Here is an 89,507-nt window from a genome sequence, read left to right on the forward strand (position 1 = left end):
AGGTGCACTTAGGACTTTCACCTTTAAGAATAACGTTCGCGCCGGGCGAACTGAACTACCCATTGTCTAAAGCCAATGGGCTTCCTGCTTCACAGACCTCGTAACCTACTATCTCCACAGGCGTTAATTCGGGCAGTCCCTGCCCTATATTGTTATTTTTATGCTATTTGTCTTAATCCTTCTTCCAGTATATTCTTTGCTGCATTGATATCCCTGTCATGATTTGTTCCACAGACAGGACATATCCATTCCCTTACTGATAGATTTTTCGTCTCTGTATTTTGGTATCCACAAACTGAACACAATTGACTACTGGCATAGAATGTATCTATTTTGACATATTTTCTGCCATTCCACTTGGCCTTATATTCTAACTGTCTTGTCAGCTCATGCCATGATACATCACTTATGGACTTTGCCAAATGATGATTTTTTACCATGTTTTTTATCTGCAAATCTTCCGAAACTATCACTTGGTTTTCGCTGATAATCTCATGTGACATCTTGTGCAGATAATCTTTTCTGGTATTTGTTATTTTCTCATGGCACAATGCTATCTTTTTCTTTGTTTTGTAGTAATTTTGACTTCTTTTCTCTTTATGGGCTAACTGCCTTTGCAGTTTCACCAGTTTCTTTTCGTATTTTCTGATGATTTTGGGATTTTCGTATTTTTTTCCATCAGAAGTAATACATAACTCCTTAATACCTAAATCTATTCCGGTATTTTGATTTGTTTGTGGCAGTTCCGTGTGTTCTGTTTCCACTAAAATTGATACATAATATTTTCCACTCGGAACTTGTGATATCGTTACCGATTTTATCTGTCCACTAAAATTTCTATGCAGTTTTGCTTTTATACCTTTTAATTTAGGCAGTTTTACTCTATTGCACCCGAAATCTACTGTTATATTGCCATTCGTAAAATTTGTTGTATATGACTTATGATTATCGTGTTTACTCTTAAACTTCGGATAACCTGCGTGTTCCTTAAAAAATTTCTGGTATGCCGCATCCATGTTGTAAATCGCATTTGTCAGAGCAAATTTATCCACTTCTTTCAGCCATTCATATTCTTTCTTTAATTGTCTGTTGCAGTAATTGTTACAGTCGGTTTTACTAACTGATTTTTTCTCTTTCTCATATACTTCTTTCCGGTATGCCAGGGTCTGATTATACACAAAACGGCAACAGCCAAATGTTTTTGCAATCTGTATTTTCTGCTCATTATTAGGGTATATTCTGTATTTATATGCCTTTAACATCCACTGTCACCCGCTTTCTCAACCTTGATTTTCTATATATCTTTTCAGCATTTCTTCCGATACATTTCCTACACTACAGGCAAAATATCCATCTGTCCAAAAGGTATGTTCTTTCCAGAATTGTTTTCGTAAATATTGAGGATATCTTTTTCATATATGGTATGTTGTATAGCTCTTCATCAGGTTTACAATCTTACTAATAGACATTGTTGGTTCTGTCTCTATCATGTAGTGAATGTGATCTTTGTCTGTTTCCATATGTCTTATTATCACACTGTGTCTCTGACATATCTCATCCGAAAACTGTTTTATATCATCTGATATTTGCCTCGAAACCAGTAATTTCTTTCTATATTTGCAGACAAAAATAATTTGATATTGTAATAGGTATTTGTGTCTGTTTTTAGATTTCCATGTTCCCATGCCATGAGCATACAATAATTTCTGATTTTTGGCTACCTTAACCCACCGTCTAAAGCCAGTGGGATTGCGGTAGCCCTATTTCAAACACTTTTGAAGCCACCTTCACGACTCCTCCCAGAACAGGTCATCCAGTGTTCGGTTCAGTGCCCTGCAGATTGCGATGCAGAGTCGGATCGTCGGGTTATAATCGCCCTTTTCGATGGCGTTGATGGTCTGCCGCGACACGCCGACGAGATCTGCCAGCTGCTGCTGTGACAGGTCCAGCGCCGCCCGTGCCGATTTCATCTTCAGGTTCTTCATTTCAGCAGACCTCCCACCGATCGACACCGTTTTTCGCGAATTTCATCTTCCCGTTTTCCATCCCACCGGGTCTCTCTCGCATATCGATATAGAATTTCATCATCCGGTTTTTCATTCCGCCGAACCTCCCCGTTTATCCACCCACGCTTTCAGCAGCAGGTTCACGATGATCAGCGCGAAGAACGCGAAGATCAGCAGATAGATGCCGCCATCCCAGGTGAGGACGCCATCGACGATCACGTCGCCAGCATTGGCATGTCCCCGGAAACCCAGGTACTGCATCACCATCACCGCCACCATGAGCACGATCGCGGCGTTCGAGCCCGACGTCTGCCGGATACCCCAGTACGCATCCTGCCAGATATCATAGAGGATGACCACCAGACATCCCACCATGAGGCAGGCCATCATGAGGAGTGAAAACTCGATCGGCAGTGCACCCACGCACTCCTCCCACAGCACCGCTGCCGCAAGCAGTGCGGCCAATGTCAAAAAGCCGTAGCGAAATGCCCTCCCGCGGATCAGCTCCTGCCGCTCATCATAGCCACTGTAGTCCTTATCCTTCTTAAACATAATGATCTTAAATACCTGAACCGCAATAAATGCAGCCGTAAATGCGAAAATATCTGACATATACGCCGACCTCCTTCCAGCAATATGTAAACTATATCTTACATCTACAGTATATATCAGAGGCGTCATTATGTCAAGAATACTTTACATTTTCGAAGCACCTCAATACAAGCCATGAAAAAGAATGTGCCTTGGCACATTCTCGCGCCGAGGCGCGGTTGCTTCAGCAACCATCTACCTTTGCGCCGAGTGCGCTTCCTCGCGGAGTGTTTTTGTATGATAGGGCGCAATTTCCTATCATACAAAAAAGCTGCCCCGGCACGTGCAGATGCACAGGCCAGAAACAGCTCTTCAAGTCTTATTCTATTAATCCGCTAAATGCAGCATCTCGATCAAAAAGATCCAGGTAAGACCATAATAGGAAATAACCGCTACCAGATCGTTCACGGTGGTGATAAGCGGACCGGACGCTACCGCCGGGTCTACGCCGAATTTCTTAAACAGGATCGGGATCACGGTACCGGAAACACTGGAGATCATCATGGCCAGAAGCAGGGCCACGCCGATGCAGGCAGAGACCGCAAATCCAAAGCCCGGTGTCATGCCCTTTGCGAAAACTACATAAAGTCCGATAAATACAAAGGAAAGAACACCAAGGATCAGACCGTTGCACATTCCGACTCTGGCCTCTTTGAATACCAGGCCAAGTTTCTGCTTGCCGTCCAGGTTTTCATCCATCAGCACACGGATGGTAACTGCCAGGGACTGGGTACCAACGTTTCCGGCCATGTCCAGGATCAGGGACTGGAAGCAGATCACGATGGTCAGCTGGGCTACTACACCCTCGAAGAGTCCTACGACACTGGAAACCACCAGGCCAAGGCCCAACAGGATGATCAGCCACGGAAGACGCTTATGCACACTCTGGCGAATCGGCTCGTTTAATTCCTCCTCAGAAGCAAGACCTGCCAACTTTGCGTAGTCATCGCCCATCTCATCATCTACAACCTGAACAATATCCTGGGCAGTGATAACACCGATAATCTTGTTGTTCTCATCCAGTACCGGGATAGAATCCTCGGAGTAATCCTTCATGCGCTCAATACAGTCTTCGATCATCTCACGGGCATACACATATGGATAAGATTCCATGATGATGTCGTCCAGCTTGCTGCCCTCCCGGGCAATGATCAGGTCTTTTAAGTCAATGGCACCGCAGAAGGTATGATCGTCATCGGTCACATACAGCGTAGAGATGTTGTCATTCTCCGCTGCCTGATTGATCAGCTCCCGCATGGCTTCGCGGATGCTGATGCCGGCCTTGATCTCAATAAAGTTCATGCTCATGCGGCTTCCGATCTCGTCTTCATCAAAGGACTCCAGCATGGCAATATCGCGTTTGGATTCATTATCAATGAGGTCGATGAGCATGTTGCGCTCCGGCTTTGCAAGGCGCTTCAACAGCGCTGCTGCCTGGTCAACCTCCATACAGGAAAGGACCTCAACCTTTTTTCTTGCATTCAGTTCCTCAAAATAAATCTCTGCGTTATCCAGGTATTCGAAAATATCGGAAAGCTGCTCCGCATCCAGAATACGGTACAGCCGCTCCCTTTCATCTCTTGTCAGCACCTCAAAGGAGGATGCGATATCATTCTCATGGTAATCGGAAATGCGATCCTTTAAGACACGCGGGGATACATTGCTCCGCATGATCTGCTCCAGCTCAGTCTGATAGTCACGAACCTGAACTGCCATGTCTTTGGTCTCGTTCTCGTTCATCTTTTCCATGCCTGCTCCTTTCTCCGTCTGCGAAAAAGTCTTTCTCTTTCTCACAGCGTTTTGTTCTCACGGCTGTCATCCGTGGAACCGGAGCATTTTTGATCTGCGCAAACCTGCTGTATTTTTCCAGAAAAATCTCCTGTATTCTTCACGTTTTCTTAACAATAGATTCAAAAAACAAGAAAGAAAAAACAGCAGCGTGTTTCCGCAAATAAAAAATGCCATCACCGGTTTCATCTGAAAACGGGCAATGGCAGACACACGCAGAAACAGCCTGATCTGTGCGTCTTCCTTTAAGACATACCAGATCAGACAGCTTTCCGACTAAAATATAAAACCAATTCGTGTGAGAAAACGGACAGCGGATTCAGACAGGCTGCCGGTTTTCTTTTCTCTTCCATTGCCGCTCATTCGCTTATAACTGTCCGCGACGTCCATGTTCTCACCTCCTTATAAGTGCACGATCAATAAATTCCTTCTAAACTATACTACAGCATTTTTTTTGCGTCAACCACAGAATTTTCGTTTTGATAAATTTTTCACCTGTATGATTTACCATTTTTGAGCGTAATTCACGTAATTTAACACAAAACCATTCACTGGTCATATGCTATTTGATATGCTATACTAAATCTGTTACCGCCTCCCAGACTGGTACGGGAAGGAGGTGTTAAGCCTTCCCACTCCCAAAATAGGAATAGAAAACCCCAGAAGTGTGCGAGACTTCTGGGGTTTCCGTTTTGCTGTTCGCAATGGAACATCTTATCCTTTTGCCTAACGGCATTATATCATATGTCTTTTTGAAAAACAATATCCAATTTTTCCTTCGATTTCTTGCTATCGCATCCTAGGACACGCCTTTTACGGTCCAGTTATATGTTTCCCACGCCTGATTCAGATTGACCACTGCGGTTTCTTTCGCATCCAGCGCACTATAGTAATCCGCCACGCCCTGCTGGTAATCATTCTGGCTCAGCATACCGGCCTGCTGCTTTTTCTGCAGGGAAGCATAGGTAATGGATGCACTCTGGTAAGCATCCTCAGCACCATCATACTGAAGCTTTGCAGCCTTTAACTGATCATACAGGCTCTGCATCCGGGAACGCACCGTTCCCTCGGCCTGACTTTCCTGATCGGATTTCACCGAAATCTCCGTTGCGGTTCCCGCGCTCTGATGCCGGGCATTCTGTACGCTGGAGCTGTTGCCGATGGCCTGCTCCATATCGCTATTAAAATCTACAGCCTCAATGGCGGCAAGATCCGGGAGCGGCACACTTCCGATGGCGATATCCGCACCGGTGTCCAGCCCCAGGGCTGAGAGCAGTTCATGGCTAATTAAAGGGAACAAAAAGAAAGGAAAAGCACAATCCAGACGGTATCAGCGGCAGGCTACAAGAATAAATTGTGATTTCACAAGATTGGTGCTATAATAAGAGAAAAGTTCCTGCCGGGGCAGCCGCCCCGGTGGTATGGATAGGAAGGCAGGAAAGCAATATGCACATCAGCTATAAACCACTCTGGCATACACTGTTAGAGCGTGATATGAGAAAAGAAGATTTAAGGCTTGCCGCCGGTATGACAACGAATATGATTGCCAACATGAGCAAAGAGGGAAAGCACATCAGCATGGACACATTAGCCCGTATCTGCGAAACGCTGAATTGTAAGATTACCGATGTGATTGAGTTAGTACCAGACGAGCCTGCTTCCACAGGAGGTAAGGAACATGAGCGAATTGAAACCAAGAATAACAGAAAACGGAATTGATTATATCCTGGTTGGGGATTATTACATCCCGGATTTGAAACTGCCGGAGGAACACCGCCCCATCGGAAAGTATGGACGGTTGCACCGGGAATATTTAAGAGAAGTCCACCCAGCCAGATTGAACACATTGATATTGACCGGAGAGCTATGGACATATCTTGCAGACCTGAACGAACAGGCACAGGAACGGTTAGACACCATCATGGAGCAAATGAAAACTGCCGAGGGCGTGACCGAAGAATTAAAGCGTACCCATCAAATGGAATGGGTGCAGCGTTGCAATAACATTCACAATCGGGCAGAAGAAATTGTTTTGCATGAGATGATTTATTCATAACGGTATGGTAGAATGATTATGACAAATAAGAATTTGGAGGGAAGAAATATGCAGACGATTATTGTGTTGTTAAATCCAGGAATGCTTGAAAATGCTGATTTGGATTTGAGATATCGCATACCAGACCGTATCGAAGAGGTATCAAATTCTTTGATACAAAGCAATGGATATGATTATATAGACACAGAGGACGGAGACCCTGGACCATTGATGGGTATTTGGTTGGAAACTGAAAATGCACATAGAAACTGGCATATAGTGAGGGATTTGTTTCAAAGGGAAAAATTTATAGGAAATGATTTATCTTTGTCGGCTCAGATATATATTTCCGAAAAAGATACTGACGATTTAGAAAACTGTGTGCTTGTTTTTCCTGAATAACAATTCCAGTTTATAGGGGAGTTGAACAGAGTAAAAAATCGGAATTGGAGGTAGAATATGAAAAAAATCAGTATCGACGAAACGAAGCTTCCAGCCGTAATGGAAATTATTGAAAAGGCGGCACTACTCATGGACGAAAAAGATTGTGATAGTGATAAAGAAGCAAAAAAAGAGTTAGGGGAGCTACAAAAGAACTTGAGAGAAATTACTGGAAATAAGAAGATAAAAATTAATATCTTTCAAGCTTATTGGAGTTACACCGATTTAGAAACAACAGCACGCAGAGCCTTAATGCCTCCGCCAATGAAATCTAATTTATCAAATGAGCAACTCAAGGAAATCGTTTTACACATTCTGAAGTTTGGGGAAGGGGAAAGAGATTGGTGGTTGGAATATCTGGAGATTAACACCGGCTTAGACAATCTTACCGACTATATTTTTTATCCTGACTTAATTGGTTTGGACTTCGACGCTACTTTGGAACAAATTGCTGATAAAATAATTGCAGATAGGAAATGAACTTGTCGCTTTGAAATTTTAACTGAATAACCACAGCACGAACCGCTGCTACATGGAAGCCAACAAACCATGCAACAGCGGTTTTTCTTTACCGTTTTTTCCTCTGGCTGATAGGCGTTCCCATTTTCTTTGATTTTTTGAGAATCCGAATCAGCCAGCGAAATTCTTCGTCTGACAGATTTTTATAGTTGATGCCGAGCTGCTTGCAGTAAAGAACAACCAGCTTTTCATCCCGGCTGCCCTTGAAATTTTCGACCGCTTCCAGATTTTCTTTCAGTTCATCGGCAACGGTGGTCTGGGGCGCACTCTCACTGTCCTTTTTGTGGTTTTCCCGAATATCCCGGATAATAAGGTTGAGATCATCCCGTACCATGTGACTGAAATATTCATCATCGCTGATATGTGCGGCTTGCAGCACTTTCAAATGGGGGTCATCTTCGCCGGGGCGATACCGTTCAATGATTTCATGCCGGACGGTATCGACAAGGGCGTTGAGGTTCTGAATCTGCATGGTGGCAATCCCATCCACATAAATCTCAATATCCGCAAGAAACTTGATAAAGTCCTTATGGGTGGCAAGTTCGCAGAGCAGACGGTTGTTAATCCGACCGCTTTTCAGAAGTGCCACCATTTCATCACTCAAATGCAGCTCCCTTAATGGCGTGTTGATCTCCACCATGTTCTCTGTCCGGCAAAAGAGATAATCGAGGGACACCCCATAAAAATCTGCCAGCAGGATAAGATTACCATGGTTGATTTCTTTAAAATCATCTTTTTCATAATTTCCAAGAGCTGATTTTGAAATACCTGTTTGCTCTGCCAGTTCTTCCAGTTTTAATCCTTTGTTTAATCGTAAATCTTTTAGCCGTTCCTGTATTGTAGTAGCTCCGTTCATTGAAGCAGCTCCCCCTTTCTAACGACATTTATAACCGTTGAATTGATTATACCATATCAATTCCGCAATCGTGGAAATTTCTGATTTTTACCCCTAATTCCTACTTTGTGGACATACGGCACAGGGCACAAAAATGTTCTATGATACAGGTAGTTCATCGATGGATTATTCCAATCGAATGACCAGCCTGTGTGGGATATGCTTCCCCGGCGATGTAGCGCCATGACTTTTGGCAGGGATGTGGAGGAACCCTGACCGAAACGAGCGTACCAACGGGAGCGATACGCCGCTGTGAGATTCAGGGGAGGAACGACACCGGGGAGAACTGGCGAACTGACACCGAAATGATACCGAAACACGACAATCTGACAGGGGGATAGTCTACCCTATCGCTGATACTTCGGGAGATTTTAAGCGGCTCTATGACCGTAATTTTGCCGAAAATCGCCCCGAAACCATACACGAAAACGGGAGGAAGCGCAATATGCCGAGAATGAGCAAAAAGCGGAAGCAGGAGCTTTCCTTTTACCTCAATGACCAGGGGCGTGTCACTTACAACGAATTATGCCGGAAATGCCAGCATGGGTGCACGCAGAGCTTCCGAGCGGTTGTGGTTGACTGCCCCCGTTATTTATCCAAACGAGCAAAGAAAAAGGAGGAACACACCGAATGAATTTTGAATTTATGACGATAGACACACCCTTGCCGCCCTGTATGCCCTTTCCCAGAGCGTTGACAGGTTTTCCAGTCAGCAGCACTGCAAAGGTCATGTACTGCCGGATGTTAGACGCTATGCTATCCAAAGGACAGGAGGACGAGAATGGAATCCTGTTTGTCTGCTTCCCTGTTACAGCCATTGCGGCAGTCTTGTCCCGCAGCCCCATGACGGTCAAGCGTTCTCTGAATGAACTGGAAACCGCCGGACTTATCATGCGGGTGCGTCAGGGCGTGGGGGAGCCAAACCGGATTTATGTGCTGATACCGGGAAAGGAGGACGCTGCCCTTGCCTGATACCTCAAAGCTGGAAAAACTCAACCGGGAGCTGGAGAAAAGCGAAAAGAAACTGCGGAAAGCTATCAATGATGAAAAGGCATTGCAACACCAGTTAAAGCAGCTTACCCGAAAAGAACGGACACACCGGCTCTGTACCCGTGGCGGTATGCTGGAAAGTTTTCTGCAAGAGCCGGAACGCCTGACAGATGATGATGTCATGCTGTTGTTGAAACTCATTTTTCACAGGCAGGACACGCAGGAACTATTGAAAAAACTGCTGGAACGGGAGAAGGCGGAAACCCCTTAGTTTACTAAGGGCGCAATTATACACCACCCAGAAGTTGGTGCATTGCGTTCTCCGAAGGCTCCTCGTCGGAGGGCTGTGATTTTCCGCAGTCATGATCTGCTCCAAATCATACAGGGGACGCTACGCTTCCCCTGCGCTGGCTGCGCCAGCTACCCTTTTGTGAACTTGCCATCTGGGGACACCTTGCGCTGCAAGCTGTTCCCAGCCGACAAGTTTCATAAAATACGCTATCTTTTCGATAGGCGATGAAGTATAATGAAGATGACAACAAATCGGGACTGTGTGCCCAGATAAGGGCGAGTAGTCTAGCAGGTGGAATGCCTGTCTGGTAAGGTCTAACCAACCGCCAGTAGCGAGTCTTGGGTGACTGTCAGTAATGGTAAATTAAAGTGTCTAGGATAATGAAAGGAGAATAAATGCAATGTCAAACTTAGTAAGATTTGAAAAGGTAGATAATGAATTGAATATTTTGCGTATTGGAGGAAAAAGTTTTTTACCTCCTGATGTAGAGTGGCCTACTAATCCTAATGGAGAAAAAATGGTTTTTATTTTTAATATACCTACAAATTTTTTAAATTCAACTCTTCAATTTAATTATCCGAAGGATCAGGTTATTTCTGTATTTACTACTTATAATAGAGAAGATTATTTTTTGGACTCGATCGTTTATAACGGTGATATAGAAGAACTTCAGAATATAAAAAACGGATATACAAAAGTAATTTTACATTCTGTTGCTTCTCCAAGAAATGATGCGGATTTTTTGATTTCAGCAAGAGAAATAGTAATTGATAAAGAAATGAATGAATTTGATGATTATAATGGCTCTCTTTTTGGTGCAAATCCTGTATTTTTACAAGAAGAAAAGTTAGAACTTGCCTCCTATCAATTTTGCATGCAGATATATGGAGGAGATTTTCCAGAAGAATTTCAAGATATCTTCTATTTAGATGATGCAATAGGGTATCTATTTTTGAGTAAAGAGGAAAAAGCAAATGATGTTGGAGTATTTTTTGTACAATGCACCTGAAATGGTAGTGGGGTGCGATTTATAAAGAAATGGAATCTCTTCATATAATCAAGGGTTTGTGGAATTTATCAAATATCGGGGCGGAAAATTCTGATACAAGGATAAAGCTGGAACGGGATTCTTTGGGCAGAGTGGTAAAAGAGTGGCAGGATGCGCATTGGATTTCCAGCCGGTATGACGAAATGGGAGAAAGAATTGAGACAACGAGCAGTTTTGGTGCGAGCATTCTTACCCGCCGAAATGAAATGGGACAGGCAGCACAAGTTATAGCGTACATGGATAAGGAACGACCGTGGGAAGCTGCGATGGAGTACAATGCGCTGGGGCAGGAGACGAGCCGCCTAGTTTCCGGCAGTGTTTACAGTAGCTGGGAATACTGATACAGTATCAGGAAACGGACTGGAGATTTCTGAAAAGAATGGCGTTCCAGCTTGGGCTTCCATTAGTGCCGGATACCAGCTATTATTATCCCCGCTTTTACCTTGGATTGCCGGAAAGTGAAAAAATGGAATTATGGCATACTTGGATTATTCATCGTTAAATGATGTTGGAGAGCCTTGTGTTATTGTTGCCAGATTTAATGATGTGGGGTATCAGATAGAAGAAACGATTGCCGAAGATTTTGGCGAGTTTATTCTTCAACTTGTGAAAGAGCAACTTGCAGACTAACTTTCAGTTTGTCAGCTTCACATCGGGTCAACTTGCCCCGAACTTTTATAACTAAATACCCGCCGCCCACACAGCGGCACACCGAGCAGGAAATCTGAAAAAGGTCTCCTGCTTTTTTCTGCCCAAAATGAGGTGGTAAAACGCCACCCCATCCGCCAATCACAGAAAGGAGTGACACGAAATGCCCTGTCCGCACAACGAAATTTCTATTGTGCAGCGCAGCCAACAGCAGTCTGCGATTGCCGCCGCTGCTTACCAGAGCGGCGAAAAGCTGTTCTGTGAATACGACCAGCAAGTGAAGCACTACCCGGAAAAGCGTGGTATCGTCCACAATGAAATCCTGCTCCCGGCAAATGCCCCACAGAAATATGCAGACCGCAATACCCTATGGAACGCCGCCGAAGCGGTGGAGAAACAATGGAACTCCCAGCTTGCAAGGCGGTGGGTGCTTACCATCCCCAGAGAGATACCGCCTGACCAGTACGCTGTCCTTGTACGGGAGTTTTGTGAGCAGCAGTTTGTTTCCAAAGGCATGATTGCTGATTTTGCAATCCATGACCCCCATCCGCCGGGACACAATCCCCACGCCCATGTCCTGCTCACTATGAGGGCAATGGACGAACATGGAAAATGGCTTCCCAAGAGCCGCAAGGTTTATGACCTTGACGAAAACGGGGAACGGATAAAACTTCCGTCCGGCAGATGGAAAAGCCACAAGGAGGATACGGTGGATTGGAACGACCAGAAGTATTGCGAAATCTGGCGGCATGAATGGGAGGTCATCCAGAGCTGCTATCTGGAAGCCAATGACCGTCCGGAGCGTGTGGACTTGCGTTCCTATGCCAGACAGGGGCTTGATATTGTCCCCACTGTCCATGAGGGGGCTGCTGTCCGGCAGATGGAAAAGCGTGGTATCCAGACGAATATCGGAAACCTGAACCGGGAAATCAGAGCTGCCAACAATCTGATGAAGTCCATCCGGCAGCTTATCCAAAACCTCAAAGGCTGGATTACCGAGCTGGGCGAAAAACGGAAAGAGCTGCTTGCACAAAAGGCGGCGGAGGAAGCGACACTTCTTCCCAATCTGCTGATGAAGTATATGGCGATACGAAAGGAAGAACGGAAGGACTGGACAAGGGCTGGACAGAACCGGGGGACTTCACAGGACTTAAAGGCAGTCAGCGAAGCCCTGTCCTATCTCCGGCAAAAGGGGCTTTCCACTGTGGAGGACTTAGAAGCATTTCTGGAATCCTCCGGGAAATCAGCCGCAGATTACCGCAATCAGATGAAGCCAAAGGAAGCCCGAAGCAAAGTGATTGACGGGATTCTTGCCAGCCGGACAGACTGCAAAGAATGTAAGGCTGTCTATGAGAAGTACCAGAAGATATTTTTTAAGAAAACAAAGGAAAAATTCAAACAGGAACACCCGGAGGTTGCCCGGTATGCGAAAGCCACCGCCTACCTTGCCAAGCACCCGGACGATAAGGACAGCACCCAAAAGGAACTGCAAGAGGAGCAGGAAACGCTTCTGGAAGAAATTGCAGCCCTGAAAATACCGTTGACCGAGGTACAGGAGGATTTGAAGAAGCTGCGGGACATCCGCTACTGGGTACGGAAAGCCACCCCCGGCACAGAAGAAAGCAAAGAGCCGCCCAAGAAGCAGCCCCTCAAAGAAGTCTTGCAGGATAAGGCGGACGAGAAAAAAGCACAAAGAACTGCCCCGGTGCAGACAAAACACAAACAACAGGATATGGAACTTTAACAGGCACTTGCCATTTTCAGATTGAGAATGTCAGGTGCTTTTCTTTTTTTCAAGGAGGGATAGATTTGAATGTATTTGAAGCTGTGAAGCAGTCCGTCACAACAAGACAGGCTGCGGAGCATTATGGAATCCATGTAGGTCGGAACGGGATGGCTTGCTGCCCGTTCCATAACGATAAAACCCCAAGCATGAAGCTGGATCGGCGTTACCACTGCTTCGGCTGCGGTGCTGATGGGGATGTGATTGATTTTACCGCCGCCCTGTATGGGCTGGGAAAGAAAGAAGCCGCCGTACAACTGGCACAGGACTTCGGGCTTTCCTATGAGGACTGGAAACCGCCGGGAAAGGCAAAAAAGCCCAAGCCCCGGCAGAAATCCCCGGAGGAACAGTTTCAGGAAGCAAAAAACCGTTGCTTCCGTATCCTTGCCGATTATCTCCACCTGCTCCGGGCATGGAGAAAGGAATATGCCCCGCACTCCCCGGAGGAAGCCTTTCATCCCCGGTTTGTGGAAGCCTTACAGAAGCAAGACCAAGTGGAATATCTGCTGGATGTGCTGCTCTTTGGGGAAACGGAGGAAAAAGCGGCTTTGATTACGGACTACGGAAAGGATGTGATACAGCTTGAACAGCGAATGGCAGAACTTGCAGCCGCAGCAAGAACTAAAAAACACCATGAACGCCATGCAACCGCCCCAGAGCATTGAGGAAATCAAGGCGGGGCTGGAAACCACCGAGAAAGGCGGTGTCCGTCAGAGCATACGGAACTGCCTGACCGTATTCCAGCGTGACCCGCTGCTTTCCGGGGCTATCGCATACAACATCCTGACTGACCGCAAGGACATCATAAAGCCCATCGGTTTTCACAGGGAAAGCACCGCCCTGAACGATACGGACATGAAGTATCTGCTTCTTTATCTGGAAGAAACCTACGGGCTTACCAATGAGAAAAAGATTGATAATGCCATCGGGATTGTGGCGAATGAAAACAAGTACCATCCCATCCGGGACTATTTAAGCGCCCTTGTGTGGGACGGTACAGAACGAATCCGTTTCTGCCTGCGGCACTTTCTGGGGGCTGACGCAGACGATTACACCTATGAAGCGTTGAAGCTGTTCCTGCTGGGTGCAATCTCACGAGCCTTTCAGCCGGGGTGCAAGTTTGAAATCATGCTTTGTCTGGTAGGCGGTCAGGGGGCTGGAAAGTCCACATTCTTCCGTCTGCTGGCAGTCCGGGACGAGTGGTTCTCCGATGATTTGCGGAAGTTGGACGATGACAATGTGTACCGCAAGCTGCAAGGTCACTGGATTATCGAAATGTCGGAAATGATGGCAACCGCCAACGCCAAGAGCATTGAGGAAATCAAGTCATTTTTAAGCCGGCAGAAAGAGGTTTACAAGATACCCTATGAAACCCACCCGGCAGACCGCCCCCGTCAGTGCGTGTTTGGCGGCACTTCCAATGCCCTTGACTTCCTGCCCCTTGACCGTTCCGGCAACCGCCGCTTTATCCCCGTCATGGTGTACCCGGAGCAAGCCGAGGTTCACATTTTGGAGGACGAAGCTGCTTCCAGAGCCTATATCGAGCAGATGTGGGCGGAAGCGATGGAGATTTACCGAAGCGGCAGGTTCAAGCTGGCTTTCAGCCCCGCCATGCAGCGGTATCTCAAAGAACACCAGCGGGATTTTATGCCGGAGGACACCAAAGCCGGGATGATACAGGCGTATCTTGATAAGTACACCGGGAGCATGGTCTGTTCCAAGCAGCTCTACAAGGAAGCCTTAAACCATGCCTTTGACGAGCCGAAGCAATGGGAAATCCGGGAAATCAACGAGATTATGAACCAGTGCATTTCTGGCTGGCGGTACTTCCCGAACCCAAGAATGTTTTCCGAATATGGCAGACAAAAGGGCTGGGAGCGTGAAAACCCGGCAACGGACTCCGGCAACCCGTCTGAAAAAACGATGGATGGTTTTGTGGAGGTCACAGAACAGATGGAGCTTCCATTCTGAAAATGACCGCCCGTTGCACCCCCTGTTGCTATCCCGTTGCCGAGCCGGTTGCCGGGGAAAACCCCTTATTTCCGGGCTTTTCTCCCTTATAACAACCAAAACAACAGAAAAATAAAAGAAAAGTATAAATAGTAACCACCGCCAGATTGAGATTGTTTGCAAGGTCTTTTGAAGCCCGTTGCCGGACTTCGTTGCCGACACCCTCTGTCTGGCTATTTTCATGTATGGAGGATAACTGCCTATGGCAAAAAACAAAACAGAGATTCATGTGACCACTGTATTTGACGGGGAACTGGACGCAACCGATGTGTTCGTCAGCCTGATTTCCCAGAAATACGGTAAGACAAACACGAAAGAATATCTTGCTAAAAAGAAAGATATGGGTTATAATGAAGATGAGGTTCAAAAGAGCCAGATACCGTCTGGATTGTGTGGGTAAATGGCTATGATGAACGAAATGGAATACAGAACAATCGGAAAGGCACTTGCCGGGAGCTATCGTGCAGCGGTCTATTGCAGGCTGTCAAAGGACGATGACCTGCAAGGCGAAAGTGCCAGTATCGCAAACCAGCGTGATATGCTGGAAAAATACTGCGAAAAGCAGGGATGGGAGGTTGTGGCGGTCTATCAGGACGATGGCTTCACAGGTCTTAATATGGAGCGTCCTGATTTACAGAGAATGTTGAGAGCCATTGAGCGCAGGCAGATCAACCTTGTCATCACGAAAGACCTCAGCCGTCTGGGGCGTAACTATCTGCAAACCGGGCATTTGATTGAGGACTTTTTCCCAAGAAACGGTGTCCGCTATATCGCCATGAATGACGGTATCGACACCCTGCGGGATAACAACGATATTGCCCCGTTCAAGAATATCCTGAACGAGATGTACAGCAAGGATATTTCCAAGAAAGTCCATTCCTCTTATCTTCTGAAAGCGCAGAAAGGACAGTTTACCGGGTGTCTTGCCCCGTTTGGGTATCGGAAAGACCCGGAGGACAAAAACCATCTGCTCATTGACGAGGAAACCGCCCCGATTGTGCGGCTGATTTTCGGATATGCCCTAAACGGTCATGGTCCGAACTATATCCGCAGACGGCTGGAGGAAGAAAAAATCCCCTGCCCCACATGGTGGAACCGGGAACGGGGGCTTCGCAATACCCGCACCAAATGGGAAAAGAAAGACCCGGAAAACGGGCGGTATATGTGGGACTTCTCCGTTATCAAAGACCTTTTGATGAATCCCGTCTACACCGGGGCGATTGCTTCCCAGAAAAAGGACTACCGTTTCAAAATCGGCACGATTGGGGAAAAGAAGCCGGAGGACTGGATTGTGGTGGAGGGACAGCATGAACCGCTGATTGACCGCATGAGCTTTGACATTGTGCAGAACAAGCTGAAATCCCGCCAGCGTCCGGGACAGACCAATGAAATCAGCCTGTTTGCCGGACTGATAAAATGCGGTGAGTGTGGGAAGTCACTGACGATACGCTACACAAACGCAAAACATCCCCAGCAGATTTACTCCTGCAAAACCTACAATGCCTTTGGAAAGAACCACTGCACCCAGCACCGGATTGATTATGACACCCTTTACAGCCATGTGCTGCGGAAAATCCGGGAATGTGCCAGAGCCGCCCTGATGGACGGGGAAGCGGTTGCCGACCGCTTGACCAATACCTGTGAAGCCGAGCAGCGGGAACAGCGGGAAGCAATGGAACGCTCCCTCACAAGGGACGAGGAACGGATTGAGGTTCTGGACAAAATGGTAATGCGGCTTTATGAGGATATGATTGCAGGGCGTATCAGTGAACAGAATTTCAACACCATGCTGGAAAAGACACAGACCGAGCAGACGGAGCTTAAAACAAAAGTGTCCGAGGGCAGAAAGCGGCTGTCCGATGAAGTCCAGCTTGCCAATGACGCAAAACAATGGGTGGAAGCCATTCAGGAATACGCCAATATCACAGAGCTGGACGCAGCCACCCTCAACCGCTTAATCAAAGAAATCGTCGTGCATGAGCGCATTGACGAAGATAAAACAAGACACATTTCTATCGAAATTCATTTTAATCTCAAACCTATCCCAGAGGTGGAACAGGTCACTGCCTGACCTGTCCCGCCGGGACGGTTCTCTTAAAAACACCATATAGATTTTTGTACGCCGCCGCCCGCCATCGAGCAGAGTTTTACACCTAATTGGGGATAAAACAGGTTAAAGCGGGCGTTGGATGCCTGCTGCCGGTAGGATTCATAACGGTTTTTTGCGCTCTGCATGGTGTCGGAAGCCGCCATCACATCAGCTGCCGTGGCCATGCCCGCGCTCTGCTTTTTCATAGCTGCCTGATAACTGCTCTGGGCCGCCTGATAGTTTTTCTCCTCGGCCTGAGCCTTGGTATTCATCTGATTATAGGTACGCATCAGGCTCTGGGCCGTCAGCACATAGCTGTCGATCGTTTTCTGGCGGCTGGTGGTCTGGGTTTTGGATTCCTGGGATTCCAGCTGTTTGGTGATCTGGGAAATAGACATGTTTAGCATGGAAGCATTCATTTTGTAGGTCGCCTTTGCCTCCGCATCATCCTCATACTTTTCCTGCATAAACTTCATGTAATCCCGCTCGTCTTCCAGAGTCTTCAGCATGTTCTCATAGGTTTCCTTATTGCTGGTGTAATTGTCCAGGGCATTTTTTAGGTTCCGGTTATTCTGCACCAGCTGTTCCAGATTATTGTAATCCACGCACGTCACAGATGTATCAGTCTGAACTGCGGTATCCAATGAATCAGACTGATCTGTCACATTGCCAGAAGCGCTTTCAGAAACATCCGCAGCAGTTTCCGCCATCACCGGAAACGCAGCGGACGGCAGCGCCAGACCGCCTGCCGCAAGAGAAAACACCAGTGCGGTCCTGACACAGGCTGAACCAAATGCACCCATGCCGTGTTCTGTCTTTTTTCGCAAACTCCGCAGGCACATACGCTTCTGCGGCACCTTCCTGTCTGCCTGTTTTCTCATCACACTGCGCTCCTTTCCTTACTCTGCAGATGCCAGTCCGTTCACGGCCCAGTCATAATCATTCATGGCCTGTAACAGGGACAGCTTCTGGGTCTGGGCTGTCACCTGGGCGGTGGTATAAGAAGCCTTCTGGCTCTCATAGGTATTTTTTGTAATGGTTCCCGCTGCCAGCTTCGCGTCGGCAGACTTCATGGAAACCTCCTGCAGCGCCAGAGCCGACTGGGCCTGCTCATAGCTTGACTGGGCCAGAAGCAGGGAATCATAGGCAGATTTCACACTGTTGGAGATGGTCTCCCTCTGATTCTTTTCCGTCTCGCTCAGCTTCTCCTTTACGCTGTCTGTTCTGGCGTTGGTGAGTTGCTTTTTCGTCAGGCGGTAGGCGTAGCTGTTCTCCAGAGCTGTCTGGATATCTGCGTTCACATCAATGGCCGCGATCTTACTCTGGTCCGGCTCTGCAAGCTCCGCGATCTCCACATCCGCGCCGTAGCCCCAGCCTAACATCAGACACAGGCTCTCCTTTGTGGAGGCCAGATTGCTCTCGGCAGTCACCAGCGCTGCCTCCGCATTGGAGACGGACTCCTTTGCACTTAAAACCTTGGACTGGGTAGACATACCCGCTGCCAGGCGGTTCTGCTCAGACTGGTACGAAAGCTTCGCCTGCTCAATGCGGACCTTCTGGCCATCCAGGTTATAGTACTGGGTCCAGTAGGTGAGCATAAGCCCCTGTGCCTGCTTGGCCAGCTTCGCCTCGGACTGATCGTACTGGAGCCGCATGGTTGCCTGGTCATCGGTATTTTCATCGCCCTGTTCCATTAAGCTCTTTGCCTGCTGCTCATTGCGCAATGCCGCTGCCACACCACTTCCGTAGTTCGCGTCATCGGAATCCGGGTAATTGATGTTCGAATAGATTTCATTGGCCTTATCGTAATAATCCTGGGCCACATCATCCCGGTTCTTGGTCAGATAATCCTTGTAGCTGATCTCGTTCTGGACCACAGTCGGATTGTACTCATGAACCAGATCTGAAATCTCATCAAACTCCAGCTTATTATCGCGGAGTGTCGCCCATTTTTCTGCTGAATAAGCAAATTCCGGGCTTCTCTGGGCAAATGCCTGAAATGGCATTGCCGTAATGACGCCGGCGGCAAGCACTGCGCCTGCCAACCGTTTTGCACGTTTCCGGACCATTTTTCATCTCCTCCTCATTAAATATCCAGAACCTTCAATTCCTTCCTGCCATTTATCAGAGCGTAATAAACCGGCAGGATAAACAGCGCTACCAGCACACCGACACTCAGTCCTCCAATGTTTACCACCGCAAGGCCCTGCGTGGTAGAACCGCTGCTTCCAAAGGCCATCGCCATCGGCAGCATGGAAAGAATCGTGGTCAAACTTGTCATCATGATCGGACGCATACGAGTGGCACCGGCCTCGATCAGCGCTTTCTTCAGCGGCATCTCCATACGGTACTGATTGACCGTATCTACATAGAGGATACCATTGTTTACGACGGTACCAACCAGGATCAGAAATCCCAGAATGGAGGTCATGGACATGCTGACTCCGGTCAGCTTCAGAAGTCCAAAGGAACCAACCAGGCTGAACGGGATGGTGGTCATAACCATGAAGGAGAACTTCGGGGACTCGAACTGCGCAGCCATGACCACAAAGATCAGGAATACTGCCACCGCAATCGCGTTGTACAGACCGGAGAACTCTTCCTGCATCATACGGTCTCTGGAGTTGGTGCCGCGGGTAATGGTTCCGGTCAGGTTCGGGCTGATAACCTCACTATCGATTTTGGTCTTCACAGCCGCACTGGAGCTGCTGTCCACATAATCTGCGGAAATGGTGATCTGATAGGACTTATCCTCCTTCTCAATGGAAGACGGACTGTCCTTATAATAGATTTCTGCCACATCGGACAGCGCCACATAGCCGCCGGACGGCTTCTTTAAAATGATGCGCTCCAGCTGCGGCACGGTCTTATACTGATCCTCCGGATACTCTGCTTTGACGCTGATCTCCTGGCCGTCCACCTTTAAGGTGGTAACCTCCTCACCGTCCAGCATCTGTTTTACCATGGTTCCGATCTGGGCTGCGGTCAGTCCTTCGGCAGAAGCAGCAACCGGGTCTACCTTAACGGCAACAACCGGCGCGGTATTCTCAATACTGGAGTGGACGTTCTTCACATCATCCCTGGCAATCAGCTCACTTACAATCTCATTGCTGACCTCCTGCAGCTCATCGTACTGGGTTCCCTTTAAGATGGCCTCGTAGCCTCGGCTCCGTCCCATCATGCTCATGGAGGTGGAGGCCTCTACCGTAATGGTACAGTTTTCCAGGTCTGCCATCTCATTCTCCCACTGGCTTACCACCTCATCAGTAGACATCTTCCGGTCATCCTTTAAATAAGCGGTAATGGTTCCTTTATCATTGTTGTAACGCAGCATATAGGATTCCACATCCTCATGAGCTGCCACGATGGATTCTGCCTCTGCCAGGATTGCGTCTGCCTGTTCGGTAATCAGGCCCGGGCGGGTCTCAATGCTGACGCTGACGGTACCGGTATCATCGGCAGTCATCAGCTCAGTCTGCATGCCGCTTGCCAGGAACACCGTTGCTACAATGATGCCGACGGAAGCCAGCATAACGATGGCCTTGTGTTTCAGAAGAGTCGGCATAATCTTGCGGTATCCATCCTGTAAGAAGGTCAGCGGACGGCTAGCCGGTGCGGATGACCGCTCCTTCGGCTTATACATCATATAGCACAGCGGCACGATGGCGATTGCAGAAAGCAGGGACGCACACATACAGAATACGATGGTGTAGCCCATGGCTCCGAACATCTGGCCGCTCATACCGTTCAAGAATACCAGTGGGATAAATACAACACAGGTGGTTACCGTGGAGCCAAAGATGGAAGCCACCACAATATTGGTTCCCTCCAAGGCCGCCTTTGCGTAGCTCAGCGCGCCCTTGTCCTGCTGCTTATCCATGGCCCTAAAGCAGCTCTCCAGCACTACGATGGAGTTATCTACCATCATGCCGACACCGAGGACCAGACCGCTCATGGTAATGATGTTCAGCGTAAATCCCGCCCGCGTCATAACGATCAGGGACATCAGGATAGAGGTCGGGATAGAGCTTCCGACGATCATGGATGCCTTGAAATCTCCGAAAAACAGGAAAATGATGATCATGGAAATAACGACCGCCATCACCATGGTCTCTGCTACATCCTTTAAGGAGTCCTGGATGGAGTCTGCCTCATCTCTTGCTACGGTGATGGTCAGGTCATCATCATCATTCTGCAGGCTTTTGATGACCTTCTGCACCTGCTTGGACAAATCCATGGCGGTGCTGCTCTGCTGCTTGGTCAGGGAAATGGAGATGGTCTCTTCACCATTGTAACGGGAGACGCCGCCCTTCTGCTCCTCCGCGTAGGAAACCACTGCGATATCTTCCAGGTAAATGATCTTGTTTCCGGATACCGTGATCGGCATTTCCAGCAGCTCATCCAGCGTGTCATGCTGCGTTAACGTAGACACGGATAAGTCCAGGTTGCCGGACTCTGCGCTTCCGGACGGATAGGACAGGTTGGCTGCCGACATGGCGGACTTGATATCGCTGATGCTCACATTGTACTGATCCATCATATCGGACATCAGTTCAATTTTGATATACTCAGAGGAACCGCCCATCGTGGATACCTCTGCCACGGTGCTGAGCTTTTCCAGCTCCGACACAATCTTCTGATCTACATAGTCATAGAGATTTTCCTGGGACGGATTCGCAATGGTAAGCATCATGCTGGCCTGCGCATTCTTGTTCATCTCCATGACTGTCGGCTCTACATCGTCCGGCAGGTCACGGATGCTGTTTAAGCTCTTGGTTAAGTCGCTGTAGGCCTCATCCATATCGGTATCGTAATCATACTCCAGCATGATCATGGAACGGCCCTCACTGGTGGTGGAGCTCATACTCTTCACACCCTCCAGCGTGCTGACCTGATCCTCGATCAGCTGCGTTACCAGCTCATCCATATCCTCCGGGCTGGCGCCGGAATAGTTTGCCATAATGATCATCATCGGCTGATCCATATCCGGCATCTGCTCCAGTGTTGCGTTAAACACCGAAGAAATACCAAACACGATCAGGCATAAGAGCGCCATCAGCACAGTGACCGGACGCTTCAGTACAAATCTGGTAATTCCCATTTATGTCTGCCTCCTTACTGTGCTTTCGGTGCTGCGTTTCCGTTCTGTGCGCCGCCAGCTGCCGGTACGCCCTGCGGTGCCTTGCTGTCTGCACCCTGACCGTCACCTGCCGGGGTCTGACCGCCTGCACCCTGTGCATCACCTGTCGGAGCACCGTTCTGTCCCTCGCCGCTGCCAGCTGCCGCATCTGCTGCCTCAGCATCGGATTTCAGGCGGATATCCGCACCCTCGTACAGATTGGAGCTCCAGGTGCTGACTACCATATCATCGGCCTTTATACCGGAAAGGATCTGCGCGTTCTCGGAATCATAAAGGCCAATCTCCACGGAAGCCATCTTCGCCTTGCCATCTTCATATAAGTAGACATAGCCCTTGCCGCCACTGTAGTAGATGGCATCTACCGGAACCAGCATCACATTCTCGGCGCGCCCGGTCACCAACGTGATCTTCACGGTACTTCCGATGGCGATCTCATCGCTGCTCTCCATATCCCCCTTTACCTTGAACAGGCCATTGCTCTCATCGACCATATTGCTGATCTCGGTGATGTTTCCGGTATAGGTATTTCCGTTTTTGGAAATCTCGAGCTCATCTCCGGTCTTTAAATTCTGTACCATACGCTGGGTCGCATAAAAGGTGATGCTGTTCTGACCCTCGCCCGCAATGACACAGAGCTGTGCAGACTGGTTGACGCGGTCATACACATCCACGTCCACACTCTCCACGCGGCCTGCGATCGGTGCGGTGATGGTGCTGTACTCCACCTGCTTATCGTACTGAAGCTTGGCAGATTCATACTGGAGCTGCGCGGATTTCAGACTATTCTGATACTGCTCGTACTCCTGGTCAGACAGATCGCCGCTGTCGTAAAGGATCTGCATTCTGCTTAAGTTACTCTGGGCCTGGGACAGATTGACCTGGGCGGAATCCATGCTGTTCCTTGCAGACTCCACCTGCTCGGTGTTGATCTCCATCAGCACCTGTCCCTGGCTGACCATATCACCGGCCCTGACATTCACGGCAGTCACATCACCGCCGGCCTTGGCGTACACATACACCACATCGGCTGCCTCAACCGTACCGGTCAGGCTGGAGGTTACGGAAACATCTCCCGTGGTCGGATTTGCCGCATTTACCACCGTTACCGTGGATTCCTGCATCATTCCGCCGGGACCTCCCATGCCTCCGGGACCTCCCTGACCGCCTTTTGTGCCCTTCCCTGTAAGGAAAAATGCTGCGCCTGCAAGAATGATCACTGCCGCGCCTGCTCCTGCCATGATTTTTTTCTTCTTATCCATCTTACACTCCTTCACCTTCTATGTTTCCTGTTACGTTACATGCGACTGTCCCGCAGGATCACCACCAGCACGATCATGCCTGCCACCAGAAAGCTCCATCCGGCAATATAAACCAGATGCAGGTTTTCTGTGATGCGCACCGCAGCGATTCCTGTTTTCTCCAGAAAGGAGGCTGCCGCCAGAATCCAGACTCCGGGATGATACAGCAGCGTAAAGGTCTTAAAAAACTCGGACCGCTCTGCCTCAGGCCGGAAACAGAACATCCCGGCTGACATGCCAAGGCCTCCCACGACCAGATAACACAACGCGCTGAGCATGGCCTTCACCGGAAAGGTATCAAACATTCTTTCTCCGGTCCCCAATAGCAAAATCAGGACCAGACAGATGCCCGCATACCCAAACAGTTCCTTTTTTAATATTCCGTGATCCGGTGGTCTTGCTGAAGATTTCTGGTTCATAAGGCACTCCTTTCCGCACACATTCTGACATGCTACAAAGCTTAAATAAGAAATGTGAGAAAAGTGTGAGAAAATCCGCATAATTCTGTGAGGAAAGTTTCAGAAGCCGGGAAAAGATGTTATAATCCCAGAAGAACGTAGAAGGGAGAAAGTTCCATGCCGCACATTCTTATCACCGATGATGATCCGCACCTGCGCCGCCTGGTGCGTACCTATGCAGAACTGGAAGGCTTCGAATGCACAGAGGCCGGAGAAGGAGCCGCCGCGGTCACTGCTTTAAAGCAAAGTACCTTTGACCTGGTGCTTTTGGATGTCATGATGCCGGGACCGGACGGCTTTGAAACCCTCGAAGCCATCCGCGGCTTCAGCCAGGTACCGGTCATCATGCTGACCGCTCGAAATGAAGAATATGATAAATTAAACGGATTCCGGCTCGGCGTCGATGACTATGTTGCAAAGCCATTCAGTCCCAAAGAGCTGATGGCCCGCATCGGAGCCGTGCTGCGCCGCACCCAGGTCCATACATCAGCACCTGTCACAAAAGAGCTTGCCTTTGGCGGACTTTCCATTTTCCCGGATTCCCGGATCGTCACATTAGACGAAAAGAAGATCTCTCTGCCGCCCAAGGAATTTGACCTGCTCTACAAGCTGGCACAGAACGAACATATCGTCCTGAGCCGCGACAAACTGCTGGAGACCGTATGGGGGTACCGGTACTGCGGGGATGCCCGCACCGTGGACACACACATCAAGTCCCTGCGGGAACACATCGGCCCTTACCGGAAGCTGATCCAGACTGTATGGGGAGTGGGGTATAAATTTGAAAAAACAGAGGAAAATTAGACTTTCTGCCCTGAAAAACCGGATGGTGTTCCGGCTCTGGGCCTTTATGATGATCCCGGTCATGTTCGGGATCGGCTTTATGTGGGTAGTACAGATTTTTCTGTTTGAACAGAATTACGCGAATGCCGCCGTTAACGAAGCTCTGAACCGGCTTTCCCCGGTCATGGAGGATTTGCGTACCCGCGATATCGGAGAGGATGAAAAGCTCTTATCCTTTATCAGCCACATCGGCGGAGAGCTGCTCCTGGTCTCTGAGGACGGCACCCTCATTAAAATGTACTCTTCCGGACATCTGGTGCAGCCACAGGAATGGGAGCGTAAACTCAACGATCCGGAGATGACCCGCCAGAAACCTGATTTCAGGGAGTTGCTGGCCGGCCGCCCCTACCGGCACATTGAGCGGATGCACGGAAAGATCATCGGCTATGAGCTTGGTTTCCCGGTCACCTGCAACGGAGAACATAACTATCTGATCCTGCGCAACGCCCTGATGACCCGGGCCGTTTTAAACCTGAACCGTTCCCAGCTCATCATTCTGAGCATTCTTCTGACCGGCATCGCATCGGTACTGGCTGCAGTCCTGTCCAGACAGTTTTCCCGTCCCATCTTTCAGATCAAAAGTGCGGTGGACAAGCTGACCGAAAACGACTTTTCCATCGACCCGGATCTGGAACGCCAGGACGAGCTCGGGCAGCTGTCCCAATCCGTCGGGCAGCTGCGGCTGGCCTTACAGCGGCTGGATATTCTGCGCCGGGAGGTCATCGCCAACGTCTCCCATGAGCTGCGCTCCCCGTTAGCTCTCATCACCGGCTATGCGGAGATGGTGCGGGACATCACCTGGAAAGATGACGAGCTGCGCAATGAAAATCTGAATCTCATCATCAGCGAGTCCAACCGCATGAGCGAGATGGTAAACGACATTCTCGACTATTCCCAGTTTTCCGCCGGCTACAGCAGCTTAAAGAAGGAATGGTGCGATTTACGGGATATCGTAACAGCCGAGCTGACCCGCTGCAGACAGGCAGCTGCCGAGCATGGCATCACGCTGACACTGCTGGTGACAGAGGAAACCTCTGACCGCAGGTCATCTGCTTCGGCTGCTGATGTGCAATCCTCCCGGCCGTTTTTCTTTGAGGTCGATGCCCTGAAAATGAGCCAGGTCATGCGCAACCTGCTAAACAATGCCATCAACCACACACCGGAAAATCAGGAAATCCGGATCTGTCTGACTCCGCAGCCGGCTGCGCGTTTTCAGGAGCTTGCCGGCGCACCGATTCTGACTGGCAATACAGCTTCCTTCACCGGCGACACATCGGCAGAAGCAGCTTTTTCCGTTTCCTGCTGCCTTGTCGAGGTCATCAATCCCGGTGATCCGATTCCCGAAGAGGACCGTGCTATCATCTGGGAGCGCTACCAGCGCAGCCAGCACCAGAACGGGCGCAGGCTCGGGACCGGCATCGGACTTTCCATTGTCAGCACGATCCTAAAGGCACATCAGATGCCGTACGGAGTGGACTGCCAAAATGGTTATAATGATTTCTGGTTTTTGTGCCGTTGAATGATTTCTTTCATGAAACGGTCTGCCGCATCCACAGCCTCCGGTGTCCAGAACTCGGAACCGCCGTGGTCCGCGCCGTCCACCAGATACAACGTTGCTTCTTTTCCGCATTCCTTTAACTTCTTATATAAACGCACACTCTGATAGGGACTCACCTTGCGGTCCTTGGTTCCGTGCATGATCCACACAGGCGGGAGCTTAGTCTCCGGGCGGATATAAGTCACAGCCGTTGCCCGGGCTGCAAGCTCCGGATGCTCTCTTAAGTTTGCTCCCACCTCCATGCCTTCCGGGCTGGTCTCCAGATGATGCTCCAATGTATCCGGGAAATCATCCATCTCTGTCATGCTTACCGCACCGTAGTAATCCAGGATTCCCATGACATCTGCAGATACTCCCGGATATACGGAGGCATCCAGCCACGGCTCCTGATCTGCCAGAGCTGCAAACACGGCGGTATGGCCGCCTGAGGAACAGCCGCCCAGGAAAAAGTTTTCCCCGTCCAGATGGTAATCTGCCGCATGCAGGCGCATAAAGCGGACTGCATTTCTGGCATCCTGAATCGGTGCCGGAAAATGGGCAATTCCGGAATGACGATACTGCACCACAGCTACCACATATCCGCGGGCAGCCAGTCTCGCATAATGCGGGCAGCTCTTATACACATCCTGTACGCCCCAGGCAGACCCCTGCACAAACACAAAACATGGATGAAGCTTTTCCGGCTCGTTTCTGGTATATGGCTCCAGAATCTGAAGCACCAGCGTATGACCGTCCACTTCTGCATACGGAATATCATGCCAATGGTAAACTCCCGGCTCATCTCCGGTGGTCGGGATATGGATTGCCCCTTCCACCTCTTCGGTCAGTCCCGGATATTCCTCATATTCCCACACTTTTACTTCCATCTATTTTATTCTCCTTTCTACTGCTGCCGTCCCTGCCTATACCTGGGCCTTCAGCATCTGCATACTGGTCATACGCAGGGAATGCTCCTTCGGGATCTGTTCCTCCGGTGCTTCCAGATCAACCAGCTTCAATGCTCCAAACGGGCAGGCCTTGACGCAGGCCGGAAGCATACCTTGATGTACCCGCACATAGCAGCCGTCACATTTGATCATCTTTCCATTTTCTCCGAAGGATGGAATTCCGTACGGACAGGCCATGGCACAGCTGTGACAGCCAATACAGTTTGTGGTATCATAAACCGTAAGATTTGTCTCCGGGTCTTTCCTGAGACAGGCACTCGGACAGCCGGTGATGCAGGGCGCATCCTCACAGTGCATACAGGCTAAGGAGAGCCGGTGATAACTGACACGGTTATTCTTTTCAAGCTCCATATCGAAAATATTACGGTACGGGCGCTGTCCTTCCCTGACTTCATAATCATTCTGGTCCATACAGGCTACCGCGCAGGCACCGCAGGCCACACATTTGCTCAGATCGAGATCGATCGCGTATTTTTTCACTGCTGCACCTTCTTTCTCATTCCACAGCGCGTGGAATTGTATGCCGGGAAACCGGAATAAGGATCCACATGCGTACCAGACATCAGGGAATTGACATCTGCCTCCGAATATCCATGATAGAAAAAGACCACAGATTTTGGAACCTTATGACTCGGCATAGCCTTTACGCAGATACAGCCGCGTTCCGTATAAAGTTCCATGTCATCTCCGGCTTCAATGCCCAGTTCCTTTGCATCCTCCACAGACAGCTCCGCTGTCGGATCCGGTCTTAAGCTGCGTGCCCATTTGACCTTATGAAGACGGGAATGGATCGCATTCGGAATACGCCCGCCGGAACAGAGCTGGTACGGATAAAGCTCCGGATCTGCCTCATCAAGCGGCTCGCAGTAGGTCGGAAGCGGATCCAGGTGCCATTCCGGATGAGATGCAATGAGCTCCGAATACAGTTCAAACTTTCCGGTCGGTGTCAGAAGTCCCCGCTCCAGATGCTCACCCGGAGCAGATTTTTTTACATTCGGTACCTTAATCGGAACATCACTGTTCTTCAGTTCCTCCACGGTAATGTCAAGATCACGGAGAATGAATTCCAGGTTTTTCTCATAGCCTGCTTCCAGCTCCTCATCGCCCAGACCAAGCTTTTTTGCCAGCTCCGCGATGATCTCCGTATCGGATTTACTCTCTCCCACCCGGTCAATGGCCGGTTTCGTATACCATGCATAGCAACCTGGATAGGTTTCCAGCTCACCGCGCTCATAGGAGGTGCAGACCGGAAGAACGAGATCCGCAAGCATCGCCGTATCCGTCAGGAACAGATCGGTATCTACAAAATAATCCAGCTTCAGCAATGCCTCTTTCACATACTGGTCATCCGGCAGCATCCGGTAATTCATTCCCATAGCAAAGAGCGCCTTAACCGGATACGGTTTTTCTTCCATGATCTGTCTTGCCAGATCCACACACTGCATCTCCTTTTCCATATGATACCACAGTGGAAAACGCTCTGCTCCTACCGCCGGTTTCGCATTCTCAGGCTCTGTCACCTCTGCAAATTCTTCATCCCGGGTCACAAATCCGGCCATCTGGTGTGTAAAGCTGTGAAGTCCCGGAAGCTGACCGCCTTCCCGGTCATAATTGCCGGTCAGTGCCAGAAGCGCCATGATCGCACGATAATTCTGGAAGCCGTTTTTATGGTGGGGAATTGGGGCACTATTTTCATTGATACACATAGAGCTGCTTTCCCAAATCATCCGACAAGCCTCAAGCACCTGTTCATAAGGAACTCCGGTCAGAGCTTCGACATTACTTTCATTAAATTGCTTTACATACGCCTTATATTCTTCAAATCCATGCACATACTTCTCAATATACGCTGCATCAATCCATCCGTTTTCTATCAGGATGTTTCCCATGCACAAAGCCAGAGCGCCATCGGTTCCGGGATACGGACGAAGGTAGAGATCACAAAGGCGCTCGACCGCAGGAGTGATTTTAGGATCAACAATAATAACCTTCATGCCCTTTTCACGGCGTTTTTCAATCGCAGTTGCCTTGGCATATCCGGAAAAATACGGATTCATAGCCCAGCCTAAATACAGATCTGTATGCGCCATATCCGGACGCGCCAGCTGTCCGGACGCCGTTTTCCAGGCCATCCAGCCGGCTGTCATACAAGTACTGGATTCCGTGCCGAAATTCATGGTTCCAAAGGAATGTGCCAGGCGCCGCAGCCACGGACGGTACCACTTATTATAGCCGCCGAAAAACGCCACTGCATCTGCTCCGTATTCTGCCTTGATCCCATTTAACCGGGAAGCGATCTCATCATAGGCCTGTTCCCAGGTGATCGGTTCAAATTTTCCTTCTCCCCGCTCGCCAACCCGCTTAAGCGGAGTCAGGATCCGGTCCTCCCGGTAAGCAAACTGACGGCCGGAAAGTCCCTTCACACACATGCGCCCCTTACTCTGCGGATGCTCGTCCATCCCCTCAAGCTTGACCATTCTGCCGTCCCTGACGTATGCATTTACACCGCAGTTATTGGCCGGACTGCAGATTGCGCACACCGTATGGCAAACCCGGATCCCGGTTTCCTCACACGGAATTTTTGCTTTGATTAATGCTTCCAAACTATCCATGTAATTTCTCCTCAATCTCATCAATGAATGCTTCCGACAGACCAGCCTTCTGAAGCATAGCCCTCTGGTAATCCGGAAGGACAAACTCTTCTCCCGCAAACAGCCGCAGCATATAATTTTTCACGATACCGCTGATCCGGTAATTGTCCAGGATATTGGCACCCACGATCCGTTTTCCATCCAGCACCAGGCGTACATACAGGCTGTCTTCCAGGCTTCCGTACTCCAGCACCTCCCCCGTCAGACGGTTATCACCAAAGCCGATAAAATCCATGTTCATAAAATGTGTGATATTATGCAGGATGTTTCCGTGATACGCGACACCCTGACCTGCCATGTTGGCTCCTGCCGTCTCGCCCTGTCGGTTGGCATTGGCCCAGAGACCGATGATCTGATTCTGTCCGCTCTCCAGGTTGTTTCCCTCACAGCAATCTCCGGCTGCATACACACCCGGAACTGAGGTTTCCATATGATCGTTGACCGTAATACCGCGGACGATTGCCACCTCATCCTTCACAGGATCCGTGATGGCTCTTGTGCCAATGCAGAGTCCGACAATATCTGCCGGAATCCGGCTTCCATCTGTCAGTACGGCGATTTTCTGCCCATCCTCCTGCTCCATGTGGTCGATCGTTGCTCCGAATTTCAGATGAACGCCCTGAGCCTCCACCCGCTTTTCAATCTCCGCGGACACCTCCGGATAAGCTGCCAGCGGAAAAATATGAGGTGCCAGATCTAAAAGCCAGGTTTCAATGCCAAATTTATGCAGCACCTCCACCACCTTGATTCCGGCCATGGATGCACCGATCACAACAGCATGGCGGACATTCTTCTGTTTCAGACGTTCTTTGAAGCGGATGGAATCCTCCACCGTCCGCATCAGAAAAGCATCCTCCGGATCAAGTCCCTTCACCGGCGGTGCAAACGCACGCGCACCGGTCGCGATCAGAATCCGGTCATACTGCTTTGTCTGCTGCTTCGTCTCCACCAGATGCTCTTTTGCATGTACCCGGATGACCGGCTCCTGAATCAGGTGAAACGATATCTCCTTCCGGATCTGATCCAGATCCCCAAACGGAAACAGGCCGTCAAACTCCAGCTTTCCGAACGCATAGTATGTTGTCAGCATCGGATTGTACGGTGCCCGGCTGGTATTGCTGTATACATCGATCTCCCCCTCCTGGTCACAGGCGCGGATCGCTTTAACCGCATGATAACCTGCCGTGCCGAATCCTACCACAGCATAGTTCATGTTTTTCCTCCTCTCAAATACCGAAAAAGCCACTGAAATCCAGTGACTTATCCGATTATCTTTTTTCAGATTTTCAAGTCCTTTATTGTGCGCTCTGCTGTTCCAGCTTTGCTTTCACATTCTTATAACGGATCAGCATGATGATGATGGAAACCAGAATGAAGAGACCGATATACAGGTAATGCTTCGGCTTCAGACTGGAGAGGCTTACAAAGGAAGTAACAATGGTAACTGTCAGGCATACACAAAGAACTGCATGCAGTTTCTTTGGTTCTATATGCAATACAGACTTTTCATAAGCTTCCGGGAACAGACTCGGAAGTCTCCAGCATGCACAGATCGTAAACAGGCCGGTCAGTTTGCTACAGCCGGTACCCATATTGGAAATATCGGTGGTATCCATGCCGGTTAAGATCGGGATCAGGCCCACAATAAAGAAGAAGAATAACAGCAGAACCGGAGTTCCGTTTTTATTTTCCTTTGCGCAGATTTCCGGAAGCCATCCATCCATGGCAGCTCTCTGAAGAGAACGGGTAGTCCAGGACAGTGTTCCGTTCAGGGTTGTTAACAGGGCGAACCATGCACCGCCGATAACAAAAAACAGATAAACCGGTGCAGGGAATACTTCTTTTGCTACAACCGAAATATTGACACCTGCTACCTTATCTAACGGAAGCACGCAGGCAGCTACAATACCGACAAATGCATAAAAGATTGCAACGATCGCGGTGGAAAGGATCATGGCCTTCGGAATATTCTTTCCCGGATTCTCGATTTCTCCGCCATTCTCAGCCAGGAAGCTTGCGCCGCCACATGCAAAGGACAGAAGCGTTGCGCCCTGCAGGAAGTTTTTCAGGCCGTGAGGCATGATGTTGGATGCGGAAAATTCCAGTGCAGACCAGTCAACCTTCGGAAGACCGAATACGATATAAATGAACAGGGAAATCAGAAGCAGGGAAACCATCACCTTCTGAACCTTCGCAGAGGTTTTCAGACCGATCAGGTTTACGATCACTGCCGCAGTCAGGGCGCCAACCGCAACCACGGTCTGGTTTACTGACGGAAAGATCACGCCAACATAGCTTGCAAAGCCGATTGCGAACGTGGATACCAACACCTGCTGCAAAATAAACATCAGAAGAAATACAAATGCGATCCTCGGCCCCAAAAGCTTCTTGGCATACACATAGCTTCCGCCGGTTGCCGGCATACTGGAAGAAAGTGTTGCCATCGGGATCAGGCTGATCAGTGAGATGATCGCTGCAAGAAAATATCCGTACGGAGCGCCGTGTCCAGTCAGTCCGATTACGATTGCTGTCAGTACAAACACACCGGAACCTACGATCTGGCCAATACAAAAGCCCATGCAGTCCCAAAAATTCAGTTTTTTCGTCTCCATTTGTTATACCCCTTTTCTCCAGTCTGATACAAACTGTACCAGTTTCTCCATACCCTCTTCGAGCCTTTTGCGCGGACAGCCAAAGTTGAACCGCAGAAAATGCTCTCCGTCTCCGCCATAGGAAGTACCGCCTCCCACTGCAATGCCATAATGATCCGCCAGTGTTTTCTGGATTTCATCGGAGGTCATTCCCAGTGCGCTGCAGTCCAGCCACATCAGATACGTTCCTTCCGGCTTCACCGGCTTGATCTCCGGCGCGTGCACGGCAAGATAATGAATGATAAACTCTGCATTTTCTGTCAGATACGCATTCTGCTGGTCCACCCACTCATCACCGTAGGTGTAGCAGGCCTCGATTGCCGCGTTAGACAGGCAGTTCGGGCTCATAAGCCATGCTTCCCGAAGAGATGCCTCCTGTCTCTTTTTGTATTCCGGATTCGGAATGATGCTGCAGGATGAGTGCAGACCGGCCATATTGAAGGTCTTGCTGATTGCAGTGTAAACGATCATCCTGTCATATACGTCTGCAAAGCAGGCTGCCGAGGTATACTGATTGCCGTAGAGGGCCACATCACCGTGGATCTCATCGGAGAACAGCCATACCGAATATTTTCTGCACAGCATAACCACCCGTTCCACCTCATCCCGCGTCCAGACACGTCCGACCGGGTTATGGGGATTGCAGAATATCATAGCCTTCACCCCACCGGCCAGCTTCCTTTCGAAATCTTCCCAGTTAATGCTGTAGCGTCCGTCCTGATAGATCAGCGGACAGTCTACCTCTTTTCGCTCCTGGGTGCGGATCGCCACAAAAAACGGATCATACACCGGTGTAAAGACAAGCACCTGATCTCCCGGCTCTGTAAAGCCTCTGATTGAAAACCAGATGGATGTCACGACGCCTTCTGACGGTGAAAATGCCTCCACCGGAAGATCCACATGATGACGGCGCTGATACCATGCCCGGACCGTCTCATTGGTCCGTTTTCCGGTTGACGTATAACCAAACAGCGGATGTTCCAGACGCTTCTGAATTGCAGTCACGGCCTCCGGAAGTGTTCCGAAATCCGTATCTGCGATCCAGAAGGGGATCAGCCCGGTCGGAACGCCAAACTTAAACTGACGATCCCATTTAATGGAATCGGTATCCACACGATCCCAAACCTTATCAAAATCGTATTTCATTTTGTACCTCCACCCCTTAAAGGTTTTATGTTCCATTTTTCCGGAAAGCCGGGCCCTGGTTCTCTGAAAAAATATCACCTGTTTTAACGGCAGAATTCTTCGAAATAATGCTGATACGTCGCATAGATCCAGTCGCAATGCTGAAGCATATAAAAGAATGCATATTCCGGATCATGGTCTTTGACTGCCTTCAGAATATTTCCATGCTGCTTTCGTATTTCTGCCTTGTAGGATTCCTGCTGCACCGGAACGATCAGCGGAAGCGCTGTGATCGCGTTGGACGGCGGCACCGTTGCTTCCCAGATCTGCTTCATGAGCGGATTTCTCAGGATTTCCCACAGACAGCCATGGAAAGACTGAAGACCGGTTCCCTTCTGGATCCGGATAGACGGCTCTGCCTGCTCTGCAGTCTCAGAATCATGCTCAAATGCATATTCCAGCTGACGGATATCCTGCTCTGTTGCCATGATGGCTGCCTGCTTTGCGATAGAAGGCTCAATGACGCGTCTGGCCAGCGTAGACTGTTCAAACAAATGCCAGTAGGTTTCTGCCTGATCCCGGAGTTCGCCCGGATCCAGAATGCTTTTCCAGTCCACCGCGACGATGCTGCCCTTTCCCTTCCGGGTTTCAATGATGCCGCTGTCACTGAGCATTTTCAAAGCCTGCCGGACTGTCACACGGCTGACTCCCATCAGCTCCATAAGCTCCTTCTCACTTGGGATCAGATCTCCCTTTTTGTATTCTCCGCTCCGCACAGAATCCTTAATGCGGTTAAATACCTGTTCATACAGTGGATTACTTGATAATTTGTTCACAATATCCTCCTTTTTCATCTCCTGTATGCTGTTCTCAGCATACAACATGTAATATAATAAGTCAAGTTGTTATTGGCATTTTTCTTGTTAATTCTCAATTTGTTTCTGTTTTTTTGTCTCTTTTTACTATTTATGATGTTTTTGAAGCATTTTCCCTTTGTTTTTTTCGTCAATGCATAAGATTCTTAGCTAGCCTGTATTAATACATGTTATTCCCGGCATCGTTATTTTTTTATAAATATATCGGCAAAAAACAAGAACGCAGCCGCAGACCTTGGTCAGTCTGTCCTGCGTTCCTGTATTCTCAGCGTTTTAATTTTTCACGTTCCTGGTCAATGAGACTTTTGGTGGCATCTGCCGACTTCCCAAGCACCTCAGCCAGAAGCTCCTGTGGGATCGTCGGTGCATAATAAAATCCCTGCTGGTATACGCAGCCAAACTTTTTCAGAATGTCAAGCTGACGCTGTGTTTCCACACCCTCCGCGATCAGGCGTTTGCCAAGCTTTTCGGATGCCCGGATCAGGCATTCCACGATCGGTTCCGATCTCGGATCACTTTCCAGCTGCCACATAAACATACGCTCAAACTTCAGCGTATCCACCGGAAGCTCCAGAATCCTGCTGATTCCGGAATAGCCGGAGCCAAAGTTATTCAGGATCAGTTCAACTCCAAGCTCCTTCAACTGCTGCATCACGATCTCCAGGATGACCGCATCCATAGCCAGCGCATATTCATCAATCTCGATCGCCAGCTTTCCGGATGGAATCTGGTATGTCTCGATCATGCGCCGGACCGTATCCACAAAATTCTCCTGAAGGATCAGCACCGGAGAAACTGCAATTGCAATGGACTCATACTCCACGCCCTTTTTCTCCAGTTCTGCAATTGCCTGTGCAACCCGTTCCAGGGCATAGTATTCCACGCTGCTGATCTGGCCGGTATCCTCCGCGATCGGTACAAACTCCGCACTTCCTACCATGCCGATGTCCTTTACAAACATACGCATATAATATTCTGCACGGACAAAACGTTTCTCTTCTGTGTTGTAGGTCGGACGGAAGCGAATCTCCAGTTCATGATTTTCCAGCGCTGTTCCGATATAACGGGCGATCGCCTGCTTGCGCAGATATGCTGCATGGAGTTTGGAATCATATACCGCATACTGGTTGCTTCCGCTTTCCGCTGCCTTGCTGACAGCCAGATCCAGATATTTTAACAGATCATCTGTATTTCCCGCATAACCGGGATAAGAGCAGACACCGATCTGACAGGAGCACATACAGTCTGTCCCGCCGATCTTCCAGCTCTGGGAGAAGCGGTTCAGGATTTCCTCAACAAGCCGTACAGCCTGTCCCTGCGTTCTGTTTCTCAGGATCGCGATAAATTCCACACCGACATAGCGGTAAACCGTGCAGCCTGTCTCTTCCCGAAGATATTTCAAAATTTCCTTTAACAATGCTTCACAATAGGAAAAGCCGAACAGCTCATTCATGCGCTTGAAATTTTCGATATAAAACTTCAGAACCACGCCCTGTCCGTCACCGGATAACGCACGCTCCAGCTGACGGCGGCAGACCATGCGGTCGCCGCTGACTTCATTTTCTTCTGTATTGTCTGCATCTGGAAGCGGTTCTGCACTCAGCCCGGTTCTCTTTTCTGCTGAAGCATACTCCGTTTCCTGTTTCTTCTTTCCAAATAATCCCACAATACGTTCCTCCTCTCAACTGTCTGTTTACTTGCACTGCTCTGCTGCCATGTCACGGTCCAGCTGTGTCAGCTTCTCTACGATCTCCCTGCAGATTTCTTCCGGATTTTTGCCATCAGTTGCTACCGTAACATCTGCAGCTGCCTCATAAAGCGCGCGGCGTTTTTCCTGCAGTCCGGCAATAAAATCCACGTTCATGTGGTCATTCAGGATCGGACGCTCAGTGCTGTCCTTGACACGATTGTAAACGGTTTCCGGTGTCGCAGTCAGAAGCACGACACGGCCATGCTTCTTCATGTGATCCTTGTTATCTTCCCGGACCACCACACCGCCGCCGCAGGAAACAATGGTCTGCTTGCTCTTCTGAAGCTCGATCAGTGTGTTGCACTCCAGATTCCTGAAATACACCTCACCGTATTCCGCGAAAATCTCAGAAATAGACATCCCCTGCTTATCGACGATCAGCTGATCCATCTCCACATAGTTCATCTCCAGCTGACGCTTCAGTTCCTTGGCAATGGTGCTCTTTCCTGCACCCATAAACCCGATCAGGAAAATATTGTAGTTGAACAGGGCCTTTGCCTGAATCTTTCGGCTGTTCTTCACAATGTATTTGAAGATATTCAGGATCTCCTCCTCAAATGCATTGTCTCCCAGCTTCTGCTTCAGGTTATCCTCCTGCTTTTTTTCCTGTTCCGGCTGCAGGATCGGGATTCCATTCTGTTTCTTATAAGCAATGATCTCCTGAATGCATTCCATGCGGTCTACCAGCTGCTTGATGATAATGTCATCACATACTCCGATTTTTTTGCGGATCTCCTCGATTCTGTCATCCATTCTGTTGTCCATTACACTTTCTCCTCTTCCGGTCCCAATCAGCGTACATGTCACCGTGCTGCCTTCATTGTAGCACGTTCTGCTGATTCTGACTATATGATAATATCGTAGTAATACTGTCCCCTAAACAGTAAGATTCCGGATATCCTGCCAGATATCCGGAATATACAGTATGTTTTATGCAATTATATCAACAGTTTTCGAAACACGCAATAGTTTATCGCTTTAAAGTGTTAATTTTATGATAGCTGCAATGCAGGCCCGCAGGACAGTCTTCCTATTTTTTTGACGGCAGAAACGTGATCACAATGCCGGAGCAGATCAGGACCGCCCCCACAACAAACTGCCATGTGATCACCTCATGAAGAAGCAGCACTCCAAGCACCGCGGAAACCAGAGGCTGCAGCGGATAAAACATCGAGCAGGTGCTGGCGCTGAGCAGCTGCAGGCTCTTATTCCAGCAGGTATGCGCCACGGCAGTGCCAAACACTGCCACAAACAGACAGGCAAGAAGGGCAGCTGCTGTCGGATGACTCTGTGTCAGGAATACATTTTCCAGAACTGCAGCCGGAATATTGAACAACAGTGCTATGCACATGCCGTACAGAGCAATCTGCACCGGATCATAATAGCCGGAGATTTTGCGGATAGAAACCGATGCCGCAGACCACAGTACCACAGAACCGGCCGAAAGCAGGATTCCCAGCGGATTGATCTGCATGCTTCCATTGCCCAGTATAATGTAAACACCGATCAGGGACACTACAATGCTGAGCACATTTTTCCAGGTGATCTTTTCCTTCAGAAAGACTGCTGCCAGGATAGAGATCATAACCGGATTTAAGGAATTGATCAGGGATGCCAGAGAGCCTGACAGAAGCGCGGTGCCTCCCAGCTGAAGAATGATCGCGGCAAAATAGCCGAGTCCGCCCAAAATCAGCAGATATGGCCAGTGCTCCTTCGCTATCTTCTTATGACCGCCCTTCCACTTCAAAATTCCGTACAGACAGACTACCGATACGAGATAGCGGCAGAACGACACCGTAACCGGCCCCATCACCGCGAGCGCATATTTGCTCACGACATAAATACTTCCCCAGCAAAAAAAGGTGATTAATAAATAAAGATATCCTGCATTGCGTTTCATGGTATGGTTCCTTCCTCTTTTTCCTTTGAATGTCATATAGCCGTTCAGCTCATAGCTGAACGGCTTTGTTGTTTTTTACTGTAATGATAAAATCTGAAAATTCTCTGCTTCTTTTCCAAGCTGGCAAACAAGTCTTCTCATATCTGACTGGTTTAAATTTCCATGCAGCTGTATGGTCACCTGCTGCTCATTGCCCTGACTTTTTAATTCCATATGATCGATCGGGATCTCATTTAACCGGATCATATTCAGATACAGGTTCAGACTGCTTTTTTCCCGGTGATCGGTAAAGCTTACTGTAATCTGCTCATGAGAAACATGCTCATCCAGGCCGGCCTGCTTTAGAGCCTCAGCAATTACCTGCTCCTGCATTTCTGTCAGGATTCCGTACTGGTATCTGCGGCAGACACTCATCAGGTGACGAAGAAACATTTCATATTCTCTTTTCACGCTGACATCCACATCGCCTGTACGCTTTAAAATAATCTCATTCTCCCGGTCCGGCACAAACACATCAGAACCGTTTTCTGCCTTTGCAGCAGCCACATGTTCCGCACATGCCATCCGTTCTAAAAACAGCGGTTTGATCTGGGTATCCACGCTGTCAATCATCTTCCGCACTTCTTCTAATGTCATTCTTAACCTCCATTTCGCATTGGCACATTTTCCAATTCTACACCAAAGCACCCTGTTTTTTCAAGATTTTCTGGATATGTTCTATATTTACAGCACCATCCAGGGCCTGGCAGGCTGCACCGACACCCGCCGCATGACCTGTTGCAAAACAGGTTCCCATAACACGGACGGCTGCAAAAGCAGCCTCGTCTGCAGATATCATTCTTCCTGCGCCATACAGGTTTCTGATATTTTCAGACTGCAGGGCACCCAGCGGAATATCAAAATAGCTACCTTCCTTTACTTCCAGATAGGTTGCCATCTTATTGATATCCTTGTGGATCTCCGGCTTCCAGCCGCCGCGGGCCACACTGTTATCCCGTTTTCTTCTGGTAAGCACATCATCCACGGTGATCGTCTCTTTTCCAACCAGTTTTCTGGTCTCACGGAACCCGAGTGCCGGTCCTATCACAGCCAACTCTGCATGCTCCATACCCGGCATATAGGTTCTTAATGCCTGTACATAGCTTAGTACCTGCTTTCTGGTCTCGCGCTCCATTCTGGTAAGTGCCTCTGCGTTCAGTGCATCCGGGATAATGCTCGGAAGAAGAACTCCTACAATATTAGATCCTTCTTTTTTTAAGATAAAGCCCTTCTCCCTTGTGAGGTTGGGGATTCCGTCTTCTTTTGCCTTCACAACGGCACGCTCCACCGCAGCCGGAGACATATCGCAGCTGGTGTCCACGCCGCTTAAGCGAAACGGCATGGTTGCCGCCTGCGGGCATCCGTCATCGCCGCCCCATACCAGGTGTGCCCCGGCAAGGCGGGCAAGATTGGCGTCTCCGGATGCATCCACAAAGGCCTTCGCAGCTACCGTAAAGGTACCCTCATCATCCACACAGTGAATTGCCGTAATGGTTCCGTTTTCCGTATCTGCACCAATTACAGACGTATGCAGGAGGTAATCCACCCGTTCTTTCTCCAGCAGATTGTCCATGGCACATTTTAAATACTCAGGCTGAAAATTAATATTGCGGTTTCCGGTTGCAGAAATAACGTAGTCCACAGTCGGACCAAGTGCCTCCATCTCATTTAACACAAGCCGACCGACTCCTTCTACAACCCGTACCGGATTTTCCCCACAGGTGTAAAACCCGCAGAAAGCGCTGACTCCGGAATTGGTAGCTTCACCGCCAAGATAAGCATTCCGCTCGATCAGAAGCGTTTTCGCTCCCGTCTTCGCAGCTCCAACTGCTGCAGATACTCCGGCAGTTCCTCCTCCAACAACGACTACGTCATACTGCTGCAAACGTTCCATAATCCTCTATACTCCTTTTTCTTAACCAATGATGAGTGTTCCCAGCGGATATGCAAAGAAGGTCAGCACAACCAGTGCCATCAGTGCAAAAATTCCGCCCCAGATAAACATGTCTTTGGTCGTGGTCCATCCGGAACCGATTGCTACGGTGTTGATGGTACTCTGACCTGCCGGTGTCATGTTGCTGACAGCGGCTGCAAAACCAACCATGCATACAACTGCGCCAACGCTTACTGCTCCTGCCGGAAGTGCAGTTAAAACAGACAGTGCTACTGCGCTTACTACGGTTGTGGTAACAATGTTGGAAGAGAAGTTTGTCTCAAGCAGTGCCCACAGCATAAAGAATAAGATCATGCCGGTAACCGGGAGTGCTGCAGTTAACGGAGACAGGGAAGCGGTCAGCCAGTCGCTGATTCCAATATCTGCGTTGGTTAAGCAGGAACCAAGCCAGGTTGCCGCACCGGTCATCAGGATACTGCCCCACAGGATTCCTTTGGTTACGCCTTCCTTAAAGTTTAAGATACGCTCGCCATCTACTTTGGTGATAAAGAGAAGGATGCATCCTAATAACGGCGGCATTGCGGTAGACCAGCTGTTGATGGTCTTGTAAAGCTCCGGGAAGCTGCCCTTGATCAGGCTCGGGCCAACCCATAAGAATACAGTTAAACCTACTACAGAAAGAATAATTTTCTCTTTGGTATCTGCCTTTGGAACGGTTCCGCGCAGTCCCATTGCATTTTCCGGTTTGATCTCATGGATATCATCCGGACGGTAAATGAACTTAAACACCAGAATTAATAAGATGATCAGCAGAATGCCGGTCGGGATCCCCATTGCCATGTATTGGAACTGGTTGACATCATTTCCGGTTGCTGCGGTGTAATAACCGATTGCCATGGTCGGCCATACATGTCCGATTGCGGTCATACCGGAGGAAAGGCTGATGCAGAATGCCGTTCCCATCATGATCATATTTCCGGTTTTGCCGCCCTTCTTCACACCGAGTACCTGGAAGATATCCTCAAGGAAAGGCATAAATGCAACGAACAGAACAGACGGGGATACGAATAACCCCATGAAGGTAACTGCCGCAAACAGGAAACATACAAAATACCACGGTCCCTTTCTTGCAATCTTATTGGTAATAAAAGATACCGTACACCGTCTTACAAAATTTGTCTTGGAAAGCGGATATACCAGCATAAAGGTAAAGATCAGGAACGCTACGGTCGTATTGCCGAATGCGCCTGAAAAGGTTTTTGAAAAACCGAATGTCGGGATAAATCCAAGTGCCAGTAAGGTGATCATGCTCGGCCAGTCAATGGAAATGGTAATCCACATGAGCAGGGAACCGAAGAATACGCCAAGTACTCCGATTGCCTCAGAGGAAAGACCTCCAAATGGCGGTACAAATCTTGACCCGATCATGATTGCCAGCGACAGGATCAAAAAGATTGTGTCTTTGCTGCTTTTGTTGTTCATAATGAAACCCCTTTCTCCTATTGGTGTTCTTTTGTTTTGTATTTCCTTGTAGCGTTATGATATAAAGTTTATTGACATTTGTAAAATATCATAATATTATCAAATCAATAAGTTTTTCCTATATCATTGGATTTTTTTAGAAACATTTTACAATTTTTTTATTTCTTACCAGGCAAAGGAGTTCGTTTCTCATGCAAATGCAACAATTACGCTATTTTCTTGAAATCGCCAAAGAGAAAAACATCTCTGCGGCAGCCAAGAACCTGTATCTTTCCCAACCCTCCCTCTCCCAGCAGATCCGGAAACTGGAAGAGGAACTGGAGGTGCCGCTTCTCATCCGCCACTCCAAATCTGTCTCCCTGACAGATGCCGGAGAACAGTTTGCCCACCATGCCCGAAGAATCCTCGGCGGAGTCGACCAGCTCTCTGAACTCATGCACAAGCAAAGCTTATTAGAGGCCGGAACCTTAAAGATCGGTCTGTTATGGATTGCCGGATACACAAACCTGCTTCAGATTTTAAGCGACTACCACCGCCTGTATCCGGGTCTGAATTATTCCTTCAGCGTAAACGGCAGCGCCCACTTACAGCAGATGCTTTTAGACCGCAAAATCCATGCCGCATTCATCATCGGCACGGAGGAGCAGCTGGATCAGGAACCGGATCTTTACTCCTGCAAAATTCAGGAAGACTTTTACTCCGTAATCGTATCCCGGCGCAATCCACTGGCATCCAGAAAAAGCCTTTCTGTTCTGGATTTAAGGGACTCTCCCATCATCATGCCCTCTCCTGCTTCCGCACTGCGAAAAAGCCTGGACCGGATTTTTGAGGAAGCTGGCATCACACCGAATATTCTCTGCGAAACCAGCCAGTCCGATCTGGTTATCCAGCTGGCCGCTCATGATCTCGGAGTCGGTATTTCCTCCAAAAGCATCGCCACAAGCGCACAGGATGGCACATACGCCATCGTGCCCTTTGAGAGCCGCCTTCACCGCTCCATTTATTATGTAACGTTAAAAGAGCTTCTGGATTATCCATCCATCCGCTCTTTTACAAGGTATGTGAAACGTTATCAGTTGGAAAATAAAGCATTATGAATTACAGAAACTTACTCTGCGAAATATTTCTCCATTACTTCCTGTGCCGGCATTTCCTGACCGGTGTAGAGCCTGAAGGCCTCCGCACCCTGCCAGAGCAGCATGCCGATTCCCGGAATGGTCTTGCAGCCTGCTGCTGCCGCATCCTTTAACAGTTTGGTCTCTCTCGGGTTGTAAACAACATCGGAAACAACCAGATCCTTGCGGAATAAGCTGGTATCGGTAATGATGCTCTGGTCGTCCATCGGCTTCATGCCCACACGGGTTGCATTGGTGAAAATATCACTGTCTGCAACTTCCTTGCGGAATGCTTCCTGGTCATCCAGATCAAACAGGTTGACGGTGCAGGCCGGAACATGCTTGCGGATTTTCTCTACCGTTGCCTCTGCATTGGCAAAGAAGGAGTCTTTTCTTGCGAAAATAGAGATTTCCCGCATGCCCTCCAGTGCTGCCGTGATCTCAATAGCAGTTGCTGCGCCGCCGGAACCGGCAATGGTCATCTTCTTTCCCGTGATCTCAAATCCGTTTTCACGGCAGTTTCTGACCCAGCCCATTCCATCGGTGTTATGGCCGATGAGCTTTCCATTTTCATTTACCACCGTATTCACCGCACCGATCAGCTCAGCTGCCTTAGACAGCTCATCACAACAGGCCAGAGCTGCAGTCTTACATGGCATGGTGATGTTAAAGCCTTTCACATTCAACAGGCGAAGCGCCTTTACTGCCTCTGCAGTCTCCTCTTCTTTAATGTCGTAAGCAAGGTAAGCGTAATCCAGTCCAAGCTTCTGAAAACTGTAATTGTACATGGCCGGAGAACCGGAATGTCCCACCGGGCTTCCGATCAGGCAAAGCATTTGTGTATGTCCGCTAATTTCCATTGTCGTTTCCTCCTATCAGTAACATTTTGGGGTTTATTTTACTCGTTTTCTTTTCCTCTTGCAAGTAATTCTTACATAACCAGCACCAGTACCATAATAATGCAGCAGATACTGATCAGCGCCGAAATCGAATTGAGTGCGCTGGACAGGCCGAAATCCTCGCCAAGCTCTGCAGTAAACGCCGGAACTGCCGAAGATATAGGGCTGAATACCAGAAACGCCAGGGCCTGACGATATTCCAGTTCCAGAGGAAGCAGACGGAAAAATGCCACGGCCAAAATAACTGCAATGCTATACCGGATCAAAAGGATCCGTGCCATAACGCCAAACTGCTCCCGGCTTCCCGATAACTGAAAACCAACTCCAAGCATCAGCATGGCCAGAAATGGATTTGCATTTCCGACAATCCCGGCAAATGTTGTCACTGCCTCCGGCAGACGGATCTGCAAAAGATTCAGGATCAGCATCAGGACATAAGTATCAAACGGAATAGAACAGAGCAGTGTCAACGCGATCTTTTTTACAGAAAAGCCCTTTCCCCCTCCCTTTATCATGGAAGCAATGCTGTAGGAACCGCCCAGACAGATAAAGGAATTTCCCGTATCAAACAGGCTGGTGGCCAGCATACCGGCCGGGCCAAGAAAGCTCTGTACAAATGGCATCGTAAAGGTGCCGATGTTATAACCGGTACTATTAAGGACCTCAAATGCCCTCTTTTCCCTGGAAGCTCTGAGATTCAGAAGATATAAAACCGTCATGTACAAAACGCCGCCTCCAAATCCCAGCAGGCACAGGCCCAGCAGAGATGGCTCTATCTTCATCCCGTTCATGTTGCTTATGATCGCTGCGGGCAGTGTTATTTTCAGCACGGTCTTTGACAGCACATAAAAATCATCTTTCTTAAAAAAACCGATCCGGCGCAGCACATGTCCCAGAATGATGATCAGAATAAAACAGGCTGCGCGCATCAGAATTTCTCCCATGGGGACTCTCCTTTTCGCCGCATAGTTTTTTTATTTCACATATGCTTCCTATTGTGCATCAGTTCAGCCGGATTGGCAAGCGTTTATTTTCTGTCATTTATTCATATTCCGTTCACAAATCATTCAAAAACCTTTTACAGATTTAACATGATTTCTTCACGATTTCTCTCTATACTGTAACCATAAACAACAGGAACGAAAGAGTTGTTTATAAAACGCTTAAAAGATTTTTTTCATAATACTCGAGCTGATAACAAGAGTTGTCAGCTCTCCTCCCTTTTTATAACAAAAAAGCAGGTGCTATTTCCCGGCACCTGCTTTCTTTGTTTTCTTCTCTATCTATTTTCTTTTCTACCGTATACAGATATAAACCAGATAACCGGCATACATGGCAAGCATAGCCAGGCCTTCTCCCCGGCTGATACGCAGCTTGCTGCGGCAAAGCACCCAGGTCACAACGCTGGCCACAATAAGGCAGACCGTATCAATCACCGAAAACGATGTTACCGCGATCGGATGGACTGCCGCAGAGGCCGCAAGCACCATCAGAACGTTAAAGATATTGGAGCCGATGACATTGCCCAGAGCCAGCCCATTCTCCCCTTTTCTGGATGCGACAACGGAGGTGACAAGCTCCGGCAGGGAAGTGCCGAGTGCCACAACGGTCAGGCCTACAAGGGTCTGGGAAAGGCCGAAGGAAAGGGCAATATCTTTTGCGCTGTCTACAACCATGTTCCCGCCGCAGACAATGGCTGCCAGGCCGCCGACAATATAAATCACGCTGATAAGCGGAGACAATACTCTGATCTCCTCATTCTCCTCGATCCGGTTTGCCAGTGCATCACGAACCGTCAGCACAAGAAAGCCGACAAACAGCAGTAACAGAAAGACTGCTTCCGGTCTGCTGATAAAATGATCCCGGAAAATCATGAAAAACAAAACCAGGGCCACACCTACCGATGCGGCGTAATCCCACCGCAGCTGTACCGCAAATGGACGGATGACACCGCAGCAGCCCAACACTACCAGCAGGTTAAACAGATTGGAACCAATGACATTGCCCACCGCGATCTCATTGCTTCCGGCCAGAGAGGCCGTAGTGCTGACCGCCAACTCCGGTGCGCTAGTTCCAAACGCCACAATGGTAAGTCCGATGATGATACTGGGCACCCTGAGCGCCCGCGCAATGGAGGAACTCGCCTCCACAAAATAATCTGCTCCCTTGATCAGAAGCACAAAGCCGACAACCAGCCAGACGTACATCATAATCTTTCCTCCTGCCCTGTCCCCAGGTTTTTGTATTCTTTCCTAAAGTGAAATACAGTATAGGTGGTTTTGATGTACTTGTCAAGGCGGTGCCGGCTTTCTCCATGCACTTATCGAAAATCTATTTATTCCGTTTCTTCTCCGTTATCCTTCGGCACTCCGTCAAATTCTGTTACCTTTGCGTATTGTTTGTTTGATTCCATAGTGTCTGATTCCTCTTTTTTTCAGGTCTCATGACTGATTTTATTTTTTGCCTATATAACTATTTTTTAGCTTTTATTTTCGGGAACTGTACATGGTCTGCCAGGAGCCACAGGGATAGAAGATTTGGATATGCCATCAGGCCATTCACCAGATCCGACATAAGCCAGACAAGCTCCAAACGGCAGATGCACCCCAGCCAGACTGCCAGAAGATAAAGAATGATATACAGATATTCCGTATTTACACCAGGACACAGGTACTCTGCCAGATAAGAAAACATCTGTCTTCCTATATAGTACCAGCCAACAATCGTGGCAAAAGCGAACGCAGCCATGCTGGCGGACACCAGAATGCCACCGCATCTGCCAAGAATTTTGGTAAAACAGAAGGAGGTAAGGGCAGCGCCATCCAGACCGGCTGCAATGCGCCACACCGCTTCGGCCCCGGCCATCAGTGCGCACTCCCGTTCCACGCACAAAATCACCAGAGCCGTCAGCGTGCAGATCACGATCGTATCAACAAACACCTCAAACATGGCCCACATCCCCTGTTCCTCCGGCGTGGTCTCTTCCGCCGCGCCATGCAGCGCCGCAAGCGTTCCAAGTCCCGCTTCGTTAGAAAACACGCCCCGGGCCAGGCCAAAACGCACACTTCGTGAAAACAGAAATCCGGCAATACCACCGCCGGCCGCCCCAGGCGTCCAGGCCTCTTTCAGAATCTGTCCAAGCACCACCGGAATGCTGCGTCGGCACACCGCCAGAACCCATACGGAAAAGAAAAAATAAATTCCCGCGGACAGCGGCACAAACCAGGAAGTCATCCGGGAAATGCGCCGGATTCCTCCCCACACCACTGCAGCTGTCAGGGCTGTTACCAGAACTGCCGCAATTTCCTGCTTCATACCGGCTTCATAGCAAAGTGTTTCACTGACCGCGTTCGCCTGCACCATGCTTCCCATCCCCAGAGAAGCCAGTACCGCAAACAGCGCATAAATCAGTCCCATGCTCCGGCAGCCCAGCCCACGCTCCATAGACACCATGGGACCGCACTGCCATGCTCCATCCGTTCTGCGATAACGGTACTTCTGCCCCAGGCTGGTTTCCGCGTAAGCCGTGGCCATGCCGATGAGGGCTGAAATCCAGAGCCAGAACACGGCACCGGGACCACCGGCAGTCAGAGCCGTCGCCACGCCGACAATATTGCCTGTGCCAATGGTAGCAGCCAGCGCAGTGCAGGAGGTCTGGAATGAAGAAACCGAACCATTTCCAAGACTTCCCATCGTCTTTTTCCACCAGTATGGCAGTTTCCGGATCTGGAATCCACCAGACTTCACGGTAAAGAACAGTCCTGTTCCCAGAAACAAAAGCATCGTCCACGGCCCCCAGACGATTTCGTGTAACAGCTGCAATGTCTGCTGCATGGTTATCTCCATACACCTGCTCTTCATTCTAACTTATGCACAGAGTTCCTCGTATTTTCATTCGAGATGTGCTATAATCCAGCTATAGGAGGTATTCTTATGCCCGGATTTACCACACACTATATCTTAGGAATGAAGGCCTACAACGATCTTCCCAACAATCAGTTAAAATACATCATTGCCAAATACCGCTGGCTCTACCAGCTGGGCCTGCAGGGGCCGGATATGTTTTTCTACAATATTCCCGTTCTGCGCCACCGGGACTACCGCAACGTTGGCTCCTATATGCATGAGCATCACATCCAGGAGTTCTTTGTCTGCTATCTGCAGCATTTAAGCGAAGTGAAATCCCGTCAGCAGAGAGAAGAAGGACTGGCTTACTTCTGTGGCTATTTAAATCACTACATCGGAGACTCCATCTGTCATCCTTATGTGTATGGACGCATCGGCTACGATGCCAAAGCTCCAAACAGCCAGGCCCATGGCCGCCACGCTTCCCTGGAGAATGACATTGATGCCATACTCCTGTGGAAATACAAGCACAAAAAACCATCCCAGTTCAACCAGGCAGCAACCATCTGCTTAAACGGCATGGAAACCCAGTTTATCTCCCGTTTCCTTGCCGACTGTATCAATGAGACGTATTATCCCATCACCTACAGCAACAACTTCCAGGTAACCCCTGCCATGATCCACCGTTCCATTCTGGCTCTGCGATTCGGGTGCCGGACCCTGGCAGATCCAAAGGGATCCAAACGCAATAAGATTGCCTTCGTGGAGAAGCTGGTCCTGAAAAATCCGGTGGCATCCCAGAAGCTGGTCACCGACGAGATCAATAACCCACGTGAAGTCCTGAACATCGACCATGACATCTGGTGCAACCCCTGGGACCGCAGACTTGCCTCAAAAGCCTCCTTCCCTGACCTGTTCCGGCAATGCCTGCACAAGAGCAACAATGTCTACGCCATCATCAATTCCTATCTGACCGGCGAACTGCCAAACACCAAAGAAAACATGGACCGGCTGCTGGATGAGCTTGGAAGCTACTCCTACCACAGTGGACTTTTTGTTCCGGATTAATAATCCCAAATAGACAAGCGCCGATACAGAACCATTTCGTTCCGTATCGGCTGCTTATTTTCGTCCAATAATTTCACGTAAATATCAGTTAATATTTCAGTTAAAATATTGCATATTATTTTAATGTATCATATAATACTTATATAGATGAAAGGAGGTTTTCTTATGAGTTTCGCATTTGCCAATATGACCGAAAAATTAATTCCCATTTCTGATTTCAGCCAGGGAAAAGCTGGCAAAATCTTTAATGATGTCGCACAGAATAACAGTGAATATATTGTTTTGAAAAACAACCAGCCTACTGCTGTCCTTATCTCTGTCAAAGAATATCAGGACACCCAGAAAAAGCTGGCCCGCCTTGAAAAATTTATGGAGGCCATTGAGAATATACGTCTGCTGAAGCTTGCCCAGTCCAGATCTTTAGATGACACCACTTCGTTTGAATCCTTTATAACGGAAGAGGGATTTTCCATGGAAGAATTAGAACAGCTCGCAGAAAGCGTAGAAATCGAATGAAAAGATGGAATATAAAAATTACCAAAGAGGCGAAAAAAGATTTTCAACAGCTCGACAATAGCCTGAAAAAGCAGGTAGCCGCCGGTATCATCAAAGTGGCCAGGGCCCCACTTCCCAGTCCACACGGCTATGGAAAGCCTCTCGGCAACAAAAACGGAAAAAATCTAACCGGTTTTTTCAAAATTAAATACAAAGGAATCGGCATCCGCATTGTATATACCCTTGTACTCGCCGATATCACTATGAATATCGTTGTAATTTCTGAGCGTGATGATAATTACTGCTATGACCTTGCGTTTAAGCTATATCAGAAATACGGAGATAAGCTTTTTGAAAATATTTTCTTTGATTTTTAATAGAAAAAACCAGGGATCCCTTATCGGATCACCTGGTTTCCATCTTTCATGCAGTAATGTTTTTCTACATTCAGTTCTTTCATCCACGCCTTGGTCTCCGGCGTGGTATACTTCCCATCCTCGTTATCCCACAGCCACTGTGGTGTCGGCCACAGGCAGATTTTCGGGCTGACTGCCTCGTAAAATTCCTTCGTCACGGCATGCTGTCCGTGGTGTGCCATCTGTACAATGTCGGCTTTCAGATCTTCCTTCGCCACCGTTTCCAGCACATGATTGCCGCCGTCCACCTGCAGATCGCCGGTAAACAGAATGGTAACGCCGTTTACCAGCATCCGGTATACCATGCTGGCATCGTTTCCGTCCCGCTCACCGACATGATCGTCATCCGGCTCGTAGCGGTCATTCAGCACGGTGATGCACACATCATCCACCAGGATCTCATCACCTTTTTTTACCGGGCATGCCTCTCCTTTCGGAAGTCCGGCCAGTGCAGTGAGAATGGCGTCCGCAGTTCCCAGATCGCCAAGCTCATGCTTCTTGTACCAGTCCAGGGAAGCAAAATTATAGTAAATGTGATCGATGGTGATGCCGGTATCTTCCCCATCAGCCTCACTCTGCAGGAGGTTTAAGAGTGCTCCCACATGATCGGTGTGGGCGTGGGTCAGAAACCATGCGGATACATGGCTGCCCCGTTTTTTGATCTGCTCCTTTAAGTAGTCAGCATCGTCCCACCAGCCGCCGTCCACCACGATCAGACCGCCTTTCTTTGTCTCCAGGAGGAACGACATCATCTGGGCCTTCGTCTGTCCGGCCAGCATGGTCAGCTCCGCTCCGCCGAGGATCGGCTCCGTCCGGGCCGCAATTTCCTTTTCTGTCTTTCCCTGGGCCTCCAGCTCTTTTGCCTTCTCGCCCTCTGTCACCAGCTCCACATTTTCATAAGCTCCGGTGCTTCCGGTCTGCTCTGTTTTGTGGGCAGATCCTGAAGCATCTGCGCCTTTTTTGTGAGCTGCCCGCTTAACCGCAAACACGCAGCCAAAGGTCAGAAGCAGCACCAGTAATACGCCCAGGATCACAAACCACATATTCCTGTGACGCCGGTAACTGCGGTACCTTCTGGATGCAGCACGGTCAATGGACATCTCCATCTGCCATCCGATTTTCCGGCTGCCGCTTCTTCTAAATCTATGTCTTCTGCCAAATCTTCTCATAAAATCCCCTTGCTTTTTCCGCATTGCGGTGCTATTATGTTCAATATAATTCAATTTTAAGTTTTTTTGAACAGGAGGCCGTTATGAAACATCACACTAATCCCACTACTGCCAGACAGACATCTCTGTTCCGGCAGATTGACTGGTTCACCACACTGGTTCCTTTCTTATGCATTCTGGCGCTCTGTGCCTGGTTTGTCGTAAGTCCTGAGAGCTCCACTAACACCATCAGCGCCATCCGCAATTTCCTGGGTGATGAGATGGGTAGCTATTACCTCATCATTGGACTTGGTGTCTTTGTCTGCTCCCTCTATATCGCGTTTTCCCGGTTTGGAAAAATTCGCCTGGGTGAAACGGATAAGCCACTTTACTCCGGCTTTCAGTGGGGCTCCATGATCTTCACTGCCGGCCTGGCTGCCGACATCCTGTTCTATTCCTGCTGTGAGTGGATCCTGTATGCTTCAGACCCGCACACGGCTGAGATGGGCACACTCCACGAATGGGCTGCCACATATCCCCTGTTTCACTGGGGACCGATCCCCTGGGGCTTTTATCTGGTGCTGTCCGCAGCCTTCGGCTTCATGCTTCATGTCCGCAAACGGACCAGACAGAAATATTCTGAGGCCTGCCGTCCGGTTCTTGGAAATAAAGTAGACGGTATTGCCGGAAAGCTTATTGACCTGATTGCGGTCTTTGCGCTCCTGGCAGGAACTGCCACCACGTTTTCCCTGGCAACACCGCTCCTGGCCGGTGCCATCAGCAGCGTAACCGGCATCCCGCAGAGCACCGGACTCACTCTGGTGATCCTGGTGATCGTCTGCGCGATCTATACCTTCAGTGTCTACTTCGGCATGAAGGGTGTGCAGCTTTCCGCTGCCACCTGTACCTGGCTGTTCTTCGGCCTGCTGGCCTATGTCTTCTTCTTCGGCGGCCAGACCCGCTTCATCATTGAAGAAGGCATAACTGCTCTGGGAAACCTGACCCAGAACTTTATCGGCCTTGCCACCTGGACCGACTCCCTCCGTACCTCATCCTTCCCGCAGACCTGGACCATTTTCTACTGGGCTTACTGGATGGTCTGGTGTGTAGCTGTTCCGTTCTTCATCGGCTCCATCAGCAAGGGCCGTACCCTTCGCCAGGTCATCCTGGGCGGCTATGTGTTTGGCCTCTCCGGAACCTTTACTTCTTTCATTATTATGGGAAACTACGGTCTCGGCCTGCAGATGCACGGAAAGCTGGATGTGCTCTCCTCCTATGCCGCAGACGGAAACCTGTATCATGCCATCCTGGATATCCTGGGGCAGCTTCCGCTCTCCAAGGCCGTGCTCGTTCTGCTGGTACTGTGCATGATCACCTTTTACTCCACATCCTTTGACTCCATCACCATGGTGGCATCTACCTACACCTATAAGGAATTGCAGAACGATGAGGAGCCGCACCGGAATGTGAAGCTGTTCTGGGCCATTTTCCTGATCCTGCTGCCGCTGGCACTGATCTTCTCGGAAAACTCCATGTCCAATCTGCAGACCGTATCCATCATCGCGGCCTTCCCGGTGGGGATCATCATGCTGCTGATTATCTCATCCTTCTTTAAAGATGCCGATGCCTACCTGAAAGAGCAGGCAAATCCGCCGGAATAACTCCGGCGGATTTTCTTTTCCCTCACACAGATTTTTTCTCCACATTCTGTGTTTCTTGCACGATATAAATTGGCCGGTCCTTCAGCTCGCTGAACAGAATCGCGATATACTCTCCGATAATGCCCACAATCAGAAACAGGATCGCAAACATAAAGCAGTTTAAGATCACGATGGTAGCGTAGCCGCTGGGCGCACCCTGACGGGTGAACAGTGTGTAGATCATTACCGCCACCCCCAGCAGTCCCGCAAAAGCCCCGGCATAGATGCCAAGCTTCAGCGGCAGATTGGAGAAGCACATGATCGTGTTCAGAGAAAAGACCAGCAGCTTTTTGATACTGTACTTGCTCTCTCCCGCTACCCGGTCATGAGCCTCATAGGTAATCGTCGTCTTCTGAAATCCGATGCTCTGCACATAGCCGCGCAAAAACCGCACCTTCTCCCGGTAGTTCTTCCGCAGCACCTCGGCTGCTTCCCTTGATATCGCGAAAAAATCCGATGCGTTAGGCTCAAACTTCACATCGGAAAGAGTATTGATAACCCGGTAAAATCCGGCGGAAGTGATGTTCTTGATCAGCCCGGCAGACTTGTTTTTCGTCCGCACCATGCTGATAACTCCGCAGCCCTCCTCAAATTTCCGGACGATCTCCGGCAGACATTCCGGCGGATGCTGCAGGTCCGCATCCATACAGACGATGCCATCTCCGTCCGCGTAATCAATGCCTGCAATCATGGCCGCCTCATGGCCAAAGTTGCGTGAGAAGGATACGACCTTCACTTTTTCATCCCGGGCTGCATACTCCCGCAGGATGGAAAGACTGTCATCCCGGCTTCCGTCATTGACAAACAACAGCTCATAATCCCATGGCAGGATCTCCAGGATCAGTTTTGTTGTCTCGTAAAACATAGGCAGTGCCTGCTCTTCGTTGTATACCGATACGACTACCGATAATTTCTTTTCCATTATGCTTCCTCGTCAAATACCTGAATGTCTATTGTGGAATGGGCCGGTACCCGCTCTGCCTCCGGCGGCAGCTTCATGTAGTCGCCGTACACCCAGGTCAGAACCTCATGAGCATACTTCGATGCCATCAGCGTCTCGCCCTCAAACTCGATGTCGGTAATCTCCTCGCACCATTCCTTCTGAATGGTCACATACAGGTAATCCGGCTGGTAATTGCTGTAATAGCGCAGGCTGCTGCAACCATGCTTGTCCTTCAAAGCTGCTGCATGCTGCATTTTAAAGATCAGCTTCATCGGAACCAGTCTTCCGACTGCGGAACCGCCGCCTACCGCCAGCTTATGGAACAGGCTGTACTTGGAGAAATCCAGATGATACCGGTGTCCCATGGCCAGAAGATAGATGCTCTTGTGAAGCAGCCGGGTAAAGCCTGCTGCCGCCTTGCTTTGCGGAAGCTCGTCAATGATGAACAGATCCACCCACAGATGGTTCAGCTTTCCCTCGTAATACTGTACCTCAGGTGAATCCTCATGACGGCGGCTGTTTTTGTAGATGACCCGGGCCGTAAAATCGAAGAAAGCCCTTCCACCCTGGAAATCCTCCGGCATCAGAAGCTCCATGGTATCCGGAAGCTCCCGTCTTACTACCTTTAAAAATGCCTCATAGTTGTTTCTCGTAAAGGCGATATCCGCGTCGTCATCCCACGGGATAAAGCCCTTGTGGCGGACCGCACCAAGTAATGTGCCGCCGTCCAGCATATATTTAATCTTGTATTTTCTGCAGATCCGGTCAATCTCTTTTAAAATCTTCAGGTTGATCTCATGGACCTTTGTTAAATCGTACTGCATTGTCCGACCTCTTTTCCGGGTATTACTGGTTGATGGCTTCGCGGATCGTTGCTGCCATATAATCGATCATCTCATCGCTCATGCCCGGATAAACGCCTACCCAGAAGGTATCCTGCATGATGCGGTCGGTGTTGGTTAATTCACCCACCACACGGTAGCCACTCTTCTTTGCACGCATCTGGTCAAAGCACGGATGCTTGGTCAGATTACCTGCAAACAGCATTCGGGTCTGTACGCCCTTCTTCTCCACGTACTGAACTACTGCGTTGCGGTCCACACCTTCCCTGCAGGTGATAAGGAAACCAAACCAGCTCGGTCTGGAGTTCTCGCACGGCTCCGGCAGGATCAGCTTGCCGGTGGTGTCAGCCAGCGCTGCTTTCAGCCGGTCGAAGTTATGACGTCTGCGCTCCACAAAGCCCGGGAACTTGTCAAGCTGCGCACATCCGATGGATGCCTGAAGGTCGGTGGCCTTTAAGTTGTAGCCGAAATGAGAATACACGTATTTGTGATCGTAGCCCAGCGGCAGCTCGCCGTACTGGCGGTCGAAGCGGTGTCCGCACAGGTTATCCCGGCCGGACGGGCAGACACAGTCGCGTCCCCAGTCACGGAAGGAGCGGATGATCTTGTTCAGCAGCGGGTTATCGGTATAGACAGCTCCGCCCTCACCCATGGTCATGTGATGAGGCGGGTAGAAGCTGGAGGTTCCGATGTCACCCACGGTGCCGGTAAACTTCTCCACGCCGTCAATGGTATAGCGGCTTCCCAGGGCATCACAGTTGTCCTCGATCAGCCACAGGTTATGGCGGTCACAGAACTCCTTTACAGCCTTTAAGTCAAACGGGTTGCCCAGAGTATGGGCGATCATGACTGCCCTGGTCTTCTCAGAATAGGCCTCTTCCAGCTTCGTCACATCAATGTTGTACTGCGGAATGGTTACATCCACAAACACTGGAACCGCACCATACTGGATGGCCGGGGTTACAGTAGTCGGAAAGCCTGCTGCCACGGTAATGATCTCATCTCCCGGCTTCACCTGACGCTCCTTTAAAAGCGGAGAAGTCAGAGTCATGAAAGCCACCAGATTTGCGGAGGAGCCGGAGTTTACCAGGGCGCAGTAGCGCACGCCCAGATACTCAGCCAGCTTCGCCTCAAACTCATCAGTATAGCGGCCGGAGGTCAGCCAGAACTCCAGAGCGCTGTCCACCAGATTCACCATCTCGGCTTCATCGTACACACGGGACGCATACGGAATGCGGTCGCCCGGCTTGTAAGGTTTCTTATTATCGATATGATAGGTTCTGCAGTAATCCGCTACCAGGTCAAGAATTTCCTGGCGTGCCTGCTCCTGTGTTTTTTCCATGTTATTACTCTCCTTTAATATTCTCCGATCTGCCGATCCATCACCTTCCGCATATCCTCACCGGCCAGGTACGCTTTCGACCAGACAATGGTCTTCCCGATGGCATCCTGAATGTGCCAGTGGGGCTTCCAGCCAAAGGTCTTCTTGAGCTTTGAGCAGTCCAGCTTTAAAAAGTTTGCCTCATGCGGACCTCCATCATGGCGGTTTACCCAGGAAGCGCCCTCGCCCCAGAGATCGCAGAACAGGGTTACCAGCTCGCCAGTGGTCACACAGTCGCACTCATCCGGGCCCACGTTGTAATAGCCCTGGTATGCCAGATCCTCGTACTGCTTCTGGGCAATCTCCAGATAAGCAAACAGCGGCTCCAGCACATGCTGGAACGGACGGGTAGAATAGGGATTGCGCACCACGATCTCCCTGCCTGCCTCCATGGCCCGCACACAGTCCGGGATGATCCGGTCGTTGGCAAAATCACCGCCGCCGATCACATTTCCGGCCCTGGCAGTGGAAATGGCACAGTGTCCGTCCGCAAAGAAGGACTTCTGATAGCTGTGAGTCACCAGCTCGGAACAGGATTTGCTGTTGGAATACGGATCATAGCCATCCAGCGGATCGCACTCCCGGTATCCATACTCCCACTCCCGGTTCTCATACACCTTGTCGGTGGTCACATTCAAAAAGGACTTCACGGAAGGCGTCAGGCGCACGCACTCCAGCACATTCACCGTGCCCATCACATTGGTCTCATAGGTGTAGACCGGATCCTTGTAGGAATCCCGCACGATGGGCTGTGCAGCCAGATGCAGCACGATCTCCGGCTGTACCCGGTCAAAGACCTCTTTCAGATGCCCCAAATCCCGGATATCTCCGATCACACTGTCCATGGTATCCGCCAGCCCGGCAATCGAAAACAGGGCCGGGTCGGTCGGTGCCTCGGCCGCATAACCGGTCACCTGCGCACCGGCCAGTGTCAGGATCCGGCACAGCCAGGAGCCCTTAAAGCCGGTGTGACCGGTCACCAGAACGCGCTTTCCCTGATAAAAATCCCTGCATGTATTCAAATCATACTTCATTGTATTCTCTCCCTGCTGCTGCCGCTTGTTCCGGCAGCCAGATATTTCAGCAAGCTTTCTTTATTCCTTCCAGATCTTCCATGGTGCGTTGCCGGACTGCCACAACGTCTCCAGAAGCTGCATCTCACGCTGCGTATCCATGCACTGCCAGAAACCATCGTGATAGAAGGACATGAGCTGTCCCTCTGCTGCCAGGCGGGTCATCGGCTCCTGTTCAAACACAGTGGTATCATCCTTCAGATAGGAGAAAACTTCCGGATTCAGCACCATGAAACCGCCGTTGATGATGGCGCCGTCAGATGCTGCCTTCTCTCGGAAGGAGCGGATTGTATTGTCCGGACCGATATCCAGCACGCCCTTCTGCTGGTCAATGCTGACGGTCGTGATGGTCGCGGTCTTTCCGTGAGACTTGTGGAACTCCACCAGTCCCTTTAAATCCACGTTGCACACACCGTCACCGTAGGTCAGCATAAACGGCTCATCGCCAATATAAGGCTGGATACGTTTTACACGGCCGCCGGTCATAGTATTTAAACCGGTATCCACCAGCGTTACCTTCCACGGCTCCGCATAGTTGTTGTGAACCTCCATCCTGTTGTTAGCCAGGTCAAAGGTCACATCGGAGGTATGCAGGAAATAATCTGCAAAGAACTCCTTTACCACATACTGCTTATAGCCCAGACAGATCACAAAATCATGGAATCCGAACTCGGAATAATATTTCATGATGTGCCACAGGATCGGACGTCCGCCAATCTCGATCATTGGCTTCGGCTTTAAATGGCTCTCTTCGCTGATCCGGGTTCCCAGACCGCCTGCCAGAATTACAACCTTCATCTTCTTTCCTCCGTATGTTTCATTGTATTTTAATCCGCAGTCATCTTCAGAAGCACGGCCAGCCGTGTCACACCGCGCTTTTCCAGTGCATTCGGCACATAGAAATTGCTCTCAAACCGCAGGGTCACCGGCTGATACGGATTCACCTGGATCGTGCACTCCTCATTCTGCTCCGTAAAATTAATGTACTCGGCCGGCTCACCGTCCACATACACGGTCAGCCACTGGTCATCCGTGAGATCCCGCGGATAGTTGAAGCTTAAATGAATTTCTCCTGTGCTTCCGGCCATCACCTGGACGGATGCCCTCTCATCTAACCAGCCATCATCATAAAAGCCGTAGATCGGGCGGCACTTAAACAGGGATGCCGCATGGGTGATATCCTGGAACCGGTTGTTCTCCGGATCCTCCTGGATCACCAGCATGTCATCGGTAATCAGACCAATGTCACGCAGATCCTTAATATGAACGACCCTCACACAGTCATCGCGGTTTAACCGGTCGAATACCCGGAAAAACTCCGCCTGGGTGAAATCATCCATCTCGAATTTGTCCCCTACAATGTAGATGGTCTTTCCAAAGATCCCGACACCGTACTGTCCGTAGGTTTCTTCTGCCAGAGCATTATAGTGCTCCTGGTCAGCCCAGTAATAAAGGTTCGGAAACAGGCCGCGGTAATAATGCTCCACCGGAAGCATGAACAGCACATAGAGCGTGAACAGGCTTAAGTACGGAAGTGCCTGGATCCAGCGCCCACGCTTTGCCATCTGCTCCGTCAGACTGCCGTACATCCAGGAAAGGAATAGCAGCGCTGCCGCCAGGGAAACATAGACCCAGCGCATCTCCACGCGGATGGTCACGCTGGAGCAGACGATACAGGCTCCGATAAATGCCACAAACAGGAATGCCTTCTGCAAGTACGGAACCATCTTCTTTCCCTTCCGGATCACACGGATCAGAAAGGCTAGCACCAGCATCGCGATCATCAGATCTGCCAGGGCAATGAGAATGATCACCCACAGCGGCGCTTCCCGGAAGTTCTGTCCATTTAAGTGCTCCGGTCCTGCATTGATTCCGAAGATATAGGCAATCTGGCTTAACACAAAGTGCAGCACAGAGCTCACGGAAATGGTATCTACCACGTCGGTTCCGCCGGTCCCCGGAGGGGAGATGGTGCCGATAAAAACAAACCGCAGAAGCTGGATCAGGGCAAATCCAACAGTTGGAGCCGCCCAGAGCTTCCAGTTCCTTGACAGCCGAAAGATCAGGGAAAAGTAAAACAGCGGAAGCAACACCATATAGCGCTCATGCACCAGGCAGACACAGAAATAAAGAACCACCGCCAGGTAAAACTTCCGGTTCGTAGCCGCCTCATCTGTTTCGCCCAGAAACTCCAGCAGGAAATACAGGATTCCCAGCGCCATCCACATGGCCATGGTCTCCATCAGCCCCAGCGCCTGGCCGATCTGGTAGTAGGACATACGGGACATCAGAAACATGACCGCACATAAAATTCCCACATACGCAGAATGGCTGAACCGTTTTGCCATGCGGTAAAGATTGTACGCAAGACAGGAGTTCAGCACAATGTTAAAGGGCACATACCAGTTTACATGGGTGCCGAAAAGTTTCATTTCTGTCCATGCCGCCAGATTGTAAAGGGCACGGAAACGTGTCCCGCCGCTGGTAAACACCGCCGCGAAGAACGGGTTATCGTTAAAGCAGAACCACTGATAGAGATCGTCCATGTAAAGACCCTTGATCTCCATGTGACGGTTGATCACAAACGTAAAGGCAGTCAGCAGGATCAGGACCAGGGCTTCCGTCTTCCAGACATCTGCCCGTTTCGTCCACCGGTATTGCATGGCCTCCGCCCTCTGCTTTCCGCTAAATTCCATCTTTTCCATAATTATACTCCAATTTTTTGTTGCAGTCCGGATGGCCCTGAAGCACGGCGCTTTCCTTTGCTGCGTTCCGGTCATTGCAGGCTCTTACGCGTTATCGTAAGCCGCATACGCTTTCCGGTAAAAGTGCATCAGTACCTTCACCACCGGCTTTGGCCAGATTTTCTCATACATAGCTGTCTCATCTGTCCCGCGGCGGTGATCCTGAATGCAGGCCTTTGTGGTAGCTCCGTCATGGATCCGGTAACGGATCAGCGGACGTTCCACGCAGATAAAACGGCCCGGCCGCGCCGCCAGCTTCCACATGGTATCCCAGTCCAGCGCAAATTTATAGGGCGAGTCAAACAGAGGCGTGCCGAGCGCCTCTTTATCATAAGTACAGGAAGGGCAGATGATCGGGTTGCCAAACACCAGCGCTGCCTTTTTCACAAAGGTCCGGTCTGCCAGTCCATGCAGGCGCAGCGGCAGACGCAGAAGCATCTTGATAAACTGGATCATGCCCGGTCTCTGCAGCTCTTCACCCTTTAAGATCGCGCAGTCTGTGGTGAACACCGTGGTGTCCGGGTATCGTTCCCAGCACCGCTGCACCCAGGCCGCGTAATCCCGGTGGTAGCAGTCATCCTGATGAGCAATGGTCACCAGGCGGGTATCCGCCTTTTCACAGGCAAAGTTCCAGTCATCCTGAATGTCACTTTTTCCGTCCCGCACATACAGCGGAATGTCGTGGATCCTTGCCATAGCCTCCAGAAACGGACTTGGTGTAGAGGTACAGAGAATGATCTTTGACTTCACCGACTGCCGCTTCAGGGAATGGATGCAGGCATCCAGATAGGGCGAATCCTTATAGGCACAGATTGCAAAAGTATGACTCATCATATTCCTACTCCTCGAAGAAGGCCTCTTCCAGCATCAGGCACAGTGCATGATAGATCGGAAGATGCAGTTCCTGGATCTTAAAGGTCTCCGTCTCCGGAACGATGACAGCCACATCGGCCCGCTTTCCGAGCAGGCCGCCATCCTTTCCGGTCAGGCCGACGACGCTTAAGCCCTTTGCTTTCGCAACGGTCACTGCGTAATCCACATTTTTAGAGTTTCCGGAGGTGGATATCCCCAGGAATACATCATCCCTGTCCCCATATCCACAAACCTTCTGGGCAAAGATCATATCCGCGTCCACATCGTTGGCAAAGGCCGTGGAAAGTCCCGGATGTCCATCCAGTGCAATGGCCCGCAGGCTGCCCTGAAGACTGCGGGCCAGATCTGCCCCATGGCTTATGTTTTCCATGGCCAGACTGTGCTGCAGTGCTTCGTCTAACGGGCGGCGCTTTCGAAAGCCCTTCATCAGTTCCCCGACAATATGCTCCGCGTCCGCGCAGCTTCCGCCGTTTCCGGCTACCAGAAGCTTTCCGCCTGTGCGGTAGCAGGTCTCCAGAACCTCATATGCCTTTAAAATATCCTCCCGGTTCTTCTCAAGAACCGGATAGCGTACAAACAGCTCCTCAAAGATTTCCTGCTGTTTCTCTGTTAATTTCATTGTATGCCTCCAGTAAATCGTCTGCGTACAGGTCATAGGGGAAGTCTCCCTTTTTCTTCTGTTCCTCATGGACTCCGGCACCGTAGCCGGTTCCCACTAACACAGTACGGACTCCGTAATTGCGGCCCGCTTCCATATCGATCAGCTTGTCACCGATCATCCAGGAGGATGCCTTGTCAACCGCAAAATCCTGTTCTGCCATCTCGAACATGCCTGTTTCCGGTTTGCGGCAGTGGCACCGGACCTTGTATTTTCCGATTCCATGCTCCGGATGGTGCGGGCAGTAGTAAAACGCATCAATCTTCACTCCCTGTCCGGCCAGCAGTTCGTTCATATAACGATGCAGCTCTTTTACATCGTCCTCGGTATAATAGCCGCGGGCCACGCCTGCCTGATTGGTGACCACCACCAGCCTGTAGCCCTGGTCCTTAAAAGCCTTCAAGGCCTCCGGCACTCCCGGAAGGAGCACCAGATCTTCTTTCCGGTGCAGGTAATTGACCTCTTCATTCAATGTACCGTCCCGGTCCAGAAATATTACTTTTTCCATAAAATATCCTTATAATTTAAATTCGTAATCTCCGTTCGGCAGATGTACCTTCACCTCATTATAATTCCAGCGGTTTTCATCTGCGATCCAGGACTGGGCGCCGCGCAGCTCAAAGTTCCAGTCTGCCATCTGGCCGCCCATCTGCTCCATGCGGGCTGCCACCTTATGCTTGACATTGTACGGGCAGTACATCAGAAGATAACCGCCGCCGCCCGCGCCAAGCAGCTTGCCGCCCAGCGCCCCGGCCTTGATGGCCTCATCGTAAAGCTCATCGATCTGCGGGTTTGTGATTTTGCTGCTCATGCGTTTTTTGCTCTGCCAGCCATAATCCAGCAGTTTTCCGAAGCTGTGCAGATTTCCCTTTAACAGCTCATCCTTCATGGCATAGGCCAGGGCCTTCACCTCGCACATGGCATCAAAGGCGTCCTTCTTCTCGTAGTTTTTCACCTGGTCCTTGATGATATTCGCAGACACATGGATATTGCCTGTGTAGCATAAGAGCAGGTTATACTGCAACTCATGCAGAATGTCCTTCTTAATGCGCAGCGGGTTGACCACCACGTTGTTGCGGCCATGGAATTCAATAAAGTTGATGCCGCCGAAGGTAGCCGCATACTGATCCTGATAACCGCCGTCAATCTTTAAATCTTCACGCTCAACCTGATAAGCCAGGTCCGCCAGGCGGTATGCATCCATCTCTACGCCTTTCCAGCGCGCCATAGCCGTTAACAGCGAAACCATAACAGTAGATGAGGTTCCAAGGCCGGAACCGGCCGGCGCGTCACACTGTAAATAAACCTCACAGCCCTGGTTGATATCCATGGCCTTTAAAGCAGCGGTGACCAGATCCAGCCGTCCGTCGTAGACAAAATTTTCCTTCGCGTTATATTTGACTGTCATGTCAAAGTCCAGAGAGTGTACGATAATCTGATCATCCTCTCTCGGAACGATGGAACAGTACGCATACTTGTTGATGGTGCTGCCGATGATGGCGCCGCCCTGCTCCACACAGAAGGGTGCCACATCCGTACCGCCGCCGCCGAAGCTGACGCGAAGCGGTGCCCGTCCCCTGATTACCATACCACTACTCCTCTCTCTACATCTTCAATAAACTGATAATAAGCCTCCGGAATACCAATATCAATGAAGTAACCATCATTTACAAAACCGCCTAACGGACGGCCCTCAGACAGCCACTTCGGGATCATCTCATTTTCCAGGGAAACCTTTCCTGCCGGGATTTCGTCAAGCAGGGCGCGCTTCATCAAATACACGCCGCCGTTGATGGTGCCCGGCTTCGCCTGGGCAGTTTTTTCGTTAAAACCGGTCAGGCGGCCATTTGTCAGAACCGCTGCCCCGTACCGGGAAATATCCGGCACCTCCCGGAGCACCAGTGCCATATCCAGATCAGACTCCTGCTGCATGGTCACCAGGCGGCTGTAGTCAATCTGATAAAAAGTGTCCGCGTTCAGGACAAAAAAGCTGTCCTCCGTGACAAATCTGCCGGCATTTTTGATGGCTCCGGCTGTGCCGAGAAGTTCTTCCTCGTAAGCATAATGAACCGTGATGGGAGTTCCGTCCGGTGCGGCAAAGCCGCTTCCGTCCCCGAAATACTCCTCCACCATGGAACCCTTGTAGCCCACGGCAAAGATGATATCTGTGATGCCATGGCGGGAAAGCTCATGCACCACATACTCCATAAATGGCTTCTCTCCGATCAGGGCCATAGGCTTCGGGCGGTCGCTTACCACGCTCCGGAGCCGGGTTCCCAGACCACCGGCCAGTAAAATTGCCTGCATTGTATATTCTCCTTAGCTATCTCTTAAAATCGTTCTCAATGACCTTCCATGCCGCATCCATGCTGAAATGGGTGCGGATGTAGCTCTGGGTCTTCTCGCAGAGTGCCCTGCAGCCCTCCGGGCTCTGGTACAGTCTGGTCACGGTCTCGGCAAATGCCTCCGGCTCGTCTTCTACCAGAAGAACATCCTCTACCTGCGGAATTCCCTCCGCTCCAATGGAGGTGGTGACGATCGGGGCACCGTTGTAGATGGCTTCTACCACCTTGCCCTTTACACCTGCACCATAACGCAGCGGAACCACCACCACACGACAGGTGGCATAAAGCTCACTCAGCTCTTCCTCAGATACAAAGCCCTTGATGATGATGCCGTTGTCCGGCTGCTGCAGCGCCCTGATCTCATCGGTCACCTTGGAACCGACTACGATAAATTCCGGCGGAACCTGACCTGCTGCCTCCATCTTCTGACGGATGCGCGGATAAATGTCCTTTGCAAACCAGAGCACCGCATCTGCATTCGGCGGATGCGCAAAGCCGCCGACAAACAGAAGTCCGTTGCGCTTCGCAAAGTCCTCCTGAATGTCAGACTTAAACTCATCAAAAACATATGCTGTAATATCCTTTACGTTGATGGTCGGATCAATCTCGTGGATTGCGTCACGCTCAATGTAAGACGGATAGTAGGAGACTGCCGCCTTGCTCATCAGCGTAAACTCAATGGACTTCCAGTATTCCGCATCCTCGCGGATTTTCGGATCCTTCGTGATCTGATACTCACGGCTCTCCCGCAGCCAGTGCAGATCGTGTCCGTAGTAGATCACCTTGATATCGGTATTGTCTAAAATGTAATCAATATATTTGGACGCGATATGCGGGCGGTTTAAGTAAGCCACCGCAATGTCATCGCCATGATCCCGCAGCCAGTCCCAGATCTTAACCTGGTATTCCGGTCCGTATAACACCTCGATACCCATCTGCTCCAGCTCACTGGTGTAGGGCTCTTCATTCATGAAATTGTCACCCAGGAATTTTACCACATAGCCCTTCTTTAAGAACATCTTTAAATACTGGTACGTGGTCTTGGAGCCCGCATCTTTATCATAGGTAGGCACATAATGGTCCACCACCAGGATGATCGGCTTGCCCATGCTGCGCTCTCTTGCCCGGAACGGATCCGGATTGCCGTCGTTCTCGCACTGCTTTGCGAACTCATCGGCCCATTTTTCCTTCAGCTTCCTGCTGTTTGCCACCTGATAGCGTTTTAAGCCGGTACCCTGCACATCGGTGCCGTTGGAAACGCCCTCAAAGTGGATGACCCTGGACTTCGGCTGGTATACCACGCGGTAGCCCGCTTTTCTGACCTCGAAGGCCAGGTCGGAATCCTCACAGTAGGCCGGTGCAAAGCGGGTATCAAAGCCGCCGATCTGATTCCATAATTCATTGGATAATAAAATAGCCGCTCCGGAAATGTAATCAACATCCTTGACATAGTTGTACTCCGGCTTGTCCGGGTTGTCCAGACGACCATAGTTCCAGCCGGAGCCGTCGCTCCAGATGATACCGCCTGCCTCCTGCAGCCGTCCGTCCGGGTACACCAGCTTGGAACCTACCATGCCGATGGACGGATCCGACTCAATGAGCTGGACCAGGGAAGACAGCCAGTTCTCCGTCACCTGGGTGTCGTTATTTAAGAACATCACATATTTGCCGCGGGCATGGCGTGCTGCATTATTGCAGTTGCGCAGAAAGCCCTGATTTGTACTGTTTCTGCAGATCACAAGTCCTTCCGCATACTCGGAAAGATGCTCTGTCGCATCTGTGGATACGTCATCCGCAATAATGACCTCATAAGAAACATCCTTCGTGTGCTCTAAAATAGAAAGCAGGCACGCATAGGTATAGTGGATCTGGTTGTATACCGGAATAATGATGGAAACCGTCGGGTTCTCCACCTGTTCAAATTTCAGGCGTCCATGCTCCCGGTAGATCTCACCAATGTTGAAATCGCCGTCCCGTAAATTTCTTCCCTCCGGTGTGGAGTAAAGCTTCATGGAACGAAGCGGATGCAGCATATATTCCTTCTTATAATGAAGCTTTTTCCGCTCCACAGACCCCTTCGGATACTTCTGGTTGAATTTGTCGCCCAGCTTCCTGCGGATCTTAAAGAGGATGGCCTCATGTTTGTTTAAGTAATTTAAGGTCTTTGCCATCTCCCCGATCTCATGCTCATGGTTGTGGATGATTGCTTCCAGGTTGGTGACATGATTGTTGGTCAGACGCTGTACTTCCGTGATCTTGCGGATGGTCACGTCCTTCTCCCGGCTGTGGATCTTCATCTGCTCGATGCGCTCTCTCGCTCTTGCAAGGTCGCTTTCGGTCTGGCGGATGTCACGCACAGTGCGGGAATATACCATATAATTGCCCAGATACAGTTCCTGGTTTTCGCCGTGTACATAGCTCTGGAAGTTTTCTTCCATCCTGCGGTACACCTCAGCCATCTCCGGCGTGATGCCGAAGTAACCCAGGATCTGATCTAAGGTCAGCTGCTTTAACACACTGCTGTATTGCTCATAGAAGTAATAGAGAATACGGTATTTCACAAAATGCTCCGGAACCGGGAATAAAAATACCCACTCATAATCCAGACAGTAAATGCCCTCCCGGGTCATCAGCATGTTTTCAAACAATGCGTCGATGTTGGAAACCTCGCAGGCCGTATCGGAAAGCAGCAGCTTCTGCTCCTCCTCCGTCAGGTCTGCGCCGAACACCTCATCAAACTCTTCCGTGCGGATAAACGCGCTGCGGCATTCCGGACTGATATCGTAAATCTGGTTCATGACAATCTGCAGCACATCCAGCGGAAGCTGTCCGCCCTCTAACTGCTCGCCCAGCTTCTCCGCGCAGGTCTCTCCCACCAGATAGGGAAAGAATACGGAATTGCGGTGCTCGGCAAACTTCGGTTCTGCCACCTTTAAGGTACGGTGCTGCTTTGTCAGCTTCTCATATTTTTCTTTGAAGGAAGCAATGTGAGCGCTGCCGTCCAGACTCAGCGCCGCTTTTTCAACATAACGCTCTTTATTTCCTGTTTCCGCACCGGCTACATTCCGCTCGCAGATGCAGGTCTTGATCTGGAACTCTTCTCGTCTTGTCTTATTATATTTCATAAAGATCCGCTCATCTTCCTTCTGAAGCTGTTTCGGATCTGCGCTCCAGAATACCAGATAGGAGTTAGCATACAGGTCAAAAAGGCCTGCCTCGCAGACCGTGTCAAACTTCTCCCCCTGCTCCATCAGGTGATACGGCGGATAATCGTAAGCCGGAGTTACACGGGTTAAATCACCCTTCTTTGGCAGATATGCATCGGAATAGATGCTGACCGGAGTCTTATAGTCCGGCATCGGATAATAGAATTTCAATGCACCGCTCTCATCGGCCATGCTCTGGGTTTCCCTGCCCCCGCAAAGCAGCTCCGTCAGCTGACGTTTGGTCAGTGCATTTTCTTCCTCCACTGTTCCCGCAAAATATTTCATGCCAAGGGCATTGGCTGAAGCCACGATCAGAATTCCCTCCGGCTTTAACAGGGACTTTGCCTCATGAATGTGTTTCTCATAGGGAGCTGTCAGAGTTCCCGCAAAGATCACATAGTCATACTTTTTGCCCTCCGCACAGGCCTCTGCCGCATAACCGGCCAGACTGTCCTTTCGGTAATAAATATTTGCTGCGCCCGGATAGCGCTGGCGCACCGTTTCCAAAGCACTTTCCGTGTCATCCAGCACCGTCACTGCGCGCACGCTGGATCGAAAAAGCCCGGTCAGCGCACCGTAATCGGCTCCCACCTGCAGGACCTCTGCCTCCGGTTCAAAGTCATACCACTCAAGCAGCAGCTCACGCTGGGAAGAGAGTGCATACAACAGATCCAGCCTGTGGTTGTCCTTCAGGATGGACCGGATATCTCCGCGATGCTCTAAGAGGAGCGCCTGTATCTCATCATCGATCTTTCTCATGCTCAAAAAACCTCTTTCTTATGTTCACGTTCGTTGTTCGCCATGTTTGTGTTCCGATCAAACCAGTTTCCGTCTCACGCATTCCCGGTTTCCGTGTTCACGGCTCCCGCCGGTTTCAGCACCGCCTCCACCTCAGACTCCATATCATAAACACCCACGGTATTCTTATTGGAAATAACCGTGATGTTCGCCACATCATACAGACGGTGGTACACAGTATGCTCGCCCTGTTCAAAGCCGGTGCAGCTCATGGAAAGCAGATACTCGCCGCCTTGAAGGGTCATCTTCTGGCGGAAGTTCACCTCGTACTCGTCACCGTTTTTGACCGGACGGATCTCCGCCCCCTCAAACATGGTGTTGGTACCGGTTAAGTCCGCGCCCTTCTTATCTTTAATGGTGTAGGTAAAGATCGGGGCCTGGATGCTGTCATGGAAACGGATCTTCTCTTTGATGGTAAAATACTCACCCTTTAACAACAGGTTCGTTAAGTTGCCCCGCTCATCAAACATACCAAGATCATAGATCTCCGCCTTGCCGTTGCCATACTCGGTACGGTTCGGGTTAATGGTGATCTTGTCCTTCATAAGACCGCTGTGGACCAGCTTTGCCTCAGCATGTTCTGCCGGAGCAGTATTTTTTATACTGTCTTCTTCATCCATCCCACCGGAGAAATCATTCATCTCCAGCAGCTCCTCTTCCAGATCATCCATCTGGTTGGCCAGGATTTTCTTGTACAGATCCACCATCTTGCCCGGCGCGCCCTCAGCCACATAATGACCCTTGTTTAAAAGCACCACCCGGTCACAGTATTTGATGACACTGCCCATATCGTGGGTAACCATAAGAATGGTGGTTCCGTTCTTCCGGATCTCCTCCATGCGGCGGTAGCACTTGGACTGGAAGAACACGTCTCCCACAGAAAGGGCCTCATCCACAATGAGGATTTCCGGCTCCACATTGATTGACAATGCAAAAGCCAGCCGTACAAACATACCGCTGGAATAGGTTTTCACCGGCTGGTAAACAAAGTCTCCGATATCCGCAAATTCCAGGATATCCGGAAGCTTCTCGTCCATCTGTTTTTTGGAAAAGCCCATCATGGTTCCGTTCATGTAAATATTCTCAATGCCGGTGTAATCCATGTTGAAGCCCGCTCCCAGCTCCAGAAGCGCCGAGATAACTCCGCTCACCCGGACCTGTCCGCTTGTCGGGGTCAGCACTCCGGTGATGATTTTTAATATCGTTGATTTTCCGGAACCGTTGGTTCCGATGATGCCTACCGTCTCACCCTTCTTTACATTGAATGAAATATCACTCAGTGCAAAGAAGTCCTTATGGTAGTTTTTATGGGTTAAGCTGAGAGACTCCTTCAGCCGGTCTATCGGCTTGTCATACAGCTTATATATCTTGCTCACATCCTGTACCTGGATCGCGTATTCGTTATTTGAAGACATAGGATTCCTTTCATCCGTCCTTTTGACCCGAAAACCGCCCACAAACGGGGCATTTTATTGTTTTTCCGGCCCTGCTGGCCGCAATACGGGTAATTTACCACGACAGTATACCATTAAATTTCATCAGGTGCAAGGCACGTGAGGGTGCACACCATAATTTTCATAAAATCGTCAGAATTAGCCAAGAGAACAACAAAAACACGGCAGCCTGCATTTCACAGTCTGCCGTGTTTTTGCTATATGTTACATAAGAGAGAATTACAGCCCTTTTTCGTTTCTGTCTACGGTTACATGCATCAATGCATTGTCCATTGCGTCCTTGGTCATTTCCTGGCCAAGTCCCGGAAGCTCCGGAACGGTGTAAATACCTTTAACCGGCTGGTAATCGTACTTGCACAGTCTGGTCAAATCCGGCTGGGTGCTGCGGAAGTGATGCTCATGGATGCAGAAATTCGGAATTGCTGCCTCGATATGGAGTGCTGCTGCAGTAGAGATCGGGGAGCCTGCGCAGTGAGCCTGTACCGTTACATCAAATACCTGTGCCATATCGCAGATCTTCTTGGACTCGGTGAGACCGCCACAGTTACAGATATCCGGCTGTAACAGCTGTACATTGTTCTCCGCAAAATTGTTCATATAATGCCAGCGTCCATAGAGACGTTCACCGCTGGCGATCGGAGTTTTCACCTTGTCGTGAACCGCTTTCTGCATCATCGGATTCATCGGGATAACCGGCTCTTCCAGAGCCATAACTTTATACTTGTCACACAGCTCGCCGATCATAACCGCGCTGACCGCATCGGTACGACAGTGGTTTTCCACAATCAGGTCAAAATCATATCCCAGATCACGGACTGCTTTCATACGATCCTCTACCATCTTCATGAAGGTTCTGGACGGAATGCCCTCGCACTCGCTCTTCGGAAGGTGGGTGCCGTCCGGTCCGATCTGGGTAAAATCGATCTTGATGGCATCGTAGCCGTCATCCAGAGCATATTTTGCAATCATGCGGTACTCTTCCGGTTTGCCATAAGGTCCGATTTTGTCACACCAGCCGAACTGCAGCTGGGAAGCGTAGGAACGCATCTGACTTCTGAACTTGCCGCCCATTAACTGATAGCATGGAACATTTAATGCCTTGCCCTTAATGTCCCACAGTGCAATATCAATCGCGCTGATACCAGCAAATACGATGGCACCTCCGCCCATGCCCCAGAAGCTGGACTTAAACATCTTATTCCAGATTACTTCAATATTCATCGGATCCATGCCAACAATCAGGCCGGCCAGGTCTTTTACCATACCAAACGCTGCGGTGCTTCCGATTCCGAATGCGATACCGGCTTCGCCGTCACCGTAAATGCCTTCATCGGTATAAATACGGCACACGATCGGTTTTCTCTGCCATCTCTGAGAACCGGCATCCAGCATAAACACATCTACTTTTGTAATTTTCATCTGACAATCCTCCTGTACATTCGTTATTTCATACTGCGCCTTTTACGCTTTCTTTGTTCTTTTCTTAATCAGAGCTGCAATAAACGGGAAGAAGAAGCTTAACAGGGCAATGATTACGATGGTCAGGGTAAGCGGCTGGGTATAAAGGAAATTCCAAGAACCCTTGCTTGCGATCAGCGCCTGTCTTAAGTTGTTCTCCGTCATGGATCCCAGCACCATAGCCACAATCATCGGTGCGGTCGGAATCTTGAATTTGTAGCAGAAGTAGCCAATCAGGCCAAATACGATCAGCACGAGCACATCAAACGGGTTGGTGGCCAGTGCGAATACACCCGTTACACAAAATGCCAAGATAATTCCTGCCAGCAGTTCCTCCGGAACGGAAAGAATGGTCTTCATATAGCGAAGGGTAAAGATTCCGAGAGGCGCCATGATAATGTTCGCAATGATGATGGAAATGAACAGGCCATAAATGATATCCGGATGCTCGGTAAAGAATACCGGGCCGGTTCTCATGCCGTGAATCATGATTGCGCCAAGGAACAATGCGGATGTGGAGTTTCCAGGAACGCCCAGTGCCAAAAGTGGCACCAGGGAACCGCCGGTTACTGCATTGTTGGCTGCCTCAGGAGCCGCAACACCGTTTACGTTTCCGTTTCCGAAGGAATCCGGATCACCGGACAGCTTTTTCTCAATATCGTAGGCCATGAAAGTCGCTACATTGGTTCCTGCACCCGGGATGATGCCGACGATGGTTCCGATTACGGAAGCTCTCAGCCATACCGGGAACTGACGCATACATTCTTTCCAGCCAATCCAGACATTATCGACTGTCGGCATAGTACTTGTTGTTTTCACATTTTTGCAGGCTTCCGCAGTCTTCATAACGGATACGATACCAAACAGACCGATCAGGGAAGCTACCAGGCTGATGCCACTTAACAGGTTTACATTGCCAAAGGTCAGACGCGGAGTACCATTCTGCGGATCCATACCGATGACTGCGATCAGAAGACCGATCATGCCGGAAAGAAGTCCTTTCGGAATGTTGTCACCGCTGATGCTGGTAATGCAGGCAATACCTAACAGAGAAATTGCAAAGTACTCACCAGGACCAAACTTTAACGCGAAATCTGCAAGTACCGGGGTTAAAAACATCAGCACCAGGGCACTGAACAGTCCGCCAAAGACACTGGCCATGGTGGAAGTTCCAAGGGCCAGGCCTGCCTTCCCCTGTTTCGCCAGTGGATAACCATCCAGTGTTGTCGCGAAACTGGAGATGGTTCCCGGAATACCAAGTAAAATTGCGGAAATCGAACCGCCATAAATGGAAGAACAGTAGATTGCTGCCAGAAACGCAAGCCCCACACTCGGCTGCATGCCAAAGGTCATCGGTACCATCAGCGCAATCGCCATATTACCGGTCAGACCCGGAAGAGCTCCGATTACCAGTCCGACTACACAGCCCAGAACCAGGAACAGCAGCACCATCGGTGAAGCTACCGTCTGAAATCCCAAGAAAATACTGGACATTTTCTCTCCACTCCTTTCTCACATGATTTTAGAAAAACAGACCCATGAATCTTACATGGAATAACTGTGTAAATGCCAGATACAAACCAATGCTGATCAACAGATCGGTTGGGATCAGAACCTTCCAGTTCCGGTATCCCAGTGTTACCGATGTGGCTAACATCATCAGAAACGTTGGGATTACATAGCCCACATACTGGAACAGGAAATAGTATGCAAACAGATACACTACAATCAAAGCCACGGTTTTATAGGAAATATTTTTCTTTTCCTTCTGAGCCGGTTCTTCCTGCTTTGCAGCCTTGAAAGAACCCGCCAGAATCAGAATTCCTAAAATTACAATAGCCGCGCTGACCAGCTTCGGGTATGATCCTGCAGCACCAGGAAGGCCCTGAAAATATACAAATACTGCAATACCTAAGACGATCGCGCCAATTCCAAGTCCACAGTCTTTCTTACCCACAGTGTACTCCCCCTTCTTATTCCTTCAAAAGATCCTGAATGGATTCCATATTCTTGTAGTCTTCATCCAGCATAGCCTTAAAGTCTGATGAATTTGCATAGGTAATCGGAAGTCCGCTGTTTGCAAACTGGTCTTTTACTTCGTCAGAGTTCATAACAGATTCCATGGTATCAGACAGGTACTGAACGATCTCATCCGGAGTGCCGGCTGGAACACCAATACCTCTGTAGGAACCATACGTGAAGTCAATACCACTTTCCTTTAAGGTAGGAACATCCGGAAGATTTTCACTTCTCTCATCGGAACAGATAGCCAGAACCTTGATCTTGCCCTGATCGATCAGAGAAGCTGCACCGGCGTAAGTAGTAAAGCCAACCTCAGCATGTCCGCCTGCCAGCTGTACAGTCTGCTCAGATGATCCGTTGGTATGCATATACTCAAACTGAACATCGGTCTTCTGGGAGAATAACAGGCTTGCAATGTGATGGGAGGTAGAGAAACCAGGTGTGGTATTCAGTAACTCTCTCTTCTTTCCTTCTTCTACGAACTGATCGATAGTCTCAATTCCGGAATCTGCGGATACTACGATAATCTCCGGGTCGAAGCAGTACTCTGCAACCGGGATAATGGAATCCATATCATAAGTAGTAGTTCCGCTCAGAACGTTGGTAACGAAGGATGAGGTCATAGCCAGAAGCGTGTAGCCGTCCGGTTTGGAGTTTGCTACATAAGTCTGTCCAATAACGGCACCGCCACCCTCTTTGTTCAGAACGCTGACCGGCTGTCCCAGTTCTTTCTCCATCTCCTGAGCCAGGATACGGCAGGAAAGGTCTACGTTGCCGCCTGCGGTAAACGGTACAACCAGGTCAATGGATTTGGTCGGGTAATTTGTGGGAACTGCTGCTTTTCCGCTGTCGGCCGTTTTACTGTCATCGGCTGCCTTGGTATCTGCGGCTGCTTCTGTAGCAGCTGCGCTGCTGTCTGACTTCGGTGCCTCTGTCGCAGTGTTTCCCCCACCAGAACATCCGGATAATGCAAGAACTGCTGCTGCCATCATAGCCATTACCTTCAGATTTCTTTTTTTCATAGCGATCCCTCTCTTTTCTTAATGTTATTTTTTGCCGCTCAGGCTTTTGTTTGTTTTGTTTATTTTTTTCATTATTTTTATCTTTTTTTGTCTCTTTTAACTATCACCATTTTAACACACCGCGCTTTTATTGGGAAATATCCATAAACAATATGCCTATAACATAAACTTATCGCAATAAAAAAAGAAATCTGAAAGGTTATCGCATTTTCCTTTCAGATTTCCTGTTATCCAGTAATCCTATTCTGTTTTTTGGCCATCTTCACAAACTCCTGTGCAGCCGCCGATAAGTTCTTCTCCAAATATCCGACCGCCAGTGTCCGGATTGCATCTGGGCTGTTGATGGAGTAATATACGATTTCTTCATGGTTCGCTGTTTTTTCTACCGAGGAAGGTACAAACCCGATTCCCATGCCATTTCCCACCATCGCATTCAGGCTTTCGCAGGAATTGGATAAAAATGCCGCCTTCGGAACAAATCCGGCACTTCTGCACAATTTCTGAGAACTTTCATACATACGCCGTCCACGTTCATATAGAATAAATGGCTCCTCTTGCAGCTTCCGCAGATCTTCCGTCTCCAGTTCCCGTGATTCAGATCCCCCCAACTTCTGACATACATCCGAATGCTTCGGAACCGCCAGATAAATCTGCTCCCGGTAAAGCGGTTCATACCGAATCGTACCGCTGTGGAACGGCAGCATAACCAGTGCAAGATCCACTTCCCCGTTCATCAGCAGTTCCTCCGAGTAATTGGAAAACGCATCTACCACCTGCACCATGATTCCCGGATATTTTTTTCGGAATTCCGCCAGAAACGGAAGCAGAAAATTCTTCTGGTAAAATGGCGCAATGGCAATTGACAACTTTCCCTGGGTCAGCTCTTTAAATTCCCGCATCCGGCTAATCAGATGCTGACTGCGATTCAGGATTTCCCGCCCCTCTTCGCAGAAAATAGCACCCTCCTCTGTGAGGATTACTTTGTTGCTCTTCCTTATAAAAAGCTTCACCCCAAGCTCATCCTCCAGACGCTGAATCATCTGGCTCAACGCAGGCTGGCTTACGTGCACCACAAGCGCTGCCTTAGAAAAGCTGCCAGCTTCCGCAGCCGCAATTACATACTGGATATCACGTAGCTGCATTGTATCCCCTCCCCAATTATGTCGATTCTCTCTCGCATGACGTCTATTTTACCACAAAATCAACAAAATATGACCGTTATCTTTCGCAAAAAATGTGAAGAGGCGAACAGAAAAACAACTGCTATGTTTTTCTGTCCGCCTGGCATACAATATATTATTTCCGTTTTTACAGATGCAGCACGCGGTCGCGGATTTCCTGCGTCCGTCCCTGGTTCCAGAACTGGGTTCCGATATAGCCGCAGGTACGGCGTGCAACAGACATCTTGTCCTGGTCACGGTTGCCGCAGTTCGGGCACTCCCAGATCAGCTTACCTGCCTCATCCTCGACGATTTTGATCTCACCGTCGTAGCCGCAGCACTCGCAGTAATCGCTCTTGGTATTCAACTCTGCATACATGATGTTCTCATAGATGAACTTCATGACAGACAGGACTGCCGGGATATTCTGCTGCATGTTCGGTACTTCCACATAGCTGATCGCACCGCCCGGAGACAGCTTCTGGAAATCGGACTCAAATTTCAGCTTGCTGAAGGCATCGATTTCCTCACTGACATGAACATGATAGCTGTTGGTGATGTAGTTCTTATCGGTTACGCCCGGAATAATACCGAAACGTTTCTGTAAGCATTTCGCGAACTTATAGGTGGTGGACTCCATCGGGGTTCCGTATACGGAGTAGCTGATGTTCTCGGCCTCTTTCCACTCCCTGCACTTGTCGTTCATCTTCTGCATAACAGCCAGGGCAAACGGCTTTGCAGACGGATCTGTATGGGACTTGCCGGTCATGCGTACGCACATCTCATGCAGGCCGCAGTAGCCCAGAGAGATGGTGGAATAGCCGTTAAACAAAAGCTTGTCGATGGTCTCACCCTTTTTCAGTCTTGCCAGGGCACCGTTCTGCCACAGGATCGGGGCTACATCGGAGATGGTTCCAAGCAGACGCTCATGACGGCAGCGCAGCGCGCGGTGGCAGAGCTCCAGGCGCTCCTCAAAAATCTCCCAGAAGCGGTCCATATCGCCCTCCGAAGAGCAGGCTACATCCACCAGGTTGATGGTAACAACACCCTGATTGAAACGTCCGTAGAACTTGTGGCTTCCGTCTGCGTTTCTCTGGGAATCCTCCACAGTCAGGAAGGAACGGCAGCCCATGCAGGTATATACGTTTCCGCCCTTTAATTCCTTCATGATCTTTGCAGAAATATAATCCGGAACCATACGCTTTGCAGTACACTTTGCAGCCAGCTCCGTCAGATACCAGTATTTGGAATCCTCCGCAATGTTATCTTCATCCAGAACGTAGATCAGCTTCGGGAAGGCCGGAGTGATCCAGACACCCTTTTCATTTTTTACACCCTGCATTCTCTGGATCAGAACCTCTTCGATGATCATAGCCAGATCATCACGGGTGCGTCCCTCCGGGACCTCGTCCAGATACATGAACATGGTCACAAACGGTGCCTGTCCGTTACAGGTCATCAGAGTGATCAGCTGATACTGGATCGTCTGGATACCGCTCTTGACCTCCTCACGCAGTCTGCGTTCTACTACACGGTTGATGATGGTCTCATCCAGAGCCTCTCCGCACTCCTTGCGCTCCTCGATCACGTTCTTACGCAGCTTCTGGCGGCTGATATCCACAAACGGTGCCAGATGAGCCAGGGAGAAGGACTGTCCGCCGTACTGGTTGCTGGCCACCTGCGCCACGATCTGGGTGGTAACATTGCAGGCAGTAAAGAAGCTGTGCGGCTTCTCGATCATGGTCTCACTGATGACTGTACCGTTCTGGAGCATATCTTCCAGATTGATCAGGTCGCAGTTATGCTCCTTCTGCGCAAAATAATCGGTATCGTGGAAATGGATGATACCGGCCTCATGCGCGCGCACAATTTCTTCCGGAAGCAGGACACGGCGGCTTAAATCCTTGCTGACCTCGCCGGCCATGTAATCACGCTGGGTAGAGTTGATGACCGGATTCTTATTGGAGTTTTCCTGCTTTACTTCCTCATTCAGATGCTCGATCAGAGCAAGAATGCCATTGTCCGTGGTATTGGACTTTCTGGTCAGCTCTCTCTTATAACGATAACGCACATATTTCTGTGCCACCTCATAACCGCGCATCTCCATGATGCCGGTCTCTACCATATCCTGAATATCTTCTACATTTACCGCATGCGTAGCCTCTTCCACCTGCTTAGCGATCATATCTGCCACTGCATTGATCTGATATTCATTCAGCTGATGAAGATGATCCACACTGGCATTTGCCTTTGTGATCGCATTCACGATTTTAGAGACATCAAAAGAAACTTCCTTGCCGTTTCTCTTGATGACATTTGTCTTAACATCCGTAGTCATGCCTAAACCCCTCTCAAATATACTATATCTTGTATTTTTATTGTTTATAAACAACTATATATCGTAGCAGAGACTATGATACTACAAATACAGGGAAAATGGAAGTGGCAATTTCACGAATATTTCATGGAATATTTGGTTGAATATTTATTTTACATAAGGTATGATTAGACAGGTCCGGTTTGCCAAAATACGGAAATTTCCGCAGAGTTCCTTGCTTTTCACTCGAACCGGCAAACGGAAAAAGAACACGGGAGGTTTGCACATTGCTAAATAAATGGAAACAAACGATATCAAAATTTGTATGTTTTGTCCTAACATGCCAGTTGTTCATTCTGACAGTCTGGGCAAAACCGGACTGGCCCTCCGATACCGGCATCATGGCTGAGGCAGGCATTGTCATGGATATGGATTCCGGTGCCATTCTGTATGGTCAGAATATCCACCTGACCTACCCGCCGGCCAGTATCACCAAAATCCTCACAGCACTCATCGTCCTGGAAAATTGCAATCTGGATGATACTGTAACATTTTCTACAACGGCTGTCAACCAGGTTGAGGCCGACAGCGGAAATAAAATCAGCGTTGTGGCAGGTGACCAGCTGTCCGTAGAAGACTGTCTCTACTCCATGCTGCTAGTATCCTGCAACCAGGCCGCCAATGCTCTGGCCGAGCATACGGCAGGCAGTATTTCTGCCTTTGTGGACATGATGAATGAAAAACTGGCGGAGCTTGGATGTCAGGAAAGTCACTTCGAAAACCCATCCGGCTTAAACGGCGATAATCAGTATGTTTCCGCTTACGATATGGCCCTGATCGCCCAGGCTGCCTACGACAATGAAACCCTGGTAGAGATCAGCTCTGCCACCACCCATAGGATCGCGCCGACCACCCAGAACCCGGATGGCTTCACCATCCGCGGAGAGCACCGGCTCTGCGTGACCGAAGATTCCACCAGCCCGTATTACTATCCGGAGGCAATCGCCGGAAAAACCGGGTATCTGATCAAGGCCGGAAACACGCTGGTCACCTACGCCGTCAAGGATAACCGCCGTCTGGTATCCGTTATCCTGAAGGGTCAGCCAAGACAGTATTTTGTAGACGGAAAGGCACTTCTGGAATTCGGCTTCCGGTCTTTCCAGAACTATACCATTGCAGATTACGAGAGCCGGTATGTCACCGGTGACGAGACCATCAGCCTTGATAAGGGTTCCTTCCGGGCATCAGACCTGATGATCGACCCGGACAGCGTTGTTACGCTGCCAAATGGCGCCTCCTTTGAGGATGCTGACATTTCCCTCGGTGCCCTGCCGGAAATCAGCCCCGAAAACGCGGTAGCGCTCCTCACATACAGCTACAACGACCGGGTAGTGGGAACTGCCTATCTGCTGGCGAAAGATGGTGTCACCATCGACAGCGATGATTCTGCTGCAGATGCCCCGTCTTCCACGGATGTTTCGACTCCGTCTGAACCGTCAGACGGTGCTGACACAGACCCCCCCCGTCCTGCCCGCAGCAATTTTTCCCTGGCAGGGGTTCTGGTCACAATCCTCATCGTTCTGTTCGTTCTTGCAGTGATCAGTCTGATCAGCTGGCTTATCTATTCGAAAAAGAAAGAAGCCAGGGCACTTGCCGAGCGCCGCGAACGCCGCAGACAGAGACTCCAGCGCTCTGGTGACGAAGAAGAGTTTGAGCGTCTTCTATCCGAATACAAAAACAAAACCAGAAAGAAATAACCCGGATCTGGCAGGTTTTACCACAGATCGCAATCAAATAAGCCCATGAAAACTGTTTCGTTGTTTTCATGGGCTTTTCTGATACTTTTTTAATGCTCTTCTGACATAAGCGCTTACTTTCTGACACGCTTACCACCCCAGGCTGACCGGTTCTCCGCCTCCCGCTGTAATTGTTTTGGAGGCAGCAGATGCTGTGCCCTGTCCGGCCTCCGGATCCTGTTCTGCATTCTGGTCATCTGCCGCAGTCTGCTCTGCATCCTGCCTGTCTTCCACATTCTGACCACCTGCCGTAGTCTGCTCTGTATCCTGCCTGTCTTCCTCATTCTGTCCATCTGCTGCAGTCTGCTCTGTCTGCGCGCTGTCCGCTGTCTCTGTCGTTCTTCCATAGTTCAGCGCTGCGTACAGGTCCAGCATGCCGTTGCTGCTGAGCTTTCCATTCAGGGTCGGAAGCTTTCTTGCTGTTTCCAGAAGAACCTTCCGGATGTCTGAAAGCTGCAGATCCGTGCGATAGGAATACAGCATTGCCGCCGCACCGGTCACCATGGGGGCCGACATGGAGGTGCCGGTCATGAAGCCGTATCCGTTATCTGCGATGGTGCTGACGATATAAGTACCCGGTGCTGCGATATCCACACTCTTTGCCCCGTAATTGGAGCTCTCTGCAAGATTTCCGTCAAACATCAGGTTTGCTGCCGAAATCACATTATCCAGATCAAAGGATGAGGGATAATCCGGTTTCTGATCCGTATCCTCCCCGATTCCTTTTGCATTTCCGTTTCCGGCTGATACCACAAACAGCATTTTGGAATCCCGCATCACCTTCTCCAGCTCCGGATAATACTCCGTGGTGCCAAAACTGAGATTGCAGATGGAGGCTCCATTGGCTTCCGCATAGCGGATGGCCTCGATGATAGCCTTTTCCTCTCCCACACCGTACCGGGTTCCAAGTGCCTTGAGCACCATAATCTTAACATAGTTGTTGTCCGTGATACCTGCAATACCGCCATTTCCGCGGGCCGCAGCGATGGTGCCTGCCGCATGGGTGCCATGGTCATCCTCTCTGCCCTTGCAGAGTTCGTTGTTTCCATCAAAAAAGTTCCAGCCGTGAACATCATCTATATAACCGTTCCCGTCATTGTCAATGCCATCTCCCGGAATCTCGTCTTCGTTGGTCCAGATTGCATTTTTCAGATCCGGATGACTGATATCAATTCCGGTATCAATCACTGCAACGACCACGTGACGGTGTTCCTCCGTGCTGGAGTCGTAAAGGTTCCACGCTGGCAGAATGTTAATATCTACACCTCTTCGCGCCCGTATCTCCTTAATACGGTAAGCATCCGGTCCGGCTACCGGAGCTGGCATGCCAAAATAATTTGCCAGATCAATGTAGTTTGCCAGCTTCGGATTACTGTCGCGGAAGCGGTTTGTGATCTCACTGTACTGCAGCTCCGCATCATTTTTCAGTCCCCACTGGTATCTGGAATAGCTGTCTGAAGCAGAAAGGTTTATCACCCCCGGCCCATATACATCCGCATGGAAGGTATAACGGGCACCAGGCATTGCCGATGCGGCAATGTGAAGACCTGCTCCGCAGAACAACGCCATCAGAGCAGTAACCGCCTGCTGTTTCCATTTCATTTTCATAATCACTTCCTCCGTTCACCGCAACCGTGCGAGCACGCTTTCGGTTCTCTTGCACTCGCTACATTATAGCATATCTGCCAGCACTTTAGTTTGAACTTTGTGTGAAATTCCAAAAATCCACACAACAGAAAAACCCGTGGAGAAAATCTCCACGGGTCATCTTACGTTTGGACACAGTAGGCGCACCAGGCGCATCTACATTATATAAAAATTTCGATTAATTTCTGATCAGTGATTACTCAACGATAGAAACAACACGGCCTGAACCTACGGTTCTACCACCCTCACGGATAGCGAAACGAAGACCCTGCTCCATAGCTACCGGATGGATCAGCTCAACGGTCATCTCTACGTTATCACCAGGCATGCACATCTCGGTTCCTTCCGGGAGCTCGCAAACGCCGGTTACGTCAGTTGTTCTGAAGTAGAACTGCGGACGATAGTTGTTGAAGAACGGGGTATGACGACCACCCTCGTCTTTGGTCAGAACGTAAACCTGTGCGGTAAACTTGTTGTGGCACTTTACGGATGCCGGCTTACACAGAACCTGTCCACGCTCGATCTCAGTTCTCTGGATACCACGAAGCAGAGCACCGATGTTATCACCAGCCTGAGCCTCATCCAGTAACTTACGGAACATCTCGATACCGGTAACAACGGTCTTCTTGGTCTCCTCGTGGATACCAACGATCTCAACCTCATCGTTCAGATGAAGAACACCACGCTCTACACGGCCGGTAGCAACGGTACCACGACCGGTAATGGTGAATACATCCTCTACAGGCATCAGGAACGGCTTATCAGTCTCACGCTGCGGATCCGGGATCCAGCTGTCAACTGCGTCCATCAGCTCCATGATCTTGTCGCCCCACTCACCGTGCGGATCCTCAAGAGCCTTCAGAGCGGAACCCTGAATGATCGGGGTGTCATCGCCCGGGAACTCGTACTCGTTCAGCAGCTCACGGATCTCCATGTCTACTAACTCAAGCAGTTCCGGATCGTCAACCATATCACATTTGTTCATGAATACAACGATGTACGGTACGCCTACCTGACGGGAAAGCAGGATGTGCTCTCTGGTCTGAGCCATAACACCATCGGTTGCTGCTACTACAAGGATAGCGCCATCCATCTGAGCTGCACCGGTGATCATGTTCTTAACGTAGTCAGCATGTCCTGGGCAGTCAACGTGTGCATAGTGTCTGTGCTCAGTCTCATACTCAACGTGTGCGGTAGAAATGGTGATACCACGCTCTCTCTCCTCCGGAGCCTTATCGATGTTCTCGAAATCGGTAGCGGTGTTACCAGCAACTCTCTCAGCCAGAACTTTGGTGATTGCTGCGGTCAGAGTGGTTTTACCATGGTCAACGTGGCCGATGGTACCAATGTTACAATGCGGTTTGGTTCTTTCAAACTTTGCTTTTGCCATTTTATAACGTCCTCCTTGATTTGCCCGCCTAGTACGGGCGATTGATTATATGGTTAGGCTGTTCTTTATTATATGCTATTTACGCAATATTTTCAAGCCTTTTCTCTACTCCGGCCAGCCGCCCCGCGGCATGTTTTCTGATAAAAACAACCGCGGAGCTTCTGCTTCGGAAATTAGATTACTTTATTTCTTATGCTCGTTGATAACCTTCTCCTGTACGGACTTCGGAACCGGCTCGTACTTCTCGAAGAACATGGAGTAGTTACCACGTCCCTGAGTCTTGGAACGAAGGTCGGTAGAGTAACCGAACATCTCGGAAAGCGGAACGTATGCTCTTACGATCTTACCGCCGCCTAAGTCATCCATACCCTCGATACGGCCACGACGGGAGTTGATATCACCGATAACATCACCCATGTACTCCTCTGGCATGGTAACCTCAACCTTCATGATCGGCTCAAGCAGGATAGCGCCTGCCTTCTGCATAGCCTCCTTGAACGCCATGGAACCGGCGATCTTGAATGCCATCTCGTTAGAGTCGACCTCATGGTAAGAACCATCGTATACAGTAGCTTTTACACCGAGTACCGGGAATCCGGCAAGGATACCGGACTTAGCAGCCTCTTCGATACCAGCGCCAACTGCCGGGATGTACTCTTTCGGGATAGCACCGCCGACAACGGTAGACTCGAACTTGAAGGTTTCTTCTGCGTTCGCATCCATCGGCTCGAAGTGAACTTTACAGTGACCGTACTGACCACGACCACCAGACTGCTTCGCATATTTGCTGTCTACGTCTACGGCTTTGGTGAAGGTCTCTTTGTAAGCAACCTGCGGAGCACCAACGTTTGCTTCTACGTTGAACTCTCTCAGAAGACGGTCTACGATGATCTCCAGATGTAACTCACCCATACCGGAGATGATGGTCTGGCCAGTCTCCTGGTTGGTGGATGCACGGAAGGTCGGATCCTCCTCTGCAAGTTTCGCAAGTGCCTCACTCATCTTGCCCTGACCAGCTTTGGTCTTCGGCTCGATAGCGATATCGATAACCGGCTCCGGGAACTCCATGGACTCCAGGATAACCGGATGATTCTCATCACAGATGGTATCACCGGTACCGGTAATCTTAAAGCCTACTGCTGCAGCGATATCGCCGGAGTAAACTTTGTCAATTTCCTGTCTCTTGTTAGCATGCATCTGAAGGATACGGCCAACACGCTCTTTCTTGCCTTTGGTAGCGTTCAGAACGTAGGAACCGGAATTCATGGTACCGGAGTACACACGGAAGAATGCCAGCTTACCTACGAACGGGTCAGTCATGATCTTGAATGCCAGAGCTGCGAACGGCTCTTCATCAGAAGAGTGACGGAATACTTCATTGCCATCCATATCGGTACCCTTGATAGACGGGATATCGGTCGGAGCCGGCATGAACTCGATAACTGCGTTCAGAAGTCTCTGAACACCTTTGTTTCTGTATGCACTACCGCAGCATACCGGAACAGCAGTACACTCACAGGTAGCTTTTCTTAATACTTTCTTCAGTTCCTCGATAGATGGCTCTTCGCCTTCCAGATACTGCATCATCAGATCATCATCCAGCTCGCAGATCTTCTCTACCAGCTCGGTGTGATATAACTCTGCATCATCCTTCATATCATCCGGGATTTCGCAAACAGTAACGTCGTCGCCCTTATCATCGTTGTAGATGTAAGCCTGCATCTCGAACAGGTCGACAAGACCCTTGAACTCGTCCTCTTTACCGATCGGCAGCTGTAAGCAGATAGCGTTCTTACCAAGTCTGGTACGGATCTGCTCTACTGCGCCGTAGAAGTTAGCGCCCAGGATATCCATCTTGTTGATGAATGCCATACGCGGTACGTTGTAGGTATCAGCCTGACGCCATACATTCTCGGACTGCGGCTCTACACCACCCTTTGCACAGAACACGCCTACAGCGCCGTCCAGTACACGAAGGGAACGCTCTACCTCAACAGTGAAGTCTACGTGACCTGGGGTATCGATGATGTTGATACGATACTCCGGCTGTCCTTTGATCGGACGGTTGTCCTGGCCATGAATGGTCCAGTGACAGGTAGTAGCTGCTGAAGTAATGGTAATACCACGCTCCTGCTCCTGCTCCATCCAGTCCATGGTAGCAGTACCTTCGTGAGTATCACCGATTTTGTAGTTTACACCAGTGTAATACAGGATACGCTCAGTCAAAGTGGTCTTACCAGCATCGATGTGAGCCATGATACCAATATTTCTGGTTCTCTCCAACGGATATTCTCTTCCAGCCAAAGCTTTTTCCTCCTATTAGAATCTGAAGTGGGAGAAGGCCTTGTTAGCCTCTGCCATCTTATGCATGTCTTCTTTACGTTTTACAGATGCACCAGTGTTGTTTGCTGCGTCCATAATCTCGTTTGCCAGTCTCTCTTCCTGGGTCTTCTCGCCTCTCTTACGGGAGAACATGGTGATCCAGCGAAGTGCAAGAGTCTGACGTCTCTCCGGCTTAACCTCGATCGGCACCTGATAGGTAGCACCACCGATACGTTTTGCCTTAACCTCCAGAACAGGCATGATGTTGTTCATAGCCTCTTCGAAGACTTCCAGAGCCGGCTTGCCGCTCTTCTCTTCTACACGGTTAAATGCACCGTATACGATTTTCTGTGCAACACCCTTCTTACCATCAAGCATGATATTGTTGATCAGCTTGGTTACAACCTTGTTGTTGTATAAAGGATCTGCTAATACATCTCTTTTCTGAATATGTCCTTTACGTGGCACGTTACTTCCCTCCTTAATTATAGAAATTAATTCATAGGTACTCACATGTTTCCATAAAAATGTGTTCGCGCACGGTTCTATCTATTCCTGCAACCACAGGCAATATCATCCCGGCACTAACTACTTTTACTTACGTTAGTGGTACTACTAGTGTAAGCTGTTACTTATTATTTCTTCTTAGCGTCTTTCGGTCTCTTAGCGCCGTACTTGGAACGAGCCTGCTTTCTGTTGGCTACGCCTGCGGTATCAAGAGTACCTCTGATGATGTGGTATCTGGTACCCGGAAGGTCCTTAACACGACCACCACGAATTAATACTACGCTGTGCTCCTGTAAATTGTGTCCCTCGCCCGGGATGTAGCTGGTTACCTCGATACCGTTAGAAAGACGTACTCTGGCGATTTTACGAAGTGCAGAGTTCGGCTTCTTCGGGGTTGCAGTCTTAACTGCGGTGCAGACACCTCTCTTCTGCGGAGAAGAAGTGCTGGTTGCACGCTTCTGTAAGGAGTTGTATCCTCTCTGCAGAGCCGGTGCGGTAGACTTCTTTTCTGCGGTCTGTCTTCCCTTTCTCACTAACTGGTTGAATGTTGGCATTCCTTTCACCTCCTGTGATATTGTCTGTTGGTTGCTGTAATTCTTTTCAGCTTTTTGCGCATCAAAAAATCCTGCGATTTTCGCACGCCATATCATTATATCCGTTTGATGATGGCATGTCAAGGATATTTTTGTAATTTTCCGCCTGATTTTCTTAGTATTTAAGCCATTTTATATCGCGTATATCTGAGGACAGCCCGGAATAAAATGAAGCAATCAGAGTATTCCCGAAAAGGAGGAGTTTTATGCTTCCATCCCGCCCGAAAGCCGTTTTAATTTCCCTGCTTGCCTCTTATCTCTTATCTGCCCTGCTTTTATTCATCCTGACCCTCGTCCTGTACCGGCTCAAGCTAAAGGAATCCCAGATCACTCCAGCCGTCTACGCCCTCTATGTCATCTCCTGCCTCGCAGGCGGCCTGCTCTGCGGCAAGGCGCTGCGTACACGGAGATTTTTCTGGGGGCTGCTCACTGGAATGCTTTATTTTCTGGCCCTCCTTGCCGCGTCTGTCCTGCTGCGCCACGGTCAGATGCCGGAACTTACCAGAATGCTCCCGGTTCTGGCCTGCTGCGCGGCCGGCGGCATGATAGGCGGAATTTTAAGCTGACACAACAGAAGAGGATGCAGCAAATCCGGAGCCGTTACGTGTCGGAACCAGTTTGCTGCATCCTCTTCTTTTTCGCTGTTTTATTCGTGCTCCTCTGTTTTTTCCGGTTCTCCATCCTCTGTTTCTTCCTGATGGTGGATCTGCAGACGGATCTTTCCGATCCGGTTTTTGTCCATCTCCTCTACTTTTAGATGAAGATTCCCGTAATCGACTTCCTCGCCCTCTTCCGGCAGATGATCTAACAGGCCGATCACCAGACCGCCGATGGAATCATAATCCTCAGACTCCAGCTCCAGCCCCAGACGGTCATTTAAGTCATCCAGCTTGGCAGAACCGTTGACCAGATATTCATCTGGACTGACCTCCCTGACCTCGTCTTCCTCATCCTGATCGTACTCGTCACGGATTTCTCCCACGATCTCCTCCAGCATATCCTCCAGGGTAATGAGACCTGCCGTGGCACCGTACTCATCCAGTACGATAACGATATTGTTGAAGGTTTTGCGCATCTCCAGCATCAGCTCGGCCGTCTTCTTGTATTCGTAGGTATAGAGTGGCTGGCGCAGATAATCACGGATGGAAAAATTCTTTTCCTTTTCATGATCAAACAGAATAAAATCCTTCATATTCACAATGCCGATGACATTGTCCGTATTTTCCTCGTAAACCGGAATACGGGTAAAGCGTTCATTCTGGAACAGCTCCATGAGCTCGTCAAAGGTTGCGTTTACATCTACCATGACCATATCGATACGCGGCACCATAACATCCTTGGCAACAGCATCCCCGAAATCGAATACGTTGTTGATCATCTTCTTTTCTTCGCTCTCAATAACGCCTTCTTCATGACTTACTTCCACGATCGTCCGGAGCTCATCCTCTGTTATGGGATCCTGCTTTTTGTTGGGGTCTACACGCAAAAGAAAGAGGACTGCCATGGACAGCTTATTGACAATGAAGATTACCGGAGTCAGAACCACCATCAGCACATGGATGGCACCTGCATAGGCAAAAGAGATTTTCTCCGCATACAGCGTGGACATAGTCTTTGGCGTGATCTCACCGAATACCAGGATCAGCAGCGTCAGCACGCCGGTGGCTACGCCAACCGCCGCATTGCCAAACACGCGCAGGGTCAGGGTTGTCATCAGGGAAGAGGCTGACAGATTCACAATGTTGTTGCCGATCAGAATGGTGCTGAGCATCTTGGCCGGATCTTCGATGACTGCCGCCACCATGGCTGCACGCTTGTCACCACCCTCTGCCAGAGTACGCACCCGCATCTTGTTTACCGTAGTCAGGGCAGTCTCCGCCGAGGAGAAAAACGCTGACAGCATCAGCAGGATCAAAACCGCCGCCAGTTGTATGCCCGTACTGTCTCCAGAATCTAACATAGAAATATTTCGCTCCTTTTTTATTTTCATTCGATTTTACATGGTTTCACGACTGCTGTCAACAGGAGTTTTTTCCGGCAGCATCCTCCGGATTTCCTTTACGATCTCCGCTCCGAACAGAATGCCGGAGCCAAGAAATACAAAGATATCCCCAAGATTGAAGACAACCTTCTTCAGTTTTCCACACTGAATGCTGAAATAGTCCACCACATAGTGACGGATCATGCGGTCATAAAGATTGCTGACAGCGCCGCCAAGAATAACAGCAATGCCGAATTTCTGTACGGTTTTTCCTTTCTGCGGAAGGATCGCAGCCAGAAAACCGGCCAGTCCTGAGATCACCGCCAGCGGCAGCATCCGCACAAGCTCTGCATGCTGTTCCAGAAAGCCGAAGGGAAAACCGGCGTTGTGATTCCGGTACAGCAGGATTTTTCCTTTTGCATGCGGCAGCGGCTTCGGGAACTCTTCCGGTTTTTCCTGTTCGATCAGCCATTTGATCCCCAGATCCAGTGATGAAAGTGCTGCAATGATTCCTGTATAGAGCATAGACAGATTCCTCCTGATTTTCAAAAATTCCTGCGATTTTGAAAGCGGCAGGCTGCCGCGCAGTTACTCTTATTGTACTATTGAAACGCAATGCCGTCAAATCGCAATCTATCCGTAACAGTTCTGATTTTTCGTCATATACTATCAGGAAAAACCTCTGGGAGTTTCCATGATTTCCTGCAATATTTCACCCGCCTCAGAAGATGTTGCCGATTTCATCGTCCGCTATTCTCCGCGGGCTGTGGAATCACTCTATGAGCTGGCCCGGACCCGGTGTGTGAATCTGGTAAGCCAGGAATACGCCATTGTCCATGTGCCGCTTTCCGGTGTCCTCCCTTTAAGCTTCGCGCATCACACCTACTCAGCGATTCCCAAGCTTTACGGTCTTCAGGATACTACGGCACCGGAAGCCTCCGGAATCCTCCCGGTCTTTTCCCAGCCAAATCTCATGAGCACCGGCCAGGGCGTCCTGATCGGGCTGATCGATACCGGGATCGATTATACAAATCCACTGTTTCAAAATCCGGACGGCACCAGTCGGATCTTACGCATCTGGGATCAGACCCTGGAAAGCGAAAATCCACCTGAGCCGGTGGCAGGATTTCAGCCATTCTACGGCACCGTCTACCGCCGGGAAGAGATAAACCGTGCCCTGGCCTCGGAAAATCCTTTTGAGCTGGTGCCATCCACTGATACCAACGGACACGGTACCTTTCTGGCCGGAGTTGCCGCAGGCCGCCAGATACAGAACCCGTCCGCATTTTCCGGTGCCGCGCCGGATGCCATGCTGGCGGTGGTCCGGTTAAAGCCTGCCAAGCAGTATCTGCGGGAATTCTTTGCAGTGGCGGCTGACGCTGACGCTTACCAGGAAAATGATATCATGACCGCAGCCGCATTTTTGCTGGGTGTAGCCGGACAGTACCGGATGCCTCTGGTACTCTGCCTCGGTGCAGGGACCAGCCAGGGAAGCCACAGCGGAATCTCGCCCCTTGCCATGCAGCTGCAGGCCTTAAGCGGCACCCGTGGCTTCGCCTGCGTCACCGGGGCCGGCAATGAATCCGGATTCCGGCATCACTACCTGGGGAAGCTTGCCCCGGATCAGAAATATGAGGATGTGGAGCTTCGCGTGGCAGATTCCACCTCCGGATTTTCCATGGAGCTGTGGGCCGATGCCTCGGAGGTTTACACATTAGGCTTCATCTCGCCCTCCGGGGAAGTCATCGAACGGGTCCCCATGTCTGTGGGGGAGGAAAATACATTCTCTTTTAAGCTTGATGCTTCCAGCATTTTTATCAGCTATCAGATCACCGAATCCTCCTCCGGGCGCTTTTTAGCCTTCCTGCGCTTTACCGCTCCGGCTCCCGGTATCTGGCATATCCGGGTCTATCCCACATTGCTTGTCTCCGGGCAATTTCATATCTGGCTCCCCATGCAGGGATTTCTCACGGAGGACACCGGCTTTCTCCGTCCGGACCCGGACATCACCATCACCGATCCGGGAAATGCGCCGCTGCTTCTGACCGTCAGCACATACAATCATGTCACCGGCATCCTCTACATCCACAGCAGCCGCGGCTTCACCGCCACCGGACAGATCAAGCCGGACCTTGCTGCCCCCGGCGTCAACGTGCAAGGACCGGGGATTTTGCCCGGCACTTCCCGCCTGCCCCGGCAGACAGACAGCGCCGTCCGTGAAGCTGTCCCGCCGTCCAGTTCCATTTCCCTCACCCGAAAAACAGGCTCCTCCATAGCCGCCGCCATCACCGCCGGAGCTGTGGCCTGCCTCTTCTCCTGGGGGTTCACCCAGGGAAATGACACAACCCTCACCAGCATTTCCGTAAAATCCATTCTCATCCGCGGGGCAGAACGCAAGGAAGCGTTCCGCTATCCCAATTCCCAGTGGGGGTATGGAACATTGAATCTGTACCGGGCATTTCTGCAGATGCGGGAATAACAATATAAAAATTTAAAGAATAACTAATAGAGTCCGAAGGTTCGGTCAGACCATACAGAATAA

General features: G+C 49.9%; 80 protein-coding genes and 1 pseudogene. 24 read left to right on the forward strand and 57 right to left on the reverse strand.

Annotated features, from left to right (window positions below; translation table 11 throughout):
* Positions 1–158 precede the first annotated feature (158 nt).
* The 6 genes and pseudogenes from tnpB to DW819_RS09030 all read right to left on the reverse strand — a co-directional run bounded on the left by tnpB (position 159) and on the right by DW819_RS09030 (position 5,685).
* A complete protein-coding gene (tnpB, locus tag DW819_RS09005; protein WP_118706580.1) occupies positions 159–1,262 on the reverse strand; it encodes an IS200/IS605 family element RNA-guided endonuclease TnpB in 1,104 nt (367 codons plus the stop codon).
* An 18-nt stretch (positions 1,263–1,280) separates the two neighbouring features.
* Positions 1,281–1,685 (reverse strand): annotated as a pseudogene (gene tnpA / locus DW819_RS09010) (IS200/IS605 family transposase).
* A 102-nt stretch (positions 1,686–1,787) separates the two neighbouring features.
* A complete protein-coding gene (locus tag DW819_RS09015; protein WP_118531345.1) occupies positions 1,788–1,985 on the reverse strand; it encodes a helix-turn-helix transcriptional regulator in 198 nt (65 codons plus the stop codon).
* A gap of 111 nt (positions 1,986–2,096) precedes the next feature.
* Positions 2,097–2,618, reverse strand: coding sequence for a hypothetical protein (locus tag DW819_RS09020; protein WP_118540226.1), 522 nt, complete (start codon positions 2,616–2,618; stop codon positions 2,097–2,099).
* 306 nt (positions 2,619–2,924) lie between these two features.
* Positions 2,925–4,346, reverse strand: a complete 1,422-nt coding sequence (gene mgtE, locus DW819_RS09025) for a magnesium transporter (RefSeq protein ID WP_347560192.1) — start codon at positions 4,344–4,346, stop codon at positions 2,925–2,927.
* An 838-nt stretch (positions 4,347–5,184) separates the two neighbouring features.
* On the reverse strand, positions 5,185–5,685 hold the full coding sequence (locus DW819_RS09030) for a TolC family protein (RefSeq protein WP_147353169.1): 501 nt from the start codon (positions 5,683–5,685) through the stop codon (positions 5,185–5,187).
* Positions 5,686–5,831: 146 nt separating this feature from the next.
* Between DW819_RS09030 and DW819_RS09035 the strand changes: the two genes are divergently transcribed.
* Genes DW819_RS09035 through DW819_RS09050 form a run of 4 tightly spaced genes read left to right on the forward strand, consistent with a single transcriptional unit; the run spans position 5,832 to position 7,341 of the window.
* Positions 5,832–6,104 carry a helix-turn-helix domain-containing protein gene (locus tag DW819_RS09035; protein WP_023348783.1) on the forward strand — a complete coding sequence of 91 codons (273 nt, stop codon included), beginning with the start codon at positions 5,832–5,834 and terminating at the stop codon, positions 6,102–6,104.
* A complete protein-coding gene (locus tag DW819_RS09040) occupies positions 6,064–6,441 on the forward strand; it encodes a TnpV protein (protein WP_118413594.1) in 378 nt (125 codons plus the stop codon). Before DW819_RS09035 ends, DW819_RS09040 begins: the two co-directional genes overlap by 41 nt.
* A 48-nt stretch (positions 6,442–6,489) precedes the next feature.
* The gene (locus DW819_RS09045; protein WP_015552618.1) at positions 6,490–6,822 is read left to right on the forward strand and encodes a hypothetical protein; all 333 of its coding nucleotides are present in this window, start codon (positions 6,490–6,492) and stop codon (positions 6,820–6,822) included.
* A 57-nt stretch (positions 6,823–6,879) separates the two neighbouring features.
* Entirely contained in the window at positions 6,880–7,341 is a 462-nt protein-coding gene (locus DW819_RS09050) for a hypothetical protein (protein ID WP_006859677.1), read from the forward strand.
* Between the two features lie 88 nt (positions 7,342–7,429).
* Here the strand turns inward: DW819_RS09050 and DW819_RS09055 are convergent, their stop codons facing one another.
* Positions 7,430–8,236: a helix-turn-helix domain-containing protein gene (locus DW819_RS09055; RefSeq protein ID WP_118300503.1), complete on the reverse strand. Its 807-nt coding sequence runs from the start codon at positions 8,234–8,236 to the stop codon at positions 7,430–7,432.
* A gap of 484 nt (positions 8,237–8,720) precedes the next feature.
* Between DW819_RS09055 and DW819_RS09060 the strand changes: the two genes are divergently transcribed.
* The 8 genes from DW819_RS09060 to DW819_RS09095 all read left to right on the forward strand — a co-directional run bounded on the left by DW819_RS09060 (position 8,721) and on the right by DW819_RS09095 (position 15,007).
* Entirely contained in the window at positions 8,721–8,909 is a 189-nt protein-coding gene (locus tag DW819_RS09060) for a hypothetical protein (RefSeq protein WP_074925909.1), read from the forward strand.
* Positions 8,906–9,247 carry a DeoR family transcriptional regulator gene (locus tag DW819_RS09065; protein WP_003020305.1) on the forward strand — a complete coding sequence of 114 codons (342 nt, stop codon included), beginning with the start codon at positions 8,906–8,908 and terminating at the stop codon, positions 9,245–9,247. The genes DW819_RS09060 and DW819_RS09065 overlap by 4 nt, the downstream gene beginning before the upstream one ends.
* Positions 9,240–9,536 (forward strand): DUF3847 domain-containing protein, encoded by a 297-nt coding sequence (locus DW819_RS09070; protein ID WP_099357249.1) that lies wholly within the window; start codon positions 9,240–9,242, stop codon positions 9,534–9,536. The genes DW819_RS09065 and DW819_RS09070 overlap by 8 nt, the downstream gene beginning before the upstream one ends.
* A 421-nt stretch (positions 9,537–9,957) precedes the next feature.
* Entirely contained in the window at positions 9,958–10,566 is a 609-nt protein-coding gene (locus tag DW819_RS09075) for a DUF1963 domain-containing protein (RefSeq protein WP_007885004.1), read from the forward strand.
* Positions 10,567–11,079: 513 nt separating this feature from the next.
* A complete protein-coding gene (locus DW819_RS15685; protein ID WP_005927665.1) occupies positions 11,080–11,235 on the forward strand; it encodes a hypothetical protein in 156 nt (51 codons plus the stop codon).
* Positions 11,236–11,416: 181 nt separating this feature from the next.
* A complete protein-coding gene (mobQ, locus tag DW819_RS09085; protein ID WP_118733009.1) occupies positions 11,417–12,997 on the forward strand; it encodes a MobQ family relaxase in 1,581 nt (526 codons plus the stop codon).
* A gap of 65 nt (positions 12,998–13,062) precedes the next feature.
* Positions 13,063–13,701, forward strand: a complete 639-nt coding sequence (locus DW819_RS09090; protein WP_039865075.1) for a CHC2 zinc finger domain-containing protein — start codon at positions 13,063–13,065, stop codon at positions 13,699–13,701.
* Entirely contained in the window at positions 13,670–15,007 is a 1,338-nt protein-coding gene (locus DW819_RS09095) for a virulence-associated E family protein (protein ID WP_003500111.1), read from the forward strand. The genes DW819_RS09090 and DW819_RS09095 overlap by 32 nt, the downstream gene beginning before the upstream one ends.
* Positions 15,008–15,035: 28 nt before the next feature.
* Here DW819_RS09095 and DW819_RS16135 read toward each other — a convergent pair whose 3' ends face one another.
* A complete protein-coding gene (locus DW819_RS16135) occupies positions 15,036–15,275 on the reverse strand; it encodes a tweety protein (protein WP_117524374.1) in 240 nt (79 codons plus the stop codon).
* On the opposite strand from DW819_RS16135, the gene DW819_RS09105 reads away from it, so the two are divergent.
* Both DW819_RS09105 and DW819_RS09110 read left to right on the forward strand, forming a co-directional pair.
* Entirely contained in the window at positions 15,249–15,446 is a 198-nt protein-coding gene (locus DW819_RS09105) for a hypothetical protein (RefSeq protein ID WP_109258351.1), read from the forward strand. The genes DW819_RS16135 and DW819_RS09105 overlap by 27 nt on opposite strands.
* Entirely contained in the window at positions 15,447–17,117 is a 1,671-nt protein-coding gene (locus DW819_RS09110) for a recombinase family protein (RefSeq protein WP_118733010.1), read from the forward strand.
* Positions 17,118–17,140: 23 nt separating this feature from the next.
* Here DW819_RS09110 and DW819_RS09115 read toward each other — a convergent pair whose 3' ends face one another.
* Genes DW819_RS09115 through DW819_RS09135 form a run of 5 tightly spaced genes read right to left on the reverse strand, consistent with a single transcriptional unit; the run spans position 17,141 to position 23,992 of the window.
* The gene (locus tag DW819_RS09115; protein ID WP_118733011.1) at positions 17,141–18,016 is read right to left on the reverse strand and encodes a hypothetical protein; all 876 of its coding nucleotides are present in this window, start codon (positions 18,014–18,016) and stop codon (positions 17,141–17,143) included.
* An 18-nt stretch (positions 18,017–18,034) separates the two neighbouring features.
* Entirely contained in the window at positions 18,035–19,204 is a 1,170-nt protein-coding gene (locus tag DW819_RS09120; RefSeq protein ID WP_118733012.1) for a TolC family protein, read from the reverse strand.
* Positions 19,205–19,221: 17 nt separating this feature from the next.
* Positions 19,222–22,236: an efflux RND transporter permease subunit gene (locus DW819_RS09125; RefSeq protein ID WP_118733013.1), complete on the reverse strand. Its 3,015-nt coding sequence runs from the start codon at positions 22,234–22,236 to the stop codon at positions 19,222–19,224.
* 14 nt (positions 22,237–22,250) lie between these two features.
* A complete protein-coding gene (locus tag DW819_RS09130) occupies positions 22,251–23,534 on the reverse strand; it encodes an efflux RND transporter periplasmic adaptor subunit (protein WP_118733014.1) in 1,284 nt (427 codons plus the stop codon).
* A 35-nt stretch (positions 23,535–23,569) separates the two neighbouring features.
* Positions 23,570–23,992, reverse strand: coding sequence for a hypothetical protein (locus tag DW819_RS09135; protein ID WP_118733015.1), 423 nt, complete (start codon positions 23,990–23,992; stop codon positions 23,570–23,572).
* A gap of 156 nt (positions 23,993–24,148) precedes the next feature.
* On the opposite strand from DW819_RS09135, the gene DW819_RS09140 reads away from it, so the two are divergent.
* Positions 24,149–24,835 (forward strand): response regulator transcription factor, encoded by a 687-nt coding sequence (locus DW819_RS09140; RefSeq protein WP_118733016.1) that lies wholly within the window; start codon positions 24,149–24,151, stop codon positions 24,833–24,835.
* Complete coding sequence (locus tag DW819_RS09145) at positions 24,813–26,393, forward strand: HAMP domain-containing sensor histidine kinase (protein ID WP_147353170.1); 1,581 nt, start codon at positions 24,813–24,815, stop codon at positions 26,391–26,393. Before DW819_RS09140 ends, DW819_RS09145 begins: the two co-directional genes overlap by 23 nt.
* On the opposite strand, the gene DW819_RS09150 is transcribed toward DW819_RS09145, so the two are convergent.
* The 13 genes from DW819_RS09150 to DW819_RS09210 form a co-directional block, all read right to left on the reverse strand.
* Positions 26,363–27,298, reverse strand: a complete 936-nt coding sequence (locus DW819_RS09150; RefSeq protein ID WP_118733018.1) for an alpha/beta hydrolase — start codon at positions 27,296–27,298, stop codon at positions 26,363–26,365. The genes DW819_RS09145 and DW819_RS09150 overlap by 31 nt on opposite strands.
* Positions 27,299–27,334: 36 nt before the next feature.
* Positions 27,335–27,859, reverse strand: a complete 525-nt coding sequence (locus tag DW819_RS09155; RefSeq protein WP_243025761.1) for a 4Fe-4S dicluster domain-containing protein — start codon at positions 27,857–27,859, stop codon at positions 27,335–27,337.
* Positions 27,856–29,991 carry a molybdopterin-dependent oxidoreductase gene (locus DW819_RS09160; RefSeq protein WP_118733019.1) on the reverse strand — a complete coding sequence of 712 codons (2,136 nt, stop codon included), beginning with the start codon at positions 29,989–29,991 and terminating at the stop codon, positions 27,856–27,858. The genes DW819_RS09155 and DW819_RS09160 overlap by 4 nt, the downstream gene beginning before the upstream one ends.
* On the reverse strand, positions 29,984–31,243 hold the full coding sequence (locus DW819_RS09165; RefSeq protein WP_118733020.1) for an NAD(P)/FAD-dependent oxidoreductase: 1,260 nt from the start codon (positions 31,241–31,243) through the stop codon (positions 29,984–29,986). The genes DW819_RS09160 and DW819_RS09165 overlap by 8 nt, the downstream gene beginning before the upstream one ends.
* Positions 31,244–31,325: 82 nt before the next feature.
* Positions 31,326–32,642, reverse strand: a complete 1,317-nt coding sequence (locus DW819_RS09170) for an APC family permease (protein WP_118733021.1) — start codon at positions 32,640–32,642, stop codon at positions 31,326–31,328.
* 3 nt (positions 32,643–32,645) lie between these two features.
* Positions 32,646–33,827 (reverse strand): PatB family C-S lyase, encoded by a 1,182-nt coding sequence (locus DW819_RS09175; protein WP_182432618.1) that lies wholly within the window; start codon positions 33,825–33,827, stop codon positions 32,646–32,648.
* 83 nt (positions 33,828–33,910) lie between these two features.
* Positions 33,911–34,642, reverse strand: a complete 732-nt coding sequence (locus DW819_RS09180; protein WP_182432619.1) for a GntR family transcriptional regulator — start codon at positions 34,640–34,642, stop codon at positions 33,911–33,913.
* 304 nt (positions 34,643–34,946) lie between these two features.
* Positions 34,947–36,347 carry a phosphodiesterase gene (locus DW819_RS09185; protein WP_118733024.1) on the reverse strand — a complete coding sequence of 467 codons (1,401 nt, stop codon included), beginning with the start codon at positions 36,345–36,347 and terminating at the stop codon, positions 34,947–34,949.
* A gap of 27 nt (positions 36,348–36,374) precedes the next feature.
* Positions 36,375–37,196 carry a shikimate kinase gene (locus tag DW819_RS09190; protein ID WP_243025763.1) on the reverse strand — a complete coding sequence of 274 codons (822 nt, stop codon included), beginning with the start codon at positions 37,194–37,196 and terminating at the stop codon, positions 36,375–36,377.
* A 265-nt stretch (positions 37,197–37,461) separates the two neighbouring features.
* Positions 37,462–38,367, reverse strand: coding sequence for a DMT family transporter (locus DW819_RS09195; RefSeq protein WP_347560193.1), 906 nt, complete (start codon positions 38,365–38,367; stop codon positions 37,462–37,464).
* A gap of 39 nt (positions 38,368–38,406) precedes the next feature.
* Positions 38,407–38,967: a chorismate mutase gene (locus DW819_RS09200; protein ID WP_118733026.1), complete on the reverse strand. Its 561-nt coding sequence runs from the start codon at positions 38,965–38,967 to the stop codon at positions 38,407–38,409.
* Positions 38,968–39,004: 37 nt separating this feature from the next.
* Positions 39,005–40,264: an FAD-dependent oxidoreductase gene (locus DW819_RS09205; protein ID WP_118733027.1), complete on the reverse strand. Its 1,260-nt coding sequence runs from the start codon at positions 40,262–40,264 to the stop codon at positions 39,005–39,007.
* A 21-nt stretch (positions 40,265–40,285) separates the two neighbouring features.
* Entirely contained in the window at positions 40,286–41,746 is a 1,461-nt protein-coding gene (locus DW819_RS09210; RefSeq protein WP_118733028.1) for an SLC13 family permease, read from the reverse strand.
* 191 nt (positions 41,747–41,937) lie between these two features.
* Between DW819_RS09210 and DW819_RS09215 the strand changes: the two genes are divergently transcribed.
* On the forward strand, positions 41,938–42,843 hold the full coding sequence (locus DW819_RS09215) for a LysR family transcriptional regulator (protein ID WP_118733029.1): 906 nt from the start codon (positions 41,938–41,940) through the stop codon (positions 42,841–42,843).
* Between the two features lie 11 nt (positions 42,844–42,854).
* Here DW819_RS09215 and aroE read toward each other — a convergent pair whose 3' ends face one another.
* From aroE to DW819_RS09235, 4 genes are all read right to left on the reverse strand, one after another.
* A complete protein-coding gene (gene aroE, locus DW819_RS09220; RefSeq protein ID WP_118733030.1) occupies positions 42,855–43,721 on the reverse strand; it encodes a shikimate dehydrogenase in 867 nt (288 codons plus the stop codon).
* Positions 43,722–43,792: 71 nt separating this feature from the next.
* Positions 43,793–44,704, reverse strand: a complete 912-nt coding sequence (locus DW819_RS09225; RefSeq protein ID WP_118733031.1) for an AEC family transporter — start codon at positions 44,702–44,704, stop codon at positions 43,793–43,795.
* A gap of 351 nt (positions 44,705–45,055) precedes the next feature.
* Entirely contained in the window at positions 45,056–45,970 is a 915-nt protein-coding gene (locus DW819_RS09230) for a calcium/sodium antiporter (RefSeq protein WP_118733032.1), read from the reverse strand.
* 262 nt (positions 45,971–46,232) lie between these two features.
* Positions 46,233–47,594, reverse strand: a complete 1,362-nt coding sequence (locus DW819_RS09235) for an amino acid carrier protein (RefSeq protein WP_118733033.1) — start codon at positions 47,592–47,594, stop codon at positions 46,233–46,235.
* A 99-nt stretch (positions 47,595–47,693) separates the two neighbouring features.
* On the opposite strand from DW819_RS09235, the gene DW819_RS09240 reads away from it, so the two are divergent.
* The 3 genes from DW819_RS09240 to DW819_RS09250 all read left to right on the forward strand — a co-directional run bounded on the left by DW819_RS09240 (position 47,694) and on the right by DW819_RS09250 (position 49,546).
* Positions 47,694–48,674, forward strand: coding sequence for a zinc dependent phospholipase C family protein (locus tag DW819_RS09240; RefSeq protein ID WP_118733034.1), 981 nt, complete (start codon positions 47,694–47,696; stop codon positions 48,672–48,674).
* A gap of 165 nt (positions 48,675–48,839) precedes the next feature.
* Complete coding sequence (locus tag DW819_RS09245; RefSeq protein ID WP_118733035.1) at positions 48,840–49,190, forward strand: type II toxin-antitoxin system Phd/YefM family antitoxin; 351 nt, start codon at positions 48,840–48,842, stop codon at positions 49,188–49,190.
* Positions 49,187–49,546, forward strand: a complete 360-nt coding sequence (locus DW819_RS09250) for a type II toxin-antitoxin system RelE/ParE family toxin (protein WP_118733036.1) — start codon at positions 49,187–49,189, stop codon at positions 49,544–49,546. The genes DW819_RS09245 and DW819_RS09250 overlap by 4 nt, the downstream gene beginning before the upstream one ends.
* A 20-nt stretch (positions 49,547–49,566) precedes the next feature.
* Here DW819_RS09250 and DW819_RS09255 read toward each other — a convergent pair whose 3' ends face one another.
* On the reverse strand, positions 49,567–50,754 hold the full coding sequence (locus tag DW819_RS09255) for an MBL fold metallo-hydrolase (RefSeq protein WP_182432620.1): 1,188 nt from the start codon (positions 50,752–50,754) through the stop codon (positions 49,567–49,569).
* 83 nt (positions 50,755–50,837) lie between these two features.
* Between DW819_RS09255 and DW819_RS09260 the strand changes: the two genes are divergently transcribed.
* Positions 50,838–52,394: a BCCT family transporter gene (locus DW819_RS09260; protein WP_118733038.1), complete on the forward strand. Its 1,557-nt coding sequence runs from the start codon at positions 50,838–50,840 to the stop codon at positions 52,392–52,394.
* Between the two features lie 22 nt (positions 52,395–52,416).
* On the opposite strand, the gene DW819_RS09265 is transcribed toward DW819_RS09260, so the two are convergent.
* The 19 genes from DW819_RS09265 to nrdD all read right to left on the reverse strand — a co-directional run bounded on the left by DW819_RS09265 (position 52,417) and on the right by nrdD (position 76,750).
* A complete protein-coding gene (locus DW819_RS09265) occupies positions 52,417–53,355 on the reverse strand; it encodes a glycosyltransferase family 2 protein (RefSeq protein ID WP_118733039.1) in 939 nt (312 codons plus the stop codon).
* Positions 53,355–54,200 (reverse strand): LicD family protein, encoded by an 846-nt coding sequence (locus tag DW819_RS09270; protein ID WP_118733040.1) that lies wholly within the window; start codon positions 54,198–54,200, stop codon positions 53,355–53,357. Before DW819_RS09270 ends, DW819_RS09265 begins: the two co-directional genes overlap by 1 nt.
* 22 nt (positions 54,201–54,222) lie before the next feature.
* Entirely contained in the window at positions 54,223–55,560 is a 1,338-nt protein-coding gene (gene rfbH, locus DW819_RS09275) for a lipopolysaccharide biosynthesis protein RfbH (protein ID WP_118733041.1), read from the reverse strand.
* A gap of 14 nt (positions 55,561–55,574) precedes the next feature.
* Positions 55,575–56,633, reverse strand: a complete 1,059-nt coding sequence (gene rfbG / locus DW819_RS09280) for a CDP-glucose 4,6-dehydratase (RefSeq protein ID WP_118733042.1) — start codon at positions 56,631–56,633, stop codon at positions 55,575–55,577.
* Positions 56,634–56,693: 60 nt separating this feature from the next.
* Complete coding sequence (rfbF, locus tag DW819_RS09285) at positions 56,694–57,470, reverse strand: glucose-1-phosphate cytidylyltransferase (protein ID WP_118733043.1); 777 nt, start codon at positions 57,468–57,470, stop codon at positions 56,694–56,696.
* A 29-nt stretch (positions 57,471–57,499) separates the two neighbouring features.
* Positions 57,500–59,377 carry a hypothetical protein gene (locus DW819_RS09290; protein WP_118733044.1) on the reverse strand — a complete coding sequence of 626 codons (1,878 nt, stop codon included), beginning with the start codon at positions 59,375–59,377 and terminating at the stop codon, positions 57,500–57,502.
* 84 nt (positions 59,378–59,461) lie between these two features.
* Entirely contained in the window at positions 59,462–60,250 is a 789-nt protein-coding gene (locus tag DW819_RS09295; RefSeq protein WP_118733045.1) for a glycosyltransferase family 2 protein, read from the reverse strand.
* A gap of 4 nt (positions 60,251–60,254) precedes the next feature.
* Positions 60,255–60,908, reverse strand: a complete 654-nt coding sequence (locus tag DW819_RS09300; protein WP_118733046.1) for an SIS domain-containing protein — start codon at positions 60,906–60,908, stop codon at positions 60,255–60,257.
* On the reverse strand, positions 60,874–61,455 hold the full coding sequence (gmhB, locus tag DW819_RS09305; protein WP_118733047.1) for a D-glycero-beta-D-manno-heptose 1,7-bisphosphate 7-phosphatase: 582 nt from the start codon (positions 61,453–61,455) through the stop codon (positions 60,874–60,876). The genes DW819_RS09300 and gmhB overlap by 35 nt, the downstream gene beginning before the upstream one ends.
* Positions 61,456–61,464: 9 nt before the next feature.
* The gene (locus tag DW819_RS09310) at positions 61,465–62,535 is read right to left on the reverse strand and encodes a GHMP kinase (RefSeq protein ID WP_118733048.1); all 1,071 of its coding nucleotides are present in this window, start codon (positions 62,533–62,535) and stop codon (positions 61,465–61,467) included.
* A complete protein-coding gene (locus DW819_RS09315) occupies positions 62,529–63,254 on the reverse strand; it encodes a nucleotidyltransferase family protein (RefSeq protein WP_118733049.1) in 726 nt (241 codons plus the stop codon). The genes DW819_RS09310 and DW819_RS09315 overlap by 7 nt, the downstream gene beginning before the upstream one ends.
* Positions 63,255–63,270: 16 nt before the next feature.
* Entirely contained in the window at positions 63,271–66,417 is a 3,147-nt protein-coding gene (locus DW819_RS09320; RefSeq protein WP_243025770.1) for a glycosyltransferase, read from the reverse strand.
* 914 nt (positions 66,418–67,331) lie between these two features.
* Positions 67,332–68,711, reverse strand: coding sequence for an ABC transporter ATP-binding protein (locus tag DW819_RS09325; protein ID WP_118733051.1), 1,380 nt, complete (start codon positions 68,709–68,711; stop codon positions 67,332–67,334).
* Positions 68,712–68,969: 258 nt separating this feature from the next.
* Complete coding sequence (locus tag DW819_RS09330) at positions 68,970–70,169, reverse strand: mandelate racemase/muconate lactonizing enzyme family protein (protein ID WP_118531395.1); 1,200 nt, start codon at positions 70,167–70,169, stop codon at positions 68,970–68,972.
* 42 nt (positions 70,170–70,211) lie between these two features.
* The gene (locus DW819_RS09335; protein WP_118733052.1) at positions 70,212–71,702 is read right to left on the reverse strand and encodes a tripartite tricarboxylate transporter permease; all 1,491 of its coding nucleotides are present in this window, start codon (positions 71,700–71,702) and stop codon (positions 70,212–70,214) included.
* Positions 71,703–71,730: 28 nt separating this feature from the next.
* Positions 71,731–72,165 carry a tripartite tricarboxylate transporter TctB family protein gene (locus DW819_RS09340; RefSeq protein WP_118531399.1) on the reverse strand — a complete coding sequence of 145 codons (435 nt, stop codon included), beginning with the start codon at positions 72,163–72,165 and terminating at the stop codon, positions 71,731–71,733.
* Positions 72,166–72,181: 16 nt separating this feature from the next.
* Positions 72,182–73,252 carry a tripartite tricarboxylate transporter substrate binding protein gene (locus DW819_RS09345; RefSeq protein ID WP_118733053.1) on the reverse strand — a complete coding sequence of 357 codons (1,071 nt, stop codon included), beginning with the start codon at positions 73,250–73,252 and terminating at the stop codon, positions 72,182–72,184.
* Positions 73,253–73,479: 227 nt separating this feature from the next.
* On the reverse strand, positions 73,480–74,394 hold the full coding sequence (locus DW819_RS09350) for a LysR family transcriptional regulator (RefSeq protein ID WP_118733054.1): 915 nt from the start codon (positions 74,392–74,394) through the stop codon (positions 73,480–73,482).
* A gap of 166 nt (positions 74,395–74,560) precedes the next feature.
* Complete coding sequence (nrdD, locus tag DW819_RS09355) at positions 74,561–76,750, reverse strand: anaerobic ribonucleoside-triphosphate reductase (RefSeq protein ID WP_118733055.1); 2,190 nt, start codon at positions 76,748–76,750, stop codon at positions 74,561–74,563.
* A gap of 266 nt (positions 76,751–77,016) precedes the next feature.
* Here nrdD and DW819_RS09360 point away from each other — a divergent pair, with 266 nt between their 5' ends.
* Positions 77,017–78,486, forward strand: a complete 1,470-nt coding sequence (locus DW819_RS09360) for a D-alanyl-D-alanine carboxypeptidase family protein (RefSeq protein WP_243025768.1) — start codon at positions 77,017–77,019, stop codon at positions 78,484–78,486.
* A gap of 129 nt (positions 78,487–78,615) precedes the next feature.
* Here DW819_RS09360 and DW819_RS09365 read toward each other — a convergent pair whose 3' ends face one another.
* From DW819_RS09365 to rpsL, 5 genes are all read right to left on the reverse strand, one after another.
* Positions 78,616–80,133, reverse strand: coding sequence for a S8 family peptidase (locus DW819_RS09365; protein WP_118733056.1), 1,518 nt, complete (start codon positions 80,131–80,133; stop codon positions 78,616–78,618).
* 235 nt (positions 80,134–80,368) lie between these two features.
* Positions 80,369–81,562, reverse strand: a complete 1,194-nt coding sequence (tuf, locus tag DW819_RS09370) for an elongation factor Tu (protein WP_118733057.1) — start codon at positions 81,560–81,562, stop codon at positions 80,369–80,371.
* 183 nt (positions 81,563–81,745) lie between these two features.
* Positions 81,746–83,866 (reverse strand): elongation factor G, encoded by a 2,121-nt coding sequence (gene fusA, locus DW819_RS09375; protein WP_118733058.1) that lies wholly within the window; start codon positions 83,864–83,866, stop codon positions 81,746–81,748.
* A gap of 15 nt (positions 83,867–83,881) precedes the next feature.
* Complete coding sequence (gene rpsG, locus DW819_RS09380) at positions 83,882–84,352, reverse strand: 30S ribosomal protein S7 (protein WP_118531413.1); 471 nt, start codon at positions 84,350–84,352, stop codon at positions 83,882–83,884.
* A 167-nt stretch (positions 84,353–84,519) separates the two neighbouring features.
* Positions 84,520–84,945 carry a 30S ribosomal protein S12 gene (gene rpsL / locus DW819_RS09385; RefSeq protein ID WP_118733059.1) on the reverse strand — a complete coding sequence of 142 codons (426 nt, stop codon included), beginning with the start codon at positions 84,943–84,945 and terminating at the stop codon, positions 84,520–84,522.
* A 245-nt stretch (positions 84,946–85,190) separates the two neighbouring features.
* Between rpsL and DW819_RS09390 the strand changes: the two genes are divergently transcribed.
* A complete protein-coding gene (locus tag DW819_RS09390; RefSeq protein ID WP_118733060.1) occupies positions 85,191–85,550 on the forward strand; it encodes a TIGR04086 family membrane protein in 360 nt (119 codons plus the stop codon).
* Between the two features lie 80 nt (positions 85,551–85,630).
* Here DW819_RS09390 and DW819_RS09395 read toward each other — a convergent pair whose 3' ends face one another.
* Entirely contained in the window at positions 85,631–86,944 is a 1,314-nt protein-coding gene (locus DW819_RS09395) for a hemolysin family protein (protein WP_118733061.1), read from the reverse strand.
* A gap of 36 nt (positions 86,945–86,980) precedes the next feature.
* Positions 86,981–87,490, reverse strand: a complete 510-nt coding sequence (locus DW819_RS09400; RefSeq protein ID WP_118733062.1) for a signal peptidase II — start codon at positions 87,488–87,490, stop codon at positions 86,981–86,983.
* 169 nt (positions 87,491–87,659) lie between these two features.
* Between DW819_RS09400 and DW819_RS09405 the strand changes: the two genes are divergently transcribed.
* Complete coding sequence (locus tag DW819_RS09405; protein WP_118733063.1) at positions 87,660–89,444, forward strand: S8 family peptidase; 1,785 nt, start codon at positions 87,660–87,662, stop codon at positions 89,442–89,444.
* The last annotated feature ends 63 nt before the right edge of the window (positions 89,445–89,507 follow it).

The organism is Clostridium sp. AM33-3 (assembly GCF_003480315.1).
GTDB lineage: Bacteria > Bacillota > Clostridia > Lachnospirales > Lachnospiraceae > Brotaphodocola.

Bases quoted from the DNA above. Each gene is read 5' to 3' on its own strand.
- DW819_RS09210 (WP_118733028.1), bottom strand. From the start codon at position 41,746: ATGAACAACAAAAGCAGCAAAGACACAATCTTTTTGATCCTGTCGCTG.
- nrdD (WP_118733055.1), bottom strand. From the start codon at position 76,750: ATGACTACGGATGTTAAGACAAATGTCATCAAGAGAAACGGCAAGGAA.
- DW819_RS09160 (WP_118733019.1), bottom strand. From the start codon at position 29,991: ATGGATAGTTTGGAAGCATTAATCAAAGCAAAAATTCCGTGTGAGGAA.
- DW819_RS09055 (WP_118300503.1), bottom strand. From the start codon at position 8,236: ATGAACGGAGCTACTACAATACAGGAACGGCTAAAAGATTTACGATTA.
- DW819_RS09205 (WP_118733027.1), bottom strand. From the start codon at position 40,264: ATGGAACGTTTGCAGCAGTATGACGTAGTCGTTGTTGGAGGAGGAACT.
- DW819_RS09075 (WP_007885004.1), top strand. From the start codon at position 9,958: ATGTCAAACTTAGTAAGATTTGAAAAGGTAGATAATGAATTGAATATT.
- DW819_RS09225 (WP_118733031.1), bottom strand. From the start codon at position 44,704: ATGGGAGAAATTCTGATGCGCGCAGCCTGTTTTATTCTGATCATCATT.
- DW819_RS15685 (WP_005927665.1), top strand. From the start codon at position 11,080: ATGGCATACTTGGATTATTCATCGTTAAATGATGTTGGAGAGCCTTGT.
- DW819_RS09325 (WP_118733051.1), bottom strand. From the start codon at position 68,711: ATGTCTTCAAATAACGAATACGCGATCCAGGTACAGGATGTGAGCAAG.
- DW819_RS09365 (WP_118733056.1), bottom strand. From the start codon at position 80,133: ATGAAAATGAAATGGAAACAGCAGGCGGTTACTGCTCTGATGGCGTTG.
- tnpB (WP_118706580.1), bottom strand. From the start codon at position 1,262: ATGTTAAAGGCATATAAATACAGAATATACCCTAATAATGAGCAGAAA.
- DW819_RS09105 (WP_109258351.1), top strand. From the start codon at position 15,249: ATGGCAAAAAACAAAACAGAGATTCATGTGACCACTGTATTTGACGGG.
- DW819_RS09175 (WP_182432618.1), bottom strand. From the start codon at position 33,827: ATGAAATACGATTTTGATAAGGTTTGGGATCGTGTGGATACCGATTCC.
- DW819_RS09270 (WP_118733040.1), bottom strand. From the start codon at position 54,200: ATGCAGTACGATTTAACAAAGGTCCATGAGATCAACCTGAAGATTTTA.
- DW819_RS09130 (WP_118733014.1), bottom strand. From the start codon at position 23,534: ATGGATAAGAAGAAAAAAATCATGGCAGGAGCAGGCGCGGCAGTGATC.
- mgtE (WP_347560192.1), bottom strand. From the start codon at position 4,346: ATGGAAAAGATGAACGAGAACGAGACCAAAGACATGGCAGTTCAGGTT.
- DW819_RS09250 (WP_118733036.1), top strand. From the start codon at position 49,187: ATGAAAAGATGGAATATAAAAATTACCAAAGAGGCGAAAAAAGATTTT.
- DW819_RS09190 (WP_243025763.1), bottom strand. From the start codon at position 37,196: ATGGACAACAGAATGGATGACAGAATCGAGGAGATCCGCAAAAAAATC.
- DW819_RS09135 (WP_118733015.1), bottom strand. From the start codon at position 23,992: ATGAACCAGAAATCTTCAGCAAGACCACCGGATCACGGAATATTAAAA.
- DW819_RS09245 (WP_118733035.1), top strand. From the start codon at position 48,840: ATGAGTTTCGCATTTGCCAATATGACCGAAAAATTAATTCCCATTTCT.
- DW819_RS09330 (WP_118531395.1), bottom strand. From the start codon at position 70,169: ATGAAAATTACAAAAGTAGATGTGTTTATGCTGGATGCCGGTTCTCAG.
- DW819_RS09345 (WP_118733053.1), bottom strand. From the start codon at position 73,252: ATGAAAAAAAGAAATCTGAAGGTAATGGCTATGATGGCAGCAGCAGTT.
- DW819_RS09315 (WP_118733049.1), bottom strand. From the start codon at position 63,254: ATGCAGGCAATTTTACTGGCCGGTGGTCTGGGAACCCGGCTCCGGAGC.
- aroE (WP_118733030.1), bottom strand. From the start codon at position 43,721: ATGGAAATTAGCGGACATACACAAATGCTTTGCCTGATCGGAAGCCCG.
- tuf (WP_118733057.1), bottom strand. From the start codon at position 81,562: ATGGCAAAAGCAAAGTTTGAAAGAACCAAACCGCATTGTAACATTGGT.
- DW819_RS09050 (WP_006859677.1), top strand. From the start codon at position 6,880: ATGAAAAAAATCAGTATCGACGAAACGAAGCTTCCAGCCGTAATGGAA.
- DW819_RS09335 (WP_118733052.1), bottom strand. From the start codon at position 71,702: ATGTCCAGTATTTTCTTGGGATTTCAGACGGTAGCTTCACCGATGGTG.
- DW819_RS09120 (WP_118733012.1), bottom strand. From the start codon at position 19,204: ATGGTCCGGAAACGTGCAAAACGGTTGGCAGGCGCAGTGCTTGCCGCC.
- DW819_RS09035 (WP_023348783.1), top strand. From the start codon at position 5,832: ATGCACATCAGCTATAAACCACTCTGGCATACACTGTTAGAGCGTGAT.
- DW819_RS09400 (WP_118733062.1), bottom strand. From the start codon at position 87,490: ATGCTCTATACAGGAATCATTGCAGCACTTTCATCACTGGATCTGGGG.
- DW819_RS09300 (WP_118733046.1), bottom strand. From the start codon at position 60,908: ATGAAATTAACAGAGAAACAGCAGGAAATCTTTGAGGAGCTGTTTGTA.
- DW819_RS09350 (WP_118733054.1), bottom strand. From the start codon at position 74,394: ATGCAGCTACGTGATATCCAGTATGTAATTGCGGCTGCGGAAGCTGGC.
- DW819_RS09390 (WP_118733060.1), top strand. From the start codon at position 85,191: ATGCTTCCATCCCGCCCGAAAGCCGTTTTAATTTCCCTGCTTGCCTCT.
- DW819_RS09230 (WP_118733032.1), bottom strand. From the start codon at position 45,970: ATGATGTACGTCTGGCTGGTTGTCGGCTTTGTGCTTCTGATCAAGGGA.
- DW819_RS09045 (WP_015552618.1), top strand. From the start codon at position 6,490: ATGCAGACGATTATTGTGTTGTTAAATCCAGGAATGCTTGAAAATGCT.
- DW819_RS09215 (WP_118733029.1), top strand. From the start codon at position 41,938: ATGCAAATGCAACAATTACGCTATTTTCTTGAAATCGCCAAAGAGAAA.
- DW819_RS09320 (WP_243025770.1), bottom strand. From the start codon at position 66,417: ATGAAATATAATAAGACAAGACGAGAAGAGTTCCAGATCAAGACCTGC.
- DW819_RS09265 (WP_118733039.1), bottom strand. From the start codon at position 53,355: ATGGAAAAGAAATTATCGGTAGTCGTATCGGTATACAACGAAGAGCAG.
- DW819_RS09140 (WP_118733016.1), top strand. From the start codon at position 24,149: ATGCCGCACATTCTTATCACCGATGATGATCCGCACCTGCGCCGCCTG.
- DW819_RS09150 (WP_118733018.1), bottom strand. From the start codon at position 27,298: ATGGAAGTAAAAGTGTGGGAATATGAGGAATATCCGGGACTGACCGAA.
- DW819_RS09395 (WP_118733061.1), bottom strand. From the start codon at position 86,944: ATGTTAGATTCTGGAGACAGTACGGGCATACAACTGGCGGCGGTTTTG.
- DW819_RS09310 (WP_118733048.1), bottom strand. From the start codon at position 62,535: ATGGTAATCAGGGGACGGGCACCGCTTCGCGTCAGCTTCGGCGGCGGC.
- DW819_RS16135 (WP_117524374.1), bottom strand. From the start codon at position 15,275: ATGAATCTCTGTTTTGTTTTTTGCCATAGGCAGTTATCCTCCATACAT.
- mobQ (WP_118733009.1), top strand. From the start codon at position 11,417: ATGCCCTGTCCGCACAACGAAATTTCTATTGTGCAGCGCAGCCAACAG.
- DW819_RS09200 (WP_118733026.1), bottom strand. From the start codon at position 38,967: ATGACATTAGAAGAAGTGCGGAAGATGATTGACAGCGTGGATACCCAG.
- DW819_RS09015 (WP_118531345.1), bottom strand. From the start codon at position 1,985: ATGAAGAACCTGAAGATGAAATCGGCACGGGCGGCGCTGGACCTGTCA.
- DW819_RS09125 (WP_118733013.1), bottom strand. From the start codon at position 22,236: ATGGGAATTACCAGATTTGTACTGAAGCGTCCGGTCACTGTGCTGATG.
- DW819_RS09295 (WP_118733045.1), bottom strand. From the start codon at position 60,250: ATGATGAGTCATACTTTTGCAATCTGTGCCTATAAGGATTCGCCCTAT.
- DW819_RS09235 (WP_118733033.1), bottom strand. From the start codon at position 47,594: ATGCAGCAGACATTGCAGCTGTTACACGAAATCGTCTGGGGGCCGTGG.
- DW819_RS09195 (WP_347560193.1), bottom strand. From the start codon at position 38,367: ATGACATTCAAAGGAAAAAGAGGAAGGAACCATACCATGAAACGCAAT.
- DW819_RS09040 (WP_118413594.1), top strand. From the start codon at position 6,064: ATGAGCGAATTGAAACCAAGAATAACAGAAAACGGAATTGATTATATC.
- DW819_RS09095 (WP_003500111.1), top strand. From the start codon at position 13,670: ATGAACGCCATGCAACCGCCCCAGAGCATTGAGGAAATCAAGGCGGGG.
- DW819_RS09115 (WP_118733011.1), bottom strand. From the start codon at position 18,016: ATGAGAAAACAGGCAGACAGGAAGGTGCCGCAGAAGCGTATGTGCCTG.
- DW819_RS09255 (WP_182432620.1), bottom strand. From the start codon at position 50,754: ATGAGAAGATTTGGCAGAAGACATAGATTTAGAAGAAGCGGCAGCCGG.
- DW819_RS09170 (WP_118733021.1), bottom strand. From the start codon at position 32,642: ATGGAGACGAAAAAACTGAATTTTTGGGACTGCATGGGCTTTTGTATT.
- rfbH (WP_118733041.1), bottom strand. From the start codon at position 55,560: ATGGAAAAAACACAGGAGCAGGCACGCCAGGAAATTCTTGACCTGGTA.
- DW819_RS09290 (WP_118733044.1), bottom strand. From the start codon at position 59,377: ATGGAAAAGATGGAATTTAGCGGAAAGCAGAGGGCGGAGGCCATGCAA.
- DW819_RS09110 (WP_118733010.1), top strand. From the start codon at position 15,447: ATGGCTATGATGAACGAAATGGAATACAGAACAATCGGAAAGGCACTT.
- rpsL (WP_118733059.1), bottom strand. From the start codon at position 84,945: ATGCCAACATTCAACCAGTTAGTGAGAAAGGGAAGACAGACCGCAGAA.
- DW819_RS09405 (WP_118733063.1), top strand. From the start codon at position 87,660: ATGATTTCCTGCAATATTTCACCCGCCTCAGAAGATGTTGCCGATTTC.
- DW819_RS09060 (WP_074925909.1), top strand. From the start codon at position 8,721: ATGCCGAGAATGAGCAAAAAGCGGAAGCAGGAGCTTTCCTTTTACCTC.
- DW819_RS09020 (WP_118540226.1), bottom strand. From the start codon at position 2,618: ATGTCAGATATTTTCGCATTTACGGCTGCATTTATTGCGGTTCAGGTA.
- DW819_RS09065 (WP_003020305.1), top strand. From the start codon at position 8,906: ATGAATTTTGAATTTATGACGATAGACACACCCTTGCCGCCCTGTATG.
- rfbG (WP_118733042.1), bottom strand. From the start codon at position 56,633: ATGAAGTATGATTTGAATACATGCAGGGATTTTTATCAGGGAAAGCGC.
- gmhB (WP_118733047.1), bottom strand. From the start codon at position 61,455: ATGGAAAAAGTAATATTTCTGGACCGGGACGGTACATTGAATGAAGAG.
- DW819_RS09240 (WP_118733034.1), top strand. From the start codon at position 47,694: ATGCCCGGATTTACCACACACTATATCTTAGGAATGAAGGCCTACAAC.
- DW819_RS09165 (WP_118733020.1), bottom strand. From the start codon at position 31,243: ATGAACTATGCTGTGGTAGGATTCGGCACGGCAGGTTATCATGCGGTT.
- rfbF (WP_118733043.1), bottom strand. From the start codon at position 57,470: ATGAAGGTTGTAATTCTGGCAGGCGGTCTGGGAACCCGGATCAGCGAA.
- DW819_RS09260 (WP_118733038.1), top strand. From the start codon at position 50,838: ATGAAACATCACACTAATCCCACTACTGCCAGACAGACATCTCTGTTC.